Source organism: Flavobacterium soyae, assembly GCF_045348165.1.
GTDB classification, from domain to species: domain Bacteria; phylum Bacteroidota; class Bacteroidia; order Flavobacteriales; family Flavobacteriaceae; genus Flavobacterium; species Flavobacterium soyae.
The window spans coordinates 5,017,420-5,132,762 of record NZ_CP150845.1; the positions used below are offsets into that span (position 1 = coordinate 5,017,420).

90 protein-coding genes and 1 other RNA gene (2 of these 91 only partly in view) are annotated in these 115,343 nt (G+C 33.3%); 37 read left to right on the plus strand and 54 right to left on the minus strand.

Annotated elements, in window-relative coordinates; translation table 11 throughout:
• On the plus strand, positions 1-427 hold the 3' portion of the coding sequence (locus AABD74_RS20745; RefSeq protein ID WP_232679303.1) for a KUP/HAK/KT family potassium transporter. Its footprint begins 1,553 nt before the window's first position; the window shows 427 of its 1,980 coding nt (coding positions 1,554-1,980); its start codon lies off the left edge, out of view; it ends in the stop codon at positions 425-427.
• A 150-nt stretch (positions 428-577) separates the two neighbouring features.
• Positions 578-1,795 carry an RsmB/NOP family class I SAM-dependent RNA methyltransferase gene (locus tag AABD74_RS20750; RefSeq protein ID WP_406844161.1) on the plus strand — a complete coding sequence of 406 codons (1,218 nt, stop codon included), beginning with the start codon at positions 578-580 and terminating at the stop codon, positions 1,793-1,795.
• 677 nt (positions 1,796-2,472) lie between these two features.
• Here the strand turns inward: AABD74_RS20750 and AABD74_RS20755 are convergent.
• The gene (locus tag AABD74_RS20755; RefSeq protein ID WP_232679299.1) at positions 2,473-3,513 is read right to left on the minus strand and encodes an AMP-binding protein; all 1,041 of its coding nucleotides are present in this window, start codon (positions 3,511-3,513) and stop codon (positions 2,473-2,475) included.
• 7 nt (positions 3,514-3,520) lie between these two features.
• Positions 3,521-4,474 (minus strand): lysostaphin resistance A-like protein, encoded by a 954-nt coding sequence (locus AABD74_RS20760; protein ID WP_406844162.1) that lies wholly within the window; start codon positions 4,472-4,474, stop codon positions 3,521-3,523.
• 115 nt (positions 4,475-4,589) lie between these two features.
• Between AABD74_RS20760 and arsC the strand changes: the two genes are divergently transcribed.
• Both arsC and AABD74_RS20770 read left to right on the plus strand, forming a co-directional pair.
• The gene (gene arsC / locus AABD74_RS20765; RefSeq protein WP_406844163.1) at positions 4,590-4,934 is read left to right on the plus strand and encodes an arsenate reductase (glutaredoxin); all 345 of its coding nucleotides are present in this window, start codon (positions 4,590-4,592) and stop codon (positions 4,932-4,934) included.
• Positions 4,935-5,027: 93 nt separating this feature from the next.
• A complete protein-coding gene (locus AABD74_RS20770; RefSeq protein WP_406844164.1) occupies positions 5,028-7,481 on the plus strand; it encodes a TonB-dependent receptor domain-containing protein in 2,454 nt (817 codons plus the stop codon).
• A gap of 155 nt (positions 7,482-7,636) precedes the next feature.
• On the opposite strand, the gene AABD74_RS20775 is transcribed toward AABD74_RS20770, so the two are convergent.
• Positions 7,637-7,816, minus strand: coding sequence for a hypothetical protein (locus AABD74_RS20775; protein ID WP_056202312.1), 180 nt, complete (start codon positions 7,814-7,816; stop codon positions 7,637-7,639).
• A 471-nt stretch (positions 7,817-8,287) separates the two neighbouring features.
• Here AABD74_RS20775 and fumC point away from each other — a divergent pair, with 471 nt between their 5' ends.
• Positions 8,288-9,673 (plus strand): class II fumarate hydratase, encoded by a 1,386-nt coding sequence (gene fumC, locus AABD74_RS20780; protein ID WP_232679291.1) that lies wholly within the window; start codon positions 8,288-8,290, stop codon positions 9,671-9,673.
• Between the two features lie 101 nt (positions 9,674-9,774).
• On the opposite strand, the gene AABD74_RS20785 is transcribed toward fumC, so the two are convergent.
• The 3 genes from AABD74_RS20785 to AABD74_RS20795 all read right to left on the minus strand — a co-directional run bounded on the left by AABD74_RS20785 (position 9,775) and on the right by AABD74_RS20795 (position 12,378).
• Entirely contained in the window at positions 9,775-10,626 is an 852-nt protein-coding gene (locus AABD74_RS20785) for an IS3 family transposase (protein WP_406843148.1), read from the minus strand.
• A gap of 14 nt (positions 10,627-10,640) precedes the next feature.
• Positions 10,641-11,060 (minus strand): transposase, encoded by a 420-nt coding sequence (locus AABD74_RS20790; protein ID WP_406843147.1) that lies wholly within the window; start codon positions 11,058-11,060, stop codon positions 10,641-10,643.
• Positions 11,061-11,175: 115 nt separating this feature from the next.
• Positions 11,176-12,378 (minus strand): NAD(P)-dependent oxidoreductase, encoded by a 1,203-nt coding sequence (locus AABD74_RS20795; protein ID WP_406844165.1) that lies wholly within the window; start codon positions 12,376-12,378, stop codon positions 11,176-11,178.
• 241 nt (positions 12,379-12,619) lie between these two features.
• Between AABD74_RS20795 and AABD74_RS20800 the strand changes: the two genes are divergently transcribed.
• Positions 12,620-13,822: a serine hydrolase domain-containing protein gene (locus AABD74_RS20800; RefSeq protein ID WP_406844166.1), complete on the plus strand. Its 1,203-nt coding sequence runs from the start codon at positions 12,620-12,622 to the stop codon at positions 13,820-13,822.
• A 247-nt stretch (positions 13,823-14,069) separates the two neighbouring features.
• Positions 14,070-14,467, plus strand: a transfer-messenger RNA (tmRNA) gene (gene ssrA / locus AABD74_RS20805).
• A 297-nt stretch (positions 14,468-14,764) separates the two neighbouring features.
• Here ssrA and AABD74_RS20810 read toward each other — a convergent pair.
• From AABD74_RS20810 to AABD74_RS20885, 16 genes are all read right to left on the minus strand, one after another.
• Positions 14,765-17,236, minus strand: a complete 2,472-nt coding sequence (locus AABD74_RS20810) for a glycosyl hydrolase family 95 catalytic domain-containing protein (RefSeq protein WP_406844167.1) — start codon at positions 17,234-17,236, stop codon at positions 14,765-14,767.
• Between the two features lie 48 nt (positions 17,237-17,284).
• Entirely contained in the window at positions 17,285-19,264 is a 1,980-nt protein-coding gene (locus AABD74_RS20815; RefSeq protein ID WP_406844168.1) for an alpha-L-arabinofuranosidase C-terminal domain-containing protein, read from the minus strand.
• A 20-nt stretch (positions 19,265-19,284) separates the two neighbouring features.
• Positions 19,285-20,724 (minus strand): glycoside hydrolase family 28 protein, encoded by a 1,440-nt coding sequence (locus tag AABD74_RS20820; RefSeq protein ID WP_406844169.1) that lies wholly within the window; start codon positions 20,722-20,724, stop codon positions 19,285-19,287.
• A 275-nt stretch (positions 20,725-20,999) separates the two neighbouring features.
• On the minus strand, positions 21,000-22,529 hold the full coding sequence (locus AABD74_RS20825) for a glycoside hydrolase family 28 protein (RefSeq protein ID WP_406844170.1): 1,530 nt from the start codon (positions 22,527-22,529) through the stop codon (positions 21,000-21,002).
• Positions 22,530-22,788: 259 nt separating this feature from the next.
• Complete coding sequence (locus tag AABD74_RS20830; RefSeq protein WP_406844171.1) at positions 22,789-24,426, minus strand: sodium/sugar symporter; 1,638 nt, start codon at positions 24,424-24,426, stop codon at positions 22,789-22,791.
• 214 nt (positions 24,427-24,640) lie between these two features.
• Positions 24,641-25,783, minus strand: coding sequence for an acyltransferase family protein (locus AABD74_RS20835; RefSeq protein WP_406844172.1), 1,143 nt, complete (start codon positions 25,781-25,783; stop codon positions 24,641-24,643).
• A gap of 179 nt (positions 25,784-25,962) precedes the next feature.
• Positions 25,963-29,103 (minus strand): glycoside hydrolase family 2 TIM barrel-domain containing protein, encoded by a 3,141-nt coding sequence (locus tag AABD74_RS20840; RefSeq protein ID WP_406844173.1) that lies wholly within the window; start codon positions 29,101-29,103, stop codon positions 25,963-25,965.
• 174 nt (positions 29,104-29,277) lie between these two features.
• Positions 29,278-30,156, minus strand: coding sequence for an inositol oxygenase family protein (locus AABD74_RS20845; RefSeq protein ID WP_406844174.1), 879 nt, complete (start codon positions 30,154-30,156; stop codon positions 29,278-29,280).
• 688 nt (positions 30,157-30,844) lie between these two features.
• Entirely contained in the window at positions 30,845-34,882 is a 4,038-nt protein-coding gene (locus tag AABD74_RS20850; protein ID WP_406844175.1) for a two-component regulator propeller domain-containing protein, read from the minus strand.
• 52 nt (positions 34,883-34,934) lie between these two features.
• Positions 34,935-36,770, minus strand: coding sequence for a metallophosphoesterase family protein (locus AABD74_RS20855; protein WP_406844176.1), 1,836 nt, complete (start codon positions 36,768-36,770; stop codon positions 34,935-34,937).
• Positions 36,771-36,976: 206 nt separating this feature from the next.
• Entirely contained in the window at positions 36,977-37,540 is a 564-nt protein-coding gene (locus AABD74_RS20860; RefSeq protein WP_406844177.1) for a hypothetical protein, read from the minus strand.
• Between the two features lie 13 nt (positions 37,541-37,553).
• Positions 37,554-39,827, minus strand: coding sequence for a GH92 family glycosyl hydrolase (locus tag AABD74_RS20865; protein ID WP_406844178.1), 2,274 nt, complete (start codon positions 39,825-39,827; stop codon positions 37,554-37,556).
• Positions 39,828-39,941: 114 nt separating this feature from the next.
• Positions 39,942-42,242: a GH92 family glycosyl hydrolase gene (locus tag AABD74_RS20870; RefSeq protein WP_406844179.1), complete on the minus strand. Its 2,301-nt coding sequence runs from the start codon at positions 42,240-42,242 to the stop codon at positions 39,942-39,944.
• 325 nt (positions 42,243-42,567) lie between these two features.
• Complete coding sequence (locus tag AABD74_RS20875; protein ID WP_232679271.1) at positions 42,568-44,181, minus strand: RagB/SusD family nutrient uptake outer membrane protein; 1,614 nt, start codon at positions 44,179-44,181, stop codon at positions 42,568-42,570.
• 19 nt (positions 44,182-44,200) lie between these two features.
• Positions 44,201-47,212 carry a SusC/RagA family TonB-linked outer membrane protein gene (locus tag AABD74_RS20880; protein WP_406844180.1) on the minus strand — a complete coding sequence of 1,004 codons (3,012 nt, stop codon included), beginning with the start codon at positions 47,210-47,212 and terminating at the stop codon, positions 44,201-44,203.
• Positions 47,213-47,493: 281 nt separating this feature from the next.
• Entirely contained in the window at positions 47,494-49,668 is a 2,175-nt protein-coding gene (locus AABD74_RS20885; RefSeq protein ID WP_406844181.1) for an alpha-N-acetylglucosaminidase, read from the minus strand.
• Positions 49,669-50,182: 514 nt separating this feature from the next.
• On the opposite strand from AABD74_RS20885, the gene AABD74_RS20890 reads away from it, so the two are divergent.
• Entirely contained in the window at positions 50,183-50,998 is an 816-nt protein-coding gene (locus AABD74_RS20890; protein ID WP_406844182.1) for a helix-turn-helix domain-containing protein, read from the plus strand.
• A 2-nt stretch (positions 50,999-51,000) separates the two neighbouring features.
• On the opposite strand, the gene AABD74_RS20895 is transcribed toward AABD74_RS20890, so the two are convergent.
• Positions 51,001-51,447, minus strand: a complete 447-nt coding sequence (locus AABD74_RS20895; protein ID WP_232679267.1) for a hypothetical protein — start codon at positions 51,445-51,447, stop codon at positions 51,001-51,003.
• A gap of 331 nt (positions 51,448-51,778) precedes the next feature.
• Between AABD74_RS20895 and gndA the strand changes: the two genes are divergently transcribed.
• Genes gndA through pgl form a run of 3 tightly spaced genes read left to right on the plus strand, consistent with a single transcriptional unit; the run spans position 51,779 to position 55,446 of the window.
• Positions 51,779-53,188, plus strand: coding sequence for an NADP-dependent phosphogluconate dehydrogenase (gene gndA / locus AABD74_RS20900; protein ID WP_406844183.1), 1,410 nt, complete (start codon positions 51,779-51,781; stop codon positions 53,186-53,188).
• A gap of 28 nt (positions 53,189-53,216) precedes the next feature.
• Positions 53,217-54,749 carry a glucose-6-phosphate dehydrogenase gene (gene zwf / locus AABD74_RS20905; protein ID WP_406844184.1) on the plus strand — a complete coding sequence of 511 codons (1,533 nt, stop codon included), beginning with the start codon at positions 53,217-53,219 and terminating at the stop codon, positions 54,747-54,749.
• Complete coding sequence (pgl, locus tag AABD74_RS20910) at positions 54,730-55,446, plus strand: 6-phosphogluconolactonase (RefSeq protein WP_406844185.1); 717 nt, start codon at positions 54,730-54,732, stop codon at positions 55,444-55,446. The genes zwf and pgl overlap by 20 nt, the downstream gene beginning before the upstream one ends.
• A gap of 75 nt (positions 55,447-55,521) precedes the next feature.
• Here the strand turns inward: pgl and AABD74_RS20915 are convergent, their stop codons facing one another.
• From AABD74_RS20915 to AABD74_RS20935, 5 genes are all read right to left on the minus strand, one after another.
• Entirely contained in the window at positions 55,522-57,714 is a 2,193-nt protein-coding gene (locus AABD74_RS20915; protein WP_406844186.1) for a peptidase domain-containing ABC transporter, read from the minus strand.
• A gap of 2 nt (positions 57,715-57,716) precedes the next feature.
• The gene (locus AABD74_RS20920) at positions 57,717-59,003 is read right to left on the minus strand and encodes a radical SAM/SPASM domain-containing protein (RefSeq protein WP_232679260.1); all 1,287 of its coding nucleotides are present in this window, start codon (positions 59,001-59,003) and stop codon (positions 57,717-57,719) included.
• 55 nt (positions 59,004-59,058) lie between these two features.
• Positions 59,059-59,229, minus strand: coding sequence for a hypothetical protein (locus AABD74_RS20925; RefSeq protein ID WP_232679258.1), 171 nt, complete (start codon positions 59,227-59,229; stop codon positions 59,059-59,061).
• A gap of 89 nt (positions 59,230-59,318) precedes the next feature.
• Complete coding sequence (locus AABD74_RS20930) at positions 59,319-59,489, minus strand: hypothetical protein (protein ID WP_232679256.1); 171 nt, start codon at positions 59,487-59,489, stop codon at positions 59,319-59,321.
• 144 nt (positions 59,490-59,633) lie between these two features.
• Positions 59,634-62,024 (minus strand): TonB-dependent receptor domain-containing protein, encoded by a 2,391-nt coding sequence (locus AABD74_RS20935; protein ID WP_406844187.1) that lies wholly within the window; start codon positions 62,022-62,024, stop codon positions 59,634-59,636.
• A 276-nt stretch (positions 62,025-62,300) separates the two neighbouring features.
• Here AABD74_RS20935 and AABD74_RS20940 point away from each other — a divergent pair, with 276 nt between their 5' ends.
• The 6 genes from AABD74_RS20940 (at position 62,301) to AABD74_RS20965 (ending at position 70,076) form a co-directional block, all read left to right on the plus strand.
• Positions 62,301-64,532 carry a lantibiotic dehydratase family protein gene (locus tag AABD74_RS20940; protein WP_406844188.1) on the plus strand — a complete coding sequence of 744 codons (2,232 nt, stop codon included), beginning with the start codon at positions 62,301-62,303 and terminating at the stop codon, positions 64,530-64,532.
• Positions 64,533-64,534: 2 nt separating this feature from the next.
• Positions 64,535-65,398, plus strand: a complete 864-nt coding sequence (locus tag AABD74_RS20945; protein WP_406844189.1) for a thiopeptide-type bacteriocin biosynthesis protein — start codon at positions 64,535-64,537, stop codon at positions 65,396-65,398.
• Positions 65,395-67,101, plus strand: a complete 1,707-nt coding sequence (locus tag AABD74_RS20950; protein ID WP_406844190.1) for a helix-turn-helix domain-containing protein — start codon at positions 65,395-65,397, stop codon at positions 67,099-67,101. The genes AABD74_RS20945 and AABD74_RS20950 overlap by 4 nt, the downstream gene beginning before the upstream one ends.
• Positions 67,102-67,236: 135 nt before the next feature.
• Positions 67,237-67,398 carry a hypothetical protein gene (locus AABD74_RS20955; protein ID WP_232679244.1) on the plus strand — a complete coding sequence of 54 codons (162 nt, stop codon included), beginning with the start codon at positions 67,237-67,239 and terminating at the stop codon, positions 67,396-67,398.
• A gap of 48 nt (positions 67,399-67,446) precedes the next feature.
• Entirely contained in the window at positions 67,447-69,618 is a 2,172-nt protein-coding gene (locus AABD74_RS20960; protein WP_406844191.1) for a prolyl oligopeptidase family serine peptidase, read from the plus strand.
• 218 nt (positions 69,619-69,836) lie between these two features.
• Positions 69,837-70,076, plus strand: a complete 240-nt coding sequence (locus tag AABD74_RS20965) for a helix-turn-helix domain-containing protein (protein WP_406844192.1) — start codon at positions 69,837-69,839, stop codon at positions 70,074-70,076.
• Positions 70,077-70,177: 101 nt separating this feature from the next.
• Here the strand turns inward: AABD74_RS20965 and AABD74_RS20970 are convergent, their stop codons facing one another.
• Positions 70,178-72,043: a TonB-dependent receptor plug domain-containing protein gene (locus tag AABD74_RS20970; protein WP_406844193.1), complete on the minus strand. Its 1,866-nt coding sequence runs from the start codon at positions 72,041-72,043 to the stop codon at positions 70,178-70,180.
• Positions 72,044-72,110: 67 nt separating this feature from the next.
• Here AABD74_RS20970 and AABD74_RS20975 point away from each other — a divergent pair, with 67 nt between their 5' ends.
• Positions 72,111-73,592 (plus strand): PLP-dependent aminotransferase family protein, encoded by a 1,482-nt coding sequence (locus tag AABD74_RS20975; RefSeq protein WP_406844194.1) that lies wholly within the window; start codon positions 72,111-72,113, stop codon positions 73,590-73,592.
• A gap of 262 nt (positions 73,593-73,854) precedes the next feature.
• On the opposite strand, the gene AABD74_RS20980 is transcribed toward AABD74_RS20975, so the two are convergent.
• The 8 genes from AABD74_RS20980 to AABD74_RS21015 form a co-directional block, all read right to left on the minus strand.
• Positions 73,855-74,973 carry an ABC transporter permease gene (locus AABD74_RS20980; protein ID WP_406844195.1) on the minus strand — a complete coding sequence of 373 codons (1,119 nt, stop codon included), beginning with the start codon at positions 74,971-74,973 and terminating at the stop codon, positions 73,855-73,857.
• Positions 74,970-76,076, minus strand: a complete 1,107-nt coding sequence (locus AABD74_RS20985) for an ABC transporter permease (RefSeq protein WP_232679225.1) — start codon at positions 76,074-76,076, stop codon at positions 74,970-74,972. Before AABD74_RS20985 ends, AABD74_RS20980 begins: the two co-directional genes overlap by 4 nt.
• Before the next feature lie 259 nt (positions 76,077-76,335).
• Positions 76,336-77,076, minus strand: coding sequence for an ABC transporter ATP-binding protein (locus tag AABD74_RS20990; RefSeq protein ID WP_180858153.1), 741 nt, complete (start codon positions 77,074-77,076; stop codon positions 76,336-76,338).
• A gap of 205 nt (positions 77,077-77,281) precedes the next feature.
• The gene (locus AABD74_RS20995; protein WP_406844196.1) at positions 77,282-78,190 is read right to left on the minus strand and encodes an ABC transporter ATP-binding protein; all 909 of its coding nucleotides are present in this window, start codon (positions 78,188-78,190) and stop codon (positions 77,282-77,284) included.
• Positions 78,190-79,083, minus strand: a complete 894-nt coding sequence (locus AABD74_RS21000) for an HlyD family secretion protein (RefSeq protein ID WP_406844197.1) — start codon at positions 79,081-79,083, stop codon at positions 78,190-78,192. The genes AABD74_RS20995 and AABD74_RS21000 overlap by 1 nt, the downstream gene beginning before the upstream one ends.
• Before the next feature lie 7 nt (positions 79,084-79,090).
• Positions 79,091-80,356 carry a TolC family protein gene (locus AABD74_RS21005; RefSeq protein WP_406844198.1) on the minus strand — a complete coding sequence of 422 codons (1,266 nt, stop codon included), beginning with the start codon at positions 80,354-80,356 and terminating at the stop codon, positions 79,091-79,093.
• A 65-nt stretch (positions 80,357-80,421) separates the two neighbouring features.
• On the minus strand, positions 80,422-81,024 hold the full coding sequence (locus tag AABD74_RS21010; RefSeq protein WP_232679215.1) for a TetR/AcrR family transcriptional regulator: 603 nt from the start codon (positions 81,022-81,024) through the stop codon (positions 80,422-80,424).
• A 161-nt stretch (positions 81,025-81,185) separates the two neighbouring features.
• Positions 81,186-81,611 carry an NUDIX domain-containing protein gene (locus AABD74_RS21015; RefSeq protein WP_406844199.1) on the minus strand — a complete coding sequence of 142 codons (426 nt, stop codon included), beginning with the start codon at positions 81,609-81,611 and terminating at the stop codon, positions 81,186-81,188.
• 115 nt (positions 81,612-81,726) lie between these two features.
• Here AABD74_RS21015 and AABD74_RS21020 point away from each other — a divergent pair, with 115 nt between their 5' ends.
• From AABD74_RS21020 to AABD74_RS21030, 3 genes are all read left to right on the plus strand, one after another.
• Positions 81,727-82,635, plus strand: coding sequence for a helix-turn-helix domain-containing protein (locus AABD74_RS21020; RefSeq protein ID WP_406844200.1), 909 nt, complete (start codon positions 81,727-81,729; stop codon positions 82,633-82,635).
• 72 nt (positions 82,636-82,707) lie between these two features.
• Complete coding sequence (locus tag AABD74_RS21025) at positions 82,708-83,538, plus strand: NmrA family transcriptional regulator (protein ID WP_406844201.1); 831 nt, start codon at positions 82,708-82,710, stop codon at positions 83,536-83,538.
• A 4-nt stretch (positions 83,539-83,542) separates the two neighbouring features.
• Positions 83,543-83,932 carry a DUF5367 family protein gene (locus AABD74_RS21030; RefSeq protein ID WP_232679207.1) on the plus strand — a complete coding sequence of 130 codons (390 nt, stop codon included), beginning with the start codon at positions 83,543-83,545 and terminating at the stop codon, positions 83,930-83,932.
• Between the two features lie 51 nt (positions 83,933-83,983).
• On the opposite strand, the gene AABD74_RS21035 is transcribed toward AABD74_RS21030, so the two are convergent.
• From AABD74_RS21035 to AABD74_RS21045, 3 genes are all read right to left on the minus strand, one after another.
• Entirely contained in the window at positions 83,984-85,420 is a 1,437-nt protein-coding gene (locus AABD74_RS21035; protein WP_406844202.1) for a glycosyltransferase, read from the minus strand.
• 361 nt (positions 85,421-85,781) lie between these two features.
• A complete protein-coding gene (locus AABD74_RS21040; protein ID WP_232679202.1) occupies positions 85,782-86,198 on the minus strand; it encodes a lipocalin family protein in 417 nt (138 codons plus the stop codon).
• Between the two features lie 98 nt (positions 86,199-86,296).
• Complete coding sequence (locus AABD74_RS21045; RefSeq protein WP_406844203.1) at positions 86,297-87,313, minus strand: hypothetical protein; 1,017 nt, start codon at positions 87,311-87,313, stop codon at positions 86,297-86,299.
• A gap of 350 nt (positions 87,314-87,663) precedes the next feature.
• Between AABD74_RS21045 and AABD74_RS21050 the strand changes: the two genes are divergently transcribed.
• The 12 genes from AABD74_RS21050 (at position 87,664) to AABD74_RS21105 (ending at position 97,076) form a co-directional block, all read left to right on the plus strand.
• Positions 87,664-87,855, plus strand: a complete 192-nt coding sequence (locus AABD74_RS21050) for a hypothetical protein (RefSeq protein ID WP_406844204.1) — start codon at positions 87,664-87,666, stop codon at positions 87,853-87,855.
• Between the two features lie 57 nt (positions 87,856-87,912).
• The gene (locus AABD74_RS21055) at positions 87,913-89,616 is read left to right on the plus strand and encodes an ATP-binding protein (protein WP_406844205.1); all 1,704 of its coding nucleotides are present in this window, start codon (positions 87,913-87,915) and stop codon (positions 89,614-89,616) included.
• Positions 89,617-89,622: 6 nt separating this feature from the next.
• On the plus strand, positions 89,623-90,291 hold the full coding sequence (locus AABD74_RS21060; RefSeq protein WP_406844206.1) for a response regulator: 669 nt from the start codon (positions 89,623-89,625) through the stop codon (positions 90,289-90,291).
• Positions 90,292-90,448: 157 nt separating this feature from the next.
• On the plus strand, positions 90,449-90,682 hold the full coding sequence (locus AABD74_RS21065) for a hypothetical protein (protein WP_406844207.1): 234 nt from the start codon (positions 90,449-90,451) through the stop codon (positions 90,680-90,682).
• Positions 90,679-90,960 carry a membrane protein insertion efficiency factor YidD gene (yidD, locus tag AABD74_RS21070; protein WP_406844208.1) on the plus strand — a complete coding sequence of 94 codons (282 nt, stop codon included), beginning with the start codon at positions 90,679-90,681 and terminating at the stop codon, positions 90,958-90,960. The genes AABD74_RS21065 and yidD overlap by 4 nt, the downstream gene beginning before the upstream one ends.
• A gap of 27 nt (positions 90,961-90,987) precedes the next feature.
• Complete coding sequence (locus AABD74_RS21075; RefSeq protein ID WP_406844209.1) at positions 90,988-91,383, plus strand: hypothetical protein; 396 nt, start codon at positions 90,988-90,990, stop codon at positions 91,381-91,383.
• A gap of 3 nt (positions 91,384-91,386) precedes the next feature.
• Positions 91,387-92,658, plus strand: coding sequence for an ABC transporter permease (locus tag AABD74_RS21080; protein ID WP_232679184.1), 1,272 nt, complete (start codon positions 91,387-91,389; stop codon positions 92,656-92,658).
• Between the two features lies 1 nt (position 92,659).
• Positions 92,660-93,559 carry a hypothetical protein gene (locus AABD74_RS21085; RefSeq protein ID WP_232679182.1) on the plus strand — a complete coding sequence of 300 codons (900 nt, stop codon included), beginning with the start codon at positions 92,660-92,662 and terminating at the stop codon, positions 93,557-93,559.
• 171 nt (positions 93,560-93,730) lie between these two features.
• Positions 93,731-94,780 carry a type I restriction endonuclease gene (locus AABD74_RS21090; protein ID WP_406844210.1) on the plus strand — a complete coding sequence of 350 codons (1,050 nt, stop codon included), beginning with the start codon at positions 93,731-93,733 and terminating at the stop codon, positions 94,778-94,780.
• Between the two features lie 103 nt (positions 94,781-94,883).
• The gene (locus AABD74_RS21095; RefSeq protein ID WP_232679177.1) at positions 94,884-95,294 is read left to right on the plus strand and encodes a hypothetical protein; all 411 of its coding nucleotides are present in this window, start codon (positions 94,884-94,886) and stop codon (positions 95,292-95,294) included.
• 9 nt (positions 95,295-95,303) lie between these two features.
• A complete protein-coding gene (locus AABD74_RS21100; RefSeq protein WP_406844211.1) occupies positions 95,304-95,513 on the plus strand; it encodes a hypothetical protein in 210 nt (69 codons plus the stop codon).
• A gap of 210 nt (positions 95,514-95,723) precedes the next feature.
• Positions 95,724-97,076: a GH1 family beta-glucosidase gene (locus AABD74_RS21105; protein WP_406844212.1), complete on the plus strand. Its 1,353-nt coding sequence runs from the start codon at positions 95,724-95,726 to the stop codon at positions 97,074-97,076.
• 150 nt (positions 97,077-97,226) lie between these two features.
• On the opposite strand, the gene AABD74_RS21110 is transcribed toward AABD74_RS21105, so the two are convergent.
• From AABD74_RS21110 to AABD74_RS21120, 3 genes are all read right to left on the minus strand, one after another.
• Positions 97,227-97,592 (minus strand): hypothetical protein, encoded by a 366-nt coding sequence (locus AABD74_RS21110; RefSeq protein ID WP_406844213.1) that lies wholly within the window; start codon positions 97,590-97,592, stop codon positions 97,227-97,229.
• Positions 97,593-97,751: 159 nt separating this feature from the next.
• The gene (locus tag AABD74_RS21115) at positions 97,752-98,318 is read right to left on the minus strand and encodes a GNAT family N-acetyltransferase (RefSeq protein WP_406844214.1); all 567 of its coding nucleotides are present in this window, start codon (positions 98,316-98,318) and stop codon (positions 97,752-97,754) included.
• Positions 98,318-98,479 carry a hypothetical protein gene (locus AABD74_RS21120; protein WP_232679167.1) on the minus strand — a complete coding sequence of 54 codons (162 nt, stop codon included), beginning with the start codon at positions 98,477-98,479 and terminating at the stop codon, positions 98,318-98,320. The genes AABD74_RS21115 and AABD74_RS21120 overlap by 1 nt, the downstream gene beginning before the upstream one ends.
• A gap of 278 nt (positions 98,480-98,757) precedes the next feature.
• Here AABD74_RS21120 and AABD74_RS21125 point away from each other — a divergent pair, with 278 nt between their 5' ends.
• From AABD74_RS21125 to AABD74_RS21135, 3 genes are all read left to right on the plus strand, one after another.
• A complete protein-coding gene (locus AABD74_RS21125; RefSeq protein ID WP_232679165.1) occupies positions 98,758-99,567 on the plus strand; it encodes a helix-turn-helix transcriptional regulator in 810 nt (269 codons plus the stop codon).
• 103 nt (positions 99,568-99,670) lie between these two features.
• Entirely contained in the window at positions 99,671-100,153 is a 483-nt protein-coding gene (locus tag AABD74_RS21130; RefSeq protein WP_406844215.1) for a YybH family protein, read from the plus strand.
• Between the two features lie 135 nt (positions 100,154-100,288).
• Positions 100,289-101,410 carry a nuclear transport factor 2 family protein gene (locus AABD74_RS21135; protein ID WP_406844216.1) on the plus strand — a complete coding sequence of 374 codons (1,122 nt, stop codon included), beginning with the start codon at positions 100,289-100,291 and terminating at the stop codon, positions 101,408-101,410.
• 121 nt (positions 101,411-101,531) lie between these two features.
• Here the strand turns inward: AABD74_RS21135 and AABD74_RS21140 are convergent, their stop codons facing one another.
• From AABD74_RS21140 to AABD74_RS21160, 5 genes are all read right to left on the minus strand, one after another.
• On the minus strand, positions 101,532-102,971 hold the full coding sequence (locus AABD74_RS21140) for a TolC family protein (protein WP_232679159.1): 1,440 nt from the start codon (positions 102,969-102,971) through the stop codon (positions 101,532-101,534).
• On the minus strand, positions 102,964-106,131 hold the full coding sequence (locus AABD74_RS21145; RefSeq protein ID WP_232679157.1) for an efflux RND transporter permease subunit: 3,168 nt from the start codon (positions 106,129-106,131) through the stop codon (positions 102,964-102,966). Before AABD74_RS21145 ends, AABD74_RS21140 begins: the two co-directional genes overlap by 8 nt.
• Positions 106,132-106,228: 97 nt before the next feature.
• On the minus strand, positions 106,229-107,311 hold the full coding sequence (locus AABD74_RS21150) for an efflux RND transporter periplasmic adaptor subunit (protein WP_232679155.1): 1,083 nt from the start codon (positions 107,309-107,311) through the stop codon (positions 106,229-106,231).
• A gap of 172 nt (positions 107,312-107,483) precedes the next feature.
• The gene (locus AABD74_RS21155) at positions 107,484-107,852 is read right to left on the minus strand and encodes a hypothetical protein (protein ID WP_232679153.1); all 369 of its coding nucleotides are present in this window, start codon (positions 107,850-107,852) and stop codon (positions 107,484-107,486) included.
• Between the two features lie 186 nt (positions 107,853-108,038).
• Complete coding sequence (locus AABD74_RS21160) at positions 108,039-108,449, minus strand: GNAT family N-acetyltransferase (RefSeq protein WP_406844217.1); 411 nt, start codon at positions 108,447-108,449, stop codon at positions 108,039-108,041.
• A 173-nt stretch (positions 108,450-108,622) separates the two neighbouring features.
• Here AABD74_RS21160 and AABD74_RS21165 point away from each other — a divergent pair, with 173 nt between their 5' ends.
• On the plus strand, positions 108,623-109,189 hold the full coding sequence (locus tag AABD74_RS21165; RefSeq protein ID WP_406844218.1) for an outer membrane beta-barrel protein: 567 nt from the start codon (positions 108,623-108,625) through the stop codon (positions 109,187-109,189).
• A gap of 51 nt (positions 109,190-109,240) precedes the next feature.
• Here the strand turns inward: AABD74_RS21165 and AABD74_RS21170 are convergent, their stop codons facing one another.
• The 6 genes from AABD74_RS21170 to AABD74_RS21195 form a co-directional block, all read right to left on the minus strand.
• Positions 109,241-109,858, minus strand: a complete 618-nt coding sequence (locus AABD74_RS21170; protein ID WP_406844219.1) for a hypothetical protein — start codon at positions 109,856-109,858, stop codon at positions 109,241-109,243.
• An 85-nt stretch (positions 109,859-109,943) separates the two neighbouring features.
• Positions 109,944-110,336 (minus strand): ACT domain-containing protein, encoded by a 393-nt coding sequence (locus AABD74_RS21175; RefSeq protein ID WP_406844220.1) that lies wholly within the window; start codon positions 110,334-110,336, stop codon positions 109,944-109,946.
• Between the two features lie 323 nt (positions 110,337-110,659).
• Positions 110,660-111,274, minus strand: coding sequence for a hypothetical protein (locus AABD74_RS21180; protein WP_232679143.1), 615 nt, complete (start codon positions 111,272-111,274; stop codon positions 110,660-110,662).
• Between the two features lie 195 nt (positions 111,275-111,469).
• On the minus strand, positions 111,470-113,341 hold the full coding sequence (locus AABD74_RS21185) for a M1 family metallopeptidase (protein WP_232679141.1): 1,872 nt from the start codon (positions 113,339-113,341) through the stop codon (positions 111,470-111,472).
• A gap of 207 nt (positions 113,342-113,548) precedes the next feature.
• A complete protein-coding gene (locus tag AABD74_RS21190) occupies positions 113,549-115,129 on the minus strand; it encodes an NADP-dependent glyceraldehyde-3-phosphate dehydrogenase (RefSeq protein ID WP_232679139.1) in 1,581 nt (526 codons plus the stop codon).
• 75 nt (positions 115,130-115,204) lie between these two features.
• Positions 115,205-115,343: the 3' end of a rhodanese-like domain-containing protein gene (locus AABD74_RS21195; RefSeq protein ID WP_071634709.1), read on the minus strand. Its footprint extends 173 nt past the window's final position; only the last 139 of its 312 coding nucleotides appear in the window; the start codon falls outside the window, past its right edge; its stop codon occupies positions 115,205-115,207.

The following is a 115,343-nucleotide window of genomic DNA, read 5'->3' on the forward strand; positions in this document are numbered from 1 at the left end:
CATTCTTACTGAACCTTATAAAACACAATATAAAGTTACCGAAATCGCTAAAGATGATATCTACAGAATCGATTTTAACTTAGGTTTTAGAGAGCCTACGAAAATTAATTTAATGTTTAGAGAAGTTATTCGTGACATGGTAAAACGCGGAGAAGTTGATATTACGAGCCGTTACGAATCATTAAACAAAAACAATATTATTGGTGACTTTAAATTTGTATTGTCTGAGAAATTCTTATCAAATGATAATGATTTAAGATGGCACGAAAATATTATCATGAACTCTTATTTCTTTATTAAGAAACTGAGTTTGTCTGAAGAAAGAGCTTTTGGATTAGACAGCAGCTCAGTAAAAATAGAGAAATTCCCGATGGTGCTTCACGCTCCGGAAAATATCGGATTGACAAGAATAATTACAAAAGAATAATCTGCCTGCAGAAAATATTTTCAGAAAAACACTCTTTTAAAAACTTTATCAGAGTGTTTTTCTCTTTTAAAAGGAAAGCTAAATAACAATCAAAATTAAAAATTTAACTTTCAATCAATTAATAGTACCTTTGCAACTCAAATAATTAAAATGAGATTACACAGAAATTTAGTTTATACTACCATCGATTCTTTGAACGCAATTTTCAATGAAGGCGAATATGCAGATAAAGTGGTAGCAAGAGCATTAAAAAAAGACAAACGTTGGGGAAGTTCTGACAGGAAATTTGTCGCTGAAACGATATATGAAATTGTTCGCTGGAAACGTTTATATGCAGAAATTGCAGAAGTAAAAGAACCTTACGACAGAGACAATTTATGGAGAATGTTTGCGGTTTGGGCCGTTTTAAGAGGATATCCAATTCCGGATTGGAGACAATTAGAAGGAACTCCGGAAAGAAAAATAAAAGGTCGTTTTGATGAACTTTCAAAAGTTAGAGCTTTAAAAGAATCTATCCCGGACTGGATGGACGAATTGGGCGTAAAAGAACTTGGCGAAAAAGTGTGGGCAAAAGAAATTGCTGCTCAAAACCAGCCTGCTAAAGTTATTTTAAGAACAAACACGCTTAAAGGAACTAAAGAAAGCCTGAGAAACACGTTGATGGATTTAAATATTGAAACTGAATATTTAAAAGACCAGCCTGAGGCTTTGGTTTTAAAAGAAAGAGCAAACGTATTCTTAACTGACGCTTTTAAACAAGGACTTTTTGAAGTTCAGGATGCTAACTCACAATTAGTTGCTGGTTTTCTTGATGTTAAACCTGGAATGCGTGTTGTTGACACGTGCGCCGGAGCTGGCGGAAAAACATTGCACATTGCCTCTTTAATGGAAAACAAAGGACAATTGATTGCAATGGATTTGTATGAAAGCAAACTAAAGCAATTGAAATTAAGAGCAAAAAGAAATGGTGCTTTTAACATTGAATACCGCATTATTGACACTACAAAAGTGATCAAAAAGCTGCACGAAAAAGCAGACCGTGTTTTAATTGATGCACCTTGCAGCGGTTTAGGAGTTTTAAAAAGAAATCCAGATTCTAAATGGAAATTACAGCCTGAATTTATTGATAACATTCGTAAAGTTCAGAGCGAGGTTTTAGAGAGCTATTCTAAAATTGTAAAACCAGGCGGAAAATTAGTTTATGCAACTTGTTCTGTTTTACCATCTGAAAATCAGGAACAAGTAGAGAAATTCTTAAAAACAGATATTGGAAAAGAATTTACGTTTATTCAGGATCGTAAAATATTGGCTTCAGAATCTGGTTTTGATGGATTTTATATGGCATTATTAGAGCGTAAAACAAAATAAAAATTCAATATTTTAAATTCTAATATTTTAAATTCCAAATTCCAAATTCCAATTTTATAGTTGGGATTTGGAATTTTTATTTTGGGATTTTTTGTTACCATAATTTGTTTAGTCCCTACGGGGCAATTTTATGGGGATCATTTTTTTTCTACCGATATGTAACTCCTAACGGAGTTTATCTTAGGATTTGAATATCTTAAAATATTCTACACTTTTTTCTACCGATATTAAATCTCTACGAAATATTCTTAAAAGATCTGTTTTTTTTAACAAATCATTAATTTCTCTCTTAAAACTCCGTTAGAAGTTAAATATCGGTAAAAACGTAGTAGACAATATCAACATTTGTCCCGTAGGGCAATGTCATTAAGTTAAGAAGAAATCTATAAAATTACTTAACAGTTTAATTAAGAAAGTAATTAGAAAAATCAGTTTTTATCAGCGTTTTCGCTTTAGCGAATCAGTAAAATCAGTGTCTAATTGTGACGCGGATAAAACAGATTTACTTCGTAAAAACTCGGATAAACACGGATTTGATTTGCAATAATTTTATTTTCTAAAAGCTTAACTTAATGACATTGCCCGGAGGGACTTAACACTACGCACAAAAAAATTCCAAACCCCAACTATAAAATTGGAATTTGGAATTTAAAATATTGAAATTTTTATATATTTTCCTATCGCAAACTAGACTTACGTAATAACTTCCCGTTTTCGTTTTCCTTAAACTTCGGAACAAAAACAATCTCTTTTGGCTTTTCAAACTTTCCCAAAACATCAAAAAAGTCAGTAGAGAAATCATATTTTTCGCCTTCAATTACAAGAATTAGTTTTTCGCCTAAAACAGTATCAGGAACTCCTGTTACAAAAAAGCGGTTATTAATTCTGCCCGTTAATTTCGCTTCAATCTGCTCCGGAATCAGCTTCACTCCTCCACTATTAATTACATTATCGATTCTTCCCAAAAATATAAACTGATTTTCATTTACTAAATCAACCAGATCATTGGTTACAATTGGTTCTTCAGAAATCGAAGAAACATAAATTACCAGACAGCCGCGATCGTCTTTTTCGATTTTTACATTTGGAAGAATTGTAAAGGCACTTTCACCCACTTTTTTAGCAGCAATATGCGTTATGGTTTCCGTCATTCCGTACGTTTCGTAAATCTCCGTTTTAAATGGCAAAAGTTTCTCTATAAGATCGCTGTCAGTTTTCGCTCCGCCAATAATTAACTTTTTAATGTTACCCAGTTTTTCAAGAGAATTCTGAACCTGCAGAGGAACCATAGCTGCAAAATCATATTGCTTATTATTGTAAGCCAAGGGTTCTGTACTCGGAACTACAACATCGAGTTCTAAACCTAAAATCAAACTTCGAACCAGCATCATTTTACCAGCAATAAACTGAGTTGGTAAACAAAGTAAAGCTTTATTTCCAGGCTCTAAACCAAAAAAATCTCCCGTTGCTAATGCAGACTGAATCATCGCTTGTTTTTCTAATCTAACCAACTTAGGAAGCCCCGTTGTTCCAGAGGTTGTCATTTCGATATAATCTTTATGATCAAACCAGTCCAGAAAAAATTCTCCGATAGCTCGTTCGTATACATCTCCTTCTTTAATAAAACTATATCCAATACGGCATAAATCTGCAGCATTTAAATGATAGCCATCAAGTTTAAAATAATTATGTACATTTTTATGAGTTAAGTTTGGCATGGTGATATTAATTTAAATTTAAAAATTCAGTTACCTCATTCTTTGGTTCATCAATTTTACCTGTTAATTTCTCTTTCCAATTGGTCCACTTATACTTTTTACTAAAAATAAAAAGCAAAACAGGATAAACAATTACAACCGGCAGAATAACATCTGCACCGGCAGAAGGATCTGACATATCTTTAAAAATAGAATGAGTTTGAAAAACCGACCAATCTGAAGTTACCAATAAAGCTCCAACAAGATTATTTGCAGCGTGAAACCCTAAAGCCAACTCTATTCCGTCATCCATTAAAGTAATAATTCCGAGAAACAATCCCGTTCCTATATAATAAACCATGATAATATATCCCATCTTGGTAACTTCGGGATTAAGAATATGCATGGAACCAAAGATCAGTGAAGTCATAACTAATGGGAACCATTTATTTTTGGCCAGATTAGCAAACCCCTGCATTAAATACCCTCTAAAAACATACTCTTCTGTACTGGTTTGAATAGGAATAAAAATTGTTCCTATAACCGATAAAATCAAAAAGGGAACTAATTTAAAATTCCAAACAAATTTTTCTTGAGATTGAAAATAAAGCACCAGAAAACTGATTACAGAAAATAAAGCCCAAAGCAGGAAAGAAAATAAAACCCTGTTCCAATCTACTTTTTTTCGTCCCGTTGTTACTGATAAAAGCGTTTGATGGTGCATATATTTTACCACAAAATATATTCCCGCTAAAGCAAAAACAAACGAAAGCATTACTAAAAATAAGGTAAGATTTGGCTCAAACATTTTTAAAGCCGAATCATTATCGGCTGGAAAAGCAGCATTTTCTTTAAAACTTTTATAAAGAACCGCAATAGAAAAAGGAATTTGCCCTATAAATGACGCTGTAATAATAAAAACAGATCCTAAAAGATATTTCCAAAAATGATTTTCAGGTTTAACTCCTTGCTCTAAAAACATATATTTAAAAATTTTAAAATGAGAATTCGATTTAAATAGGAAATCCTATTTTTGCTGTATTAAATAAGAACTCTTTTTGAGAGATCTTATTTTAACAGACATTAAATATAAGAAAATGATACAAATTTACCATAATCCACGCTGCGGAAAATCGAGAAACTGTTTGGCTTTTATTGAAGATTCTAAACAAGAGTATGAAATAATTCCTTATTTAACAGAAACTCCAAGTTTTGATGAACTAAAAGGACTTCTTGAAAAATTAAATATTCATCCAGTTGAATTGGTTAGAACCAAAGAAAAAATCTGGATCGAAAATTATAAAGGAAAAAAAATGAGCGACGATGAAACTATTCAGGCAATGGCAGATAATCCAATTTTAATAGAAAGACCTATCGTTGTAAAAAACGGGAAAGCAATTATTGGAAGGGATTTAGACAAGGTTGCATCTTTTTTAGATTGATTACAAAACAATCAATTAACATTTTTTTATGATCTTTCTCTTTAAACCAAAAGGTACATTTACTGTCTAAGAAGAAAAGAAACCAGAAAAAAAATGAAACAAATTAATTTTGTTGTAATGCTCGTGTTATTTTTTACAGGCTTTTACAACTATGCGCAACAAGGACCGCCTGCAAGAAATAAGGTTAAGGTTACGGGTAAAGTTTTCGAAAAAGTAAGCAAGCAGCCACTTGAATATGCTACTATTTCGATCATGGCCCCAAATGATACAAAAGCTATTGCCGGCGGAATAACCAACCCAAAAGGTGAATTTGAAGTAGCTGTTGCTCCGGGAACTTACGATATAAAAATAGAATTCATTTCGTTTAAATCGACAGAAATTAAACAAAAAAATATTCAGGAAGATACCAATTTAGGCGTCGTAAATTTATCTGAAGATGCTGCACAATTAAACGAAGTTGTTGTTCGTGCCGAAAAATCAACAGTTGAAATTAAACTTGATAAAAAAGTTTACAATGTTGGTCAGGATATGATGGTAAAAGGCGGAACGGTAAGTGATGTTTTAGACAACGTTCCTTCTGTTTCTGTTGATACTGAAGGAAATGTAAGCTTAAGAGGAAGCGACAACATTCGAATTTTAATTGACGGACGTCCTTCAAATGCCATAAATGTTGCCGAAGCTTTACGTCAGCTTCCTGCAGATGCAATTGACAAAGTAGAAGTTATTACGAATCCATCTGCGCGTTATGATGCAGAAGGCGGATCTGGAATTATCAATATCATTCTTAAAAAAGGTAAAAATCAAGGTTTTAACGGAACATTTATCGCTTCTACAGGAATTCCTGAAACATACGGTTTAAGTGCTAACTTAAATTACAAAACAGAAAAATTAAACTATTTCACTACAGCAGGTTACAACTACAGAACTAATGAAGGCGGCGGTTTAACTAACTCTCAATATTTTAATGAAGATGGTTCTACAAAAAGTTTCCTTGATGAAGACCGTGATACAAAAAGAATCAGAAATGGTTTTAATGCCAGAGCGGGTATAGAATGGACCATTGCACCAAATACTTTTTGGACAAATGCCATCAATTACCAAAAAAACAGCGGTGAAGATAAAGATTTAATCAACTACAATAATTTTGATGCTGGCCACAATTTTACAGGATCTTCTTATCGTTTAAACAACGCAGACACCGGAAGTGATAACGTAGAATTCACTTCGAACTTAATCAAAAACTTTAACGACAAAGGACACAAACTTACTGCCGATCTTTCTATTTCAAGAAATACAGACGACAGCAACAGTGTTATTGATGCTTCGCCAAATTTTAATAATACCTTAAACGATCAGGTACAAAAACAAGTACAATTACAAGCAGATTATGTTTTGCCTTTAGGAAAAGGAGGGCAATTTGAAGCTGGCTATAAAGGAAGTTTTGGAGATTTAAATAACGAATATTACGTTACAGACGAAAATAATGTAAAAGATCCAAATTTATCTAACAACTTAGAATACAAAGAAAACATTAACGCATTGTACACTCAATACGGATTTAAGGTAAATAAATTCTCTTATTTATTTGGTTTACGTTGGGAAGACACCAATATCCAGGTTAACTTATTAGACACAAACGATTTCAATACTAAAAAATACAACAACTTATTTCCAAGTGCTTTTATTAGTTATGAAATTTCAGATCAAAGTAATTTCACGGCAAGTTACAGTAAACGTTTAACAAGACCTAGAGGGCGTTTTATGAACCCTGCCACAAATTACTCAAGTAATATTAATATTTTTCAAGGAAATCCGGACTTAGATCCATCTTTAACAGACAAGTACGATATTGGATATATTAAGCGCTGGGACAAAGTAACATTTAATACTTCGGCGTATTTTGAAGACACAAAAGATGTTTTCAGCTTTGTTAGAACGCCAACCGGAGAATTAGTAAATGGAATTCCGGTAATTTTAAGCCGACCTATAAACTTAGGAAAAGAGCAAAAATTTGGTTTTGAATTTACATTAAATTATACTCCATTTAAATGGTGGAAATTAAACAGCAACTTCAACTTCTTCAACGTAAAATCAACAGGAGAAAACAGCTATACAGATGCCGTTACTGGTGAAACTGTAGTTCAAAATCTTGATAACCAAGCAAATTCCTGGTTTGCAAGAATCAATTCAAAAGTTACTTTACCGTATAAAATTGACTGGCAGTTAACAGCAATGTACAACGGCGAACAAAAAACAGCTCAGGGAAAAAACCTTGGTCAGTTCGGGATGAATACTGCTCTTAGCAAAGATGTAATGAAAGACAAAGCAACAATTGCTTTCAACATTAGTGACGTTTTCAATTCAAGAATTATGAAATCATATACTTATCTTGAGAATCAAACATCTTACAGCGAAATGCAGTTCCGTAAACGTCAATTTAATTTATCGTTCACTTATCGTTTCAACAAACCAAAAAGTGAAAGAGATAAAAACGCACAGCCTAAAAATGACGGCGGCGGTGATGGCGGAGGAGAATTCCCGGGATAAACTAGGTTAAATTCCAAAATTAAAAATTCCAAATTCCAATTAGTAAGACTTAAAATGAAGTTTTAGAAAATTGGAATTTGGATTTTTTTTATTGGAATTTATTTTTTTCATAAAAAAAAGGACTCATTTTCACGGGTCCTTTTTTATGAAATCAATTAATATTTAACTGATTGTTCTTCTTGTCTTTTTTTAGCTCTCTTTTCTTTGAACATTTCCCAGCTAGCTCCCGTAACCCAATAAGATACGAAACCAACCAAGAAAAACATTAACCAAAACCCTATAGTTAGTATGGTTAAGAAAAGTAAAAAGCCTAAGTACTGTGAAAATTCAAACATGTTTTCCGGAATTTTTGAATGTTACCACAAATGTAGGCTATATATTTTTCCTCAGCAATAAAATCTAAATCAATTTTCGTGAAATAACATTTATACGTATATTTATACTCATTTTAAATAAGCTTTCTTTTCGGCAAATTATCCAACTATCTAAACTAGAAGAACATGAGTATTTTCAGGAGCTGTTTCCCGCTATCCGTTACAAACGAAGTTCACTGAACTCCGATTAAAATAAATGTTTAGTGAAGTAATCTTTTATGTTTTTAAAGAAAAAACATAAAAGGATTTTCTCCCGAATCTTCGGGACTATCGGAGCTAGAATCCGTATTTAAAAGAAAATTAAAACACCAAAATAAAAAATCCGTTTCAATCAGCGTCTTTACGAAGTAAATCAGCGTTATCAGCGTTCCATTTACCCAACAAATTCACAACTCACAAAATACATTTTTACAAACAATATATTTACACAAAATGAAATACAGAATAGAAAAAGACACCATGGGCGAAGTTCAGGTCCCTGCCGATAAGTATTGGGGTGCACAAACAGAACGCTCAAGAAATAATTTTAAAATTGGAAATGCAGCTTCAATGCCGCAGGAAGTCATCGAAGGTTTTGCTTATCTAAAAAAAGCCGCTGCTTATGCCAATTATGATTTGGGGGTTTTACCAATCGAAAAAAGAGATGCAATCGCTGCTGTTTGTGATGAAATTCTTGAAGGAAAACTAGAAGATCAATTTCCATTAGTTATCTGGCAGACAGGTTCAGGAACACAAAGCAACATGAACGTAAACGAAGTAATTGCCAACCGTGCTCAGGTTTTAAAAGGTTTTGAAATTGGCGAAGGCGAACAATTTATAAAAGCAAATGATGATGTAAATAAATCACAGTCATCAAATGATACTTTCCCAACCGGAATGCACATTGCAGCTTATAAAATGGTAGTTGAAACTACAATTCCGGGAGTTGAAAAACTACATGCTACTTTAGTAAAAAAAGCAGCTGAATTTAAAGATGTTGTAAAAATTGGCCGTACACATTTGATGGACGCAACGCCATTAACTTTAGGCCAAGAAATTTCAGGATATGCAGCACAATTAGCTTTTGGATTAAAAGCACTTAAAAATACTTTAGCACATTTATCTGAAATCGCTTTAGGAGGAACCGCTGTTGGAACGGGATTAAATACTCCAAAAGGTTACGATGTAAAAGTAGCCGAATATATCGCTCAATTTACCAAACATCCATTTATTACTGCCGAAAACAAATTTGAAGCTTTGGCCGCGCACGACGCAATTGTTGAAACACACGGAGCATTAAAACAATTGGCAGTTTCATTAAACAAAATTGCCAATGACGTCAGGATGTTAGCTTCTGGCCCTCGTTCAGGAATTGGAGAAATTCATATTCCGGAAAATGAACCAGGATCTTCTATTATGCCGGGAAAAGTAAACCCTACACAATGTGAAGCCCTAACAATGGTTTGCGCTCAGGTTATTGGAAACGATATGGCAATTGCGGTTGGCGGAATGCAGGGACATTATGAATTGAATGTTTTTAAACCGGTTATGGCAGCAAACTTCCTGCAATCAGCACGTTTATTGGGAGACGCTTGTGTTTCTTTTGACGAACATTGCGCTCAGGGAATCGAACCTAATCACAAACGTATTAAAGAATTAGTAGATAATTCTCTTATGCTTGTAACCGCTTTAAATACTAAAATTGGTTACTACAAAGCTGCCGAAATAGCTCAAACCGCTCACAAAAACGGAACTACACTTAAAGAAGAAGCAGTTCGTTTAGGCTATGTTTCTTCTGAAGATTTTGACGCTTGGGTGAAACCGGAGGAAATGGTTTAGATTAATTGTGAATTGTTAATGGTTAATTATAAATTATTTGACCATCTATGTCTAGTCCTAAAATAACGATACAGGATTAATAACAGTAAAAATACATTTTTTTAGACAGAAGTAACTTCCGAGTTACTTCTGTTTTTTGTTTTATAAGTTTTCATTTTAATACTTCTCTGTAAGTGCATTTGATCAGGAGTCAGCATATAGTTTGAGCAATGTGGTCTAATCTGGTTATATTTATTAATAATCTCAGCTACCAGTTTCTTCATTAAATATAGTTCAAGATGATAGGCATCAATCCTAAACTCTTGTTTTAATATTCCGTTTATTCTTTCAGCCACTGCGTTTTCATAAGGGTCTGAGTTTTGTGTCATACTGCATTTTAGACTGCATTTCTTTAAAAAATACTGGTACTCATCCGAACAATATTGTATGCCTCTGTCTGAATGATGTATCAATGGTTCAGTTCTAAAGACCCTATTCTTATGAGCCATTTTTAAAGCATTAATACATCCTTGTGTACTAAGGGAATCAGACACCTCATAACCCATTATCTTTTTTGAATAAGCGTCGGTTATTAAACTTAAATAACAGGGTTTCTCACGTTTGCCGATATAAGTAATATCTGAGACCCATACCTGTTCAGGTCTTTTTATATTTAACTCTTTTATCAGGTTGGGATGTTTCCTAAAACGATGGTGCGACCATGTGGTAAGGTGATAACTTCTCTTAGGTTTGATCAGCAAATGATTTGCTTTTAAAATATTAAAAAATTTATCTCTTCCCACTTTTAAGGCTTTAAGATTTAGATTGAGGATATGATATAGTTTACGTGTGCCAAGCCGGGGCTGAGCTCTACGCTGTTCTTTTACAAGCTCTACAACCTGTTCTGCCAAGGTTCTCCTGAGTTTAATACGCTTAATGCTTCGATAATAAACCTGTCTGTCTATCCCGAACAAGCCACAGCTAAAGCTTATGCTTTCCTGCCTTTTTTTCCTAAAGGATTGGATTGTCCGGGTGGTAAGTTTTTTCGAATATCAATATTATATTCCTTTTCAGCCAGGTCTATCATCATATCAAAAATAATAGCTTTAGAATCAGAGATATGATTTTGTTTTTCAAGCAGGGCTTTTTGTTTTTCCAAAAGTTTTACCTTGGCTTCGAGCTCCATAATTCTTTGTTCAGGTGTCTTGGGCATATTTGATGGTGTTTGATTCTCCCAATCAAAGTTACCATATTTTCTGAGCCAATTTACAACGGTCGAGCGCCCCTGGATTCCATAATGTCTTTGTGCAGATGTTACTGAGAAAATCCCAGACTCAACTTCTTTAACAACTTCAAGTTTAAAACTAAGTGTGTAATCTTTCTGTGTGCGTTTTGAATAATTGTCCATGCGATACTTTTTTGTGTATCGCTATTTCAGGACGGGACACTATTATAATAAAAAAAGAGCCTCCTTAATTTTAAGAAGGCTCTTTTTTTTAATTAACAATTCACAATTAAATAAATTATTTCCCGTCTACATAATCCTGCAGATAACTGAATCTTTCTGTAAGTTTTCCGTTTTCTGTGATTTTGGCACGTTTTAAAATTCCATCTTTGTCTCCGTTGAAAAAAGCAGGAATTACATGCTCCATAAATTGTTCTCCAAATCCTTCGCTGGCATCTTTTGGAATTTCGCACGGAAGATTATCAACAGCCATAACAGCAACTGCTGCCGGATGAAAAATATCCACTTCTTTATCCTCTAAAGGAAAATAACCGTATAAAGGTTCTGCAATTGTCGAAGAACGAAGTGTACTGGCAATTGGCCCGTTTACATCGCAGGAAATATCTGCTACAACTTTTAGTTTGCAGTCACTTGCATTTAACATTTCTCTGGTCAAAATCATCGGGGCGTTACTCGCGTAAAAATGACCTGCAAAGTAGATATCTGAAACTTTAGTAAATTTCTCAAAATCTGAGGTATAAGCTTCGGGATTTTCGACAAAATCATTAAAATCTAAAACCTGACCGTCAATACGTTTGTTATATTCTAAAACGTCTAACTGAACATACACTGCCTGCGCATATTTTTTAGTGAGATAATTATCTACCGTGATTTCTTTTACTTTAATAGCATCTAAAATTTCTTTTGCGCCGCTCCCAACCTTTCCTGTTCCGGTAATTACAAATTTTAAAGCCGGCATTGTAATACGCTTTAAATGCATAATCAATGCTTCTTTTCCGGAAAGGGTTTCTGCTTTTGGAAGTTTAAACAATTCGAATTTAATTCCAAAAGCGCGGATTCCGTTATAAACACCAACCATTCCGGCATATTTTCCAAAACCAATTAATCTGTGGTCCAGCGAATCAACAATTGTTTCATGATCGTATAAATCAATTTTTTTTTCTAAAATCGCCTGAAGTAATTTCCTGTTATGAGGCTGTTTTTTTATGGTATGAGAAAAAAAGAAATAAGCTTTGTTTGGAATTAAATTTTCAACAGGAACTTCCTTAACACCAAATAGAACATCACAGTCAGAAACATCTTCTGTAACGGTTATTCCCATATTTTTATATTCTGCATCAGAAAAAACTCTAATATCTGAACTCTCAACTTCAACTGATGCTTCATGATAAAGCTGTTTTAGTTTTGTTAGTTCATTTGGAGAAAAAACAACTCTTCTGTCTGGTGGGTTTTTTCTTTCTTTTATTATTCCAAATTTCATTTAAATAAATTTAAAGCACTTAATAATATAACTTTTTACATCGTATTTGTTTCAAATATAACAAATATAGTTAAATTTTTGTTTCTAATTTACTATTTAGAATGTTTAAAAACCGTTAATAACTGAAAAACAAAGAAATAAAAAAAACATCTGTTAATATTGTGTTAAAACAACCTTTTTAAACCATCAAAAATTGAGAAAACAACAAAATTGAATTCGATATATTTGTTTTTCAAGAACGATGCAAATGATTTTCCTTAAAAAAACAAAGATACTACAAATACTTTTCTCTCTACTAGTTTTAAGCTCATGTGGTAATGACAATAAAACAAAAACAACTGCTACTCCAACAGTCGAAGATACATTACCTAAAATGAAGCCGTTAGGTCCTGAAAAGAAAATTTCACAGGCATATAAGAATTCGGTAATTGGCAGAATAAATCATTTTTACTATAAAAACTGGCCAAATAACAGCATGAACGGGAGTTTTTTAGTTGCCCGAAATGGCCAGATAATTTTTGAAAAATATAATGGTTATGCCAATAAAAATGAAGGAACCAAAATAACAGCTGAAACATCTGTACAAATTGCTTCTGTAAGCAAAGTATTGACTGCAACAGCGGTTCTAAAACTTGTGAACGCCGGTAAAATAGATTTAGACCAAAAAGTAAATACTATTTTAAAAACATTTCCTTACGAAGACTGTACGATTAGAATGCTTTTAAGCCATCGCACCGGAATGCGTAATTATGCTTATTTTACAGATCATGACAAATCGGTTTGGGACAGACATAATCAGCTGACAAATAAAGATATCTTAGATCTTCTGGCAACTAAAAATATTGGTTTAGAATCTAAAACAGGAACTCGTTTCAGCTATTGCAATACCAATTATGCAATGCTGGCACTTATCATTGAAAAAATTACTGGTTTGAGTTATAAAGAAGCAATGAGCGAAATGATTTTCAAACCTTTAGGAATGACGCATACATACGTTTTTGATGATGATAAAGACAGAAAAAAGATTGTTCCATCATACAAAGGAAGCGGTGTCGAAATTGGTTTTGATTATCTGGACAATGTTTACGGAGATAAAAATATCTTTTCGACAGTAAGAGATCTTTTAAAATTTGATCGCGCAAGACAATCACCTGATTTTTTGAAACCTGAATTATTAAAACAAGTTTATACCGGTTATAGTAATGAACGTAAAGGAACTAAAAATTATGGTTTAGGAATTAGAATGATTAATTGGGAAACAGGTCAAAACTATTATTTTCATAATGGCTGGTGGCATGGCAACACCTCATCTTACATTACTTTAGTAAAAGAGCATGTTACCATTATTGCATTGTCTAACAAAATGACAAGAAACACTTATGCTGTTCGCAAATTAGCTCCAATTTTTGGGGATTATCCTTTTAATTTCAAAGACGAAGAATAAGACAATAGTCGAAAGTCTTAAAGTCTTAAAGTCGAAAGTCGAAAGTCGTAAAGCGGTAAAGCGGTAAAACTTTTGTCGATAATTGAGTTTTCAGATTAGACCAATTGAGTAAAAATAAAAACAAGCAAACGCAGTTTAAGTATTGGACTTAAAAACTTTACGACTTTTGACTTTCGACTAAAGGAATTTTTCTGAAAATTTTGGCAGAAAGTAATTTCAAATACTCTAAATTTGCAGACTTATTTTTGGGGTCGACTGGTTTTGACAGCAGGTCGAATTGAACAGTAAGCACGTCGAGCATTGAGACCTTGCTCGTAAATATAAGATCTCAAACTTTTACACGGCGAAAATAATTACGCTTTAGCTGCATAATCCGAATCATAGTACGATTGCGCCACGTCTCTACAAGGTAGAGAAGCTGGATTCTCCTGGAAAGCCTTGGTTTGTGGCGTTCCGTCAAGGGGAACCGTAAAAATAAACCTAGATATCCATGAGCTTCGGGTGGGTTTCGAAACTTAAGAAGATAAGTGTTCGGTGGCTGTTTCTGGCCTGGCTTAACATCGAAAATCTAATCAGGAAATAAGCGTGTAGAAAGCTCTTTAGTTGCTTGTTTGGACCCGGGTTCGATTCCCGGCGACTCCACAAAAAGGCAGAAAATCATATGATTTTCTGCCTTTTTTATTTGGGTCTTCCATAATATGATGATATAGCTATGCAAATGACCGCAGTTAATGAAACTTTGCAGTCAAAAATATTAGTAAAATCTATTTCTTTCTTATCATAGGTATCTGTAAATTGGCTGGGAGGTTTGCTTCAGTATCAAATCCACGTCCGTCTACAAATGTAAACTCTCTGGTTAGGTAATTACTAACCAGAGAGGGAAATATTCTCAAATTTTTAGAGGAATAATTTAAGTTGATATAAGGGTTCTGCTGCAGAACCCTATTTTGAAGGTATTAAGATATAAGAAGTTCCTTTTTTAGTTTCAAATACGGCAGTATAACCAATCGACGATTTCTCACTTTTGATATTAAGTTTTTCAATTATAAATGGCTCTGCAGCCCTTACAGAACAAGTACCTCCATTATTGGACACTATTTTTGCCTGACTCATTTTACCATCATTCCACTTTATATCTACAGTAAAATTACCTTTTGCTGTAATACCTTTAATTTCGCCATCTGTCCATGAATCCGGCAGAGCAGGCAGCAGATGAATTTCTTTATTCTGGCTTTGCATCAGCATCTCAACTACACCTGCTGTTCCGGCAAAATTTCCATCTATCTGAAAAGGCGGATGAGCATCAAAAAGATTTGGATAACATCCTCCGTGTCCACCGTACTCTGTACTATTTTCTTTTGTTAATCTCAATTGATTTTTGAATAATTTGTAAGCATGATTTCCGTCTAAAAGTCTCGCCCACATATTTACTTTCCATGCTAAACTCCAGCCCGTTCCGTCATCGCCGCGCAATTCTAATGTTTTCTTTGCGGCAGCTGCCAGTTCTGGTGTTTTTAAAGGAGAAATTAAATTAGCAGGATGCAATGCATAAAGGTGCGAAGTGTGCCTGTGATGCGGATCTTCATCCTCAAAATCTTTATACCATTCCTGAAGCTGTCCTTTGCCTCCAATTTTAAAAGGCAGTAATTGATCTGCTGCTTTGTTTACAGTTTGTCTGAATTCTAAATCGGTATTGAGTACTTTAGAGGCTTCAATAGTGTTTTCAAATAAATCTTTTATGATTCCGATATCCATAGTCGAAGCTGTCGTGACAACACCTTCTTTTTTTCCATCATAATAATATTTATTTTCTGGAGAAGTTGAAGGCATGGTTACCAGATAACCATTTTTGTCTTTTTGAAGCCAGTCCAAGCTAAATTCTGCAGCACCTTTTATAATTGGATATACTTTTTTTAGATATTCCTTATCGCCTGTATATTGATAATGTTCCCATAAATGTCTGCTAAGCCAGTTGGCGCCCATGTACCAGTTTGCCCACATAGGATCTCCTTTTCCAAAATCGCCTACAGGATTTGTCGCTGCCCAGATATCCGAATTATGATGCAATACCCAACCATTGGCATGATAATAACTTTTGGCAGTTTCAGCTCCTGTTACAGAGACATTCTTAATAAATTCATCAAGCGGAAAAAACAATTCAGACAAACTTCCTGATTCAACAGGCCAATAATTCATCTGTAAATTAATGTTTGTTGTATAATTACTGCTCCAGGGCGCACGAAGTTTATTGTTCCAAATCCCTTGCAAGTTGGCTGGAGTATTATGTGTACGTGATGAAGAAATTAATAAATAACGTCCAAACTGAAAAAATAAGGCTTCAAGTCCGGCATCTTTTTCTCCTTTTGCATATTGTTCTAATCTTGTATCAGTAGGCAGATTAGATTTATTGGTTTCTTTTTCATTAAGTTTTAATGAAACCCTATTAAAGAAATTTTGAAAATCAGCAATATGTTCTTTTAATAAACTATCATATTTTTTACCAACAGCTTTTTTAATTGGACTTTCTGCCAGTTTATGTTCGTCTTTTCCCTGACTGTCCGGGCATTTATCAAAGCCATTGAAACTTGTTGCCGCTGAAACGAAAAGTAAAATCTCACTTGCATTTTTAATGACTAATTTATTTCCATCAGAACTTACTTCTCCGTCTTTTATAACTGGTTTAATAATTAATTCAAAACGCATTCCTCTACAACCTGCTGCATCTTCATAAACAACGGGTTCTTTATTGTAATCAATATAATTGGGGTCTGCATGTGAGGGCGCTTTACCCTTTAAAACCACTGACTGATTTTTTATTGTTCTTTCATTTTTTAAAAGACTTGCAGCATCAATTGCCACCGAAAGTTTTTCTAGCTGATCTGCCGAAAGTTTAATTACAATACATTGTGCAGGTGCCGAAGCAAATATTTCTCTTTTGTAATTTACACCGTTAACGCTAAAATTCGTTACCGCCAATCCTGTTTGTAAATCAAGACTTCTATTGTAGAGATCCGGTTTGTTTCCTCCAAAATCCTGTGTCAAAATAAGATCTCCCAACGGCATAAAACTTTCACTGTAAGCACCCTGCATGTTTTTAGTCAAATCATATGCTTTTTCGAAATTTTCATTCGTAAGCGCTTCTCTAATTAGTGCCAGATTTTTAAAAGCATTCGGATTTACATTTTTCTGCACGGGACCTCCGCTCCATAAAGTTGCTTCATTTAACTGAATTAATTCAGAATCTACCCTTCCAAAAACCATTGCGCCGAGTGTACCATTTCCTATAGGTAAAGCTTCCGTCCATTCAACAGCCGGCTGATTGTATTGCAGTTTTAAATCTTGTTGTGCAGAAACAGAAAATCCTGCCATTATAGATAGAAGAAAAAAGCTTTTTTTAAGAGAGTTGTACAGCATGTATTTTTAATTTTAGTTTGAAAATAATATTCTAAGCCGGTTAAATTATTAAATCATTTTCAGTTTTAAAACAGTTACAGAATAAGCAGGAAGATTTAAATCTTGTTTTCCTTTTGCTATTTTATATTCACTTTGTTTTGGAGTTATTTTTTTTGGATCAGCAAAAGTATTTTCATCTTGTGTATTTGGACTTTCCAGTCTTATAATTGTCCCTTTTGATCCTAATTTTACTCCTTTTAAATCAACGCTGACATCTTCTGCTGATGCAGCTGTATTTACCAGTTTTACAATTATTTCTCTGCTGTTTATATCTTTTACTGCCGATGCGTATAAATTGTTTTGCCCCGTTAAAGCTTTTCCATCTTTATTAATACTTAACAAATCTGTTCCCTTATTGGTAGAAAATAATTGCTGCACATAATAATTTGCTGAACCATAAGATTCAAGATTGTTGAACCAAATCATATCAGGAGTCCACTGCCATGCATCTTCGTGAGCCATCAAAGGTGCGTAAGAGGTTAAGTGAACGACTTCTGCATTTCTTTCCAATCCAGTCATAAAAGCGGCCTCAGAAAAAGCACATTCCCAATTATTTCTGTTATTCGGATTGGCTCCTGAAACACTCTGCGCTGCATATTCTCCCGCAAATATTTTTGGGCCTTTTCTGTCATAATTATCATAGCGTCCGGCATTTTCTCTAAACCATTGCGGGCTTTTATAATAATGTTCGTCTACAAGTTCTGCATTGAGTTTTTTAAGTTCTTGCATTGCAAAATCAAAATGTTCACCATCTGGAGAAGGGCCGCTTCCAGACACAATAATGATATTTGGATATTTTGCTTTTATTGCTTTTTCAAAAACTTTGTATCTGTCAATATAATCTGGTCCCCACTGTTCGTTTCCAACACCGATATATTTTAGATTAAATGGTTTTGGATGTCCCATATCCGTACGGATTTTCCCCCAAGTTGTAGTGACAGCTCCATTTGCAAATTCAATTAAATCTAAAGCATCCTGCACATAAGGATCAAGTTCGTTTATTGGAGCCAATTCTCCTGTATTGTACTGACAGGCCATACCGCAGCTTAAAATTGGCAGTGGTTCTGCACCAATATCTTCCGAAAGCTGAAAATATTCAAAAAAACCTAGTCCGAAACTTTGAAAATAATCCGGAGTTTGTTTGTGGTTGAATTCTACATTCCAGCGGTTCATCTTCGTTTTTCTCTCTTCTACATTTCCAACTGATTTTTTCCATTGATAACGGTCAGACAATGTTCTTCCTTCAACAATACAGCCGCCGGGAAAACGTAAAAAGCCAGGTTTCATATCATATAAAAGCTGTACCAGATCTTTACGAAGTCCATTTTTTCTATTCTTCCATGTATCTTCAGGAAACAGTGAAATCATATCTAAATCTATAGTTCCTGTCCCTTCAAAAGTTATTTTTAATTTTGCTTTTGCTTCGGTTTGAGTCGCTGTAATTTGCGATGTATAATTTATCCATCGATCTGATTTTGGAACAATGCTTGTTTCTCCAATTACTTGTTGATCTTTATCAATAAGCTGAAATATAATCTTTTTGATTGCTGTATTATGATTAGATGCTTTTAATGAAAGGTTGTATTTTGCATCTTTCTTTACTCCCATTCCTCTAAAACCTTCATTTATTAAGGCATAACCTTTATCATTATTGATTTCTACTCTGCAAAAAACAGTATTGTCTGCCTCGATTTTGACTGGCGCAGCACTGCCCGATTCTTTGTTTAATGAAGATCTTTTTGTATTGGGCTGCTCCCATCCCATCAAAGGTTTATCAAATTCAAAAGATCTGTTTTTAATCAATTCGGCATATAACCCGCCGTCTGCAGCAAAATTGATGTCTTCAAAAAACAACCCGAACATGGTAGGCTGAATTTTAGTAACAGTTTTTGAAGCATCTACTTCTAAAATTGTTTTTTGAGCATTCACACAAAAACTGCTTAGTAACAAACCACAAATGGTAAATATTGTAAGGATATTATTTTTCATACGTTTTGCAATGGAACTGATTATTTTTTTACTGCCTCTAATTTAGCAGGAAAAGCTGATTGTCCGTCTAAGTTTGTTACAATTAATTCATCTACATTTTTACTTTCGACTGCGTATTTAAAATAATCAGGTTTATTTTTCCCCCATTGCACTGTACAATTTTGTACTTTAATACGTTCAGCCGAATCAAAATAAAATCCCGAAGTACTTCCTTTTACAAAACCTTCTACGTTAGAAGGGCGTCGGTCATAAACACCTCCTGGAAAAGATGTTGTTTTATCTATAAAAACACTCACATTGTCAAAAATAATATTTTTAATTTTATCTTTTGATTCTCCACTTACAAACACACCGTTTTCTCCTGTACACTGAATATTAGAGAAATAGATATTTTTTATTTCGCCCACTTTTCCTTCTGCTGCGCCTTTTGGAAAACGCCAGTTGGCATCTTTATGGTTTCCTTTTGCTCTGCTAAAAGCGGTTACATAAATGGGTTCTGCTTTTCCCCACCAGGTATCGGTATTCAATTTACTTTCTATAATGATATTTGAGAAAATAACATCGCTCACGGTTCCTTCATCTCTGTTCTGAATTCCTAAGGCACGATTGCTGTTTTTAATGATGCAATTATTGAATACCACTTGTCTAATCGCATCCATGTTTTCTGAACCAATTTTAATCGCGCAGCTGCTGCTGGTCATGGTACAATTAGTAACTGTAATGTTTTCACAGGCACCAAATTCTTCAAATTCTCTTCGGTTTTTTAAACAAATGCAGTCATCTCCACTTTCGATATAACAATCGCTAATTCTCACATTTTTAGAATGATCCAAATCGATTCCGTCGCTGTTACGCACTTTTAAACTATTCAATAAAGTAATCCCGCTGATTACAACATCATTACAACCAATTAAATGAACTGTCCAATAAGCCGAATTTCCTATATGGACATCTTTAATCCTGATATTTTTTCCTCCAATAATAGTCAATACATGCGGTCTTGGATCCAGTACATTAAATGGTTTTAAAACATAAGCATCATCTTGCTCTTCGCCCATAAAAGATATTCCGTTTCCATCTATTTTTCCGCTTCCGCTAATGGTAAAATCTTCTATATTTTCTCCGCCAATCCAAATTGTCCCTTCTCCCGGATTGGTTCTAAAAGCACTTTTGGTATATAATTTTTCATCCGGACTTGCCAATAATTTTGCTCCTGCTTCAATATGAAGATCTACTTTGGATTTTACATCAAATGGTCCGGCCAAAAACGTAAACGGCGCCGGAATCAAAACTCTTCCGCCCGTTTTACTGCAGGCATCAATTGCTTTTTGAATTGCGGCTGCGTCATTGGTTTTTCCGTCTCCTTTGGCTCCATATTTCTTAACGTCGTAAACATTCTGTGCTGCAATGGTTAAGGAAATACAAAAAATTAGGATCGCGATTATAGATTTCTTTTTCATTTCTTTTATGTATTAAAAACTTTATCGAAGATATACTTCGCAAAGTTTTTGGTTTATTTATTTTAATCTCGCAATCCCGATAGCTATCGGGAGCAAAGACGCAGAGTTTTTTTTATTTTAAACATATAGATTAAACATATTATTTGTCATCCTGAGGAACGAAGGATCACACAAGAAACTCCGTTTGCTATATCGCCAATCTTTGTCGAGTTTCGATTGTGATCCTTCGTTCCTCAGGATGACAAAACTGACGTAAAAACACAAGAATTTTAAAACTACCTAGCAGGTAATTCAAATTTATTTTGTTCTGGTTCTATTTTTCTTTTTAAAGATTCGCTGTCAAGATTACTCGATGAAACATCTTTAAAAACAATTTGATTCATTTTATCCGAAGGAATATCGATCGCTTTCATTGTCAGGTTTTTTACATCATCAAAAACAAAAGCGGGACGAAAATCTTCTTTCTCCAAAATCAGTTTTATATTTTTCATTTCGATTCCGTTTACGTGACGCACATAAAATCCCCACGAAGGCAATTCTCCAAACATGGTAAATTCAGGGTAACCGTTTATATTTTCTTTTACATCTTTCAATCTGCTTAAAGGATGATACGCCATTCCTTTTGAAGCTCTTCCCGGATACGTAATTTCAATATTTTCTAAAGTTACGTTTTCTATAAGATGTCCCGGAATTCCGGAAATAGAAGCAGGAAACGGATTATGGAAATAATCAACTTCTGGTCCGCGCAGATCATAATCAATGTCTGGACGGCCAAAAGGAATTTGTGCTTTTAAGTTTTTAATCGATACATTTTTAATGTAACCCGGTTTATCTCCATTTCTGTGACCTAACCGAATTAATATCGCATTTCCTGTATTTACGGCCGTAATATTAGAAACTTTAATATTTTCAATTTCAGCTCCATCAACAGATTCAATCGCGATTGCCGATCTGAAAGTATCAAAAACCTTAATATTTTCAATCGTAACGTTTTTGAAACTGCCGTAAGAGCCTGTACCAAATTTAACTGCATTGGCACTCGATCTGATCGTACAGTCTGCAATGTAAATATTATTGTTCTGCAATCCCGGCGATTCTGATTTTAGACAAATGCCATCATCTGCCGCATTTACATTACAATTGGTTATTCTAACATTTTCGCATCCGTCAACGTCAATTCCGTCATTATTCCAATAAGCGGTACTATTGACTTTCATAGAATCAATTACAATATTTTTACATTCCCTAAAGCATTGTACCCAGCCAGGGCTGTTTTTTAATGTAATATTGATCATCGTTATAGAATCACATTTTACAAACGAAATCAGCTTTCCTCTATGGTCTTCAGGACGCATTCTTCTATAATTGTATTTGGGATCAATTAGAACTCCTGTATGATGCAGAGAATCAATTGCTAAAGCCAATTCTCTTCCTTGTCCGTCTATAATTCCTTTTCCGTTTACTGCAATATTTTTTGATTCATTAACTACAATCAAAGCTCTTATTCCTTCGTATTTCGGATAATCATCAGGATTGGTACTTCCTAACAAAACCGCTCCTTCTTCAAAAAACAATTCAACTCCGGTTTTTAAAACGATACTTCCGGATAGAAATTTACCTTTAGAAAAAACAACTCTTCCACCTTTGCTTTTATTTGCTGCGTCAATTGCTTTTTGAATGGCTTTTGTATTTAAGGTTTTACCATCTCCTACTGCGCCATATTTTTTAATATCAAATACCTTTTGTGCTGAAACAGATAAGGAAATACAGAATATAAGTATCGCAATAATAGATTTCTTTTTCATTACTTTTTTATTTATTTAGTCTCGCAAAGTCGCGAAGTTTTTGTTTCTCGCAGATGTCGCAGATTTTGGCAGATTTAATTCGATTTTTTTTAGATATCTGCGGAATCTGCTTAAATCTTTTTTAAATCTGCGTGAAGCAAAATCCTTTTTAATCCTACAATCTGTGGCAAAAAACTTTACGTTTCTGCGTCTTTTGAGCAATTTTGAATTATCTTTTTAAATAAACTTTGAGCCTTTGTGTCTTCGCAGCAAAATAAAATTACCAAAAAACAGTATATAAAGCCACTAATATTCCGCAGATAATAAATGAGCCGACAATAAATTCTGAAGACACTTTAAACATAGAGTTATCGACTTCTATTGCATGGATTTCAGTCTCTTGCTCCGAAAGTGGTTTTGCCAGACTAATGCCAACCATTATTAGTACAATTAAAAAGAAAACAATAGTCATTCTGTCCAGGAAAGGATAATCAGGAAAAGCTCCATCCGTCCACATAGGCAGAAATTTTAAAACTGCTGCGATAGGAACGGTTAATAATGCGCCCGCAAGTCCGGCTGATGGCGTTGTTTTTTTCCAGAACATTCCCAATAAGAAAATTGCTAAAACTCCCGGAGAAAAGAATCCCACATATTCTTGTATAAATTGATATGCCTGATCTAATGTTTTTAATGCCGGAGCTACAAAAGCTGCAATAATCATACAAACTACTACACACCATCTTCCTGTACGTACCAGTTTTTTTTCTGTTGCCTGAGAATTAAAATATTTTTTATAAATATCTAAAGAAAAAATAGTCGAAATACTATTTGCTTTTCCTGCCAAAGAAGCTACAATTGCCGCTGTCAAAGCCGCTAAGGCTACTCCTTTTAACCCAGCAGGAAGTAAATTCATTAAAGTTGGATAAGCCTGATCTGGTTTTAAAACCCCTGCGGCATCTACCATTTCCTGCTGAAACATTCCGTTTTCATGCATTACAAACATGGCGATACCCGGTAAAACGGCAATAATGGGAACTAATAATTTTAGAAAAGCGGCAAATAAAATTCCTTTGCGCGCAGTTTTTAAATCGGCTCCTAAAGCTCTCTGAACAATATATTGATTACATCCCCAATAAGCCAGGTTATTGATTAACATACCTCCGACCAAAACAGACATTCCAGGCAATTCATTATAATGCGGATTTGATTTGTCTAATATCATGTGTAAATGTTCCGGTGCTTCATCAGCAATGACAGCCAGTCCCTTTAAAATATCTTTTCCAAAACCAAACTGATCTGAAAGTAAGGTTAATGCCAGATATGTTGTTACTAATCCTCCAAGAATTAATACTATAACCTGAAACATATCTGTATATCCGATTACTTTCATTCCTCCTAAAGTAACAATAACAGAGAATAAACTTAATGCAATAACACAAAACTGAAAGCTTACCGGCGCAATTGATGAAATAGCCAAAGCCCCCAAATAAATGATAGATGTAAGATTTACAAACACATAGATTAACAGCCAAATAACAGCCATAATAGTACTTACTGTTCCGCTGTATCTTTTGGCCAGAAACTGCGGCATGGTAAATATCTTGTTTTTAAGATAAATTGGTAAGATAAACATGGCCACGATAATTAATGTGGCTGCTGACATCCATTCATAAGAAGCAATCGCAAGCCCGATTGCGAAGCCCGAACCGCTCATACCGATAAAATGTTCCGCTGAAATATTAGAAGCTATAAGTGATGCTCCAATTGCCCACCAGGTAAGTGATCCTTCTGCTAAAAAATATTCGTTGGAACTGGTCGCTGCGGTTTTCTTGCTTCTGTAAATATACATTCCATATGCCGTGACTATGACAAAGTAAATAAAGAAAACAATGTAATCTGCGGTTTGTAATACATTCATAATGGTGTGGTTATTGTGTGGTTAGATAGTAAAATGTATTTTAAAATAGAGCTTAATAATTTTTTAAACACATAGAAACATAACTTTATAAACTCTATAAAGGCATTTCATTTGTTCTAAATTCACATAGCTATGTGTTTTCTTATTTTCTCTTTTTTATTCTCTTGCATAAAAAATAAATCTATGTTTCTATGTGTTAAAAATTTTCTTTATTCTAAATTTTTAGAAACCATTTTCTTTTATATAAAAAGTACAGTAAAATAAGCTGTACAACTGTTACAGATAAAGCAGCAAACACTGGCTGCCAAATGAGCGGCAGAAAATTTATGAGTCCGCCAAAAACATAATCTGCCGTATGTTTAAAATCTACTAAACCTTCTGCGGCGATATAAATTAAAATAGAATTTGAACCGATTAAGATTAATGGGAATGCCCATTTATGAAATCCAAACAAATCAATTGCCAAATAAAAAAAGACAAAAAACAAAATACTGAATCCTCCAACAAAACATACAAATGAACTTGTCCATAAATGTTTATTAATTGGGAAATTAATGTCCCAAAATAATCCTGCAATAATCAGGATTACTGCTGTAAGAGCCATTAAAAGCAGCTTTACTTTTATCGAAAAAGGACATTTTGCTTTTAAAAATGTTCCTGTAAAAACACCCAATAAAGCTGTAGCAACAGCGGGTATGGTAGAAAATATTCCTTCTGGATCATAAACGGTACTGTGCAGTCTGCCCGGTAAAAGCAGGCGATCAATGTATCCTTCTAATGAACCTTCTTTAGTTAAAACTCCGGCACCAAAATCAGGTACTGGAATCCATTTCATTGCTGCGTAATAGCCAATCAAAATACCGACGAACCAGATTAATTGTTTTTTTAAATCAAAATTCAAAAAGATGATTCCGGCAAAAAACCAAGCCAGTCCAATTCTTCCTAAAACACTTGCAAAACGTGTATGATCGAAACCGTCAAATCGCAATAACCCATTTACTACAAATCCTAAAACCAGTAAAATACAGGTTCTTTTAAGCATTGATAAGTATATTTTTCGCTTTTCGTTTCCTGGTAAATCTTTTGGCGTTTTTACACCTGCCAGCTGCATTTTCTTTTCAAAAGAATACGGCATTGAAACTCCTGCAACAAACAGAAACACAGGAAAAATCATATCATAAAATGTAATTCCATTCCATTCTGCATGATGCAGCTGTGATGACATCCAGATAAAAAAAGGAATTGGGGCAGCTTTGGCCAGAGCATGAATAATATGTTCACCGCTCATAATCCAAAACATCACAAATCCGCGCAAGGCATCTAAAGAAATTAATCTTCCATTTGTAGTGTTACTCATTTTTTATAGTATTCAGTGTTCAGTTTTTTAGTGTTCAGGTTATATAGTGGTCAGTGGTCAGGTTTTTAGTGATCAGTTTTTTTATTAGTGGTCAGTTTTAGTCGCAGTTTGCACTGAAAACTGAGGCTGTAGACTGAGAACAGCAACTGAACACTAAAAAACTGAACACTGAACACATTTTAAAAAATTGGTTTTATAACAAATCCGTAGTTATATTCACTTTGGGTTAATACATATTGTTCGTGCGGTGGTAATCCCCAGCTGTTGTCTCCTCCTAATCCGCGCTGGGTTAAATCAACACAAACTACTACTTCATTTCTTGGAGTGATATCGCTGGAATGAATATTCTTTTTAGAAAGTCCTCCGTCAAAATCACTCGGATAATTGTTTAATGTACTCATGCCTAAAGGCTGCAGACCTTTTATTTCCAAGCCATTTCCTTTATTGGCTGACAATTTAAACCAGCGTATATCTGTCTTGTATCCATTTTCCTGCGGGCGTATATAAGGCACATACTGGTCTGCAACTTTACTGTAATAAATTCCTTTAAGTGCAGCTGTTTTTCTGTCCGGATAGTTTTCTAAAGGTCCTCTTCCGTAATAATCCAGATTTTCAAACGTGTTTTTTAAGGTAAAAATCATTCCGAAACGCGGCAGTTCCGGTAACGGATTACTGCCTTTTTTATAAAACGATTGTATTTCTAAAGCACCATCATTTCCTAATGAGTACTTGATTGTATAATCAGAAGCAACATCTTTCAGTTTTAATTTAGCAATCACATATTGCTGCCCATTTTCCTCAGTCTGCTGAATATTTTCTAAATCGGTATTTTTACCCGCTGTTCTCCATACATTCGCTCTAATCTCCATTTTATTTCCCAAATCATTATCGGTTGGTGCTCTCCAGAAATTTGGTTCAGGGTATTGTTTAAAATACTCTTCTCCTTTAAAACTGTAGAATGAAATTAACCCGGTTGACTTACTAATTTTCACAATAACATTATCTGAAGTCAGCACAAACTGTTCTTTTTCATCCTGAATTTTTGCAGGATTAACTTTTTTTGATTTTACAAAATAGCTGGAGTCTTCAATTACAAACTGTTCTTTGGCAATTTCAAAATTCTGGGGCAGTAACTCTGAACCTGTTTTAGTGTAAGCAAAAACATTCAATAAATATTCTGTTCCTTCTTTTGACTGTAATTTTGGTAAATCAATCTTAAACTGTTTTTTCGTTTTAGGTTCTAAAGCAACAGCAATTGTACCTTCTTTGATTATTTTTCCGTTTTCTAAAACCTGATATTTGAAGTTGTATTTATTCAGGTTTGTAAATCCAAAATCGTTTATAATTTCAATTACTCCATTCTTGATATCAACTGCATTAAATAAAATATCCTGATATACTTTTTTAACCTCAAATGCACCGGGATTTGGTGTTCTATCCGGCATAACCAATCCATTATTGCAGTCATTTTCATCATTTGTATAATTCTGACTTCCCATATCACCTCCGTAAGCCCAGTATTTTCTACCGTTTTCATCTTCTCTCTCAAATCCCTGATCTACCCAGTCCCAGATAAAACCGCCCTGCATATTTTTACTGCTTCGAATGATATCCCAATATTCCTGAAAATTACCATTGCTGTTTCCCATTGCATGCGAATACTCACACATGATATATGGGCGGGTTACTTCTTTCCGCGCCGCGTATTCTTTCATATAGGCAATTGTTGGATACATCGGGCAGACAATATCTGTGTTTTCGTTTTCTTTTGCCTGCTCAAACTGAACCAATCTTGTATTATCTCTTTTTTTAACCCATTTGTAAGCTTCGTGAAAAACAGGCCCATTGGCACTTTCATTACCTAATGACCAAAGAATTACCGACGGCATATTTTTATCTCTTTCAACAAGACTATAGATTCTATCCAGATGTGCTTCTCTCCATTCTGGAAGATGGCCCGGATTAGTTTTTGGATTCATCCAAATAAGAGGCTGTCCCTCTACTCCCATACCATGGCTTTCGATATTGGCTTCATCCACCAGAAACAAACCGTATTTGTTGCACAATTTTACCCACAAAATATTGTTCGGATAATGACTGCAGCGTACTGAATTAATGTTCATCTGCTTCATCATCCTGATGTCTTTCATCATCGTAGCTTCGTCCTGATAATGTCCGGTTACCGGATTATGTTCATGAATATTTACGCCGCGAACCATCAATCGAACTCCGTTTACCAATAATTGCCCGCCTTTTAATTCTACTTTTCTGAATCCGATTTGAGAAGAAACGGTTTCTATAATATCACCTTTTGCATTTTTTAAGGTCAAAAGCAAAGTATATAAATTTGGTGTTTCACTGCTCCATAATTTTGGACTTGATACATTCTGAGAAAAATTAATGGTCTGTATTTTTGACGCTTCAAAATTGACATTAAGCTCTTTGCTAAACACATTTTTTCCTGAAGCATCTACCAGTTTTGCTACTAATTTTTGATTGTTAACAGCAGTCGAGGTAAGATTCTTTAAACTTACTTCTATATTTAAACTTCCGTTTTTGTACTTCGCATCTAAATCAGGTCTGGCAAAAAAATCTGAAATACGAACATTATCTGTGCTGTACAAATAAACATTTCTGTCAATGCCGGAAAGTCTCCAAAAATCCTGATCTTCAAGATATGAGCCGTCACTCCATCTGTATACTTCTACAGCCAGATTATTTTTTCCGGGTTTTAAATATTTAGAAATATCAAATTCAGCCGGACTTTTGGTGTTTTCGGTATAGCCAACTTTTTCACCATTCACCCAAATATACATGGCAGATGTTCCTGCTTCAAAATGAAGAAAAACATGTCGGTTTTTCCAGTTCTCAGGCAGCACAAAATCTTTTTTATAAGAGCCTACAGGATTATCCGAATGATTGATAAAAGGCGGATTTCTTTCGAAAGGATAGGTAATATTGGTATAAATTGGTATACCGTACCCATTTAGTTCCCAATTGGATGGTACCTGAAGTTCCTTCCAGTTTAAAGTACTGAAATCTGTTTTGTAAAAATCCTTCGGGCGCTGGTCCGGTGTTGGCGACCAGGAAAATTTCCATTTACCATTTAAAGAAAAAAACCAGGGCGAGTTTTCATATTTATCACTTATAGCCGAAGTTTCATCTGCATATGGAAGAAAAGCAGCACGAGCCGGTTCTCTGTTAATTTGAAATACATGAGGGTTTTCCCAATCGTTACGATCTTTTTCCTGAGCCGAAACAGCGGTTCCGTAAAGAATCAGCAGGCATAATAAAAGTATTTTGGTTTTGGTTTTATGCATTATTTTGGTTTTAGATAGCTGGCAATTATTTTTCTAACACATAGAAACATAGTTTTTCTTTGTCTCAAAAAGCGTTTCACTTATTATAAAAACACATAGCTATGTATGAGAAATTAGCTTCTTTTAATAGATCTTTATTATGCTCAAAAGAAAATCTATGTTTATGTAACCTTTTTAAAACTTCAGCTTCTCAGGTAAATATTTAGCTACTAATTCTTTATAATAAGGAAGCAATGCTTTTACATCTGGTTTAACGGGAGCTTTAGTGTATAAATCGTACGGATTAAATTTTCTTACCCAGTCAAACATTTCGATATCTTTTTCATTCATTAAATGGGCATAAGCATTTTCTTTATGCTGTGAATAGAATGAATGATAACGAATCATATATAAAGCCGGATCCGGAAGATAATCTTTCATAATCTGATACAGATATTCGTCATGTCCCCAGCTCATTTTTACATTATCCAGTCCGCAGTTTTCTGTGTAAACACCAAATTTGGTATTGAATCTTTCGTCTGTATAATCGGGATTTTCTTTAAAAAACTCTGGGTAAACAATCTTATCTGAATAGGCACAGCCAACCGGGAATGTGTCGCCGACAACTGCCCACTGCGGTTCTCCGAACAAACATAAAATTTTACCCAAATCATGAATAAAGCCTGTAAGTACAAACCAATCCGGGTGACCATCTGCTCTAATGGCTTCAGAAGTCTGTAAAAGGTGCTGTGTCTGATCTAAATCAATATCCGGATCACTGTCGTCTACCAGCGTATTTAAAAAGTCAACAGCTTCCCAAATTGACATTTCCTTTTTGTTGAATTGTAAAAACTCCTGCTCTTTGCTGCATACAAAATCATAAGTCTGATAGGTATGGTTTATTCTGTAAAACTCCTTAACCGTTTCTACTCTTTCCGAATCGACATAATTCCTGAATTCTTCTTTTTGCTTTTCCGGTACACTTTCAGAAGGATCAGGATATCGCAATAACAAATCATCTTCCCATTCATCTAAATTATTCAACGGATTGTCTGTGTCTATATGCTTTTTCATAATGCTAAAAAGTTTAAAAGTTATAACACAAAAATAGAATTACATCTACCGTTCAAAATGGATTAATACATCAAAAACATGGATGATTTTGATTATTACAGGATTTTTCATGGATTATTTATCTTTTTTTTGATTCCAGCGTATCAAGTATAGCCTGCGGTTTCAACCGCAGAAGACGTTATGAGAGAAATTAAATTGCTGATTTTTTTGCCACAGATTACACAGATTAAAAGGATTTTATTTTGTGCTGGAACATAACTTTTCAATATAGCCCGCGGTTTCAACCACAGAAGACGTTATGAGAGAAATTAAATTGCTGATTTTTTGCCACAGATTACACAGATTAAAAGGATTTTATTTTGTGCTGGAACATAGCTTTTCAATATAGCCCGCGATTTCAACCGCAGAAGACGTTATGAGAGAAATTAAATTGCTGATTTTTTGCCACAGATTATACAGATTAAAAGGATTTTATTTCATCCTGGAACATGGCATTTCAATATGGCCCGCGGTTTCAACCGCGGGAGACGTCGCGAGGAAATTAGATTGCAGATATGCATTGTGTTCCCGTGGTTGAAACCACGGGCTATATTCTTCAAAATATTTACCAAAATAATTTGTGGAAATTCGTGTAATTAGCCGCGAAAGAAAAAATCCTTTTAATCTGTGTAATCTGTGGCGATAAAAATTAATTAATAAGCTTACTCGGCGGGAAACCAAACTGTTTTTTAAAACATCTACTGAAATATAAAGGATCATTAAAGCCTACAAGATTGGTTACTTCAGAAACATTATATTTTTTAGTTTTGAGCAGTTCTGCCGATTTTTTTAAACGAATGGTTCTAATAAATTCGTTTGGTGCCAAATCTGTCAGTTCCTTAATTTTTCTATATAATTTTGAAGAACTCACGCCCAGTTTATCGCACAAAAAGTCTGTAGAGAGATCTACTTCACTTAAATTATCATTGATTAGATTAGTTACTTTTTCCATAAATTCTTCATCAATTGGAGAATGTGTAAGCATGCTTATTTTGCTTTCTATTTCTCCGGAGAATTTTTGTTTGAGTTCTAATCTTGATTTGATCATATTTTCAATAACCGTTTTAAGCAATAATGGTTCAAAAGGTTTAACCAGATATCCATCTGCACCCGTGTCATAGCCCTTTACTTTATCCATATTTTCAGAAAGAGCAGTAAGCATCACAACCGGAATATGGCTTATAAATTCATCATTTTTAAGTTGTCTGCAAAACTCCAGTCCATCCATAACGGGCATCATTACATCGGCAACACATAAAATTGGTTTAATCTGCCTGCAGATTTTCAAACCTTCTTCTCCATTTTCTGCATCATAAACTTTGTAATAATCAGACAAATAATCAACCAGATATTTTCTAAGTTCACTATTATCTTCAATTACCAGTATTTTCTCTTTAAGATCTGTGTTCTGGATGGTTTTCTTAGCTGCTTTTTCTGGAATGAGCATACTCAGGTTGTCATTTTTAAGTGCATATTCAAACACTTCTTTATGTTCGTAAGAATTGCGGTCAATCGGAATTTCAACTGTAAATGTACTCCCTTTTCCTTGTGTACTTTCTACAGCAATAACTCCTTTATGAATTGCTACTAAAGATTTAACCAAAGACAAGCCAATGCCCGATCCTGTATTATTGGCTTTACTGTTAGTTGCCTGATAAAATCGTTTGAAAATTTTCTCCTGGCTTTTTAATGGAATACCAATTCCATCATCTGTTACTTCGATTACTAAAATATCTTCGACTGTATCTTTCAGCCTGATATACAAATCGACGTTTCCATTTTTATTGGTAAACTTTAAGGCATTCGACAAGAGATTGTATAGAATTTTATCGTACTTATCATTATCCAGCCAGCCGTTTATTTCATCATCTTCAGTAATAAAATTGAGCTTGATCTTTTTATTATAAGCCATTTCCTTAAAGGAATCAAAAATATTTTTCGAGTAAGCCAGAATATCTGTTTTAGTTACTTTTAGTTTTAATTCACCTGACTGTGCTTTTCTAAAATCTAATACCTGATTTACAAGATTCAATAACCTGCTGGCGTTTTGATAAATCAGATTGTATCTGCTTTTTTCATAATCGGTTGCATTGCTGTTTTCATCTAACAGCTGTTTTGCCGGACCTAAAATTAGTGTTAACGGTGTTCTTAATTCATGCGAAATATTGGTGAAGAAACGTAATTTTTCATTGTTCAGTTTAACGTCGTGTTCTCTGTTTACTTTTTCGGTAAGGAGTTCTTGTTTTAAACGAATTCTGTTTTTTATCTCTTTTCTAATGAAATAAAAAATACCAAATAAAAGTGCTAAAAACAGTAAAAAAGAAGTTGGCGTAAGCCAGAAAGGCGGCAGGATTTTTATTTTATAAGAAACCGCTTTGCTCCAATATCCGTCGCTGTTGCTTGATCTTATTTTAAATACATAACTTCCCGGATAAAGGTTCGTATATTGAACTATTCTAGATGTACTGTTAGCAGTAATCCAATGTTTGTCAAAACCTTCGAGCATATATTGAAACTTATTCAGTTTTTCATTTGCAAAAGAGGGAGTTGAAAACTGGATCGAAAAATTGCGGTTTTTATGGGTAAGTTCTATCTCTTTTCCATAATTTAAATCTTTTGAAAGCGGGATTTCTCCATTAATCTCCATTTCCGGAAACACTTCTTCGTTCTGAATTTTAAATTCGGAAATAACAGGCAGCGGCGACCATTTGTTTCTTTTCATTCCCGGCGGCGAAAAAGAAATAATCCCATTTTTACCTCCCAGAAAAATATTAGAATTATTAAAGTAAAAAAAGCCGCTTGAACTAAAAACGTCCAATCTGTTGCCACTGTTTACATGGTAAATACTAATATCTTTTAAATTAGATTTAACGAAGGCAATATTATTGTTGTTGATATTCAGCCATAAGTTTCCATTTGCATCTGATAAGATATCGGTAATCCATTTACCGGAAAGCTCTTTAAGATTTTTTACAGGTTCAAATTCGTTCTTTTTGGAATTAAACAGACAAAGCCCAAAACGTGTTGAAGCCCATATTTTTCCCTTTACATCTACTAAAACATCACTTACATTTTCATCATGGGGCACTCCTTTTTCTTTTATAAAAAGCGACGAGTAGGTTTCTATTTTTCCTGAATTGATGTTGTATTTTACAACTCCGGTTTCTGTGGCAAACCAAACATTATTTTTAACGTCCCTTTCTATAGCATTTATCTGAAAACCTGGTAAAAGTTTCCCTTTAGAGGTTTGTACCTGCAGAGTTTTGGTATTTAATATTACTGCGCCTTCTCCAAAAGAACCTACAATCATAGAATCGTCTCCAATTTTTGCAAAAGCAAAAACGGGCGATTTTTCAAATCCTGCTTTTATTTCTCTGGAAGAATTTGTACTGTAATTGTAAACTAATATGTTCCCGTCCCAAAGGCCGCAATAAAAAGTCTTTCCATCATCAGAATAAATACTGGCGATATCTTTTCCTGTGTTGTGTAATGGAGTTGAACCTTTTGTATTCGAAATAAAAAGTCCGTTATGGTAGGTTGCTACAATCACTTTTTCGTCATACGTTTTGGCAAAACCTCTTATACGCGGTGCCTGATTACCTATGGAACGTGATATATCTTTGTTTAAAGTGAACTGATTTTCATAAGGGTCGTATTTGTCCAATCCGTCTTCTGTTCCAATCCATAAGACCCCGGAAGCATCAAAGTAAAGTGCTGAAATTAAATTATCTACAAGCGAAGTATCATCTGACAAAATTGAATAATACCATTTATAATTTCCTTTTTGAATGTCTTCTAATTGATTACAAACCAGCAATCCGCCTAAAGTCCCTACCCAATATTTTCCATCGGGAGCTCGGGCAACTGATAAAAAATACGGCCCTAAGGCACCTCTAACCTGTTTGTTTTCTATATACAAATTGACAAACTGATCGCTGGCTTTATCTAGTTTATATAAACCTTCCCGGGTTCCTACAAAAATATCCGATTTGGCGTCTTCGTAAATAAAATTGATGTATGGATTTTTTATGTTGGAATGCGGAACAGAAAGTGTGTAATTATTAATTCGTACAATTGCTCCTTTTGCATCCATCGTTATTTTTGCAACAGACGATTTTTCATAACTTCCAATCCAGACATTGCCTTTTTTGTCTTCAAAAATTTCTTTTACGTAATCGAAACCTTTAAGCTGAATTTTCTCGAACCGGTTTTCTTTCAAAAAGAACAGATACACTCCTTTTGTTTTAGTACCCACCCAGACTCTTTTAAATTTATCTACATAAACTGCTCTGACTTCATCATCGGGCAGACTATTTGGATCTTCTTTTTTATTGAAAAAAGTGGTAAAAACGTGGGTATCCATTTTGAAAAGTGTCAATCCTTTTCGGGTACCAATCCATAAGTGATTTGATGCTTCATCCAGTTCCAAAGCCGTTATGTCATCATTGTACAATTTATTCTTTCCCAGAGAAGAACTCATGTAGTTTTTGAACTGATAACCGTCAAAACGATTTAATCCTGAGAATGTTCCAAACCACATAAAACCTTTTTTATCCTGCACAATATGCCGTACTGAATTATGAGACAATCCGTTATTGTCATTATAATGCGCAAATTTTATATTCTGTGAATTAGAATGATAAAAAATGGCAAAAAACAAGAATAGTATTAAGGACTTTTGTCTCATGGAAATAAATTATAAATGCAATTTAATCTTTTTGATTTAATAAATATCAAAATTATTTAACAGATAAATTATCAATTTTATTATTCTTCAAATCAATTTTAAAATGATCGGAAGGTTCCCCATTCATGGTTTTTAAAAATATTTCTGCCCATAAAATCAATTTTGGCTCATTTGATCTTTTTAACTGCCCGCAAACCAATTCATATTGTTTTAATTTCTTGTTCCCAATTTCTGAAATCGCCAGTTCATCGGCATTTTTTAAGCGGTAAAAATCGAAAATCATATCAAAACCAGTCCATGATTCAAAATCGGAAATCGTTAAAGAATTTGATTGCAGATCTTTATCAATTTCTGATGCATTTTTATTGATTTCTAATAAATTTTTGCCTGAAAGATTTACAATTGATTCTAAAAATTCGGCTGGAAAATCTTCGGGCAAGAACCTTAAACGTACTAATTCTTTTAAATGCCAGGTGGTAAATTCTTTATAATCTTTGGCTTTTAGAATTTCTTTATTCCAAATATGATCCCTTTTACTATTTTGCAAATGAGTATATTCTTCTTCATAAAAAGGGAATAAACTATTAAAATCAATGACTTTGCCAACTACAACAGTTTCAACTTCGAGTTCAGAATCAGAATGAATGGTCAATATTTTGTACGCCGGCATATATGCTGCAAGTGAAGGCGTCTGAATATTAAACAATGTATTACCTTTTGCTGATGTTCTTACACCCGTATCATTGATATGCATATGTCCGCCAAAATGGACCTGAATGCCGGCATCTGCAAATTGCTGTGCTGCTGCTTCATCAGGAACTCGCTGCAATTGCATTTTATCAGCGCCAAAAAGCTGTTTTAATTCCGGTGATGCATTGTCATTAAATTCAACCATCGGATAATGACTGAAAGCTATCAGTATTTTTCCTCTTTTCTTTGCTTCCGCAGAAACTTTTTTAACCCAGTTTAGCAGATGGCTTTTATAAATCAGAACGTTATTATAACCTGTATTGGCTCCCGAAAAATCATGCGGGTTATCTGGCTGGCCCGATAATTTCTCGTTCGGTACATAAGCGTTGGCATCTATTGCTAAAAGCCAGATTCCTTTAATTGGTTCGACAAGGTAACTCGCATCTGGAAGAAATAAACTGGTGTTTTTAATTGCATACGTTCTTTTTTCTAAAACTGATTCTTTTTGGGCTTCTTCAAAATTATAATGCTCATACCTGTAGTTAGAAAAAGGAGTTTCCCAGTACAAATTGGTCTTTTTTGGAAAAAAACCAAAATCTCTCATTTCACGAATGGTTTCTTTGTAACCCCAGTTTTTTATATCGGCTGTGATAATGGGATCCAGTTCACTTTTACTTTTATTGAAATTGTTTTTAGAACTGCTGATGATTTGCTCTTTTCCGTCTTTACCCAGAAAATCAGTTTTAACGGCATCCTGCGAAAATGGTCTTACAACATCATGATTGCCGGTCGTTACAAAAAAGGAAATCCCGTATTTTTGAGAATATTCGTTGAGTATTTTTCTCAATCCGCGTACATGAACAGGCTGCCCGTCGTCGCTGAAATCGCCCGGAAGTACAACTTGTTTGATACCTCTTTTGACAATATCATTTAAGGCTTCTAAAAAGGCAAAATAATTTTCATTAAAAATTCTGGTTGAATGCAGCTGCGAATTCATCGTTCTGATATTGGCATATTCGCCCGTAACCGGATTTTTGATTCCCTGATAATTGTTGTCTTCAAATTTTGCAAAAATATCTTGTAAATGAACATCGGCTATAAAAGCGATTTGGATCTTTTTCTCATCGAAATGCTGTTCTGTTTTACAGGAAATCAGAACTAAAAGTATCAATGAACAAAAGATATTTTTGAATGACATTTTTATTATTTTAATATTATCCTGTTAGGTCAGCTTTTTAATTTGAAACACATAGAAACATAGATTTCGGTACCGTTAAAAAGCATTTCACTTGCATTAACACATCCCGATAGCTATCGGGATTATGTGCAAAAACTAGTTTTTTTAAAGTTCTTTTCTAAATTTCTAAACCTATGTTTCTATGTGTTTAAAATAAACCTATTTTTTTACTCCGTTACCTTTACCAAAGTAAAATTAATCCCTAGCGGATTTTTAGTTACTTTACAGATTAAAGGATATTCAGGATTTTTTACGATCCACATTTCAGTTTCGTCAATCTGTGCGGTTACGTGTAACGCATCTATCCATCTTCCGTCAATGGAAACGCCGTTTTTATCTTCGTTTTTGTCCAGAACATAAGTCGTATTATTGTACACAAAAGAATTGTTTTTTACTAAATCCTGATAAGCCGACTGCGATATCATAAAAAAAGTTTCTGTGGGTTTTAAATTCAAAACCGGTGCGTATTCTCCCTGATTAAAACTTAAGGTATTTCCGTTTTTTACCGCTTCAGGAAGCATCACAATTTTGCTTTTTACACCTCTTGTTTCCAATTTGAAAGCCAGCGCATTATCTGCTGTTTCAGCCGTAAGCTGCAAGGTTCTGGTCTGTCCGTGAAGTTTGCAGACATAATGCAGTTCGGTATTATTTTTTAGTGTCGGAATGTAGTTCTGTGCTATTCCAGTTTTATAAACGGTACAAAAAAGAATAACTAAAATTATATTTTTCATCTTGCTGATCGTTTTATTTAGCCGGCGGTAAAACTGCAGTTCCCCAAGCCGAAGGTTTCGAATCCATTTCAAGAATCAATTCTCCTCCGTTATTAATATCATCATGTAAAATCCACGCTTTGTTATAGCTTTTTCCGTTTAAAAAAGCAGCTTTTATATATTTGTTTTTATCACTCATTTTTTTAGCTGTAATCTTAAACTTTTTACCGTTTTCTAATTGCATCGTCGTTTCTTTTATCAAAGGCGTATTAATCAGGTAATAAGGCTGTCCGGCATTTGGATATAATCCCATCATGTGGAAAGCAAGCCACGAAGACATTGCACCTGAATCGTCGTTGCCGGGAAGTCCTTCTCTTGAAGTATTGAAATTATTTTTGATAATGGTTCTGATTCTGTCGCTGCTCAAATACGGTTTTCCGATCCAGTGATACAGGCAGGGCGTTAAAAACGACGGCTCGTTGGCAACATTATACAAATCTGAATTAAAGAAAGTATTCAATCTGTCTTCAAACGCTTTTTCTCCTCCTGATTTACGAACCAGTTCCGGAACATCGTGTGGAATGCTCAATGAATATTCCCATGAATTTCCTTCGTAAAAGAAAACGCACCAATGGCAGACATACCAAGGCGATTCGATAATTACAGGCGTATATTTAAAAGTAGGTTTCTGGATTTTTGATTCTCCGAAAACAACATCATCCAGCCATTTTCCGTCTTTGTCTTTTGGCATAATAAATCCTTTGGCTCCGTTATTTTCGTAATCAGAACGCCATAAATTCTGCCAGCTGTCGGCTTGTTTGATATACTGATTATACAAATCTGTTTTTCCTAATCCTTTTGCTACTACGGCAATATTATAATCGTTGTACGCATAATCGATTGTTCGGTTTCCTGCGCGGTCTGTGCCATAAGGAACATATCCTAATTTCAGGTAATCTATCAGTCCGCCTCTTCCTTCTTTTTCTTCATTTCCTCCCGGCGGAACTGTGGCGTCTTTGAGCATTGCCTGCAGTGCCAGTTCGTAATCTATTCCTTTTAAGTTTTTTACAAAAGCATCTGCTAAAACAACCTCAGCGTTAGAACCACCCTGAGTTCGTCCGTTATCGTTGCCGCTTCTTCCTTCGGGTAAATAACCTTCGCGTTTGTAAATGTTCAGCATGGCATTGATTATTTCTACTTTACGCTTAGAATCTATCAATGTAATTAATGGGCTTGAGGTTCTAAAAGTGTCCCAAATCGTATAAAAATCATCATAATAAGGTTCATCATTTGTCCATAACGGATTTTCTCCTGTCCGGTCAACCGGCATAATCATCGTATGATATAAACCGGTGTAGAACATTTTTTTATACTCTTCTGAAGTATCCTCAGATAATTTAATTCGGCTTAATAAGTTTTCCCATTTATTTTCTAAAGTGGATAAAACGGTATTAAAATCCCAATGCGGAATTTCAACTTCGATGTTATTTTTTGCTTTTAATTCACTTAAAAATGAGATTCCGATTTTGACATTCAGTTCTTCTTTTCCTGTGTTTCCGAAAGAAAGCAAGGCTGCTGTTTTTTTTCCTGAATCAAATTGTGCTTTTTGATTGTTATAAAACTTTCCGGCTTTAAAGGTTACATATTTTGCAATTGGCTGATCGAAAACGGCCCAGAAGTAAACAGTATAAGCGCGTCCGTTATTCCAGCCTCCTCTTATTCTGCTGTATCCCCGAACTTCGGTGTCTGAAACAATTTCGATCTGAGAACCTACAAACTGCTGTGCTTCTCTGGCATCAGGAATTTTTTCTTCTCCCAGAAAAAATCCGGGGTCAATTTTTAATTCTTTGGATGTGTTTTTTGGGTAAGTAAATCTGTAAAAGGATACTTTTTCACCTGTAGTTATTTCGGTTTTGATTTTATTTTCTTTGAAAACGGTTTCATAGTACCCCAGTTTTACATTTTCTTCTGCCCTGAAAGAAGTCTGGTCCAGTTTATCTAAAGCACCGGAAAACGGCATTATCTGAATATTTCCGTATTTAGGGCCTCCGCCCGTTCCGCTCACATGCACCTGACTGAAACCTGTTACTTCTTTCGGTATTGGAAGCCAGCCGCTGTTTGGACTCGAGGTACAGTCCGGGCTTGGTTTTACCATTCCGTAAGGACATGAAGGACCAATAAAAACCCTGCCTACTCCTTCTGATCCAATCATTGGGTCTACATATTGATGTACTGTCTGCTGGGCATTAATGATTATTGTAAACAAAAATGATATTCCTAAAAGTATATTTTTACTGTATATTTTCATTACTTATTTATTTCTTTGAACTATTTTTTAGCCACAGATTTAAAGGATTACAATGATTTTAAAAATAATCCGAATAATCTGTGAAATCTGTGGCAAAAAAATTATTGCAAGCATTTAATTTGACATTTCTAAAATTAATTCACCTCCATTGGTGATCTCCTTATGCGAAAGAGTAAAATCTTTTACAATTTTATTGTTGTATTTGATGTCTTTTATATACACATTTTCAGGATTGTTATTATTTGCTTTTATCACAAATGTTTTACCTGTATAGTATTTCGGATTTAAGTCTATTGAAATTTTATTAAATATAGGGCTTCCTATTTGATAAACAGCATCTTTGTCTGTACCGCCATTCATTTGAAATAAACCCAATTTAAGCAATACATTCAGACTCCCCATTAATCCCTGATCTTCGTCTCCGTTATAACCGGTTGCGGGAGATAATCCGCTGAAAGTTTCTTTTACTACGTTTCTTGTCCAATACTGCGTTAAATCCGGTCTTCCTAATATGGTAAAAATATTAGATGTCTGCATAGAGGGCTGATTTCCAAAATTAACTGGAATTCTGCTAAACTCCGGGTGCAATTCTGCATCGTGTGATGTCCCGGAAGTATATTTTTGTTTTTTGGCTGTTTCAAACTGCGTGTTCAATTTTGCGGCAGCTTTTTCTTTTCCTCCCATTAAAGCGGCTAATCCTTCAATATCATGTGGTACAAACCACGTTGACTGCGCTCCATTCGATTCTATAAATCCATTTTCGTATTGATACGGATCATAATCTTCACGCCATTTTCCTTCAACATTTTTCGGACGCATCCAGCCTATTTTTGCATCAAAAACATTTTTATAGTTTTCTGCTCTTTTCATAAAATAATTATAATCCTCTTCATGGTTTAGTTTTTTTGCCAATTGCGCCAAAGTCCAATCCTGATATGCATATTCTAAAGTCTGGCTTACACCGTCTTCATGGCTTCCGAAATTACCATCGGGAAGCGGGTACGGCACATATCCTTTTTCTAAATAATATTTTAATCCGCCGCCAATATTGGTATTATGTTCATATCCGGCTTTTTCCATAATACCGCCCGGCATATGATTTTTTTTGAGTGCAGTATAAATCCCTTCCAAATCTTCTTTGACTATTCCTTTTTGAATGGCGCTTACAATAAAAGGCGTTGCTGAGGCTCCTGTCATTACATAAGTGTCATTTCCTCCTGAAGGACCGCGCGGAATTATACCGCCGTCTTTATAATACTGCATTAAAGAATACACAAATTCTTCCATAATTTCAGGATATACAAGTCCCCAAAGATTATTTATTGTCCATTGTGCTCCCCAAAAAGCATCTGAATTATAATGATTGAATTTCGGTTTTCCGTCAGCATTTAAAGGTAGATGCCCCACCCTGAATTTAGCACCTGTATTATCAGGATAAGCTCCATTTGCATCACTGATCGTTTTTCTTCCTTGCAGGGCATGCCATAGATCAGTATAAAATCTTCTCTGATCGGTTACTGTTCCTCCTTCTATTTTTATTCTTCCTAATAAATCACTCCATTCTTTTCTGGAATCAGAGATTGTTTTATTAAAATTCCAATGTGGTAATTCGGTTTCAATATTATTATTGGCATTTTCAATTGAGGTGTAGGATATTCCTACTTTCATCAATATTTTTTCGGCTGTTTTATGAAAATTAACCAAATAATTACCCGTCACATTATCTATTTCTAAAGAAGTAATGGGCTCATTTGTTTTAATTTTAAAAAATACTGTTAGTGGTTTTGGACGTCTAAAATTGGTACTCAAAACTAATGATCCGGAAAGTTCATAATCATTGTTTTTTTCTAATTTTCCGTTTGTATTTTCGCAAGGCCCTAAAATAGTGTTCAAATTAAAAAGAACTGCTTTTTGTGCCTTTATAGGAAAAGTATATTTATGAAAACCAACTCTTGGCGTGCTGGTTAATTCTGCAGTTATTTGATATCTATTTAATTTTATTGAATGATATCCTGGTGTTATAATTTCGGTTTGATGACTGAATTTGGAATAAAAATCTTTAAAAATAGTTTGTTTGTTTTCAGCAGAAACTGTTACGGGCATTACTGATACGCCTGACATCTGCCATTCGTGAATGTGGCTGAAACCTTTAACTGTATCTGTAGTATATTTATAACCGCCTCCCCAATCGCCGTTAATTTCGGTATCAGGATTTAAGTTTACCATACCAAACGGACGGCTTGCTGATGAAAAGTAAAACCATCTGGAATTTTCTGTGTCCAGCTGCGGATAAACCATATCTGATAGTTGTTTCTTTTTTAAAGAAACTTCTTTTTGGGCTTTACATGACACTAAAAAAATAAGAACTAAACTTACTCCAATGCGTCCTATTTTATAGATTTTATTTAGTTCCATTTATTCGTTTTGTATTGTTGGGGCAATAGTTGGTTTATTTCTAAATCGAAAATATAAGGCACAGGATTTACCTGAGAATTGCTGGGTTTTAATGTATTCTCAAAACATAAATTGAAAGAATATTACAAAGCTTAATCTTTCATTGATTTCTGGAACGGCATTCAATTAAGCTTTGTGTTTATTCAAAAAATGAAACTAAACTGATTCTCACGATCAACTGAAAAAAGCAGTTTTCTTTTAGTAAAAAAGGAGAAGAGTTTTTACTCTCCTCTCCTTTTCAAAATTTAAATTGAGCTACAATGTGTACTTAATTAAATTCATATTTTTAATATCCATCATTTTGGGTCAAAGCCGGGTTTAAAACCATAGCGTTGGTTGGGATTGGGAAAACACGACGGTAAACATCTGTATTGGTTTTGTAGCCCCATTGTCCTTCATATTTTCCAAAACGGATCATATCATTTCTATGCCATGCTTCCCAGGTAAACTCACGGCTTCTTTCTTTATAAAGTTCCTCTAAACTTACACCGCTCAAAGCTGCAGATGTTGTACGGTTAGAACGAACCATATTTACTAATGCATCAGCATTTTGTCCTAATGTTATACTTCCGCCACGAAGAATAGATTCTGCTTTCATTAAAAGTACATCTGAATAACGCAAGAAAGGAACGTCGTTCTTTTGGTTACGATTTGTTGAAGTAGCATCCGGATAGAATTTAATATTTCTATATCCCATGTTCCAGGCAATTTCATCGTTTCCAAGATCAAATAAAGTTACACTTTGACGAAGCACAATGTTTGGTGTCAAGTCTACCTGATAGGTATATGCTGCACCTCCATCCGATCCTGTATAAAACTGATCGTATCCTTTTTTAGTTGTTGTAACCATTACCGGAGTAACACCATCATTCATGTATTGTGGACCTGTAAGCCATTGTTTGCTGCGTATATCATTTGCATCATTAAAGTATGCATAAAATTCCGGAAGAGTACTTCTAGGTGCACTTGGTGTAAAAGGAAGTCCAAATTTAGCTCTTTCAGAACGAGGCACATCGTAGCGTGCGTGATACATTTGTCCGTTAAAACCAACTGTAACTGCTGCCGGGTCATAAGGTACTGCAAAAATAAACTCTTTCATTAGCGGCCCGTTAGTCGGATAAAACATTTGAAGATAAGTTGCTCTTGGTTCAACAGCATATAAACCAGAATTAATTACCTGATCGCAAGCTGCAATACAATCATTATAGCGTTGTGTTCCTGTATATACCTCAGCGTTCAAATACAATTTAGCAAGCATTGCATTAGCAGTCTGCTTATTTGGTCTTCCATAAGTTGTAACTCCCGATGCAGCATTTAAACTAGGAACTGCATTTTTTAATTCTTTCTCAATAAAATTGAAAACGTCTTTTCTGGGAGTTTTAGCATGAGAAGAAAAATCTCCATACAATGTATCCAAAGGCACATCTCCATAACTATCCATTAACATGAAATAAGAAATAGCGCGCATTGTTTTTAATTCAGAAATCAAAGTTTGTTTATCTGAACCTTCAGGCATTGTCTGGTTCAAAATTGAAATTGCCTGATTACTGGTTCCGATAACTTTAGACGACCAGTCCCAAAGACTTCCTATGATACCATTATCTGCATTCCAGTCATGGTAATGCATGGCAATATAATTTCTGTTATCAAACCAGTTACCTCCTCTTGCCGGTAAAATAGCTTCATCTGTTGTTAAAGATTGTGACCACCACCAGGCAAATGAAAATTCACCGCGAAATGCTGTATAAACGGGTCCTGTAGTCTGAATGTACTGTGTTGAGTTTTGGGGAAAAACTTCGGGTGTTAATTGTGTTGTAATAGGCACATCTAGATCATCACAAGACCATATTAAACCAGTCATAAGTACCGGAAGCCCTAAATATTTTAATATCTTTTTCATAATTTTTAGCATTTAATTTTTAGAAGATCACATTTAAACCAAACATATAAGTTCTGGTTTTTGGATAGAAATTATTTGAATCTACACCTGGAGCTGTTCCTCCTTGTTCAACTTCCGGATCAATTCCTCTGTACTTAGTAATAACAAATACGTTATTTACTGTTTGGTAAATACGCACACTGCTTATATACCTGCCCACTTTACCAAAATTATATCCCAAAGTCATATTGTCTAATCTTACATAACTGCCGTCTTCTATAAAACGATCCGAATATTTATAAGAGTTTAAATCATTTGGTGACTCATTTCCTGCGTCGACTAAAATGTTATTGGTCATTGCAGTGCTAGGTCTGAATAAATCGGCACGCGTAGCATTGAAAATTTTATTACCAAAAACTCCTCTGAAGAAAATACTTAAATCAAATTTTTTGTATTGAAAATTATTTGCCCATCCTACTAATAATTTTGGCTGGGCGCTTCCTGCATAATGATAATCTACTCCAATTTGAGGTGTAGTAGTCAAATTACCATTTTTATCATAATACTGCGAAACTCCGGCTGCGTTTTTCCCTGCGTATTTCAATGTAAAGAACTGTCCTAAAGGTTTTCCTTCTTTAAAAATCTGTAATGTACTTCCTGTTTGTCCACCACCATCTGGCTGTACACGACGGATAGAATCTCCACCAACAAAGAATGGGCTGGTTAATTTAACGATCTCATTCTTGTTGTGTGCCAAATTCAGATTAGTTGTCCAGCTGAAATTTGCCGTTTTAACCGGAGTTGTGTTTAAACTAACCTCAATACCTTTATTAGACATTGTTCCTCCGTTTGCTACAATGTTTCCTACTGGTACAAGTACCGGATTTACGTTGTAGTTAAAAATCATGTCTGTTGTTTTCTTATCGTATACATCAACGGAACCTGATACTTTTCCTTTTAATATTGAGAAGTCAACACCAATATTTGCTGTAGCTGTTTTTTCCCATTTCAAATCAGGGTTAGCTGCCTGGTTAGGTCCATAAGCTCCAATTTGTTGTCCGTTATAATAGAAAGTTCCTAAACTTCCGGAAATAAACTGAGCTGTGTATGCATTAAATCCAGAAGAGTTTCCTGTTACCCCCCAGCTTCCGCGGAATTTCAAATCACTAAAAATGTTTTGATTCTGCATGAAACTTTCTTTATCTACTCTCCATGCACCACCTACAGAAGGGAAATACCCCCAGCGATTATTTGCTCCAAACATAGATCCGCCATCTCTTCTAAGTGATCCCTGTAAAAGATACCTGTCTTTGTAATTGTAATTTAAACGTCCAAAATAGGATATTAAACGTGTTTTTTGGTATGCTTTACTATCTCCAAAATTTACTACATAACCATTAACCGAAGTGTAATTACTTAAAGCAAGGTTGTTGTATCCTACATTATCTACCGGAAAGTTAGTTGTTGTAGCCTGAAATCCGTCTCCTAATGTATTTTCCTGCCATGAATAACCTATAACCGCTTTTATTTTATGCTCTCCTATTGATTTATCCCAAGTAAGGAAGCTTTCAATAATATTATTTCTGGTTTCGTAAGAATTTCTCAATGCTGAACCATTTATACCAAAATTAACCAATGTTTTTGTCAAAGGCGGATCTGGGTTGTTGTAAAAGTTGGCACTGTTGTATTGTGAATAATAACTGTCATAAAATTCTCCATGAGCCGACGTTAATCTTTGGTGTGCTAAATTCAAATTATAAGTAAATCCAAAAGGAAGTTTTACTTCTGCAGTAAGGTTACCTACAAGGTTTTCCGTTTTAGTTTCATCAGTACCATGTTCAATTAAAGCCACTGGGTTAAAATATCCCGGACTGGTAAAGTTTTCAAAAAAACTTCCATCAGCATTTCTTACCGGAGAAACAGGAAGATAGCTTGCTGCCTGCAAAAGAACAGTATTTCTCTGTGGTACATTTTTATATTTTGTACTAGAATTAGTAACATTTAAACCAAATTTAACCTTATCATCAAAAGCAAATTGTTCAACAGATAAGCGGGCAATGATACGGGAAAAATCACTTTTTAGCATTATACCTTCTTTATTAAGCGAAGTAATACTTGCTGTATAGTTTCCATGATCTCCGCCGCCGCTCATCGATAAGTTATGGCTGCTTGATGCTGCATATCCTGATCTTAAAATTTCTTTTTGCCAGTTTGTATTAGCACCTTTGTCATTTTCCGGAGTAAAGTTCAAATTGTTTTTAGTTGTAAAAGCTCTAAGCTGATCTGCATCCATCATGTCCAGATTATTTGAAACTTCTTCCCAGCCAACATAACCATTGTATGCAATCTGCGTTCTGCCTTTACTTCCTTTTTTTGTCGTTACCATAATAACTCCATTTGCGGCACGGTTACCATAGATTGCCGTTGCAGCAGCATCTTTTAATACATCGATAGTTGCAATATCATCTGGGGCAATTACTGAGATATCTACTCCGGGAATACCGTCTATTACATAAAACGGTCCTTGAGAACTATTTAATGTTGAAGCTCCACGCAAAACCACAGAAGCTGTTTTTGTCGGGTCGCCGCTTGATGAAATATTCAAACCAGAAACTTTACCCTGCAAAAGCTGTCCAACATCACTGATTGCTCCTCTGTTTAAATCTTCAGCTTTAACAGAAGTTACAGCAGTAGTAAGGTTTTTACGAGATCCTTTACCATAACCAACCACTACTACTTGTTCTAAGTTGGTTGTCGTAGGCTGTAACTTAATGGTATAGTTTGTTTTTGAACCATCTAATTTTAGTGGTAAATCATTAAATCCCATAAAAGAAATAATCAGTACAGCATTTTTATTTGAGACTGAAAGTTTAAATTTCCCATCAAAATCTGTTGTTACAGTATTGGTTGTACCTTTTTCAAGCACATTAGCGGCTGGAAGAGGAATACCTTTGTCATCTAAAATTATACCGGACACTTCTGTTTTTTGGGCCCAGGTATTAATTGAGAAGCCAAGAAAGAAGGCTAATAATAAAAGTTTAAGTTTTTCCATTGTTTTTTTGGTTAATTGGTTAAAATAGTATTGACGAAATTAATGCTAAAGAAATGTTAACAAATGGACATGTTATTCAGAAACATGGATAATTTCTTTAAAGTCAATAACGACAAGGCTTCACAAAGTTGTTTTTTTTAAAATTCTATAGTTAAAAACTTATTAATTAATCGATTTCGTAAAGATTTCATTTCATATATTCAGTATAGTTTAAGGTAATGGTTAAAAGTTTAAGTTATATTTTGCTTATATACGTATTAATTGCTGCCTTTGTATTTTATTTATTTACTTTCAGACCAATTAATTTCCCAATTTTTGATTAATTCACTTTCTTTTGTTTCATCAAATGGATTATTATTAACTGCTGATTTTTTTAGAGCCTCTAAAAACATTTTCCATCTTGGCCAGTAAAACCCTTTATACATTCCGTGCCATGATCTTGAAGCATAATCATTCAAATGTCCTTCTCCGCCCCAAAGTGTAATTAATGTTTTTGCATTTTTTACGTACAACTTAGACACCTCCGGAGAACTTCCGTATGCTGAGGCTGATTCTATCCAATTATCAAGACTGTTTAAAGGCTGCCCGATCATGATTTTGTCAATATCCAAAGCTTGTTTTTCTATCTTTTTAAACAGCTGGTCTCCTTTTGTAATGTCTTTCTGCTGGTACGCTTTTACACATTCTATCAAATCTTCATCAATACAGAGTGAATAATAATGTCTTGAAACATCAATTAAATCGTATTGAATAAGATTCTTTTTATCGTACTTTTTAGCTTCTTTGTTTAAAATATCTAAAGCTTCTTTTAGTTTTTTCTTATCTCCGGGATTTCCTTTAAATTCTGTAATTGTCACGGTCGGACGTTTAAAAAGCAAATACGCTCCAGCCCTATCATTCCACCAGCGGGTTTCCCAATATTTAATATTGTAAACAGATTCCAGCAATAATTGCCATGCCTGAAAAACAGAAGCAGAAGTCTTTTTCCCGTATCTCGCATCCAGATATTTATTGAGCCAGTCATCTATAGGCTGTTCTCCCTTACTCCATGCAAGATCATAGATGTATTCATAAACTATCGAATTATTATTTAAGCCTTCCGGCATAACTCCGTAGCCCACAACATTGCCTTTGTTTTTATTTTTTAGCAGACTCGTCAATTCATTTTTGTAGAAATTAAGATCTCCATAAACAGGATTTGATCCTCCATAATTATGTACATAACCATATGTCCATTGTTTTCCATAAAAGGCTTCCTGATTTTCCCATACTTTATATCTGTCATTGGCGTAGTCCTGAATGATTAGTCTGTCATTTGGTACTTTACTTAGAAATGCACTTGTGGCTTCTTTTGTCCAAAATTCTTTATCGTCTCCAAAAAGCCATCCCTGCATAACCCATACTGCACCAGGAGCTGCTTCATTAATAGTTTCATAAATTGTGCTTCCGTAATTTGAAAGTTCTTCATATTTATTATGTTCAGAAACCGGAGGCCTAATTTCATTAAAAGAATCTGCTAAATAAAAATTAGACTTTCCGTACATTTTAGTGTAAATTTCAATAAAGCGTTTTCCGATTTTTTTAAATAAAGGATCTTTAGAATCCAATAAAAAAGTACTTTCAAAACCGCCGCCAGACCATGATTTTAATTCACTTATTTTGGCTTCCGGGTGTTTTTCGGCAAAAGCTTTAGGCACATAACCACTAAAAGCAGGTACAACAGGATGCATGTCTAATGCTCTCATTCTGTCTAAGATTTTCTTTTGAAGCTCTTCTTTTTTACTGAACCATTCCTGCGGCAATGGCCCTTCAAGACTGTTGATGTTTCCCATACGCTGCCACGGCAAAAAGGCCGGTCCTGTAAAATGTGCTTCTAACTGAGTGCTGGTCAAACCGTACTCTTTCCATAATTCCTGCCACGCTGCTTCCTGGCCTTCCATTGCCGTTGGAAGATTAATGCCGTGCACTGCCATCCAGTCGATTTCCTGTTCCCAGCGTTTCCAGTCCCACCACGGAGTTGTGTAGCCAAAAGTACAGGCATTTAAATATTCTCTGTATTCAAATGGTGTATTTCCTTTTTTAGAATACTTTGGCCACGACTTTGGCAAATTGACTCTCTTTCCTTCCCAGCTTACTAAAACTGCACCAATATCCCTAAGAAAATTATAAGCGGCATAACAAATCGCAGTATTATTTGATGCTTTAATTTTTACCTGACTGCCTGTTGTTTCGATTTCAAACCAATCTGATTTATTATGCTCTTTGTTTTCAATAATACTTAATTCAAACTCGCTGGCACGATTACCTATAAGTCTTTCTATTACTGCTAATGCGCTTTTTGTTTTTTCTTCATTTTTGCAATACCCTTTGACCGCACAAAAAAACAGCAGTATAAAAATTGGTAAAGCCTTTTTTAAAGAACTATTCTTTTTAATTTTAAAATTCTCTCTTTTCATATAAATCATATATTTATTAAATCATCTCAGCCTAATACAAACAAGGGAGATTAAATAGTTAATTAATCTCCCTATCAAACAAAACAAAAATCTATTACTAGTAACTAACAATCTTATTCAATAAAACTCAAGATCAAACAACTGAGTCCTAAACTGAAAATAAAATTATACATAATGCCCTTTATTAAGATGGATTTATCAATCAAAAATATAGACATATTCTCTTAGAGTTGTTAACTTGTCACAAATAATTAATACTTTCCAGCTTTAATAATTTCCACAAAAAAGCCTGTAAACATTGAGTTTACAGGCTTTTTTTATATTAAAATCATATTTTTTGCAGCAAAAAAACATTGACTGTTCAATTGTGGTCATACAAACCTGCAAAGTCCTAAAAACAAAAGTTTTTCGAGCTTTTTTATTTTCATTTTATATCTATTTCTATCAAATTTATTTTTAATTTAGAATCAGCTGTAAATCAACAAATTAATTTCAAAATTAAGATAAAAATCAGATGCAGATTTTACCTTCCGCCAGTTTAGCTCCGTATATAAAGAATTATACTATTGTTACGATTGAAAAGGATCTTAACAATGAAGTATTTTATCCAAGCGGTTATGTAGACCTGATTATCAATATTTCTGAAGGAATGGCGGCTACTATTATCAATGGCAGACGAAAAGATACTCCGGCTATCGAGCTTCTGGGACACTTAACCCTTCCTGCCCGCCTTACCGTTGCAAAAGGGACTTCTGTACTTATAGCACGAATTTATCCGCATGCCAGTGCGTTGTTTTTCTCTGATCCATTATCAGAATTCACCAATTATGCTACAGACATGTACGATGTAGCACAAGTTGAAAACAGGGAGCTGTACGAAAAAATAATGGAGGCAGATGGACTTGCCTCCAAAATCAATATCTTAGAAAATCACTTTGTGCAGCAGCTGAAAAAATACGAAACCCGATTAAAGAAAGTATTGATGCTTCAAGGTCTCAATCAGAATCTTTTTGTTACTAATTCATTAGATTTACCTGCCTTAGCCCAAAATTCCGGATTATCAGAAAGATATATTCAAAAACTTTATCTGTCAAATGTTGGAATAAGTCCTTCGGCATTTACTTCTGTAATACGATTCAATAAAAGCCTGCATTTAGTCCTTAATACTTCTGAATCATTAACTACTATAGCCTGCGACTGCGGATATTATGATCAGGCACATTTTATTAAAGAGTTTAAAAAATTTACAGGCATTACTCCTTTTTCATCGCGATCTTCACTGCTAAAAAATGGTGCCGATTTTCAAGAAGCTGTCAATGTTGGTTTTTAGATTTATTTTGCCGGATGGTTGCTGCTAAACATGTCGCGGTGCATTTTCCAGCCGTCTTTTGTATTCTTCCAAATAACAATCACTTTTCCATCGTCTATTTTTTTACCTTCCAGATCGGTCATCTCATAATAACTTTCTTCTGTTACAGCCGTTTTGCCGTCTCCATATAAGTTTTGAATGATAAACTTAACTTGTACTTTAGGCCCGTTTTTAAAGAATGCAGCTATTTGTGTACTTCCACATATAGGTGCAGCATTGGGCGGAAACAAACAGGCATCCTTAGTATATCTGGTGAGAATAGATCCGTCATTTTTGTTAGCGAGATCTGCATAAATTTCATTACTAGCTTCTATAATCTTTCTGACATTTTTCAATGCAGGATTTGAAGTTTGTGCATTACACCAAAAGGTAAGCATCAGTAATCCGTTTAAAATAAGTGTTCTTTTCATTTCTAATAATTTTTTTTCCAAAGTAATTCATTCCTTCAGACAGAAAATTGTAAAATAACGAACAACTTTTGTTTTCACTTTCAAACAAACTTAAAACTCAAAATAAGTTTAATTTCAACACTTAAAAAAGTATCACAATAAACCCCAAAAGTGAACTATTTTACTCCTTATTTTTCAGCATTTTTCTCTAACTTAGCGCTCTACATTTTGAAATGTAAGATTAAAATAAACTTTGTTTTTCTGCAAAACATTGATTGAAAAAGAATTACCATACTTTCTCTTACTTTTTTGCTGCAAAACATTCTTCTAATAATTTAGTTAATTAAAAACTATGAGCAAATTCGATTTTGGAATTGTAGGACTTGGTGTAATGGGCCGTAACCTACTTTTAAATATTGCAAGCCATAACTTCGCGGCGGCTGGTCTAGACTTAGACACCGAAAAAGTCAACTCTCTTCAGCAGGAAGCGGGTCCGGATGATACCATTGAAGCAACAACAGATGTTAAACATTTTACATCACTTATTCAACAGCCAAGAGCGATTATGCTATTGGTTCCTGCCGGAAAACCGGTTGACAGCGCAATCGCAAGTTTATTACCGCATTTAGATAAAGGAGATATTATAATCGATGGCGGAAATACTTATTTTACCGATACTGACAGAAGATTTTTGGAATTATCTGAAAAAGGAATCCATTTCTTTGGAATGGGAATTTCAGGAGGTGAAAAAGGAGCTCGTTTCGGTCCTGCAATGATGCCGGGCGGTGACCAGAAAGCATACGAAAGACTTCGTCCTATTTTTGAAGCGATTGCAGCAAAAGTAGACGGAGAGCCTTGTGTAGAATATCTAGGAAATGGTTCTGCAGGTAATTATGTAAAAATGGTTCACAACGGAATCGAATACGGAATTATGCAATTGATCTCTGAGATTTATGACTTAATGAAAAAAGGTTATAATCTGGATGACGAAACGATTCAGAAAACTTTTGAAGAGTGGAACCAAACGGATGATCTTAGATCGTATTTGATCGAAATTACCGGAAAGATTTTAAAACAAAAAGATGAAGACGGAAGTCTTTTAATCAATAAAATTTCAGACTGGGCAAAATCCAAAGGAACAGGAAAATGGACTTCGCAAAACGCAATGGATTTACAGGTTCCGGTTCCAACTATCGATGCTGCGGTTAACATGCGCGATATGTCTAAAACTAAACCTGAAAGAATTGAAGCTGCTAAAAAATTAGTTTGGAACGCTGCAGAAAGTAATGTAAATACAAGCGAAGCAATTGCTGCCTTAAAATCGGCATTATACCTTTCTATTGTTGTAACTTATGCGCAGGGATTAGCACAGCTTCATACGGCTTCTAAAGAATACAATTACGGATTAAACTTAGAAACTGTTGCTAAAATTTGGCGCGGCGGCTGTATTATTCGTGCGACTATTTTAGAAGATTTCAGAAAAGCATTTGTTACAAAATCAGATTTACCAAATATACTTTTGGATGCTGGAATTGCTTCTAAATTATCAGAAAACCAAGCCGGAATGAGAACTGCTGTTCAGTTTGCGGTTCAAAAAGGATTACCAGTTGCAGGATTGATGAATTCATTAGCTTATTTTGATGCTTACAGATCTGCAAATCTGCCAACAAATTTAATTCAGGCGCAGCGTGATTTCTTCGGGGCGCATACTTATGAGCGTATTGACAAAGAAGGTGTTTTCCACACACAATGGTCTGAATAAACAACTTAAAGCAACACAACTACACACAATGACTAAAAATAAACTTAAGAATCCAACAATCATTGTTATTTTTGGAGGAACCGGAGATTTAGCAAAGAGAAAGCTCTTTCCCGCATTTCAAAATCTGTACCTTGACGGACGTATGTCTGAAAAGTTTCAGATTATTGCTCTTGGAAGAGCAGAAAAAACTAATGAAGATTTTCGCAGTTATGTATTAGAAAACCTAAATACTTTTTCAAGAAGAAAAGGAGTTTCTGATCCTGAAACTGAAAAATTTCTTTCGCACATTACGTATCACAGTCTTGATATTGATAAAGAAGAATCGTATATCGGATTAAACGAGAAAATCAACAATTTTGATCTGGCTTTTGGCGAACGTGCTAATCGTCTTTTCTATCTTTCGATTACACCTTCTTTTATTTCGACGATTTCAAGCAATATCAAAAAGATTGGACTTGCTGCAAATCCTAAGCAAGACCGTATTATTATTGAAAAACCTTTTGGTTACGATAAAACTTCGGCAATTGAACTGAACGAAATGCTTTCGCAGACTTTCAAAGAAGAGCAGATTTACAGAATTGACCATTATTTAGGTAAAGAAACTGTTCAGAATATTTTGGCTTTCCGTTTTGGAAATTCGATGTTTGAACCTTTATGGAGCCGTAATTTTATTGATTTTGTTCAGATTACCGTTGCAGAAGAAGTGGGCGTTGAAGAACGAGGAGGTTTCTACGAAGGTGTTGGTGCTTTAAAGGATATGATTCAGAACCATTTGCTTCAGATTTTATGTATGACCGCTATGGAAGCACCTGCATCATTGAGTGCAGATGACATTCGTAATCGTAAAGCTGATGTTCTAAAATCGATTCGCCGTATCAAACCTGAGGAAGTAGATCATTATATTGTAAGAGGTCAATACGATACCGGCGAAATAAAAGGAGTTCCGGTTCTGGGATATCGTCAGGATAAAGGAATTGCACCAGATTCTAATACAGAAACTTATGTAGCAATGAAAATTTATCTGGACAACTGGAGATGGCAGGGAATTCCGTTTTATCTGCGTTCCGGGAAAAGAATGGAAGAAAAACAATCTTCTATTATTATACAATTTAAACCAGTGCCGCATTCTTCATTTTCTTATGGGAAAGAAGGAATGACACCAAACCGGCTAATCATCAATATCCAGCCTGCAATGGACATTAAACTGCAGTTTATGACCAAAAAGCCTGGGCTTTCGCTTTCGTTAAGACCTGCAGAAATGGTATTTGACTATTTCGCTTGTTCTACGATGTCGCCGGAAGCTTATGAAACATTAATCGCCGATGCTTTAGCAGGAGATCCTACCCTATTTATGCGCTGGGACCAGGTGGAAGAGGCCTGGGACGCTATTGACACGATTCAGCAGGTATGGAAAACTATTGCGCCAGCCAATTTTCCTAATTACAAAGCGGGAAGCTGGGGGCCAGAAGAAGCAGACGAATTATTGGCGCGTCAAGGGCATGCCTGGATTCCAAATACACAAATAATAGAAGAAATTTTAAATGATACAGATATACAATAATATAGAAGAAATTAATAGTAAAGCTGCAGATCTTTTTGCAGCATCTGCCCAGAAAGCTATTGCCGAAAAAGGCAAATTTACAACTGTTCTTACCGGAGGTTCTTCTCCAGCAGGAATTTACAAGTTATTAGCTTCTGATGCTTACAAAACAAAAATTGACTGGAGTAAAGTTTTTATATTTTGGGGAGACGAACGCTGGGTTCCGCTAAATGATGATTTGAGTAATGCAAAAATGTCTTACGCTACATTATTAAGCCACGTTCCTATTCCGGCAGAAAATATTTTTGAAATGTATAAAGATGGTGTTACGCCAGAAGATTTTGCGGTTACTTACGAGCAGTCTATTAGAACTGTTTTAGGTGATGAAGGAAAATTTGACCTTATTTTATTAGGTATGGGAGACGACGGACACACGGCTTCTCTTTTTCCTCGTGAAGCGGTTTTAGACGAACAAAATAAATGGGTTGCTGCTTATTATTTAGCACCGCAAAGTATGCACCGCATTACGCTGACTGCGCCATTAATCAACAAAGCCGAAAAGATTATCGTAGTGGCTTTTGGAGAGAAAAAAGCACATGCTTTAAAAGAAGTAACAACCGGGGTATACAATCCTTCAACTTACCCAATGCAGCTGATTAAACCCGTATCTGGAGAATTATTATTTCTTGTAGATAAAAATGCTGCGGGAGCAAATTAAAATTTGTTTTACAAAATACTGAAAAGCCTGTGAACATAATGTTTACAGGCTTTTTATATTAAAATATATAATAATCTAATTTCCTAGCTCTAGTTGATTTTTTACTAAATTAAAATAATCTGATTTATTAAAAACTAATTCAGAATGGCTGCCCTGTTCAACAATTTCGCCATTTTTAAGTACTATGATATTATCTGCATTTTTTACAGTACTCAATCTGTGTGCAATAATAACAACGGTTTTTCCTTTAAAAAATTCCTGCAGATTATCATGTATAATTTTTTCGTTTTCAGCATCAAGTGCAGATGTTGCTTCATCAAAGAAAATATAATGCGGATTTTTGTAAACAGCCCTGGCAATTAAAATACGCTGTTTTTGACCACCAGAAATTCCATTTCCTGATGCCCCAATTTTTGTATTATACCCAAGTGGTAATGTTTCAATAAAATTTTCAATATTGGCAATTTTTACTGCCCTTTTCATTTTTTCCCGATCAATAATTTCTTCACCCATTGCAATATTTCTTTCAATTGTATCTGAGAAAATAAACCCTTCCTGCATAACAACGCCACAGTTTTCACGCAAACTTTTGGCCGAAATATTTTTTACATTTTCGGATTCAAATAACAGCCTGCCTTTTGTTGGTTCATAGAACTTTAATAACAATTTTAGCAAAGTAGTTTTTCCGCTCCCACTCGCACCAACAATCGCTGTAATTTTACCTTCAGGAATAACAAAATTAATATCTTTTAATACAAAGGACGATTGAGGTCCTTCATACTGAAAACTTAAATCCACCCCTCTTATTCCTAAAGGAAATTGAGTATTAATATTATTTATTTTTAAAAGATTATCATCTCCTTCTTCTGTTGGATGGTTTTGTACCTCATTCAATCTTTCTAAGCTGAGTTTTGCATCTTGAAAAGAACGAAAAAAACTAACAAGTTGATTTATTGGACTATTCATTTGCCCTACTATATAAGATACACTTAAAAGCTGTCCTAAAGTCATTTGTCCTTTTATAACAAAACTTGCTGCTAAAAAGGTGACTAAAATATTTTTAAATTGATTTAAAAACTCAAAGCCAGACAACTGGAATTGGTTTAATTTTAAAATTCGGATATTTATTTTAAATAATTTCGCTTGGATTTCTTCCCATTCTTTTCGCTTAAAATATTCAAACTGATTTAATTTCATTTCAGTTACTCCATTGATGATTTCTAAAATGGATTCGTGGTTTTGGCTTCGCTGCTGAAAAAGAAAATAATCTAGAATTTTTCGCTTTTTGAGCCAATAAAAAGACCAGCTGATAGACATTACAGTAAGAAAAAGATAAACGATAAGAATTTTAGCATCATAATAACAAAGAACTCCAAAGAACACCGAAAATGTAATCATTGAAAAAAAAGTAACTAAACTTTGAGAGGTCAAAAAATGCTCAATACGCTCATTATCTTGTATACGCTGAGTAAAGTCGCCGGTCATTTTAGTATCAAAAAACTTAATTGGCAATTGCAGTAACTTTTTTAAAAAATCAGATATAATGTTAATACTAATTTTTGTTCCTATATAAAGCATTAACCAGTTTCGAATTATTTCGATCGTTATAGACCCAAAAAACAAACCTAGCTGAGCTAAAAGAATAAGACTTATCAGGTTTAAGTTTTTCTTGCTTACACCATTATCAATAAGACTTTGAGTTAGAAAAGGGAAAACTAAACTTAAAGCGCTCCCTAATAAAAGCATTATAAAAAGCCAGATTAATTGTTTTTTGAATGGTTTCAAATGATTAAAAATATATTTAATCTTTAATCTTTCTTCTTTAGGCGGAGTTAATTCATAGAACTTTTCAGTTGGTTCAAGAAACAAAGCAATTCCATTATTTTCATCAGACAACCAGGACTTTACAAACTTTTCTTCATTTAATACAATCAAACCGTAGCCCGGATCAGCAATTTTATACGTTTTTTTTCTTGTCAGTCTATTTTTTTTTATTTTTTCAAGGACAACGAAATGATTTTGATTCCAATGAAGAATACAAGGCAAAGGCATTTGATTAAGTCTTTCAATAGTTAATCTACCAGAAAGGACTTCAAAGCCTATCTTGGCTGCGGCCTCTGCAATACCTAATAAAGAAACTCCTTCCCGAGTTATAAACGAATTATCCCTCAAGTATTGTAATGAATATTTTTTACCATAAGTACTGGCTGCCATACATAAACAAGCAGGTCCGCAATCCATTTGGTCTCTTTGAGGGGTAAAAATCATAATTAACTAATAGCTACTAAAAATTTATTTTTTACAATTTCTAACTTCTTACTTTCATCAAAATCATTAACACAATAATCTTTTCCTAAATTTTCGAGTGCGCTTTGAGAACATCCACCGTTGCAGATAGGCATTATTTTACATTCTAAACAAGGAGGGTTTTTAAATTTAGCATTCATTCTTAAATCAAATTTTTCATTCCACTCTATCATTCCTTCCTCTTGTAAATCGCCTTCTTTATTTCCTGAATTAAAATCTCTTGCAGTACATTTAAAGACCTCTCCATTATAATTTATGGTGGCTTGATGCCTTTTATCTGCGTAACAAGAATCTCTTACAGAATCTATGTCTTTATTATAAGTTACATTAAAATTATTTTGCTTAAAATAAGTCATTGCATCAATCATTGCCTGATGCAAATCTTCTTTTTCCTGCCAAACACGATTAAAAGAAAAATTTAAAAACTTACGTGCTGCCTCATCCAGATCAGAAAAGTCATCTACAATTTTATTAAGATCTTCTAAAGTTTCTTTTGATATATTTAAACGACAAGTAATTGTTATTCCATTCTTAAGGGATAATTTGATGTTTTTAATGATTTCGTCATAAGACCCTTTTTCTTTCGAAATAAAACGCACCTTATTATGGCGTTCTCTATGTCCATCTAGCGTAATCTGCATATGTTTTACTCCAAATTTTACGCACTTATCTAATAAATCCTGATTTATTAATAAGCCATTAGTTGTAAAATCAGAGAGCATTTTTACACCTTTATCCTTGCACAAAGCGCTTACTTTTTCTAAAATTGGCAAAACAGTTTTATTGAAATACAATAAAGGCTCTCCTCCAAACCAAGAGAGTGAAAATTGTTTTAGGCCAGGCTGATTTAAAACACGGGTTATAAAATTAAGAGTCTTTTTAATTTCTAATTCTCCCATCTTCGAATCTTTGATATGAGTTTCATAGCAATACCAACATTTGAAATTACAATTCATAGTAGGATTGATAATTACATGAAAATTACCATTATCTGCCTGATCTATTTCATAAACTAAAGATTTTACTTGTTCTAATTCGTTTACATCTTTTGAAATTACAAATCCCTTTTCTTGTAAATGGTTATAAAAATCGGGATGAACTTCTTCTAATTCAGTAATATTCTCTCTTTCTGCAGCTTGAAACAAATCATATAATTCAGGGTCAAGGATAGTGAAATCATTTTTATAAGCATTATATCCTATAATTTTATCTTCATATGGAAAAAACGAATTGAATTTACTTGTCTTCATAGCTTAATAGTTTTAATTAAAATGCGAAGGCTTTAAGCCCTCGCATTAAGGGTTATTAGTTATTACAATGTGCAACTGAATTTGTACAGTTACAATTATTACCACTGTCAGGAGCAGTTCCTCCTTTTATTTTATTTAATTGATTTGTATCTAATGATGCAAATCCCCCAGAAAATTTCCCTTCTTTTAAAACTAATTTTTGAGGTTTATTTTTTGAATTTTTCATAATATTTAATTTTAAGGTTAAAGTTTTACAGAATCATCTTTTAGAGTCATCTGATTTCGATGCGGACTTTCCTTGCAAGGGTATTAATATTAGTTATTGCAATGTGCAGCTGAATTTGTACAGTTACAATTGTTACCACTATCCGGAGCAGTTCCTCCTTTTATTTTATTTAATTGATTTGCGTCTAAGGATGCAAATCCCCCAGAAAATTTCCCTTCTTTTAAAACTAATTTTTGAGTTTTATTTTTTGAATTTTTCATAATGTTTGATTTTAAGGTTAAAATTTCATGAAATCATCTTTTAGAGTCATATGATTTCTATATGGACTTTCCTTGCAAGGGTATTTATAAAACTGTTCTTTTGTCGTGCACTACAAATTACTTAGTTTCGATAAATTCAATAAATTAGTTGGCTCTATTACTTTCTTCTGTATTTCCTCCTTCTCTGTTTCTAACCTTTATAGATTTATTTCCGAAAGTATAATTAATAGAAAATCGAACCGATTGTGAATCATTATAAATATTGAAAGTGTATAATGTACCTTGAGTGTTTCTGGTACCTGTTGTTTTATAGGAACGAAATAAATCTCTAAATAAAAGGTTCATCTGAATTTTTTTATTCAGCATGCTGTATTTAAACCCTAAGTTCATATATGACCTTCCTTGTCTTGTATCGTAGGCGTATTTATTGGGAAAATCGTAATGGTAAGTTAATTCTGCATTGAGACTTTTTTCTTGATTTAAACTAAACGTATTTACTGCATTTATGTCTCCTCCCCATCCTGAATAATAAGCTTTTAAATAGCTGCTTGTACTCTTGTTCTCCGTATAATAAACATCTACACTGGCAGTAGACGACCACCAAGGAAAAACATTAAAAGAAACATACTCTGACCAGCCCGTAGATAATGTATTTCCAAAATTTTCGCGAATACTTAATATTGTATTCTCATCTTGATTAATAGTCAGCTGTCCAGACTCTCCTTTTGTAACTGACAGCCAAAGTTCTGTATTCAGCTTATTTTTATAACTATGATTAAGTTCTATATTATGACTAAATGAAGGCTGTAAAAAAGGGTTTCCATAATTAATGAAATTTAGATTTGTGTACCACCTTGCAGGATTTAGTTCCCAATAAGCAGGTCTTTTAATCCTTTTTGAATAATTTACATTAAAATTATTGTCATCATTATGAATATAAGATATGTAAACAGATGGAAAAAACTTTATGTAATCGTTTTTATTAATAAGATTTTCGGGTTGAGAAATTCCTTTTGTATAAGTTGCTTCTGCTCTCAATCCTAATTTTACATCCCACTTTTTATTCAGTTTTCGTTGAGCAGAAATATAAAATGCCTGGTTATTCTCCACGTATTCAAAATCATTCATTTGATTTAAATAGGGTTGGTTTTCTCCCGAAATTATTTCGTAAAATTCACCTAAAGCATTATTCCTAGTTTTCGTAAAACTAATTTTTCCTCCATAATTCAAATTTGCCCATTTAAAAGGCATATCAAAATCAACTTTAAATGAAAAATTATCTATATTCTGATGACCATAATTATAAGTATAATAATCATTAATTTCTGAATTTATATAATTCTCATTCGTCGTATAAAATGGATTATTTTTCTTTTGATCTCTTTTAAAATAATCTACATCTAAAGTAACTTGCCTGCCAAGAGTATCAAGTTTATGGGTAACATTAAAATTAAATGTATTATTATAACTATCTATATCTGAATCTCCGGTTGAGTGATAGTATTTATCTAATTCTGATGAAGATGATGAATAAATTAAGTTTTTACTTGTTTGATAATCATTTGCATTAAAATTGAATCCATTATAAAATGCACCAATTTTAGTTTTAGGAGTCAGCTGATAATTAATTTGAAAATTACCCGCTATGCTTTTTGAATTAGATCTGGTATAATCCTCTTGATTCCAGGTCTCCTGAGTAAAATAAGCATTAGGGGTGTTAGTATTAATATTTTTTCTAAATGATGATGTAATGCTAGTCGAAATATCTACTTTATTTTTCTGATATAAGAAATCGCCTCCTAATGATTCAGAAAAATAAGCAGCCTGAGTTGAAGTACTTCTCACTGTTCCATTCCAGCTATTTTTTTTAGTTTTCTTTAATATTATATTTACAATTCCGCTGTTTCCTTCTGCATCGTATTTTGCCGGAGGAGTTGTTATAACTTCAATACTTTTAATATTAGCAGATTGAATTGTTCTTAAAAAAGCAATTAAATCTTCTCCAGAAAGTTGTATCAATCTATCATCAACCATAACAGCCATTGCCTTTTTTCCTACCATAGAAATCCCATCATCCTGAACCTTTAAACTTGGTGTAACCCTCAAGGCATCAATTGCATCACCGCCAGCTGCCGAAATAGAATTTTCTACATTAAAAACTAATCGATCTATTTTTCGTTCTATAATCTTTTTTTGATTTTTTACTACTACTTCATTTAGTTTTTCTTCTTTCTCTGTTATTTTAATAACCCCTAAATCAATATTATCATTAACTGTTATTCTTTTTTTCCATAAAACAACACCCATTTGTTTTATTTGTAAAAGATAGTTGTTCGCTCCTGCAGATAATACAAAATCACCATTACTATTAGTCATCTCGCTCATTATTGCAGTTGAATCTTTATCTATCAACAAAACTTCGATAAGCTCTATAGGATTATTTTTAGTATTGACCACTTTACCGGTAACTTTTACCTGTGCAAACAATACTGAACTATAAAGCAATAAAGAAGCAATTACTATTATTCTTGTCATTCCTAATTATAAATTATATCTTTTATTATGAGTAATTTTCTAAATCCAAAACTATATTAACAAAGGCTCTCAATGCAAATGGTGTATGTCTACATTTATAAATATCGTGGGTTATTTTATAAATTCCGGATAAAAAAAACACCAAGAACTTGTTTTTCAACCAATTAACAAATGTGTTTTATTTAAATATTTCAGTCATATTTTCACATAAAATGATTCAAAAATGTATAATTTTGGCCACTTTTTTAATTGTTCGGTACCTGTTTAATAACTAATATGTCAAAACCAGAAATAGATTTTACTTTTTTTTCTTCGTTTATAATTCGTACTCCCGCTTACCCTATTCATTTTTATAAAAATCTTACAAAAGGATTTTCAATTAAATCTGATACTGTAAAGGATTTAGTAAAAGACCCTCAAATTAGTGAAGCTCTATATTTAGCCTCACCAGAGTTATTTGCGGAAATTCAAAAATGGTGTACACAAGAAAATTACCCTATTCAAAAAGGTGAAAAAATTAAAATATCTGTATTAAAATATCTAATTCGAATGTCGACCAGATGTACTCCGTTTGGGCTTTTTGCGGCCTGTGGTGCGGGCAGATTTAGTGATTTTACAAAAATCAATATCGAGAAAAATAGTCCAGCTGATATTCTCGCTGGCAAAAAAGATCCTTTTTATAGAAGAACCCGTTTAGACATGCAGTTTCTGGCTAATGTATCGACTCAATGGAGCAAAGATCAGAGCATTCAAAACGAATTACTTTTTTATCCCAATTCTACACTATATAAATTAGGTGATTTTTATAGATATATAGAATATACCTTTGAAAAAAGCAAACGCAAATACTCTCTTGAAGCATTAAAAAGAAGTGATTATTTAGACTTAATACTAGAAAAAGCTGTTGCGGGCTTAAATAAAGATAATTTAGCTGCACATTTAATAAACGATGAGATTAATAAAGAGGAAGCTTTAGAGTTTATCGACGAATTAATTTCGAATCAAATTCTGGTATCAGAATTAGAACCCACACTCACCGAAAACTCAATAAAAAAAGAGCCTAAAAAAGTCCTAAAAATTGAAACTTTCAATAATGAAATTAACAATAAGCTGCTAAAAATTGATGCCGAGTTAGGAAACCAAATTGCTGCTTATGAAGCCATAATGGAAACCCTGCAGAAAGAAGAAATTGCTTTTGATAAAAAGTATCTTTTTCAAACTGATTTATTTCTTGATTCAAATGATTTTCAACTAGATAAAAAATATACTGCTGTATTATACAAAGCAATACATCTTTTAAACCAAATTTCTGAAAAACCTAAACAGACGCCTTTAGAAAACTTTAAAAAATCTTTTCTTGAAAGATATGAGCATGAAGCTGTTCCGTTAGTTAAAGCACTTGACATCGAAACGGGAATTGGATATTTGCAGAATACTATTTTTGACCCTACTCCTATATTAGATAGTATTGAAATCAAACCCAAGACAAATACTGATCAGCAAATAAACTTAAATGAAGCTCAAAAAATTGTTTATAATAAATTACAAAATGCATTGCAGAATAACGAGACAAGTATAAGTTTAAACAATGCTGATTTTAAAGAAGTTTTTTCGGTACATAACACGTCGGATACATTTTCGTGTGTTTTTGAAATCATCGAAGAAAACGAAAAAGAATGGATAGCAATTCAAAGCATTGGAGGCTCTAGTGCTGCAAATTTACTAGCCAGGTTTTGTTATGGAAATCCGGAAATAAGCAATTTTGCAAATGAAATTACGCAATTTGAATCTGAAAGTATTACGGATAAAATCATTGCCGAAATAATTCATTTACCAGAGTCAAGAACAGGAAATGTATTAAGAAGACCAAGTTTTAGAACTTATGAAATTCCTTATTTAGGACAGTCAAATCTTCCTATTTCGAATCAAATAAATATTGAAGATTTATGGTTATCCATAAAAAACAACAGATTAGTTTTATGGAGCAAAAAACATGACAAAGAGGTTATTACAAAACTGACCAACGCTCATAATTACTCTTATAATGCTTTACCTATTTATCAATTTTTGTGCGATATGCAATTTGAAAATCACAAATCGGCATTAGGATTGAGTAATAAGTTTGAAAAACTTTTTGATTATTTACCAAGAATTACAATTGGAAATTGTATTATTTCAAAAGCAAAATGGATTTTTAATAAAAAGAAACATTCTGATTTTTTTGAAATATTGACTTCAAAAAATGATTTCAATCCTGAAATAATCCGTTCAGCACTTCTTTCTATGAACATTAAAAAAAATCAATATGTATCATTAATTGATGGTGATAATACATTGGTCATTAACCTTGAAAATGACACTTGTATTCAAATGCTGGCTGAAACAACAAAAAGCAGAACACAATTTATTCTGGAAGAATTTTTATTTCCTTCAACTAAAATCGTTACAGAAAAAACAGGCTGTTATGCCAATCAATTTATTGTGGGTTTAAAAAAAAATAAAGTATAAAAATGAATCAGCAGTTAAAGAGAACTTTTATTCTGGGAGAAGAATGGCTTTATTATAAAATTTATTGCGGAAACTTTTCTGCCGACAGCATTTTAGCAGAAAGTATTTTACCAATTGTGACCAAGCTTCGCAAAAAAAAACTTATTAAGCAATGGTTTTTTATACGTTATAATGATCCTAAAAATCATATAAGGCTTCGCTTTAAAATAAAGGACCCCAAGAATATTCAGAAAATAATACTATTGATTCAGACTCATTTTAGAGAGTTGATCGAAAAAGATTTAGTAAATGATATTGTAACGGCTACTTACAAAAGGGAAATTGAACGATATGGAGAAACTACAATTGAGCTGGTTGAAAAATTATTTTATCATCAAAGTAAAAAAACACTAAAACTTATTTGTAACACAACTACACAGGATGATGAAATAGCCCGAATATTTGCCTCGTTACAAATGATCGACGATTTGTTAGAGCATTTTCAGATTTCTTTAGAAAACCGAATTCATTTTGTAAAATCAGTAGAACAGGCTTTCAAAACCGAACATGCAATAGAAAAAGAAAATAATAAAAAATTAGATCAGCTGTATCGAACATATAAAAAAGAAATAGGATTATATTTACAAGAAAAACAAGAGCCTTTTTATTTAGAAGGATTAATTAAATTATTTAAAACAACCCAAAAAGAGATTGCGATAATAAATGATATAATAAATAAGAAACCATCGATTCCTTTAGAAAATATTATTTCCGCTATTATCCACATGAATATTAATCGAATCTTTAGATCAAAACAAAGACAATACGAAATGCTTTGTTATGATTTCATGACCAGATATTATAAAAGCATAGCTGCCAGAAAATGAAAAATACGACCCTGATTTTTTTACTGTTATTTACAACGGCTTTATTCTCTCAAAAAAAAGAAACTTTTATTATTCCTGATTCGCTAAAAAACACATCTTTTACCGAACTGGAAAAGCGTTATGAAAATTCTTTTATGAATAAAAAAAACAAAAAGCTTTATGCTAATATTTATTACCAAAAATCTAAACTTCAAAATGATAAAATAATACGTGCCAACGGATTATACTTTTTTGCTATAGCAGTAGCCAGCGATACTATTGCAATGCAGTGTTCAGACTCAATTATTACACTAACTAAAAATGTTGATGATTTTAATTATCCTGCGAGGGGTTATATCTTAAAAAGTAGTTTTTTAATGAAAAATATGGATTTAAGATCTTCTTTAACTAATGTCCTGGAAGCAGAAAAATACTCTTTGAAAAAAGGGAACATTGAGCAAAATTTATTGGTAAATCAACAAATTGCCCTAATTAAAATTGAACTGGGAAAACCAAAAGAAGCTTTACCCCTTATAATTAAAAATTACAACTATTTTAAATCAAAAAAAACACATTCTATTGATTATCTATATACTACCTGGATTTTATCAGATATATATATTCGTTTAAAGAAAATAGATACTGCCCTTTATTACATTAAAATTTTACAAAATCAAATCAATTTAGATGATCGGTTTTATAAATACTCCATTATGTATGAAGGTATTTGTTATCACTTTAAAAAACAGTATACTAAAAGTAACCCTCTTTTAGATAAAGCTCTTGTAATGCTGGGTTCAGGCGATGATAAATTAAATTTAGCTATTAGCTATTATTACAGAGGAGAAAATATTTTACAAAATGAAAAAAATATAATTAAAGCGCAGAGTTATTTTGAAAAAGCAGATTCTATACTCGTTAAAAGCGGATCCAATACAGCCGATTTACAAAATAATTGTATTCGCCTAATTGAAATCAGCAAAAAACTAAAAAATAACGAAAAACAGTTATATTACTTAAATCGCTTAATTGAGATAGATTCTTATTTAAATAAAAATGGGATTATTTTAGAAGAAAATATCAATAAAAATTATGAAAGACCTCATTTATTATTAGAGAAAGAAAAAGTAATTGCAAAAATAAACACAGAAAAACAGCTTTACATTGGTATTGGTTTTATCATTTTTATAGGCTTAGGATTTTCTCTGTTTTATTTATCAAAAACAAAAAAACAAAATAAACTTTATGAAAACAGAGTGAATGAATTAGTTCAAATATACAATGAGGAGAATAAAACTCCTGACATACAAAATTCTATTTCTGAAACCATTATTGAACCAAAAGAAAATACGGTAAAAACGGTAGACCTTTCTAAAGAAAAAGCAGTTGAAATATTAAAAAAATTAGACGAATTTGAAAAAAATAAAGGCTATCTGGAACCAAACATAAACCAAATTGATTTTGCACGAAAACTTGAAACCAATAGTACTTACTTATCAAAAACCATTAACCAGTATAAGAATAAAAATTTCAGTCAATACATAAATGATTTAAGAATAGAACATACTATTGCAAGATTAAGCGGCGATAAAAAATTTAGAAATTATTCTATCAAAGCCATCTCAGAAGAAGTTGGTTTTAGTAACTCTGAATCTTTTTCAAAAGCTTTCTTGAAAAAAACAGGATATCAACCCTCCTATTTTATAAAAAACAGCGAAAAATAATCCTTTTTAAAATATTAGAAATCAACCTATTATAAAAATTAAGAGACGATATATATAAATCTCGAGAATAACAATTTTTAACTGAAGGCAGCAGGCAGTACATTCGCTTAAAATTAATTTTAATATTTAAAAACTATGAAAAAGAAAGAAGTTAAAACGGCTAAGAAATTATCATTAGATAAATTTAAAGTAGCTGAATTTAAGAACATGCGTGCAATTATTGGAGGAAATGCTGATAATGAAGATAAAGGCGGAACAATTACACCCCCTACAAATTCAGGACAGGTAAGCAATTAAAATTCTTTAAAAGTGCAGTAATTGTAGTCAAATATTTAAATGTTTATAATGAAATTATATTTTTTAATCTGTGCTTTTGTTTATACAAATATTTTAGCTGGTCAAGAAATTACTTTGACAGAAAAACCATTTACTGACAATTATTATGGCAAAGTCATTAGTGATCCGTATCGTTATATGGAAAACACAAATGATACATTGGTACAAAAATGGTTCAAACAAAATAGCATAGAAAGCAGAAAACTTTTAGATAATATTTCAGGCAGAAAAGAAATACTTGAAAAATTACTTGAATTAGAAAAAAGAAATTCATTTGATATAACCTTACTTAACATTGCTGCAAACAATTACTCTTTTTACTTAAAGAAATTAAATAGTGATAAAACAGGAAAGCTTTATTATAAAAGCGGGGAAAAAGCAAAAGAAATTTTGCTTTTTGACCCTGCAGATTATAAAAAAGAATCTGGCAGTAATTATTCAATAACTTACTTAAAACCTTCCTGGAACAATAATACAGTTGCTATAGGTTTGTCTAAAAAAGGAGAAGAAATAGGCGAAATAGCTTTTCTTAACGTAACCACTAAAACTTTACATCCTGAAATAATTACACATTGCTGGCCAGCTGCATTGGCAGGTATAAAATGGCTTTTGGATGATTCTGGAATCATTTACATTCATATACCCGTAATTGATACCAAAGACAAAAATTATATATTAAATACAGAATCTGTAATCTATAAATTAGGTGATAATCCAGATAAGCATAAAATAATACTTTCAAAAAGTAATAATCCTGAAATTGAAATCACAGATGCCGATTTTCCTGTAGTATATGATTTTAATTCTAATGATAAATATATAACAAGCAGTTTAAGCGGTGCAACAACCTATGAAGATTATTATTACGCCAATATTGAAGAATTAAGCAATCAAAAAATAAACTGGAAGCCTTTGTATAAAAAGGAAGACGGACTCTTAAACCCAAAATTAATTAATGACAATTTATACTGCGTTTCATCAAAACGCACCCCAAACTTTAAGATTATCAAAACCAATATTACCAATCCTGATTTTGAAAATCCAGAAGTTGTCGTAGCCGAAAATAAAATAGAATCTATTGACGATTATGTCATAAATAATGAAGGTTTATTTTACTCTACTACTAAAAATGGAGTTGAAGCCAAACTTTACCAGAAAAAAGATAACGTAATAAAACAAATACAATTGCCAATAAAGGCAGGTGCTATTTCTATACAAAATAAAAACAGTGCCAATCCTGGCTTATGGGTAAGCATTAGCGGATGGCTGAATTCTAAATCCAGATATAGCTATGACGCCGCAAAAGAAAGCTTTACTGAAGCAAATGTTACAACACCAATTCTTTACCCGGAGTTTGAAGATTTTGTTGTAGATGAGATTGAAATTCCATCACATGATGGCGCTATGGTTCCTGTATCATTAATTTACAAAAAAGGCCTTAAAAAAGATAAGATGAACAATATTCTTATTGATGGATATGGATCATTTGGAATTTCAATGAAACCAAGGTTTAGAACCTTTTATCTATCGTGGGTTTTAAACGGTGGTGTTTTTGCAGAAGCACACGTAAGAGGCGGTAGTGAAAAAGGCGATGATTGGTATAAAAACGGATACAAATCTACAAAACCTAATAGCTGGAAAGATTTAATCGCTACAGCAGAATATTTAATTAAGGAAAAAATCACATCAAAAGAGCGAATTGCCATAACCAGCGGCAGTGCCGGAGGTATTTTAGTAGGCAGAGCTATAACAGAAAGGCCTGACTTGTTTCGAGTAATGATTTGTAAAAATGGAGAATTAAATACAGTAAGACTTAAAGAAACTCCAAACGGGCCAAACTGCATGAAAGAATTTGGTAATCCTGAAATAAAAGAAGAACTTGAGGCTCTTATTGAAATGGATTCTTACCTGCACATAAAAAACGGAGTTAAATATCCTTCATGTTTAATAACTACCGGCATGAATGATGCCCGTGTAGCTCCTTGGATTTCAGGTAAGCTTGCAGCAAGGTTAAAAGCTTCAACCGCATCTAAAAACCCTATTATTTTTTCAGTAAATTATAATACTGGACACGGACTCGATAATTCAAATCTAGAATTATATAATGATTTTGCTGATCAATTTGCTTTTGCATTTTGGCAATTGGGGAATCCAAAATTCAAATTAATAAACTCAGATTAAATCGATTTGCCTGAAAATATTTAAAAAGGTAATACATTAGATTCGGAAAAAGGCTTGTAAACATTACGTTTACAGGCTTTTTTTATTCCAATCACTTCAAAAATCATTAAAATAGTATTTCTAAAATCCGTAAAAAGAATACAAATTGCCCGAATTAGTATTATTCGTAACCACGTTTCTGGTTAGACCTTTACACCATTAATTTAATAGCTAAAAAAATGGACAAAACAATTTTAATTACAGGAGCAAGCAGCGGAATTGGAAAAGAAACAGGCAAAAATGCTCAGGATCATATTCATTTCTATTTAATTGAAGAAGCCAAAAACGTTTTATTAAACAGTAATAAATCCGTCAGCGAAATTGCCTATTCATTAGGATTTGAATATCCACAGTATTTTAATAAACTTTTCAAACAAAAAACCGGAAAAACGCCAATAGAATTTAGAAACATGAATTAAAAGACACGTACCTATTTTTATTTTTTTTCTGCTTTTAAATTATATCAAAAAAGGGGAAAGATATTCGATATCTTTCCCCTTTTTATAACTAACCTTTGTATTTAAAAAGTAACAAATTTTGCACCTAAACTGAACCATCTTGCTGGCAAAGGAAATGCTCCAATTTCATAATAAGTAGTATTGAAAATGTTTTGTCCATCAATAAAAATGGTAAACTTTTTAATAGACTGACTAATTCTAACGTCGTTAATCCAGTAAGAAGCTCCGGTAACTCTTTCGTTAAAACGAGTGGCCAATAAAACAGAGAAATCTTTATGCTGAAAATCTATCGTATTGGTTACCTGATGTTTTAAAGACGAAATCAAATATTTAGAATACGGCTCGTCGCGGGTATCTCTAAATTTAGAATCTAAGTAAGAATATCCTAAAGTGAAATTTAATTTTGAAGCTTCAGAAAGATCAAATCTGTATGATCCTCGCATATTGACACCGTTTGTAATTAAATCACCGTAGTTTTGACTTTGCCACGGCACCGTTGTTACCATTCTTGTCCAGTCAATGTAATTGCTTATTTCTCTGTAAAAATAATTCACATTTAAGTTTAAAGATTTTCTGTTGAATTTAAACCCGAATTCGCTTTGAAAAGCATTTTCTGCTTCCAGATCAGGATTTCCAATATTTCCCGGACGCTGATTTAGGTATAAATCTGTAAAGGAAGGAATTCTTTGACTAGTTCCCACATTAGCAATAACCTTAAATTCGTCTGTCAATTCATAACTCGCGTCAATGCCTGGGTAAACCTGCCATTTATAATCTGAATTATAATTAAGATAAGTTCCTAAATTCACGTTCAGTTTCTCAAACAAATACGTTCTGTATTCTGCATAAATCCCCACATTTTTACGATCGTGATCACCAATATTTGATGAATGAATATCTTCATTTCTGAATTCGGCACCAAAACCAATTTCACCTTTTTCCGTTTTGATCGAAGAATTTAATTCTGCCGCAATAGAATTGGTGTAATGCCGGCTTCTTCCAACATTCAGGTTATTGTTTCCTAAATATCTGTAATCATCATAATTATATCTGTACGTTACTCTTGGCATAATTTTCCAGTTATCCGTAATAAAATGTTTCGACTGAATATTAGCAAAAGTTGTCTGTACCACTTCTGTAGAATTTTTATCTCCCGGTGCAGCATAAAATCCGTTTGCTCCAAAACCGTTTTTTACATAACCAAATGAACCTAAAATTTCATTTGAATCGTTGATCTGAACATTTCCCTGATACAAGATTTTATTATTCTCAAATCCTGTATTATAACGGTATCCATTGCTTTTATCGTGCGATGCAAAAATAGAATGCTGGTGTTTTTCTTTTCCTAAAACAGCTCCAGCCTGAACTCCGGTTCCAAAAAATGTATCTCCAGAATCATCAGAATCTTTCTCAAAATTAGAACCCGCATATGTACTTAATAAAACTCCAGATTTTGTTGGCTTTTTAGTAATAATATTAATTGCTCCAGTTAAACTGTTGATTCCGAAGATTCTCGCAGCCGGACCACGCAAAATTTCGATTCTTTCAATTGCTTCAACCGGAAGCGCCAGATTAAGCATATTATGAGCCGTTTGAGAGTCAATTATTTTCGCACCATTTAACAAAACAACAGTCTGCTCAAAACTTCCTCCGTCTAAACTTATATCAGCCTGTCCTCCAAAAGGTCCTCTTTGTCTTATATCAACTCCGTTTGCATATTGTAAAACTTCCTGAAGCGTTCTTCCCGGTAATTTTTTAATCGTTTCGTTACTAATAACATAAACGTTTCTGTTTTGTTTTGAAATTGGAATGCTTAATCGGTTTTCATGGATAATAACCTCATCAATTTCTATAATCGAATCCTTTTTTGTCTGGGCATAAAAGTTGGTACATATTAATGCTGTAACAGCAAAATAGATTTTTTTCATTCTGGTTTTAATTTTTTTGCAAAAGTAGTACCTTGCCGTACTAATCAAGTATACCAGTTTTGTAATTATGAGTGGTCCGGTTCAAATTCCTTTTAAAAGTTTTATTCGGCTTAAGCCAGAAGAAAGCACGGCAATTTACCTGCAAATCGTTTTTGAATTTATAAAAGCGATACAAACGGGATTTCTTCCAGAAGGAACAAAACTTCCGGGAACACGCATTTTATGTAAACTTTTAGCTGTAAACAGAAACACTTTAATTAAGGCTTTTCAGGATTTAGAATCGCAGGGCTGGATTGAAACACTTCCTAATAAAGGAACTTTTATCCTTTCTCAGCACAAAGAAAAAAATAACGCCGAATTTATAGTTCCAAAGGAAAATAAAACACAGGAAATCAATATTGGTTTTGAATTCAAACGTTCGACGATTCTTGAAAATCCTACCGAAACCAGCAATCTTCCCTATCAGTTTAATGACGGAATGCCGGATTTGAGACTGGTTCAAAATGATATTTTGGCTCGACTTTATGTTTCAAAATTAAAAAGGCAAAAAACATCCAAAACATACGAGCAAATTCAAATTCGTTCGCATTTAAATTTTAAAACTCATTTCTCGAATTACCTCAATCTTACTCGCGGTTTACGCATTGCTACGGCAGATTTATTGACAACGAGCAGTCACGAAATTAGTTTGTATCTGGTTACAAAAGTGTTGATTTCTCCGGGCGATAAAGTGGTTGTGGCTTCGCCGGGATATTATATTTCAAACATGACTTTGACCAATACCGGAGCGCAGATTATCACGATTCCTGTTGATCAGGACGGAATTGATACGAATCGTTTGAAAGAGATTTGTGAAGAAACCAAAATCAGGGTTTTATATCTGACTTCCAATTATAATTATCCAACGACTATTTCTTTGAGTGCCAAAAGAAGAAAGGAATTACTGGAACTTGCCAGTCAATACGGTTTTGTGATTCTGGAAGATGATTACGATTTTGATTTCCATTATGATAATAACCCAATTTTGCCTTTAGCGGCTTTTGATTCGAATCAAAAAGTGGTTTATATTGGTTCTTTCGGAAGATCGCTTCCGTCTGGATTTAGCTATGGTTTTGTGGCTGCTCCGCCCGAATTTATTTCGGAATTAGAAAAACATCAAAACATTCTGGAACCCAGAATTGATGTTTTAAAAGAACAGGTTTTAACGGAATGGATTAACGAAGGCGAAATGCATCGGCTTTCGAAGAAAAATAAAAAAATCTATAAAGAGCGCCGGGATTATTTTGTTTCCTTATTGAATGAAAAACTGAAAGGCAAAATTAAATTTAAAGTTCCTTCGCGCGGTTTGGCAGTTTGGATTGAATGGCTTGATAAATTCAATTTGATTACACTGCAAAAAGAATGTGCCAAAAATGATTTGTTTCTGCCCAAAACCATTTTATATCAAACAAAAGATGTAACCGCGACAAGATTAGGTTTTGGACATTTAGAAAAAGAAGAAATGGAACAGGCTGTTTCTATTTTGTGCAAATCTATTGAGGCTATTTAATTTTTTTTAAACACATAGAAACATAGTTTTTACTCATTTTTTTAAACATAGCCCGTGGTTTCAACCACGGGGACGCAGGATAATTCACGATGCGTTTCCAGTGGTTGAAACCACGGGCTATATTTAAATACAATATCCTTTTATTTATTCTAAAACATAGCTATCTATGTTTGTTTAAACAAGTGAAACGCCTTTAGCTCAAAGAATACCTATGTCTCTATGTGTTAAATTAATTTTACCCAACTGGTTAAAACATTATTTTTTAAGATGTTTTTCTATAATTTAAAACCGCGGCGATATTCAAAACAATGGCAAAACCTACTATAATTAAAATATGTTTTTGAACATCTTTAAAACCGCTTCCTTTTATCACAACCATTCTCATTACATCAATAAAATAAGTTATCGGGTTGAATTTTGAAACTGTTTTAGCCCAATCCGGCATACTATCTATTGGGGTAAACAAACCGCCCATTAAAACAAAAATCATTACAAAAAAGAACATAATAAGCATCGCCTGCTGCTGTGTATCGCATATGGTAGAAACCAATAATCCGAAGCCTAAAATGGCCAGTAAATAAACGGCTATAAAAGCGTATAAAACTAGAATGTTTCCAAGCGGAATAATTCCGTAAAAAATCCAGCCAACCAATAATCCTAACGTAAAAACTACATTGCCGAGAATCCAGAACGGAATTAATTTCCCTAATATAAAATGGTATTTTTTTACCGGAGAAACATTAATCTGTTCGATTGTTCCGGCTTCTTTTTCTTTTACAATATTTAATGCCGAAAGAAAACCGCCAACAAGCGTAACCAGAATTGCCAGAATTCCCGGAACCATATACAGCCTGTAATTTAAATGCGGATTGTACCAGTTTGACGATGTAATTTCTATTACCGGAATAGCATTAAAACTTGTAGAAACATTCATTTTTTTTCGCAAACCATTATTGTATTCTCTTATAATATCGCTGATATAACCTGCACCCAATCCGGCTTTTGTTCCGTTAATGGCGTTTACACCAATAAAAAGCTGCTGTTTATTTTCTTTAATAAGATCTTGTTCAAATCCACGCGGAATTTCCAGAATCAAATCGGCATTATCTTCTTCTAATTGTGTGAAAGCCTGTTTATACGAATCGTTATACGTTCGCAGTTTAAAATAACCAGAAGCCACAACCTGATTAATTAAATCTCTGGAATAATCTGAACGATCGTTATCTACCACAGCCAGATTAATATTTTTGATTTCATAATTTGCAGCAAGCGGCAAAATAATAAGCTGCATAACGGGCATTACCATTATTACGGCTAAAATGGCGCGATTACGAAATATTTGTTTAAACTCTTTGATGAGCAAAAATTTGATGATTCTCATGACAAACGTATTTTAAAGCTTTTAAGACTTATGATCAATAAGAAAATGGTGATTCCGAAGAGAATTAAGGTTTCTTTCCAGACATAGGAAAATCCTAATCCTTTTATCATAATTCCTTTTACAATGATATAATACCATTTTGAAGGCACAACGTTTGAAAACCACTGCAAAGGCAGAGGCATATTTTCAATAGGAAACATAAAACCGCTGAAAAGTAATGTTGGCAAAAGCATTCCGAGTAACGAAATCAACATTGCAGTTTGCTGCGAATCGGTTTTAACCGAAATAAATATTCCTAACGTCAAACAGGTTATAATAAACAAAGTACTTTCTGCAAAAAGTAAAAATATATTCCCTTCAATTGGTAAATCGAGAACAAACACACTCAATAATAAAATCGAAATCACATTTACCATCGAAAGTAAAAGATACGGAACTGCTTTTGAAAGTATAACCATTAAAGGTTTGAATGGTGAAACCAAAAGAATTTCCATCGTTCCGGTTTCTTTTTCTTTTACGATAGCAATTGCTGTCATCATAACACAGACCAGCATTAAAACCAGAGCCATAACGCCGGGAACAAAATTTGGCGCTCCTTTTAACTGCGGATTGTATAACATTTTTACCTCCGGTTTTATCTGTAATGGCAACGGATTTTCCTGATTCAATTCTGTCTGATAATCGTTTATGATTGATGAAACATAATTGGTCAATGTTGTCGCATTATTCGGATCTGATGCATCTGCCAAAACCTGAATTTGGGCTTTATTTTGATGTAAAAGCTGGTTGTTAAAACCCTCAGGAAATATAACTGCCATTTTTATTTCTCCGGTTCTAAATGCGGCTTCCAGTTCTTTGCTTCCGGCAAGGCTTTTTCTTATTTCAAAATAACGGCTTGCTTCTATTTTGGTAATGATTTCTTGTGAAGCAATATCTTTGGCATAATCTACCACAACTATTTGGGAGTTTTTTACTTCATTGGTCAAAGCAAAACCAAAAATAAGAATCTGCACCACCGGCATTCCAAAGAGAATCAGCAGTGTTTTTTTGTCACGCAGTACGTGCAAAAATTCTTTTTTTACGAATGTTAGAAATTGTTTCATATTCGGTTTTTTTTATCCTGCAAGGTTTTTAAAACCTTGTAGGTATGCCTATTATTCGATGTCCTTTATATTTAGACCTACAAGGTTTTGAAAACCTTGCAGGATTGGAATTCGTTTAGAATGTGATTCTAAAATATTTTTTCTTTTCTTGAATCCGATCTTCTCCTGCAAGGTTTTCAAAACCTTGTAGGTATCATAATTATTTTCTACACTTTATATTTTAAACCTACAAGGTTTTGAAAACCTTGCAGGACGAATACTATTCGCCGCGTTTGGCTTCTCTGGCAAGATGATAAAATACCTCATCCATTGTGGTTACGCTAAATTGTTTTTTTAGGTTTGTTGGCGTATCGAGTGCTTCTACTTTTCCGTCGACCATTATCGAAACCCGGTTACAATATTCGGCTTCGTCCATATAATGCGTTGTTACAAAAATGGTAATTCCGTTTCCCGATGCTTCGTAGATCAAATCCCAAAACTGTCTGCGTGTTACGGGATCGACGCCGCCCGTAGGTTCATCCAGAAATACAATCTCTGGTTTATGGATAATTGCGGTTGAAAAAGCCAGTTTTTGTTTCCATCCTAACGGAAGTGAACTTACTCGCTTGTCTGCCTGATCTTCCATTCCTAATTGTTTCAAAAGTGCTGCACTGTTTTCTTTGATTGCTTTATCACTTAAGCCATAAATTCCGGCAAAAAAAGTAATGTTTTCCTGAACCGTCAAATCATCATATAGCGAGAATTTCTGACTCATATATCCTATACTTTTCTTTATTTTTTCGGTTTCTTTATAAATATCAAAACCTGCAATTTTTGCTTCGCCGGATGTTGGGTTCGATAATCCGCAAAGCATTCTCATGGCTGTTGTTTTACCTGCTCCGTTTGCGCCGAGAAATCCGAAAATCTCTCCTTTTTCCACCTCAAAAGTGATGGCATCTACGGCGGTAAAATCTCCAAATCGTTTGGTTAATGCTTTGCACGAAATTACTTTCTCGTTCATAAAATGTTTTTAATTCGTTGGTTATGTGCATTTTTTGTCATTTAACATAATTACAATCTTGTCATCCTGACGAAGGAAGGATCACACGCGAAACGCGACAACAATTGGCGATTTACTTTGCGGAGCTTCTAATGCGATCCTTCCTTCGTCAGGATGACAAAAATGCGCAGACAAACTTTGACAAAGTTTTAAGCCTGGCAATATTTTAACTTAAGAGCTTAATAAAACTGTCTTCTATCGTTACGGCCGCTTCTTTTATCTCTATATTTTTAATTCCTTTTGTTTCCAAAAACTGTAATAAATCTGCTTTGTCTGGGTTTTCCTTGAAAGAAAAATGAGCAAATTCTCCAAAAGCATAACTCATTAACCGATTTGGATATTCAGCCAAAGCCTTTAAAAGCTCATACATATTAGCTGCTTTTACAGCAAAAAGCACATCAGGATAATTTTGGATTATATTTTTCGGACTGTCAATCGAAAGAATTTTTCCATCCTGAATCAATGCAATACGATCACAAAGATTGGCTTCATCCATATAAGGTGTCGAAACGATAATGGTAATATCCTGTTTTTTCAGTTTTTGAAGCATTTCCCAAAATTCTTTTCTGGAAACAGGATCAACTCCGGTTGTAGGCTCATCGAGAAATAAAACATTTGGTTTATGAATTAAGGCACAGCACAAAGCCAGTTTTTGTTTCATTCCGCCGGATAATTTTCCTGCTCTACGGGTTTTAAAAGGTTCAATCTGAATATAAATATCTTTGATTAAATCGTAATTTTCCTGAATCGTGGTTTCGAATAATGTGGCGAAAAAATTCAGATTTTCTTCTACCGTTAAATCCTGATATAAAGAGAATTTCCCAGGCATATAACCAATGGTATTTCTAATGGATTTAAAATCTTTTACTACATCGAGTCCGTCAATAGAAGCCGAACCATTATCTGCCAGTAAAAGCGTGGTCAGGATTCTGAAAATACTTGTTTTTCCTGCGCCGTCCGGACCGATTAATCCAAAAAGCTCGCCTTTGTTTACAGAAAATGAAACATCATTTACAGCAGCTTTTTTTTCCTTTCCGTAGGTTTTGGTAATATTTTTTACAACAACCGATTCCATTATTTTAAAAGTTTGATTTCGCCGTACATTCCAATTTTCAGATACCCATCATTTTTCACTCTCACTTTAACGGCATAAACCAAATTGGCACGTTCGTCTTTTGTCTGAATTGTTTTTGGCGTAAACTCAGCTTTGTCGCTAATCCATTCTACAACACCGCTGTATTCTTTATAAGTTTTGTCTGCTGCATCTGTAAAAACTTTTACATTGTCGTTTAATTTTACGCTTGGCAATTGATCTCCGGTAATATAAGCTCTTAAAATTATTGTTGATAAATCGGCAATTTTATAAAGCGGTTTACCAATTGCCGCCATCTCTCCAGCCTCTGCATATTTTGTCAAAACCGTTCCGTTCGTTTTATTGACAATTTTTGATTTAGCCAGCTGATCTTTAATTTGACTTACCTGAACTTTTAAGGTTTGGGTTTCATCATCGATTCCCGTTGTACTAATATTAAGCTGAGTTTGTAACGCTGTAATTTGTTTTTGTATAACCAAAACTTTTGTCGTTGCATCATCGAGCTGTTTTCTCGTTGCTGCATCGGCTTTTACCAGATTCTGCATACGCTGCTGATCTAATTTTGCTTGTTTTAGTTCTTCTCTGTAAACATCTAACTGTGAGTTGATATCTGGCTTTTTACTCTGCGTTGCTTTTATTTGTGCCAAAAGCTGATCTCGTTTCAGCGAAAGCTGTATCGTGTCTATATAACCTACAACTTGGTTTTCTTTTAAAACATTTCCTTCTTCAACTTTTAACTCTTTGATTATACCGCCCGCTTCTGCCGGAATAATGGTTTCTACGGCTTCAAAAGTTCCTGTTGCATCAAATTCGTTCTTATTATCAGAACATGATATTGCCGCTGCGGCTATTATTATAAATGCTGTTTTTTTCATTTTATGCTTAATTACCGGTTATTAATTTTTGTCTGTATTTTGCCAAAAGCAAATCTGTTTCATGAATAATTTTGTTTTGCGCTGCGGCATTTTCTTCGTTTACTTCTCGCAGATAATCGCTGGAATCAATTACGCCATTGTCTAATTGTGCCAAAGCTGCTTTTTTAACATTGTTTCTCAGCGTTATAATTTCATTGTCAGAAACCAGATATTCTTCAAGTTTTGCTATTTCTGCACTTTGCTGTTTTATGGATTGATTGGTATTAAAAAGAAAAACTTCTTTGTCGACTTCGAGCTGCTGTTTATTAATGTCAATAATTTGTTTTTGCTTTTTATCAGTATAAAGTCCCGTTAAAGACCAGTTTAGTCTTACTCCGCCAATGTAATAGGATTTCCAGCCCACTTCAAGCATATTTAGCCCGGGATTTCCGTAACCGCCCTGCAGGAAGAAATTAAACTTTGGCAGATTGGCAATATCAACTGTTTTTTTACCCAGTTCCAGACTTTCATTTCTGTAATTAAAAAGCTGTAATTCAGGGCGGTTAATTTCTATTGAATTTACAATATTATCCGGAATTTCTAATTTTGTGTTTTGAGATAATTCTAAATTGATAAAAAGCCCAAGCATGTCTAAATATGCTTTTTTATAATTGCGGATCCCAATTGCTGTTTGGTCCGCTTTTAGATATTCTGCTTTAAGCAAATCAAGACTGCTTCTGTAAGCTGTGCCGTTATTAAGTTGTGCCTGAACCGTTTTGATTCCAATATTGATATCGTTTTTGAGTAAATCACTTTGGTGGAGTTGTTCGTCAAAAACCAATATTCCAAAATAAAGTTCGGTTACTTTTTGTTTTACTGCATACAAATCAACCTGAAGCTGCTGCTCTGACACTTTGGTTTGTTTTTCTACGATTTCTTTCTGCTGTTTTAAGTTTCCTCCGTCATAAATGAGCTGGTTTACTTCTGCGTAAGCGCGGTATTGATCTTTATTTAAAATCGGGACATCTACCCCCGGAAGACTTACCGGCAGCTTTGTAACATCTGACTGATACGCTGCCTGACCAAAAATGTCGAATTTGGGATAATAACCTTTGGCAATATTATCAATCGTGAATTCACTGCTTTTGGCAATTAAATCCCGCTTTTTTGATAACGGATAATTTTCTTCTGCTAATGCATAACAATCCTGAAGTCGTAACAACTTGTCATTTTGCTGTGCATAAAAGTGAAATACTGGAAGAAAAACCAGTATAACTACAAATAACCTTTTCATACTCATTTTTTTAATATTTAATAATTCGTTTTAATCATTTGATTAAATTTAGTCCAAAAAAATAGCTACGAATTTATCATAGCTTTAAACCACTGCACAATTAATGTTTTTCTTTCTTCAGCAAAGTTGTCTAACTGCTCTGAAGTCATTACTCCAGCCGATTCAAAAACAGGTTTGGCAATGAAAGGAAAAATCGACATTGACAAAACATTTACTATAAAATGCAGCGGATGTATATCTGGCTTTTTTTCTTTTAATTGTTTTACCAAATAGGAATCTGTCAATAATTTTCCGGCCTGCATTCTGTTTCCAAAATGTTCGGGATTATTTCGAATTTCGCTTAAAACGAATAAAGGCAAACCCGGATTTTGGCTCAGCATTTCAATATATGCTTCTACAATCAAGGCTACTTTTTCTTCTAATGAAGTTTTATCGTTGTTAACTATGGGCGCAATTACACCAAATAATTTTGCAACTTTCTCGGCCATTACGAGTTCAAAAAGTTTTTCTTTACTTCTGAAATAATAATTTAAAAGCGCCAGATTAATTCCTGCTTCTTCTGCAATATCACGAGTACGCGTAGCAGAATATCCTTTTTGAGTGAATACAATTCTTGCCGCTTCTTTTATTTTTTCTTCGGTACTTGCGTCTTTGCTTTTTGGTGCCATATTGTGGTAAATCTTTGGCAAAGATAAAAATGATTTTGAATTAAACAAAAGATTTAATCAAATGATTAAACATATTTTTTAAACTGATATTAAAATCCTGAAATCAATTACGCAAAAAGAAGGATTTTTATTTATGATTTAAAGGGAAAACCAAACAAATATTAAAGAATATAATCGCTTTTTAATTTTTCAAAGGCGATTTTATCGGTAGGAAGAACCAAAGGATTAGTCTCTGAATTAATATCGAACCATTCTAATTTTTCAATAGTTGGAATTTGAACATCTAACGCTTCAATATTAAGGATCTTAACAAGATAATAAATAGTAAAAATCTGCTTATTATCTTTCATTCTGGACTCTATAAAATTTTCTTGTGTATAAATATGCTTTACAACTTCTATTTTTAAATTCAGTTCTTCCTGAAATTCTCTATGCAGGCAGTCAATTGTGCCTTCTCCAAATTCAAGTCCGCCTCCCGGCAGTTTGCAAAGATTTGTTCCGGCATAGCTTTCGTGCAGCGCTAAAACTTTGCTGTGATTTACACAAAACGCATAAACTCTGACATTAAATCCAATTAATTCGCTCATAAAATTTAAATAATATATTAGTTTTTGGGCATAACAACCTGTAACCCTGCAAAAATAAGCAAATGATCGCCCGCATTTGAACAATCTCTATTTAAAAAATAAATGGTAACTTTTCATGCTTTTTATTCTAACATCAGCTTCAATTATGACTACAGATATTATAGAATTACATGATTGTATTGTTTTAGTAGAGCAGTCTGATACTACCAAAACTATAGTTCAGAAATGTGAAATAGACGGAGATGCCGTAGGTTTTGCATTTTATGGTTCTGGCAATGTTGAGCTGGAAATCAAGCATAATAAACAAACAAAATATTTGACGAATACAACGGGTTTAGCAATTTGTTTCTTTGGAAATCAAAAAGTAGAATTCTCTCATAAAATCGAACCCGATAAACCTTTGCAGTCAATTAGTATTTTTACAAAACTGAAAAATCTGAACTCGCTTCCGCAGGCTGAAAGGGAAATTTTTGAAAATTATCTGCCGCAGTTATTAAATCCGAAAGAGCATTTTGTAAAAGGCCCGTCTTTTTATATGACGCTAGAAATGCAGCTGGCGGTTCAAAAAATCTTTAATACATCGTATACCGGAAATACACGTTTGCTGTTTTTAAAAAGTCAGGTCAACGAACTTTTGGCACATTTCTATGCTCTTTTAGCTTCTGATAAAAAAACAGATTTATCTGAAATTGATAAAAACAAGCTTTTTCAGGCTAAAGAAATTGTTACTACCAATTATTCTACGCCGCCGTCGATTACTCAATTATCACAAATGGTTGGGCTGAACAGTAATAAACTGAAGAAGAATTTTAAAGAACTTTTTGGCATTCCGGTTTTTAAATATGTCCAGGAAGAACGGTTGAATAAAGCGTATGAATTACTCCGCGAAAGCGAAAAAACAGTTCAGGAATCGGCTTGGGAAGTTGGTTATGAAAGTCTGAGTTCGTTTTCGAATGCTTTTCATAAAAAATTCGGAATGCGTCCAAATGATGTAAAACAGCAGTTCTTTTCAAACAAATCATAATTCTTTTACGACAAATGATTCTTTTTTAATCTAACCAACTTTGTATCAGTAATCATTTAAAACGATATTGATATGAAAAAGAAAATTTTAGTTCTGGGTTCTAATGGAAAAACAGGACGCAGAGTCGCCGCAAGATTAGAAAATAATCCTGAAGTTGAAATTAGTTTAGGTTCCCGAAATGAAAAAATTCCATTTGACTGGGAAAAACCAGAAACCTGGGAAAATGTTGTAAACGGAATCGATACGGTTTACATTACTTTTCAACCGGATCTGGCTGTTCCTTTTGCGGCAGATGCGATAGAAAATTTCACCAATCTTGCCACAAAATCTGGAGTGCAAAAAATAGTTTTACTTTCTGGAAGAGGCGAACAAGAAGCACAGGTCTGCGAAGAAATTGTAAAGAAAAATGCCAAAAACTGGACGATAATCCGCGCCAGCTGGTTCAGCCAAAACTTTAGCGAAAGCTTCTTTTTAGATCCAATTCTGTACGGAATTGTTGCTTTGCCAAGAGCTGAAGCACTCGAACCTTTTACCGATGCTGATGATATTGCCGATGTTGTTACGGCAGCACTTTTAGACGAAAGTCATAACGGAAAAACGTATGAATTAACCGGGCCGAGATTACTAACTTTTAAAGATGCGGTAAACGAAATTGCCAATGCAAGCAGCAGAAACATTTCTTTTCAGAGTTTGAGTTTAGAAGAATATGCACAAATGCTAAAAGAATATCAGGTTCCTGAAGATCATATCTGGCTGGTAAATTACCTTTTTGAACAGGTTTTAGACGGAAGAAATTCGAATGTAACTTCTGATATTGAAAAAGTTCTGGGCAGAAAAGCGAAAGATTTCAGCGCTTATGCAGAAGAAACTGCCAAAACCGGAATCTGGAATCCTGAAAATTAAGAACATGAAATATATCAGAGCATTATTTTCAGGAATTTTGATTTGGTTTGCCGTTAGTTTTTCCTTTTATATTTTAGAACAAATTCCTGTTGTAAAAGATTCCTTTTTATGGCAGTCAGTTATTGCGGCGATTTCCATAGTGTTTTTCGCCATTGGTTCTGCAAAGTTTTATTATCGGAAAAATTATAAAATAAATGGTCTGCAGCTCGGGATTATAATGTCGCTTACAGCTTTGTTTCTGGACGTTATTATTACGGTTCCTTTTGTAGAAATTCCTAACGGAAGAAGTTACGAGAGCTTTTTTACAAGTCCAATTTTATGGATTCTGGCTTTTGTAAATGCAGTTTCTGTTTTTCTCTGGCGAAAGCAGATCAATAAAAAAACTCCTGTTTAGTGGAACAGGAGTTTTTCGGATTAAAAATATAATAGTAGTCTGTGGAATTTATCAACCTCGTGTCAGCCACCCTTTTTTATGGGCTGTAATAATGGAGTACGGCGCAATCCAAAACAATGAAAAAGTATAGAAAACGCTGTAAGAATAGGCCCAAAATGCTTCTCCTAAAGAATATCTTTTTGCATAAAATATAACAGAAAAACTTGATACAAGCAATATTCCTAAAAGCGTAGAGCTAATAAACAATAAAGGATGTGTTGCAATAAAATAGAACATAAAAATAAAAAAAGGATACGTCAAAATGATTCTCAATGACTGCTCTGTAAACAATAATCTTGCTCCAACTTTAGATTCTTTTCTAAAATCTTTCCAAACATATTTTGCCATCATAATGTTTTCACGAACATTACTTCTTCCCCATCTAATGAACATTTTATATAAACCTTTGTAATCTTCAGGAACGTTTGTTAATACGTAAGCATTTCTTTGAAACAATACGTGATGTCCTTGTTTTAAGATCATGTTGGTCATCGCACGGTCTTCACCAATATCTGAAGGCTGTCCCATAAAAGTCTGGTCAATCCATTCCGGCAGACAGGCAAAAACAGCGTTTCGTCTATAAGCTGCTAAAGCTCCGGGCGTACAAAGTACTGAACCAAGCGAACTTTCTGCAGAACGCATGAATTCAAAACTCATTACAAAACTTACGTTTAGCATTTTTGGTAAAATTGCTTTTTCATTATTCAAAACCTGAACGTTTCCTGCAACGGCACCGCATTTTTCGTCAACTACAAACGGACTTACCAGGTTTCTTAAAGTGTCTTTTTTAACAATTGAATCAGAATCAACAGTTACAAAAATCTCTCCTTTTCCTAAATTAAATCCACGGTATAGGGCGTGGCGTTTTCCTTTATTTTGTGGCTGCTGAAAAATAGAAACACGATCACCTAATTTTAATTTTGCCTGCTGAATCCAGTACCACGTATCATCTTTGCTTCCATCGTCGATTGCCAAAAGCTCTAATTTGTGAGCAGGGAAATCACTTTCGGCCAAACTCATTAAAGTTTCATAAACTAATTTTCCTTCATTATAAGCCGGAACAATTACAGTACAAGCTGGCAGTAATTCATCTGAAACAGATTCGATTGGCTTATATTTAAAGTAAAGAAATACGTTGTAAAGGAACATTCCGGCTTTAAAAAGGAATAATGTTACGGTAATTATCAGGAAAATAATTCCTCCCGTTGAGTTTAATCTTTCTAAATGCAGCTGATCAAAATCCGGCTGAAATTGAAGAACTAAAAGAGATCCTGCAATCAATACTAAAAATGTTGCTGCAAGAACCATAAAGCCAAAAATACTTTTTGGTCTTTCGATATGTTTTTTTGCTGAGTTGTTATTTATTTTAAAAATAGACGGGCTGATTACTTCGCTGCTAATATCGCCTCCTGCATAAAATTGTTTTGAAATAATTGTTTCGCTTTCCATGTCCTGTTTGTTTGTATTAATTCTCTAAAATGGCTTTTATCAAATAGTTTTCTTTGCATTTTTCTAAGTAAACATCAAAGAAATTAAAGAATGACATGTTCCCAATTTGCAAGCGTTGTGCCATTTAGGTTTTAAACTGAATTTAAGCAGTTTATGAATTATTACATAAAATGATGTGTGTATTTTTTTTACACTTTGTAGAATGTTTATACAGTTTTTAATGTGTAACCAGTAGTAAAATAAGGGATTTTTGCAGCCGCAAAGAAGTGCGTAAATAAAAAAACGGAAACAACTTTACTAAGTTATTTCCGTTTTCGTTCCTGATTCTCCTGAATTAGGAATTTACCTTAAAGCCAATTTCTTATCTGGTATAAACTGTAATTACACCAGTAGTTTTATCTTTTATTTTCAACTCTTTATTAGTAAGGTTCATAATATCACTGGTTGTACTTGCATTACCAATAGTAATAGTTAAATCATTATGAGATCTTACGTAAGTTCCTGTAGTTTCTACTAAGGCACAATTTGAGCCGTCATAATCACCTATGACTGCTGCATTACTCAATTTTAGTTCTAAATAATCTCTGCTGCATCCTTCTTGGTTTTGTGGAGCATCGACTAATACTTCTTGTCCATTAACAATTGTCCCGGTTTTACTTAGGTTGTACTTCCCTTGTAATGGAATTATTGTTTCTCCTTCATTATCATCGCTGCTGCAAGACGCAGCAAACATTCCCAGGCTTAAGGCTAATACGAATAATATCTTTTTACTTTTCATGCGATTTGTTTTTTATCGAATTAATTTAATAATACTAAATTAAACGTATATACTTACAAAATCTTCCATTATTTTGGGTTTATTTTACATAAATCGCATTATTGACAAGGTTTTCCTTTTAAATATTTACCAAAAATATAATGCGTAACTGGTCGTAATGATCCTTTTGTTTCCGGATGTCTGCCATTACCATTATCGTTAAAAAAGTCAATTCCGTTTGCCGTCTTTCCATACCACACGAAAGCTTCCCCGTTTTTCATAAAACAAGTAGTTGTATCGCAAGCTTTTAGTTTTCTAAAATCTAAAAGATCTTCATCAAGAGGAATTATTTCATTAAAATTTCCATTATCTTTTGAAGAACAATCCACAACTTCATAATGATCTTCTGACCATTGCATACAATGATTTTTAAAGAAGGCGAAGTAAATGATTAAACCGAACCCAACAATAACAGCTGTAATTCCTAAATATTTCCATATTTTATTTGGTGATTCCTTACCTATGTTAACAAAAGTTGATATTGGCAATGGTGCTTGCGGTGACGCTGATCCTTGATTTTGAAATGATTCGGATTTTTCAGCAACAAAAGCCGGTTCAGATTCTTGACTTTGATTTTCTTTTGGCTCTTCAATTTTTGCATCAATAACATTTTTGTTTTCCACCACATCTATCAAATCATCAGAAGGATTTTGTGGACTAAAAAATTTGGTATTTCTAAGATCATTTATTAATTCTAAATCATCTGGATCAATTTGTTTTCTAAACTTGTTAAAAGGCCTCAATTGGAAATCAACAAGTATAGCCGCAAGATCTACAACTTCAATTTTATCTGGATCAGTTTCTCCTTTAAGAAAAGTTTCAACTGGCCTAAATTGATTTGTATTACTTCTAAATCTATTCTTTGTGTTTAGATCAAAAGGAAATCCCAACAGAGTATTAAAAACTACTTTGTCATCTTTAGAAACAGGTTTTGTTTCAAATATTTCCCAACATAATTTATTGAGTTTCCCTCGTGTTGGAGCATTCAAATAAATGTAATCTTCACCATTTTTTACTTCTTCATACTGTTTTATAACAGCTTTTTTATATAAATCTTCCAGAGTATTGTTATTCATAAGCATCATGTTTTTTTGGAATTTCAAGGAATTTTAAGGAATTCTAGGGATTACAAAAAACTAAATCGGAAATCCCGGAATTCCGTATCAATGCAGGCTCAGAACCAATATAACTTTGTCCTCAGAATAAGTTAGCGCTTTGATCTGCAGGTCAAAACAAATGTACAAAACTAGTTCAATTTACAAGTATGGAAAACCGTAAGACGGAGTTTATCTGGGAAGTATAGATAAAAATCTTACTGTTCTACATACTTCACTTCCCAACCAAAATTTGGTATTGCCTTAAACAAAATGATCTGGAAAAGCTCCGGACAGCAATACCCATGTTTAATTTTTTAAAACCTAAAATTATGAAAACATTATATCTAATGGGAGCGTGCGTACTATTGAGTACTACATTATTTTCTTGCACTGCTGACGAATTTGATACAACGAATAAAAAAACTGAGGCAAAAAGAGATGTTGTTCGAGACAGTATACAAGCAGATGCACCACCAGATGGTCCTGGTGATGCACCAATAATTGTTCCACCACCAAAATAATCTGAATAAGATTACATAGTTTAGAATTAATTAGTATTTTCGGGGAAAGTAAGTGTTATGCTGCGTTCCCCGTTTTTTTATTCTCTTTTTTTTGTTTTTTTTCTTTCCTGCCAAAAAGAAAAAGACATTGCTGTGCTACAAAATAATCCCGAAAAAAAAGAAGCTATGATTATACGGGATAAAGCCATTTTGAATTTTCAGGATAAAAATTATAATAGTGCATTTTATAATTTTAATAAATCTAAAATACAGTTTGAGAACATAAAAGACAGTTCCAACATTGTTTATAATCTTATACAAATGGCCTCTATTCAGCAAATAAATGGAGACTATTACGGCAGTAATGAAACGCTGACAGAAGCTTTGCCTTATATTAAAAAAAAGGATATTTACAGCGCTGCAATTAATAACCTCTTTGGTATAGCTTACAAAGAACTTGTTATTTATGATGAAGCAATCTATTACTATAATGAAGCTTTAAAAGACTGTACTGATTCTATATCAAGACAACCACCTTTAAACAATATTGCTGTTGTTTATATTCAACAAAAAAAATATAATGAGTCTATAAAAATTCTTGAATCAATTCTAAGTGAAAAAATACTAAACGAAAAAGTTTTCATACCTAACAAAGCTCGTTTTATAGATAATTTAGGTTTTGCTTATTTCAAAAAAGGCTTAAATGATAAAGGTTTACAATTAATGACTGAAAGTCTTGAATTGAGAAAACAAATCGGCGATTCGTACGGAAGTATAGAAAGTTATTTCCATCTGGCAGAATTTTATTCGAAAACCGATATTCAAAAATCAAATGAGTATGCTAAAAATGCTTACGAAATTGCTACTAAATTTAATAGTGTCGACGAACGCCTGAAGGCATTATCTTTTTTAATTTCTAATGGTTCGGGAACAAAATATGCCCAACAGTATATTTCAATAAATGATAGTATAATCAAAATCCATAATAACTTTAAAAATAAATTCGCCAAAATCAAATACGATTCTAAAAAAGAAAAAGAGGAAAACCAAAAACTTCGTTTAGAAAAAGCCGAAAATCAATTATCACTTCAGGAAGCTAAATATCAAAGAATGTTTTTTATAATTGGAATTGTATCGCTATTCTTTCTATTACTTTACTTAAGAAAGTTTTATCAGAACCGAAACAGAATTGAAAAAATAAAAACTGCCTACGATACCGAAACCAGAATCGCAAAAGACATTCACGATGAACTGGCAAATGATGTTTTTAATACCATTACTTTTACACAGACCCAGCCCTTAGAAATTCAGAATACAAAAGAAACTTTAATTCAAAAACTAGATCATATTTATGTTCGCGTCCGCGGAATTTCGAGAGAGAATAATGATATTGATACTAAAGCAAATTATGCTGTTAACTTAAAAGAAATGCTTTCTACTTATAATACTAATGAGACGAACGTTATTATTAACAGTATTGAAAAAGTGAATTGGGACTTAGTAGATGAGATTAAAAAAGTTACGATTTACAGAGTTTTGCAGGAATTAATGGTGAATATGAAAAAGCATAGTCAGGCATCAATAGTTGTTGTAAAATTTGACAGCAATGGAAAAACGATATTTATTGACTATACAGATAACGGAAAAGGTGCTGAAAAATTAAAAATTATAAAAAATGGTTTACAAAATATGGAAAACCGTATTCTGGCCATAAAAGGAACTATTACTTTTGACACTGAACCCGATAAAGGTTTTAAAGCAAAAATAACAACGCCTAAATAAGAGTTTATGTTTAAAAAAGTAATTATAGCCGAAGATTTTGAAGAATTTAATTTAGCAGTCGAACAAACTTTAAAAGATTTTAACATTGCCGATTTTCAACATGCAAAATATTGTGACGATGCTTTTCTAAAAATAAGAAAAGCCATTCAGGATAACGAGCCTTATGATTTATTAATTAGTGATCTTTCGTTTAAAAAAGATCATCGTGAAGTAAAAATCGCCAGTGGTGATGAACTAATTCAAAAAGTTCGTGAGCTTCAGCCCAATATTAAAATCATTGCCTATTCTATCGAAGATAAAAACCTTCGTATTAAATCACTTTTTGAAAATTCTGAAATTGATGCTTTTGTACTCAAAGGCCGAAACAGTCTCATAGATCTGAAAAAAGCAATTAATACCATTTCTACATCTGATCAAAAATTTATTTCGCTTGAAATTGCTTCTGCATTACAGGAAAAAAGCAACTTTGAAATAGACGATTTAGATATTAAGATTCTGAAATATTTATCTGCCGGTACTTCGCAGGATGAAATAATAGAAATTTTTAAAAACTCAGATATCAAACCTAACAGTAAAAGTGCTGTAGAAAAAAGACTTTCAAAGTTAAAGGATTTTTTTAAAGCTAATAACACCGTTCATTTGGTTTCTATTACAAAAGATATGGGAATTATTTAATTCCTTACAATTATACTTTTTTCAAGCTCCTTCGGGGGCTTTTTTTATTGCTTTAATTTAAAATTTACAGATTATGGATTTCCGTAAAATCATGGTTTCAAATAGGATTAAGTTTGAATTGTTAAATCAATTAAATATTAATTAAAACTAAAAAATTATGGAATACAAAGTAGTACCATTCGTAGCTTCAATCGATCCAAAAAAAGGAACTTCAAATCATGTTGCTGAACAACTTGAAAGCTTAATAAAGAATTATACAAATCAAGGTTGGGAATATATCCGCTTAGAAAGTGTATCAACATTTGTTCACCCAGATAGTGGATGTTTTGGAATTGGAGCCAAACCAGGTTACACAACAAATAGTCAAATGGTTGTTTTTCAGAAAAAATGAAATATTTCATCTTATTAATTATTCGATTGTATTGGATTTTAATTCCTCAATCTAAAAGAAGAAAATGCATTTTTAAAAAATCCTGTTCTCATTATGTATTTGAAACAACTCAAAAAGAAGGATTAATAAAGGGATTAAAAGCATTACAATTTCGATATAAAAACTGCAGAGGAAATTTTTCAATTTTTCAGAATCCAATTGACAACAAAATTCAAATGATTCTTCCTTCTCATGTAATAATTGACAGGGAAGAAATTGCTGATAGACTAATTAAATGAACCTAAATTAAAAATTAAGCCAAAACCATGATAACACTAGAACTTAAAAGCCATTTTTTGAGATTATATCAAATGGCATTATCCGATGATCAATTTGATGTATTAGAACTTCAAATGCTGTATCATTTTGCTGATGAAAGAGGAATTCCGAAAGAGGAACTCGATAAACTTTTTCTAAACCCTGTTAATACAGAATTCATCGTTCCTGAATCTTTAACCACCAAAATTGAATATCTGTATGATCTAACCAGAATTATTTGGGCTGATGAAAAAATTACTGATGATGAGCTGAATATGCTTAGAAAGTATTGCAGAAAATTTGATTTTATCGAAGAAAACATTAATGATTTATCGGATTATCTTATTGACTGCGTCCAGAAAAACATCGGAAAAGAAGAAATTATTAGTCAACTAAACTCTTAAGTTATGAAACCACTTGCCCAATTATTTAGTTTAAAAAAACCTGAAGATTCTTCTTTTAAAGTTTTCGAAGAAAATGAAGAAGACAGAGAACAAATTAGAATAACGTACTATCAAAGCGGATTTGCCGCATCTGTAAAAGCAACCGGAAAACCTATTGTTTTAAAAGCTTGTCTTCAAAATTTATATATGAGTTTTGAAGATCAGTGCCGAAAACAAAAAATGGAACAAGACAGATTAAAGCAGCCTTACCGCGAAGAACAGGAAAAAAACAGAACCGAACTTAAAAAGTCTGAAACCGCAATTGGTATCTATGAAAAAAAGGAACAGGATATCAATGAAAATATCGATCAGATTAAAAACGAGATTATCGAGGTAAAACGTAATCCTGATAAATACGGAATTGAAGAGGGAAAAGGCTTAAAAGCACAATTTTATATTGGTTTGATTTTGCTGCTGCCAATTACACTTTATGTTTTGGTGTTTTATATTTCAGCATCTTATTCTGCTTTTTTTAAAGAATTTTCAAATGACAGCTTAACTGCTGCAATTTTTGACGCCGATGCTTTTACAAATGCCTTTAAAGCAAGCTGGCTCGAAGGAGTTTTGGTAGTTACTATTCCGTTTGTTTTTATGGGATTAGGTTATGTAATCCATATGGTTCAAAAAGGAAAAGGCTTCAAAAACATACTTAGATTGGCTGCACTTTTTGCTATTACATTTTTATTCGATTCGCTTTTAGCTTACATCATTGAGAAAAAAATATATGAATTTAACAAAACAACCGAATCTTCGCCCTACAATTTAAACATCGCTCTTGGAGAACCAGAATTCTGGATGATTATATTTGCCGGTTTTGTGGTATATATTATCTGGGGACTTGTGTTTGATTTTGTGATGAAGGAGTTTGAAAACATTGATAAAATCAGGGCATTTATTAGAGGTAAAAAAGAAAACTTACTAAACCTGGAAAAACTAAAAACAGAATACATCAATAAAACCAACGATTTTAAACAGCAGATTGTAACTATAAATGGAAAAATCTCTGAGCTTCAGTCTAAAATAGATGGCTTTGTTTTTCCTGTAAAAGAATATCTGCATTACCATCATCAATATAAAGAAGGCTGGTTTCAGGCCATTAATACAGAAATTGCTTTACCTCATAAAGAAAAAGTAGAATTACTGGAAGGCTGCGAAAATTTATCTGAAGAACATCTTGGAAAATTAAATTTAGTCGATCCCGATTTTCAACATTTGATATATTCTAAAATTAATTAAAATGAAAAATACTTTACTCAAAATGGCGATGTCCTTATTATTGATTTTATTTTTTTCATGTAAAGAAGAACCCAAAAATGAAGAAAAAGAAACAGCTGTTAAAAGTTCTGTTTCAGAAAATTATAACATCAGTATTCTTGTGGATTTATCAGACAGGATAAGCCTCAAAAAAAATCCAAATCCAACGATGGAAATCTATCAGAGAGATTTAGGATATATCAAAACGGTTTCTGAGGTTTTTACACAGCATTTAAAATCAAAAAGAATGAGGCAGATTGATGACAAAATGCAATTATTCTTTAATCCGGAACCCGAAAATCCTGAAATTAATTCTATTTCCAAACAATTAAGAATTACAGTTAACAAAGACAATGCATCAAAAGAATTCCTGAATTCTATTAATGATACTTATGCTGCAAAAACCTCAAAAATATACGAATCTGCAATTAAGGATGATAAGTATATTGGTTCTGATATTTGGAATTTTTTTGACAGCAAAGTACAAGATCAATGTATTGATAAAGGTTATAGAAATATCCTGATTATTTTAACTGATGGTTATATGTTTTATGAAGGAACGCAAATCAAAGATGGAAATTTATCCAATTATTTAACGCCGCAGTTAATTAAACAAAATGGTTTAAATACAAACGACTGGCAGAAAAAATTTGAGGACAAAAAATTGGGCTTTATTAAAATTGATAAGGATTTATCTAATCTTGAAGTTTTGGTTTTAGGGATAAATCCAAGCAAAAATAATCCGTACGAAGAAAAAGTCATTAAAGAATATTGGCGAAAATGGCTTTCTGAAATGAAAATAAAACATTTCGAAATTAAAAATGCCGATCTGCCTTCAAACATGGATAAAATTATCAAAGATTTCATTTTAGAAAAAGAATAAAAACAAAGCCTGTCTGTTTTAAAGAGGAACTTCATTGTCCTCTTTTTTCTGTTTAAATCCATTTCATAAAAACTTCTTTTAAAAAATCTGCCGCATTACGGATTTCCATAAAATACTGATTTTTATTGGCTTTACATTTGAATTATTAATTTAAACTACAAACCTATGGAAATGAATATTCAACTAAAATCATTAGCCGATAAAATAAATCAGCTGAAAAACAAAATTGAAACCGAAGAATCTACAAAACATGCTTTTGTACTGCCCTTTATACATATTTTGGGTTACGATGCTTTTAACCCGCTTGAAGTTGTTCCTGAATTTACCGCCGATCTTGGGTTAAAAAAAGGAGAAAAAGTAGATTATGCCATTTTTCAAAATGGAGAACCAATTATAATTGTTGAATGCAAAAGCTGGAAAGAAAACCTGACGGTTCATAATTCACAATTGTTTCGCTATTTCCATGTTACAAAAACCCGATTTGCTCTTTTAACGAATGGTATAAATTATCAATTTTTTACTGATTTAGATGATCAGAATAAAATGGATGAAAAACCTTTTTTAGAATTTGACATTAGCAATCTTAAGGAAAATACGATAAACGAAATAGCTAAATTTCATAAAGCTAATTTCGATGTAGATAATATTGTAAGCAATGCCAGTTCATTAAAATACATTAAAGAAATCAAAAAGCTGATAAATGCTGAATTAGAAAGCCCGTCAAACGATTTTACAAAAGTATTTGCCAGTAAAATATACACAGGGAGATTAACAGAAAAAGTGGTAGATGAATTTAAAGATTTGGTTCAGAAATCAGTTAGTCAATTTATTAATGATAAAATTAATGACCGATTAAATGCTGCTTTAACCAAAGAAACGATTAAACAGCAAGACGAAAAAATTACAACAATTGAAGACGATAATAAAGTTAATACTACCGAAGAAGAACTTGATGCTTATCGTATAGTTCTTGCTATTTTACGTCGAAAATTACCAACAAATAGAATTGTTCATCGTGATACACAGTCTTATTTTGGAATTTTACTAGACGATAACAATCGTAAACCTTTATGCCGACTACATCTTAATGGCAGTAAAAAATATATCAGTTTATTTAATGATAATAAAACTGAATCAAAAATTGCAATTTCATCTATTGACGATATTTACCAATATGAAAAAGAATTATTAGAAACTGCTGCTCTTTATGAAATTGAATAAAATCAGGTATAAGTACTCATTATAAAGAACTTAAATCTAATTAGATTTATCGCACCTTAAATTAACAATAAAATTTTAAGTCTAACCAATACCACAAAAGCCTATGCTAAAAAACTACCTCATCTTACTTTTATTATTTACGTTTTATTCCTGCAAAAAAGAATCTGCTCCCCCGCCGCCGCAAATAAATACATTTTATAAAGCGGTAATTACTGCTGATGACCGAAAAACCATTACGCCCGAAGAAGCAAAAACATTTCATGTCAATAAAACGTATCAATACGAATACCGAACCGGAAATCCCGGAAACTATGAATACAATTATGATGTAAAAGGGATAAATATCAAAGGCGATTCGGTTTGCGGGAATATTAACGTACAGGGAAAATACGGTGCCGGAATTTTAACCAGCGATACAGTTGCCGAAATTGAAATTAATACCGAATGGATTGCATACGGAAAATTAAAAGCTGTTGATAAAAAAGGAAACGAATACAATTTAATTGTTAAATAATGCAGGCTGATGAAATATGCTTTACCCTTATTTTTTGTTTTTTTAATTTCGTTTCGACCGCCGGAAACCAGCGTTTATATTTGTGGTTCTACGGGTGCAAAAAAATATCATTATAATGAAAATTGCCGCGGTTTAAGTTCATGCAGTCATGAAGTGGTAAAAACATCGCTTAAACAAGCACAGCGTTATGGTTTGACCCTTTGCGGGTGGGAAGATTAAACAATCTCTTATTTTTTATTTAATTATTTGATAATAATCACTTTACAATAAATTCATATTAGTTTTATTAATTTGAATAAAACTAATCGTTATGAAATTCTTTAATCTAAATTTTCTGGTATCATTCAAAGAATGGCTTTTTTTAAGAGCTATGCAATCTTCTTTCCTTCATTAATAAACTATTTAAAAATAAAGGAAAGTACTATTTGAATGAATAAAGTTGAAAACTCATTTTTGAACAAAAACCAATTTGGTGAAGATTTCTTGTGGGGTGTTTCTACCGCCGCTTTCCAAATTGAGGGAGCACATGATTCTGACGGAAAAGGTTCTTCTATCTGGGATGTTTTTACTTCTCAAAAAGGGAAAATAAAAAATGGCCATCATGCTCTAACCGCCTGCGATTTCTATAATTCTTATCAGGGTGATATTGACTTAATTCGGGAATTAAATATTCCGAATTTTAGATTTTCTATCAGCTGGCCGCGAATTATGCCAACGGGAACTCATCCTGTAAATCAAGCCGGAATTGATTATTATAATAAAATTATCGATTCATTGCTTGCTTCTGGAATCGAACCCTGGATTACGATTTATCACTGGGATTTACCGCACGCTCTCGAAGTAAAAGGGGGCTGGACAAACCGCGAATCGGTTTCCTGGTTTTCAGAATATGTTGAAGTATGCGCGCAGTATTTTGGCGATCGTGTAAAAAACTGGATGGTAATTAATGAACCTTCTGTATTTACGGGAGCAGGATATTTTTTAGGAATCCATGCGCCGGGAAAAAAGGGAATTACCAATTATCTAAAAGCTATGCATCACGTAACGCTGGCAACGGCTGCGGGTGCCAGGATATTACGAAACAAAATTCCGAATGCTAATATCGGAACTACGTTTTCGTGTACCCACATCGAACCAGCAACAGATAGTCAAAAAGATGTTGAAGCCGCAAAGCGTGTCGATACTTTACTAAACCGAACTTTTATCGAGCCAATTTTAGGACTTGGATATCCGCAAAAAGATCTTCCGGTGCTTAAAAAGCTTAATAATTATATTCTTGAAGATGATTTAAACAATCTCGATTTCGATTTTGATTTTATCGGATTGCAGTGTTATACACGAGAAGTTGTAAAATCAGCAATGCTCATTCCGTATATTGGTGCCGAATTAGTAAGTGCTGAAAAACGTAATGTAATTTCCACCGAAATGGGCTGGGAAGTTTATCCGCCTGCTCTTTATCACGTTCTAAAAAAATTCAACGAATATAAAGGCATCAAAAAAATTATCATTACTGAAAATGGTGCCGCTTTTCCCGATACTGTTACAAACGGAAAAGTATTCGATATAAAACGAACGCATTATATTCAGGATCATTTAGAACAAATCTTAAAAGCAAAAGAAGAAGGTTTAAATGTTGAAGGTTATTTTGTGTGGAGTTTAACTGATAACTTCGAATGGGCTGAAGGTTACAACGCCCGTTTTGGATTAATCCACGTTGATTTCGAAACTCAGAAAAGAACGATCAAAAATTCAGGATTATGGTTTAAAGATTTTTTATCTTAAACCTTCTTAAATATTTTTAGAAACCGCAAAGTTCGCAAAGCTTTATGTTACTATTAGCTTTGTGAACTTTGCGGTTAAATCATATAAACTAAAAGCCTTTCAGAATTTCACTCCCGAAAGGCTTTTTTAATTAAATATCATTCTAATCGATTAATGAAATCTATATTTATATGCTTGTTTTAAGATTCCGATATGGATTTTCCCATTCTCTTTTAAATGGGCAGTTACCATAATATATTTTTCTTCCGGATATTTTATATCATAATTAAATATCGTGTCTCTTACTTTTACCTGAAGCTGGTGTTTTCCTTCGTCAGATATTGACAAGGCAACCGTTTCATAAGCCGGCATTGCATTTGTTGCTTTTAAGTTAATTTCCTGAACTTTCTTTTTATCCAGAAGTACTTCCAGCTTTAAATTATCTAACTTCATATTTGTTGGCTGCTCAAATGAAACAACAAATTTTTTACACCCAAAAATGCAAAAAATGATTAATAACAATAGAAACTTTTTCATGGAAATAATCTTTATAATTTTATAAATATAAATATTTTTATTGATCTGGCTGTTATTTTATCTTAGGCACTAACTACTACTCTGTTTAAATATAAAAAGCCTTTCAGAATTTTTCCAAAGGCTTTTCTATTAAACTGTTTTTAAATGAAGAAATTAACTTCAAATTTCATTTAATGTATTCATTAAAGGCCTAAGATCATAAAACATTTGTCTTGTATCTTCTCCATTATCATTTTCCGAAAGAAATTTAAATCCTAATTTTTCATAAAAACCAAGTGATTTGTCATATGCATCTACAGTAAGTAATTGGCATGCACATTTACTATTTTGTTCTAATGCCAGGTCAATAACAAAATTCACTAAGGCCTGGCCAATTCCCTTTCTCTCTTTTTTTGTAGTCTCGCAAACTGCTAATCTGCCTATTTTTATAGCTGGAAATTGTCTCAAATGTCGTTTACGGTGACTAAGGATTTCTTTTATCCATCTTTTAAACGCTGTTTTAGATGCAAACTGATTTTCCTGAACTGCTAAAGCATCATTATATATACTTAAATATGCGATAGTTTTGCTTTCGTTTTCAAGAATATAAGTAGTAGCTAATAAATCTTTTTTATAGGGAATTGCTTTGTCATTTAGAAAACCATTCAAATCTGTATCGCCGCATTCAAAAGGTTTAATAATTGTAGCAGCATGTAATTCGAAAAATGAAAATCCTGTAAAAGGCATTAGTTAACCTTTAAAAGTTCTTTTAATTTATTAGCATCAGTACGGATTGCCGTTAAAGAATCTATACTGACTTTTTTATCTCTATTTAAATCAATAGTTTTATAAAAGTCAACTGCCTCTTTACCTTTCAAAACAGGAGTATTTTTAATTGGCTTTGCCATTTTCTTTATTATTTATTCCAAAAGTACAAACAAAAAATAGAAATGCAACGTTTTTTGAATTAAAAAGTAAAAATATTCCTATAATTTAAAATTTTGTATTGCATTAAAAAACCTTTCAGAATTTTATTTTTGTCTGCCTAATAAAAAATATTAATATAAATAGTAAATCATTATTTCGCCAAAAGTTGAAATCCTAAAAATTTATAAAAATACCAATTTAACTATCCTTTAATTTTATAACTTTACTTTAGACAATGAGTTAACATTAATCTAGTACAATGGAATTCCAATATTTTCTGCCTTCAGAAATTCTGAAACCATATATAAAACATTATTATATTTTTGAATCAGATTCAGATATAGAATTTCAGGATACAGTATTTCCGAGCGGTGAAATGGAAATGATTTTTAATCTTGGCGATGGTATTTGGGAATCCCTGAAAGATGAAAAATTTCACAAAACGCCTAAAATTGAATTGTGGGGGCAAATAACAAAACCGCTTGCTATTAAATCAAAAGGTAAACACACAATGCTTGGCATTCGGTTTTATACACATTCCGCAGCTTATTTTTTTAATGATGAAGTCGGGGTATTTAATGATCAGATTTTAAATTTAGAAGATGTAATTGGTAAACCAATAACAACCCTGCATTTACAGCTTTTAGAAACTTCAGACATTAAAAAAAGAATTGAACTTATCGAAACATTCTTAATAAAGAAATTAATAACAAACGATAAAAAGTCGCAAAAAATTCAAAAAGTTGCCCATATATTATCCAGCTTAATCAGAGATCCATCGGAAAATAATATAAATATTGTTGCTGCTAAATATGGAATGACACCTCGCTATCTTCATAAATTAGTTTTTCAGCATACTGGTCTTGCCCCAAAATCATTCAACAAAATCAGACGCTTTCAGCATAGTTTAAAGCTTATTACAGACAATAATTCTCCCTTAACGTCTATTGCTTACGATTGTGGTTACTTTGATCAATCACATTTTATAAGGGATTTTAAATCTTTTACAGGAACTACACCAACAGCATATTTGGAAAATCAGTTTACTATAAACCATTTATTGATTTAAAAGAAACTGTTCCGATTTGTACAATTTAAAAGTTTTTAGCCTTACTACCTTTGATTAAAATAATATCAATCTATATTTTTAATTAAAACTAAAAACTACTGTTATGAAAAATTATGCTCTTTTTACAATCTCAAAACTAATTGTATTCACCTTATTATTAAGCAGCTGTAATTCTACATCAAAAAAAGAAACAGCAAATTTAGACGAAGCAAGAAAAGCAATTCAGGAAAGTAACGCCATTTATTTTGATTCTTTTAAAAAAAATGATGCTTCGATATTCATAGACAGATATGCCGAAGATGCCTCTATATTACTCCCAAATGCACCGCAAATTTATGGCAAAGAAGGAGCAGCTAAATTTTTTAGAAAAGCCTATGACGAGTATGGTTTAAGAGGCGGAAAATTTATTACTACAGCAATATATGGTGATGGTGTAGAATATGTTACCGAAGAAGGTTTATGGCAGTCATTTAATTCAAAAGGAGAACTTATGGACGACGGGAAATTTCTTGTTCTTTGGAAAAAAACTTCTAAAGGCTGGAAAATGTTCAGGGATTCATTTAGCAGTAATCGCAAAGCTAAATGAGAAGCTTCTGCAATTATGCAAAACCTGATTTTTTAGTCCTAATTTATAAATCAGGAGTACTGAATTCATACATCTGTACAGGTTAACATTTTACTAATCATAGCTTTGTGAAAAATTAATTTTCAAAAAAAGTTTATGAAAAAAGTTATCTGTTTTATCGCACTATTATTTTCGCCGGCTTGTTTATTGGCACAAACAGAAGAGGCATTAGTTAAAAAATGTATTGAAAGTTACATTGAGGGGACTTCTTATAACAAACCTGACAGCATCGAAAAGGCATTTTATCCCGAAGCCAGTCTGTTTTTAAGTAATAAAGACAAAGAACTATGGATTGTACCTGCCAGCGAATATGCTAAATGGTTTAAAAAAGACAATCAGGGGCAGTTTAATGGCCGTATAGGCAGGGTTATTTCGATTGATGTGTACAACAATATAGCTTCGGCCAAGGCAGAAATACTAATACCTGGTAAAAAAATGGAATTTATTGATCTGTTTTTACTCAAAAAGCTTCAGGGCGAATGGAAAATAATCAGTAAATCGGCAAGCAGTTTAAGTACCAATAAATCAGGACAGAATATTCTATTTATTGTTTCTAATACCGATCATTATGGTAAATCAACGATAGCCGCAGGCAATAGTTTTTCTGAAATAGTAAACGCTTACAATACTTTTAAAACAGAGGGATACACCGTCGATTTTGTAAGTCCCGAAGGAGGAAGTATTCCATTGGCTTATATCAATACATCTGACACTTTACAAAAGCAATATTTATTTGACCCTGATTTTATGTATGCCCTAAAAAACACTAAAAAGCCCAACGAAATTGATTCAAAAAATTACAAAGCTGTTCATTACATTGGCGGCGGATCTGCGATGTATGATGTGCCGGAAAATAAAGAAATTCAAACCATTACCTTAAAAGTATATGAAGAAAATAAGGGTATTATCTCCTCTGTTTGTCATGGAACTGCAGGAATTGTAAATTTAAAAACTAATGATGGTAATTATTTAGTAGCAGGAAAAAAAATTAGCGGCTACCCGGATTCATTCGAAAAACAAGATGGGGAATATTTTAAGTACTTTCCATTCTTAATTCAAAAGACAATCGAAGAAAGAGGAGGAATTTTTAAGTTTTCTGCTCGTAATGTCTCACATGTAGAAACTGACGGAAGAATCGTCACTGGGCAAAATTTTCAATCGTCAAGCGGTGTAGCTTTAAAGATTATAGAATTAATAAATGATGCAAAAAATGAGTAATGATTTTATTTCGTTTTAATTTATCTTCCAATTTTTGATTACTCTTTTCATCGGACAAATAAAAAAAGCCTTTTAAGATTACTCTTAAAAAGGCTTTTTCATTACAAATTAACAGGCAATATTATTTCCATCCGCCGCCCAAGTCTCTGTAAACATGAACTGCAGCATTCAATTGTTCTTTTTTAGTATCTATTAATTCCAATTTCGCTTCTAATGCATCTCTCTGCGTCATCAAAACTTCAAAATAATCTACTCTGGCAGATTTAAACAAATCGTTTGAAACATCAATTGATTTATTTAAGGCATCAACCTGCTGTGCTTTTAAGTCGTAACCTTTTTGAAGATTTTCGATTTTAGAAAGCTGTGTTGAAACTTCTAAATAAGCATTTAAAATTGTACGATCGTAATTGTACAACGCCTGAAGCTGTCTTGCATTGGCACTGGAAAATTCTGCTTTAATGGCATTTCTGTTAATCAAAGGTGCTGCTAAATCTCCCGCTAATGAATATAAAATTGATTCAGGAAATGTAAATAAATAAGATGGTTTAAAAGCCTGAACTCCAAAAGCTGCCGAAATATCCAATGAAGGATAAAATTCTGCACGAGCAGCTTTTACATCTAATTTTGCCGCAACCAATTCTAATTCTGCCTGCTTAACATCTGGACGATTTGTTAATAATTGAGAAGGAATTCCTGAGTTTACAGCTGCCGGAAGCAAATCTGTAAAATTGGTTTTATCTCTTTTAATATCCTGCGGATAACGTCCTAACAAAAAGTTGATTTTGTTTTCAGATTCTTTAATTTTCTGCAGAATATCAAATTCCAGACTTTTTGAAGTTAAAACCTCAGCCTGAAATTTCTGAACTCCAAGTTCAGTCGCTCTTGCTGCTTGTTTTTGAATCTTAACAATTTCTAAAGCGTTACTTTGCAATGCAATAGTTTGTTTTACAATCTCTAACTGGCTGTCTAAAGCTAATAGTTCATAATAATTATCAGCAATCTCCCCAATAAGGTTTGTAATTACAAAGTTTTTACCTTCAATAGTTGCTAAATAGCGGTTTACGGCTGCTTTTTTAGAATTACGCAGTTTTTTCCAGATATCAACTTCCCAGTTTGCATAAGCTGCAATGGTATAATCCGGTAACGGGTCTGGCATTTCTATTCCCGGTTTAATTTCTGTTGTTGCATCACCGGCACCCTGACTTGTATATCGGCCTACTTTTTCGATTCCTGCGCCCGCACGAACTCCAACTGTTGGCAATAAGGCGCCTTTACGAACTCTGATATCGTTCTTTGCAATTTCAATTTCCTGCAAAGTCATATTTAGTTCCTGATTGTTCTTCAAAGCAATATCAATCAACTCTACAAGGTTTTGATCTTTAAAGAAATCTTTCCATTTTAGAGAAGAGATATTAGTTGTGTCCTGAGATTTTATGTTTCCAAATGCTTCAGGAACCGGAACACTTGTGCTTGCTGTTTCAGCTGCAGGGGCCTTACATCCTGCCACGGCAAGACATAAGCAAAATGCAATACTGTATTGATATAATTTAACTTTATACATGATTGTTATCAATTTCTTCTGTTAATGGATTCTCTTCTTCATGTTTTACCAGTTTGTGTTTCTCGGCAATTTTGGCAAATATGTAATACAAGCCCGGAATCACAAATACTCCGCAAATAGTTCCTATAAGCATACCTCCTGCAGCAGCAGTTCCAATGGTTCTGTTACCAATTTTACCCGGGCCAGTTGCAAATGCAAGCGGTAATAGTCCCGCAATAAAAGCAAATGAGGTCATCAAAATAGGACGGAATCTTGCTTTTGCACCTTCCATTGCTGATTGTAATACTGATAATCCTGCCGCATGTCTTTGTATCGCAAACTCAACAATCAATACAGCATTTTTACCCAATAAACCAATAAGCATTACCATGGCAACCTGAGCATAAATATTATTCTCTAATCCTGTTAATTTCAATAAAAGGAAAGCTCCAAAAATACCCGCTGGTAAAGAAAGAATTACGGATAATGGCAGAATAAAACTTTCATACTGGGCTGCTAAAACTAAATAAACGAATCCTAAACAAATTAAGAACACCCAAATAGCCTGATTACCCTGAGCAACCTCATCGGCAGAGATACCTGCCCAGTCAATGTCATATCCTCTCGGCAATTTTTCGGCAGCCACTTTCTGAATTACTTTAATCGCCGTACCAGAACTATAACCCTGAGCCGGAGAACCACTAATCTGTGTAGAAGTATACATATTATGACGTGTAATTTCCGAAAGACCATACACTTTTTCTAATTTCATAAAAGCAGAAAAAGGTACCATTTCATCACGATTGTTTTTTACGTACAATTTTAAAATGTCTTCAGGCAGAGCACGATATTCTGGTGAAGCCTGAACAATTACTTTATAATTGATTCCGAATTTAATGAAACTGATTTCATAGTTACTTCCCACAAGAGTTGACAAAGTATTCATGGCATTTTCGATAGAAACACCTTTTTGCTGTGCCAGATCATTGTCGACTTTCATCATGTATTGAGGAAAACTAGAACTGTAAAAACTAAATACGTTTGATAATTCCGGCTGTTTGTTCAATTCAGCAACAAAGTCGTTATTTACCTGTTCCATTCTCTTATAATCTACAGAACCGGTTTTATCTAACAAACGAAGTTCAAATCCTCCGGCAGCACCATATCCCGGTACAGCAGGCGGTTGGAAAAACTCGATATTAGCTCCAGTAATATCTTTACATTTTTCCTCCATTTCATGCATAATCTCAACAACAGATTCTTTTCTGTCACTCCAGTCTTTAAGGTTAACCAAACAAGTTCCTGAGTTTGCTCCTGTACCTTCAGACAGAATCTCATAACCTGCTAACGAAGAAACTGATTTCACTCCATCAATATCTTCAGCAATTTTTTGAACTCTTTCTGCAATATTATTAGTTCTTTCTAAAGATGAACCCGGAGGTGTCTGAATTACGGCATAAAACATTCCCTGATCCTCATTAGGAATAAATCCTGAAGGAACAGAACTGCTTATTAACCATGTTCCGGCACAGAAACCCAGAAGTGCAACAATTGTAACTCCTCTTCTGTTTACTATTTTACCTAATGCATTTTGGTATTTACCTTGTGCGAGGTTAAACTTATTGTTAAAACCATCAATGAATATGTTTACAGGTGTTTTCTTTTTAGGTTTACCGTGATTATTTTTTAACATCATCGCACAAAGCGCCGGTGTTAAAGTCAAAGCCACAATACCCGAAAGGATAATAGCTGTTGCCATAGTAACCGAGAACTGTCTGTAAAATACTCCAACAGGACCTGACATAAATGCAACAGGAATAAATACCGCAGCCATTAAGAATGTAATCGCAACAATTGCTCCTGCAATCTCGTGCATTGCTTTTTTAGTCGCTTTAAATGGCGAGAGATGTTCTTCTTCCATCTTGGCGTGAACGGCTTCAATTACTACAATTGCATCATCGACGACGACCCCAATTGCCAAAACCAAAGCAAATAACGTAATCAAGTTCAATGATATATCAAAGAATGTCATAAACACAAAAGTTCCTACCAATGATACCGGTACGGCAATTGCGGGAATAACCGTAGAGCGCCAGTCTCCTAAGAAAAGGAAAACTACCAGACCTACCAGAATAAAAGCTTCAACAAGAGTATGGATTACTTTTTCGATAGAAGCATCAAGGAATTTAGAAACGTCATACGAGATTTCATAATCCATTCCTTTAGGAAATCTCTGTTTGATTTTTTCCAATTTAGCCTTTACTTCTTCAATAACCTGATTTGCGTTACTTCCAAAAGATTGTTTCAATACAATAGCGGCAGATGGTCTTCCATTCAAATTAGAATAGATATCATACATCGAGCTTCCAAATTCAACTTTAGCAACATCTTTCAATCTCAAAAGCTCCCCGTTTGGATTTGCTTTTACCACAATGTTCTCGTATTGTTCTTTTGTTGTAAAACGGCCCGAATATTTCAATACATATTCAAATGCCTGAGAACGTTTACCAGAACTTTCTCCTGTTTTACCCGGAGAAGCCTCCAAACTCTGACTGGATAATGCTTCCATTACCTCATCTGCAGAAATTTTATAAGCCAGCATACGATCTGGTTTCAACCAGATACGCATTGCATATTCACGTGTTCCCAAGATATCTCCGGATCCAATACCATTTACCCTTTTCAATTCTGAAAGCACGTTGATATCAGCATAGTTGTACAAGAACTTCATGTCGGTATTTTTATCTGTACTGTAAAGGTTCACGTACATCAGCATACTCGGCACTTCTCGGGTAATTTTAATACCCTCTCTAATTACTAATGGAGGTAATTTGTTCGTAACTGAAGCAACACGGTTTTGAACATTAATTGCAGCCTGATTAGGATCAGTTCCTAAGTTAAACACTACTTTTATATTAGCTTCACCATCATTTCCGGCATCAGAAGTCATGTATTTCATTCCCGGAACTCCATTTAAGGCTCTTTCTAAAGGAATAACTACCGACTTGATCATTAACTCACCGTTAGATCCCGGATAATCGGCAGTAACATTCACCATTGGCGGTGAGATTGTAGGGAATTGGGTAATGGGTAAATTCAACACCGACAATACCCCTAAAAAGACAATAATCAACGATATAACTATCGACAATACGGGTCTTTGAATAAATTTATTAAACATTTTTATATTTTTTTAATGATTAAACCTATTTGAAGTTTAAAAAGTGTTTCAGGTTTCAGCATAAAACTTGAAACCTGAAACAATTAAAACAAAAAACTTACTCTGCTTTTAAGCGCAGGTTATTAATTATCTTTTTAGGAGATTCAAATTCGTATTTGATTTTGTCATTTTCTTTTACTTTCTGAACACCTTCAAGTAAGATTTTATCATTTTCATTAAGTCCGCTTTTAATCACATACAAATCAGGAATTTCGCCTGTAATAGTGATTTCTTTTGAGCTTACCTTATCATTTTTATCAACTATAAAAACATATTTTTTATCCTGAATTTCGTAAGTCGCTTTTTGTGGAATTACGATGGCATTTTTAAGAGGAACCAACATTTGAACTTGTCCTGTTTCTCCATTTCTAAGCAGTTTTGCCGAATTTGGGAATCTTGCTCTAAAAGCAATATTTCCTGTTTCATTGTCAAATTCACTTTCGATAACTTCTACGTTTCCTTTTTCTTTAAAAGTATCTCCGTTGGCTAGAACTAAGCTTACCTTATTGTCTGCGCGATCTTTTACATCTGTTTGGTATTGTAAATATTCTGGCTCTGAAACATTGAAATAAGCAAACATCTGACTGTTGTCTGAAAGACTTGTCAATAATTCGCCTTCATCGATAAGACTTCCTAATTTTAGAGGAATCCTGTCGATTGTTCCGTCAAAAGGAGCTCTGATTTCTGTGAATGATAAATGAAGTTTTGCCAGTGCAACTTCTGCTTTTGCAGATTGCAGTTTTGCCTGAGCTACGCTTAATTCGTTTTTAGAAACGATATTTTTATCTGCCAGTAATTTTGAATTTTGTAATTCAATTTCTACTGATTTTTGTTCAGACTGTGCTTTAAGCAATTCAGCCTGATACATGTTTGGCATAATTTTAAACAACAGCTGTCCTTTTTTTACAAACTGTCCTTCGTCAACATAAATATTTTGCAAAAACCCTTTTTCCTGGGCGCGGATTTCAATATTTCGAACAGATTTAATCTGCGAAACATATTGTTTAGTAAATGAAGTGTCAATTCTAACCGGGTTTGTAACAGTGAATTTTTCTGCTTCTTCTTTCTCTTCTTTTTTAGATGTACAGCTAGTTAAGCACACTAAGGCCATAAAGCCTGTGAACAAGATAATTCTTTTCATGATTTAGTTTGGAAATTAAGCGATTGAATGCTTGGAATAATGATTTCTTTAAATGATAAAATGCATCAGCCAGCCTGAGTCAGAACTTAATTTTCATATAAGCAGAAGTAAAAAAATATACATCAACGAGATATGCAGATCACGACTTAGGTAACCGATGTATATTGTAAAATCAAATTCTTAATACGCGCTGCGTAATGTAGATAGGATTTGAATGCCCTAAGAAAGGCGTAGAAATTTTAAAACGATTGGAATCATTCGCTGCAGACTGATCTGAAAGTGCCAGATACAAAGTGTCTACCAAACTGTACGAAACTGCAAAAAACTTATTCGTAAGTAAATCATCATTTCCCGGAAGATCTTCTTCAAGATCAACATCGGCATCTTCAATTATAGAAGTTCCACGATCCTGGCTCGTAAATTTAACTCTATGTTTCTGCGAAAGATTATGATGGTGAGAAAAAGTACTGGCATTAAGATATTGGCCTCCGCCCAGCAGAAGCAAATTCATGAATACTAAAAATACTATTAACTTTCTCATTTGGGTGCGAAAGTAGTAAAACTATCAAAACAAAAAAAGAATTTTTAACAAGGTTTAACAGTTATATAAAACGAAAACGTTTTCATTTTTTTATTACATTAAAATTACATTCAAAAACGAAATTTTTTAAAGTATTTTAAGACAATAAACATCTTAAAGTTAAATTATTTAGAAGAATATGGGGATCTATTTTGAGAAATTGATTTCCATAACGGTAAATTCCTGCCCGGCTTTGGTAAAAGTTTTATAAGTATCTTTCATTCCAAATTTTTCATAAAAAGACCTTTTATTCGTTCTGGCATTACACCATACTTTTTCCAAATCTCTTTCTTCTGCAAATTGTAAAATATATTCTAAAAGATGAGAAGCGATTCCTTTTCCCTGATATTCTGTTAAAGTTGCTAGTTTTCGAAACTGCATTTCTCTGCCTTCAATAAAACAGGAAATTGTAGAAACTAATTTATGATCTTCAAAAACTCCAAAATGAAATCCTGAATTATCTGTTTCTAATTGTACAAATTCAAAAGGCTGATCCGGCCACATTACTTCATGTCTGATCTGCCAGGTTTCTGAGGCTTCAATTCTTTTTATATTCATGTATATTTATTTTCTTTTTTTAATCAAAAATAGAATAATGGCAATTTATACGCAAAACAGACTAAGTTAATCAACAGATTTTCTTAATTGATTTAATTCAATAATAGTAAGATTTACCTTTCTTTTTTAAAATTATAAGATTATATTTACATTTAAAATTAGAAAAAATAAATATGAAAAAATTAATCTTAGCAGTATTAATATCTATTAGTGCAAACAGCTTTGCACAATTAATACAAATTGGTCCGCAGGTTTCTTACAACTTTACCTCTCCTATCACAAATGATTTCAGCTCAAAAAGCAGCGGTACCGGAGTTGGCTTCGCTGGATTCGCAAGAGTAAATCTATTAATGTTTTATGCGCAAGGTGAGTTTGGATATACAAAATCAGAATTTAGTATTGCCCAAACAGAAACTGAAAAAACTGATTATGAATTATCAGGAACAGATGCAACATTAATAGCGGGGTTTAAAGTAATTCCTTTAGGAAAACTTGGTAATATTCGTGTATTTGCAGGATATAACTGGAAAAATTATTCAAATACTAAGACGAGTAATACTTTAAATTATGTTGAAATTGCAAAAAACAACCATAGTTTACTAGGTGGGGTTGGTATCGATTTATGGAGGCTGACTTTAGATTATAGATATATTGCCGGTATTACAGATCTGGATCCTTCTTCTGATCAAGATTTAAAAACAGGAACTTCCAGTCTTTCACTTGGCTTTAAATTTTTATAAAAAAAGGGAATCTTAAACAGATTCCCTTTTTTGTTATATTTATTTGCAACATTACTTCATTCTTACAAAATAAACTTCTGGATTATTTTCGGTTATTTTTTGAATACCTTTTTTTCCATGTTTTGCTATATTAATGGCACGCATTATTCTTATATCTTCATCAAAAATACAATCCCAAACCCTGCCGTCTGATAAAATAAAAGCAGAATATAAAGAATCAGCTCTGTCTGTATTAAAGTAAAGTAAATCTTCTGTTTTGATTAGTTTTTTTACTTTTGAAGCACGATCCTGCTCATAAAACAAAATTTTATCCTGTGCTACTTCTACTAATTTATCAACTTTTTGGTTATTAAAATTTTCGCTGGTTTTAACAGTCCAAATTGGTTTATCGCCCGTAACTAACCAGGTTCCGCTTATTTTTTCTAAAACATCTTTTCTTAGAATTTCTTTTAAGGTATCTATCTCTCTTAATGATTCCTGTCCAATTTTGTTTTCCGGTTTAATTTTCGACGCAAGCGAAAACAAATCAAGAGCTTTTACATACTCTGATTTCTTTAAATAAGAAAGAGCCAATTCGTATTTATTCTTCTGAAATGTCTCCTTTGAGGCATTTTGTGCTATACTTTTAACTGAAAAAAGCAAAATGATAAGGATCAGATAATTTTTCATCTATTTAAACTTTATTTTTATTTTGCAATATTAGAATATTTTTCTTACAAAATAAAATAAAAATAAGTTTAATCTGATAATAATTTTAATTTGAGAATGAATTTAAAATCGCTATTGCTTTTTTAACATCTTTTTTATTGACAAAAATATGGTCGTGATAAAATGCCGCAACAACATTACAACTTATATTACTGTCTGAAAGTGCCTTTGAAAATGCGGCTGTTAATCCAACAGCTTCCAGCGAAGAATGTACAGAAAGTGTTATCCAGGACATTACAATGGCATAATCCAACTTTAGGCTGTCTGCTGTTTCTTTTTTAAGAATTATTGTAACTGCCTCATTTTCTTTAAAGAACATCACAATATCGTCTAGATTTATTGGATCTAATTTTTCGATTTTACAAAAAACATAATCTCCTGAATTATGTTCTGGTTTCATGCTTTTAAGCAATGTCTGTAAATCTTTTTCTCCCGACATGTACGTTATTATTTTGAAAGTTTCCTCTTAGTATTTTAATAATCGAAAAATAAATCGGAATGTATCATAAGCAGCAATCAACGGAACCGACTCGTAGTTATCACTTTTATATTGGTATTGGTAACGCAAATTGATCTTAATTCAGACCTAAAATTCGATTTTCTTTTGAGCAATCCTAAATTATCAATAACCTTAAAAACAAAAAAAGACTATTCTCTTTCTGAAAATTGTTTGTACGTTATAATATATGATATTTCTAACTGATTAAATTTCAATTAAATATAATCAAAAAGTAAATCGAAATTGGGTCTTATTATAATTCTTTATCCTTTACTATAGAATCGCTCCAGATTATTAGTCTCTATTTTTTCAACACCTTTTTCGGTTTTTTTCGCAATATTAATTACATGCAGGGTACGGCCATTTTCATCTATCGTCCAATTCCAGACAGTTCCGTCAGATAAAATAATGGCTGAAAATAAAGAATCTGACTCGTCTTTATTGTAGAAAACCAAATTTTCAGTTTTTAAAAGCTTCTTAGCTAAAGTCTTTTTATCCTGCTCATAAAATAAAATCTGAGTATTATTTATTTCAATAGATTCTTCAACTAATGCATTTTTTAAATCACTTTCCGTATTTACAGACCAAACTGGTTTATCACCTATCAGTTTCCATATTCCAAGTGCTTCATCCAGGATTTCTTTTCTTAAAATTTTTTTTAAGGTATCTACTTTTTTAATAGATTCTTTCCCTAAATCATTTTCAGGTCTAATTTTGGACGCGACAGAATATAAATCGAGTGCATTTTTAAAATCTGCTTTTTTGTAGCAGGACACAGCCATTTCATATTTATTTTTTTGAAATTTAGCTTTTGCATCATCTTGAGCTATACAATGAATAGATAGCAATAAAATAATTAGGTTAAGATAATTTTTCATTTAAATGGGGGTTTTAAATTGACTGCAAACATAAGCTAGATTAATGAAATAATTTCTTAAAGTTTATATATATATTTATAAAGAGGAGAAATTCACAACTACAAAAAGCACAATAGTCAGTTCCTTAATGTTTTAAACAAAAAATCATCTTTCTCAATATTGAGAAAGATGATTTTTTATACAACTAATTGCTTATTATTTTGCTATCCAGGTATTGTTTGCCGGTGTAAAATCCATAAAAATACCACCATCAACAGTTATCTGTTTAACTTGTTTTTTACCATTTAAAGTAATTGCAGCCAGTTTTTGATTTGATTCCCAAATTGCAGGAGTTTGATGCAGGCTTTCTTTTAAACCATCAGTGTAAACCACATTTACATCAAACGGAATTGCAAAACCTCCAACGTTTTCTACAGAGACTGTATTCTTTGTTACGCTTTTTACTGAAAGATCAATATAATTATTAGTGAAGAACCAGTTATTGAAAAACCAATTCAGGTTTTTTCCTGAACCTGTATTCATTGAATTAAAATAATCCCAAGGAATTGGGTGTTTCCCGTTCCAGGTATCCATATAATGATGCAGTGATTTTTTGAATAAATCGTCTCCAAGCAAATCTTTTAATGCTATATAAGAAAGAGAAGCTTTTCCGTAAGAGTTATTTCCATAACCCGGACCCGAAACTTGTGTAGACATTGAAATTATGGGCTGATCTTCTTCTGTTGATTTATCATTGATATAATCTTCAACCCTAAATTCTTTATAGAATTTATCTGCTGCTTCTTTTCCATGTTCAGCAATTCCAATTAAATATTCAAAAGTTGTTGCCCATCCTTCGTCCATAAAAGCGTAACGTGTTTCATTAATTCCCATATAAAAAGGGAAATACGTGTGTGCTACTTCGTGATCCTGAACTAATTGAGCAAATTTTGGGTCATTCATTTGTGAATCGTTACACATCATTGGGTATTCCATATCTGCAAAGCCCTGAAAAGCTGTCATTTTAGAAAATGGGTACGGAACTCCCGGCCAGTTATTTGAAAACCAATCTAAGGCAAATTGATTGTTTTTAATTGAATTTACAAAATCAGTTCCTTTCACATCATAAGCAGCCTGAACACTGGCACGGCGATTTGTTTTTTTATCGACCACAACGCTGCTCGCATCCCATAAATAATGATCGCTTAATCCAAAACACACATCTGAGATATTTTTAACTTCAAATTTCCATACATTCCATTCGTTTTGCTTAGTCACGATACCGCTTTTCATTTCCTGTTCGTTTGCAATATGCATGATTTCATCTGTTATGTATGATTTTTTCAAACGTGCTGCAAACTCAGGCTGTAAAACCTCATCTGGATTTAAAAAATCTCCGGTTGCATACACCACATAATTTTTTGGTGCTTTTACAGAATAAACATAATCGTTGAAATCATTGTAAAATTCCTGACGATCTGTGTGTGCTAATCTGTCCCAGCCATTATAATCATCAAAAACAGAAACGCGGGGATAACTGTAAGCCGCAAAAAATGTAGTTTCGTCAATTTGTCCTTCTCTTCCGCTTTCTTTTGATAATGGATAATTCCAGTCGATATTAATGGTAATTTTAGAATGTGGCGCAATTGCTTTTTTCAATTTCACATTTCCAACAGTTCCCCAGCTTCTGGCATCTTCTTTATACACTTCATCCGCAACTTTTAGAGATGTAATTGTTAATCCGTTACTTAAAAAATCGTCACTTACACTCCCGCCTCTTGGCGAAGAAGGTTTATGAAGATTATTTACAAATCGAATTGCAAGATTTCTTAAACTATCGTTACTGTTGTTTTCGTAAATAATTGTTTCTGTTCCGCTGACCAATTTTGTTTTAGCATCAACAGTAATATCCATCGTATATTTTCCGTGGTTCTGCCAATAGTTTTTTCCGGGTTTACCATCTTTAGAACGAGTTCCTTTGGCGTAAGCTTCTTTAATATTTCGGGGCATATAAAGCTCTTGTGCAAAGCTGGTTTGTGCCAAAAACAAAAAAGCAATAAATGCAAATTGAGATAGTCTTTTTTTCATAAGTTTTTTTTGGTTTGATGATTTAATGATGTTAATAAGACCCAATTTTTGAAATAATGTTACAAAACTTTATAAAATTATATTTTTAAAACATAATAAAGAAAACTTAGAACCTCAGAATCTTAGAATCTCAGCATCTTAAAAAAGAAAAACCGTCTCATTCAAAAAGAAAAAGACGGCGTCTACAATTAATATATAACCTTGATACTACAAAATATAGTCGGTATTAATGAAGTTTGATTCTTTGCTGTTTAGCAGTTCCTGCAAAATTTCATTGTTATAAGCGATATCTTTTGAAGCGACAAACGTACGAATTGAGAAAGAGCGCAAAGCATCTGGAATACTTAATGTACCAACTGCAGAATCTTTACGGCCTGTAAATGGAAAAGCATCCGGGCCTCTTTGACAAGAACTGTTTAAGTTTACACGACACACTAAGTTTACCAAAGCATCAATAAGCGGCGCAAGGGTTTTAATATCTTTTCCGAACAAACTTACCTGCTGCCCGTAATTTGATTCGGCCATATCTTCTAACGGCTGCTGAATATCTTTAAAAGAAATAATTGGAACCACCGGCCCAAACTGTTCTTCGTGATACACACGCATTTTGCTGTTTACAGGATACAAAACTGCCGGGAAAATAAAATTATCAGTATGTCTTCCTCCTTTTTCATTCAGGATTTTAGCACCTTTATGAACAGCATCGTCAATTAATCCCTGAATATAATGCGGCTTATCTGTTTCAGGAAGCGGTGTTAGTGCAACTCCTTTTTCCCACGGATTTCCAAATTGTAATGCATCTACTTTTTCAGAAAATCTTTTATTGAATTCTTCTGCAATTGATTCATGAACATATAAAACTTTTAAAGCCGTACAACGCTGTCCGTTGAAAGACAAAGTTCCTGTAATACATTCCTGAATTGCCAAATCTAAATCGGCATCTGGAAGAATAATAGCAGGGTTTTTAGCTTCAAGACCTAAAATTAAACGAAGTCTGTTTTTATTTGGATGCTGATCCTGCAAAGCAATGGCTGATTTACTGTTTCCAATTAATGCCAAAACATCAATTTTTCCAGATTTCATAATTGGAGAAGCGACTTCGCGTCCTCTGCCATAAACGATATTGATAACACCTTTAGGGAAACTGGTTCTAAAAGCTTCTAACAATGGCGAGATACATAATACACCATTTTTAGCAGGTTTAAAAATCACTGTATTTCCCATAATTAAAGCCGGAATCAACAATGAAAAAGTTTCGTTTAAAGGATAATTATAAGGGCCAAGACATAAAACCACTCCCAGAGGTCCGCGGCGGATCATGGCATTTACACCCTGCACTTTTTCAAAATGTGCGCTGCGTCCGTTTAATTCTTTGTAGCTGGCAATAGTATCGTAAATATATTCAACCGTTCTGTCAAATTCTTTTTGAGAATCACCTAATGATTTTCCAATTTCCCACATTAAATACTTCACTACTTCTTCGCGGGTTTCTTTCATTTGTTTAACGAAATTCTCCATGCATTTAATACGGTCGGCTACTTTCATAGTCGGCCATAATCCCTTACCCTTATTGTAGGCAGCATTTGCAGCTTCAACAACTTCGGCAGCTTCTGTTTCTGCCATAAACGGAATAGATCCTAATAATGTCGGCGTATATTTTTCTGTAGAAGAAATAGTCGAAAACACAGGTGTGGTTTGTCCTGTCCATTGTTTTAATTCTCCATTTACAAGGTAAGTATCTTGGTTTATAAGGCTTTTAATCTCAAATTCTTCTGGTATTAAACTCATAATCTGGTAATTTTTATTTGGTTATTAATCGCATTTTAATGAAAAAAGAGGCTTTTTTTCGCCTCTTTTTTCATTTTATGGTTGTACGGTTTCGCCTTCCCAGTCTAGGATTCCGCCTAGCAGATTGTAGGCATTTTCAATACCTAACTCATTCATAATCTGACATGCTTTAGCGCTTCTGGCTCCAGAACGACAATACACGTAGTAATTTTTA

Coding starts and splice junctions, on each gene's coding strand:
- AABD74_RS20810 (WP_406844167.1), bottom strand. CDS start 17,236: ATGCTGTACAACTCTCTTAAAAAAAGCTTTTTTCTTCTATCTATAATG.
- AABD74_RS21100 (WP_406844211.1), top strand. CDS start 95,304: ATGAAATATGCTTTACCCTTATTTTTTGTTTTTTTAATTTCGTTTCGA.
- AABD74_RS20985 (WP_232679225.1), bottom strand. CDS start 76,076: ATGAAACAATTTCTAACATTCGTAAAAAAAGAATTTTTGCACGTACTG.
- AABD74_RS20865 (WP_406844178.1), bottom strand. CDS start 39,827: ATGAAAATATACAGTAAAAATATACTTTTAGGAATATCATTTTTGTTT.
- AABD74_RS21025 (WP_406844201.1), top strand. CDS start 82,708: ATGAAAAAGAAAATTTTAGTTCTGGGTTCTAATGGAAAAACAGGACGC.
- AABD74_RS21145 (WP_232679157.1), bottom strand. CDS start 106,131: ATGTTTAATAAATTTATTCAAAGACCCGTATTGTCGATAGTTATATCG.
- AABD74_RS20800 (WP_406844166.1), top strand. CDS start 12,620: ATGCAAATGATTTTCCTTAAAAAAACAAAGATACTACAAATACTTTTC.
- AABD74_RS20825 (WP_406844170.1), bottom strand. CDS start 22,529: ATGAAAAAGAAATCTATTATTGCGATACTTATATTCTGTATTTCCTTA.
- AABD74_RS21005 (WP_406844198.1), bottom strand. CDS start 80,356: ATGAAAAGGTTATTTGTAGTTATACTGGTTTTTCTTCCAGTATTTCAC.
- AABD74_RS21030 (WP_232679207.1), top strand. CDS start 83,543: ATGAAATATATCAGAGCATTATTTTCAGGAATTTTGATTTGGTTTGCC.
- AABD74_RS21040 (WP_232679202.1), bottom strand. CDS start 86,198: ATGAAAAGTAAAAAGATATTATTCGTATTAGCCTTAAGCCTGGGAATG.
- AABD74_RS20860 (WP_406844177.1), bottom strand. CDS start 37,540: ATGAAAAATATAATTTTAGTTATTCTTTTTTGTACCGTTTATAAAACT.
- AABD74_RS21135 (WP_406844216.1), top strand. CDS start 100,289: ATGAAAAAAGTTATCTGTTTTATCGCACTATTATTTTCGCCGGCTTGT.
- AABD74_RS20795 (WP_406844165.1), bottom strand. CDS start 12,378: ATGAAATTTGGAATAATAAAAGAAAGAAAAAACCCACCAGACAGAAGA.
- AABD74_RS21090 (WP_406844210.1), top strand. CDS start 93,731: ATGAATATTCAACTAAAATCATTAGCCGATAAAATAAATCAGCTGAAA.
- AABD74_RS21115 (WP_406844214.1), bottom strand. CDS start 98,318: ATGCCTTTTACAGGATTTTCATTTTTCGAATTACATGCTGCTACAATT.
- AABD74_RS20960 (WP_406844191.1), top strand. CDS start 67,447: ATGAAATTATATTTTTTAATCTGTGCTTTTGTTTATACAAATATTTTA.
- AABD74_RS20870 (WP_406844179.1), bottom strand. CDS start 42,242: ATGGAACTAAATAAAATCTATAAAATAGGACGCATTGGAGTAAGTTTA.
- AABD74_RS20815 (WP_406844168.1), bottom strand. CDS start 19,264: ATGAAAAATAATATCCTTACAATATTTACCATTTGTGGTTTGTTACTA.
- AABD74_RS21160 (WP_406844217.1), bottom strand. CDS start 108,449: ATGAATATAAAAAGAATTGAAGCCTCAGAAACCTGGCAGATCAGACAT.
- AABD74_RS21035 (WP_406844202.1), bottom strand. CDS start 85,420: ATGGAAAGCGAAACAATTATTTCAAAACAATTTTATGCAGGAGGCGAT.
- AABD74_RS21140 (WP_232679159.1), bottom strand. CDS start 102,971: ATGTATAAAGTTAAATTATATCAATACAGTATTGCATTTTGCTTATGT.
- AABD74_RS20755 (WP_232679299.1), bottom strand. CDS start 3,513: ATGCCAAACTTAACTCATAAAAATGTACATAATTATTTTAAACTTGAT.
- fumC (WP_232679291.1), top strand. CDS start 8,288: ATGAAATACAGAATAGAAAAAGACACCATGGGCGAAGTTCAGGTCCCT.
- AABD74_RS21000 (WP_406844197.1), bottom strand. CDS start 79,083: ATGAAAAAAACAGCATTTATAATAATAGCCGCAGCGGCAATATCATGT.
- AABD74_RS21045 (WP_406844203.1), bottom strand. CDS start 87,313: ATGAATAACAATACTCTGGAAGATTTATATAAAAAAGCTGTTATAAAA.
- zwf (WP_406844184.1), top strand. CDS start 53,217: ATGACTAAAAATAAACTTAAGAATCCAACAATCATTGTTATTTTTGGA.
- AABD74_RS21060 (WP_406844206.1), top strand. CDS start 89,623: ATGTTTAAAAAAGTAATTATAGCCGAAGATTTTGAAGAATTTAATTTA.
- AABD74_RS20840 (WP_406844173.1), bottom strand. CDS start 29,103: ATGCATAAAACCAAAACCAAAATACTTTTATTATGCCTGCTGATTCTT.
- AABD74_RS21010 (WP_232679215.1), bottom strand. CDS start 81,024: ATGGCACCAAAAAGCAAAGACGCAAGTACCGAAGAAAAAATAAAAGAA.
- AABD74_RS21080 (WP_232679184.1), top strand. CDS start 91,387: ATGAAACCACTTGCCCAATTATTTAGTTTAAAAAAACCTGAAGATTCT.
- AABD74_RS20915 (WP_406844186.1), bottom strand. CDS start 57,714: ATGATTTTTACCCCTCAAAGAGACCAAATGGATTGCGGACCTGCTTGT.
- AABD74_RS20935 (WP_406844187.1), bottom strand. CDS start 62,024: ATGACAAGAATAATAGTAATTGCTTCTTTATTGCTTTATAGTTCAGTA.
- AABD74_RS21185 (WP_232679141.1), bottom strand. CDS start 113,341: ATGAAAAAAAGACTATCTCAATTTGCATTTATTGCTTTTTTGTTTTTG.
- AABD74_RS20830 (WP_406844171.1), bottom strand. CDS start 24,426: ATGAATGTATTACAAACCGCAGATTACATTGTTTTCTTTATTTACTTT.
- AABD74_RS20975 (WP_406844194.1), top strand. CDS start 72,111: ATGAGTGGTCCGGTTCAAATTCCTTTTAAAAGTTTTATTCGGCTTAAG.
- AABD74_RS21055 (WP_406844205.1), top strand. CDS start 87,913: ATGCTGCGTTCCCCGTTTTTTTATTCTCTTTTTTTTGTTTTTTTTCTT.
- AABD74_RS20855 (WP_406844176.1), bottom strand. CDS start 36,770: ATGTCATTCAAAAATATCTTTTGTTCATTGATACTTTTAGTTCTGATT.
- AABD74_RS20790 (WP_406843147.1), bottom strand. CDS start 11,060: ATGGACAATTATTCAAAACGCACACAGAAAGATTACACACTTAGTTTT.
- AABD74_RS20770 (WP_406844164.1), top strand. CDS start 5,028: ATGAAACAAATTAATTTTGTTGTAATGCTCGTGTTATTTTTTACAGGC.
- AABD74_RS20930 (WP_232679256.1), bottom strand. CDS start 59,489: ATGAAAAATTCAAAAAATAAAACTCAAAAATTAGTTTTAAAAGAAGGG.
- AABD74_RS21170 (WP_406844219.1), bottom strand. CDS start 109,858: ATGAAAAATTATCTGATCCTTATCATTTTGCTTTTTTCAGTTAAAAGT.
- AABD74_RS21150 (WP_232679155.1), bottom strand. CDS start 107,311: ATGAAAAGAATTATCTTGTTCACAGGCTTTATGGCCTTAGTGTGCTTA.
- AABD74_RS20950 (WP_406844190.1), top strand. CDS start 65,395: ATGAAAAATACGACCCTGATTTTTTTACTGTTATTTACAACGGCTTTA.
- AABD74_RS21075 (WP_406844209.1), top strand. CDS start 90,988: ATGATAACACTAGAACTTAAAAGCCATTTTTTGAGATTATATCAAATG.
- AABD74_RS21175 (WP_406844220.1), bottom strand. CDS start 110,336: ATGTCGGGAGAAAAAGATTTACAGACATTGCTTAAAAGCATGAAACCA.
- AABD74_RS21065 (WP_406844207.1), top strand. CDS start 90,449: ATGGAATACAAAGTAGTACCATTCGTAGCTTCAATCGATCCAAAAAAA.
- AABD74_RS21020 (WP_406844200.1), top strand. CDS start 81,727: ATGCTTTTTATTCTAACATCAGCTTCAATTATGACTACAGATATTATA.
- arsC (WP_406844163.1), top strand. CDS start 4,590: ATGATACAAATTTACCATAATCCACGCTGCGGAAAATCGAGAAACTGT.
- AABD74_RS20760 (WP_406844162.1), bottom strand. CDS start 4,474: ATGTTTTTAGAGCAAGGAGTTAAACCTGAAAATCATTTTTGGAAATAT.
- AABD74_RS20885 (WP_406844181.1), bottom strand. CDS start 49,668: ATGAAAAGAGAGAATTTTAAAATTAAAAAGAATAGTTCTTTAAAAAAG.
- AABD74_RS20775 (WP_056202312.1), bottom strand. CDS start 7,816: ATGTTTGAATTTTCACAGTACTTAGGCTTTTTACTTTTCTTAACCATA.
- AABD74_RS21125 (WP_232679165.1), top strand. CDS start 98,758: ATGGAATTCCAATATTTTCTGCCTTCAGAAATTCTGAAACCATATATA.
- AABD74_RS20920 (WP_232679260.1), bottom strand. CDS start 59,003: ATGAAGACAAGTAAATTCAATTCGTTTTTTCCATATGAAGATAAAATT.
- yidD (WP_406844208.1), top strand. CDS start 90,679: ATGAAATATTTCATCTTATTAATTATTCGATTGTATTGGATTTTAATT.
- AABD74_RS20945 (WP_406844189.1), top strand. CDS start 64,535: ATGAATCAGCAGTTAAAGAGAACTTTTATTCTGGGAGAAGAATGGCTT.
- AABD74_RS20835 (WP_406844172.1), bottom strand. CDS start 25,783: ATGAGTAACACTACAAATGGAAGATTAATTTCTTTAGATGCCTTGCGC.
- AABD74_RS20895 (WP_232679267.1), bottom strand. CDS start 51,447: ATGAAAAGAACACTTATTTTAAACGGATTACTGATGCTTACCTTTTGG.
- AABD74_RS20845 (WP_406844174.1), bottom strand. CDS start 30,156: ATGAAAAAGCATATAGACACAGACAATCCGTTGAATAATTTAGATGAA.
- AABD74_RS21155 (WP_232679153.1), bottom strand. CDS start 107,852: ATGAGAAAGTTAATAGTATTTTTAGTATTCATGAATTTGCTTCTGCTG.
- AABD74_RS20965 (WP_406844192.1), top strand. CDS start 69,837: ATGGACAAAACAATTTTAATTACAGGAGCAAGCAGCGGAATTGGAAAA.
- AABD74_RS20925 (WP_232679258.1), bottom strand. CDS start 59,229: ATGAAAAATTCAAAAAATAAACCTCAAAAATTAGTTTTAAAAGAAGGG.
- AABD74_RS21120 (WP_232679167.1), bottom strand. CDS start 98,479: ATGGCAAAGCCAATTAAAAATACTCCTGTTTTGAAAGGTAAAGAGGCA.
- AABD74_RS21190 (WP_232679139.1), bottom strand. CDS start 115,129: ATGAGTTTAATACCAGAAGAATTTGAGATTAAAAGCCTTATAAACCAA.
- AABD74_RS21085 (WP_232679182.1), top strand. CDS start 92,660: ATGAAAAATACTTTACTCAAAATGGCGATGTCCTTATTATTGATTTTA.
- AABD74_RS21165 (WP_406844218.1), top strand. CDS start 108,623: ATGAAAAAATTAATCTTAGCAGTATTAATATCTATTAGTGCAAACAGC.
- AABD74_RS20980 (WP_406844195.1), bottom strand. CDS start 74,973: ATGAGAATCATCAAATTTTTGCTCATCAAAGAGTTTAAACAAATATTT.
- AABD74_RS20990 (WP_180858153.1), bottom strand. CDS start 77,076: ATGAACGAGAAAGTAATTTCGTGCAAAGCATTAACCAAACGATTTGGA.
- AABD74_RS21130 (WP_406844215.1), top strand. CDS start 99,671: ATGAAAAATTATGCTCTTTTTACAATCTCAAAACTAATTGTATTCACC.
- AABD74_RS20850 (WP_406844175.1), bottom strand. CDS start 34,882: ATGAGACAAAAGTCCTTAATACTATTCTTGTTTTTTGCCATTTTTTAT.
- AABD74_RS20875 (WP_232679271.1), bottom strand. CDS start 44,181: ATGAAAAAGATATTAAAATATTTAGGGCTTCCGGTACTTATGACTGGT.
- AABD74_RS20890 (WP_406844182.1), top strand. CDS start 50,183: ATGCAGATTTTACCTTCCGCCAGTTTAGCTCCGTATATAAAGAATTAT.
- AABD74_RS21110 (WP_406844213.1), bottom strand. CDS start 97,592: ATGAAAAAGTTTCTATTGTTATTAATCATTTTTTGCATTTTTGGGTGT.
- AABD74_RS21095 (WP_232679177.1), top strand. CDS start 94,884: ATGCTAAAAAACTACCTCATCTTACTTTTATTATTTACGTTTTATTCC.
- pgl (WP_406844185.1), top strand. CDS start 54,730: ATGATACAGATATACAATAATATAGAAGAAATTAATAGTAAAGCTGCA.
- gndA (WP_406844183.1), top strand. CDS start 51,779: ATGAGCAAATTCGATTTTGGAATTGTAGGACTTGGTGTAATGGGCCGT.
- AABD74_RS20995 (WP_406844196.1), bottom strand. CDS start 78,190: ATGGAATCGGTTGTTGTAAAAAATATTACCAAAACCTACGGAAAGGAA.
- AABD74_RS21050 (WP_406844204.1), top strand. CDS start 87,664: ATGAAAACATTATATCTAATGGGAGCGTGCGTACTATTGAGTACTACA.
- AABD74_RS20880 (WP_406844180.1), bottom strand. CDS start 47,212: ATGGAAAAACTTAAACTTTTATTATTAGCCTTCTTTCTTGGCTTCTCA.
- AABD74_RS21015 (WP_406844199.1), bottom strand. CDS start 81,611: ATGAGCGAATTAATTGGATTTAATGTCAGAGTTTATGCGTTTTGTGTA.
- AABD74_RS20940 (WP_406844188.1), top strand. CDS start 62,301: ATGTCAAAACCAGAAATAGATTTTACTTTTTTTTCTTCGTTTATAATT.
- AABD74_RS20955 (WP_232679244.1), top strand. CDS start 67,237: ATGAAAAAGAAAGAAGTTAAAACGGCTAAGAAATTATCATTAGATAAA.
- AABD74_RS20750 (WP_406844161.1), top strand. CDS start 578: ATGAGATTACACAGAAATTTAGTTTATACTACCATCGATTCTTTGAAC.
- AABD74_RS20820 (WP_406844169.1), bottom strand. CDS start 20,724: ATGAAAAAGAAATCTATAATCGCGATCCTAATTTTTTGTATTTCCTTA.
- AABD74_RS20970 (WP_406844193.1), bottom strand. CDS start 72,043: ATGAAAAAAATCTATTTTGCTGTTACAGCATTAATATGTACCAACTTT.
- AABD74_RS21180 (WP_232679143.1), bottom strand. CDS start 111,274: ATGAAAAATTATCTTAACCTAATTATTTTATTGCTATCTATTCATTGT.
- AABD74_RS21105 (WP_406844212.1), top strand. CDS start 95,724: ATGAATAAAGTTGAAAACTCATTTTTGAACAAAAACCAATTTGGTGAA.